Genomic DNA, 109,881 nt, shown 5'->3' on the forward strand with positions numbered 1-109,881 from the left:
GCCCGAGATGGCATCGCGGAACTCACCGTCGATGAACGCCTGGGTACGCAGTTGCAGTTCGGCGGCGAGGGCCGCGTATTGTTGCTTGCTCAGCAAATCGGCCATTTTCAGGCACCTCCGGTGATCTGTGCGATGTTGCGCTTGAGTTCGGTGACCACGCGCTGCAGTTCCTGCTTCTCGGCGGCATCCAGGTCATACAGCGGCTTGCGTACGCCACCGGTGCTCAGGCCGTTGAGGGCGCAGCCGTACTTGATCGACTGGACGAACTTGCCGCCTTCGAGGAAGTCCATCAGCGGCATCATGGCGCCCATGATCTTGCGGCCTTTGTCGAAGTCCTTCTCGATTACACAGGCCTCGTACAGGGCCACGTGCTCGCGCGGGATGAAGTTGGAGCCGGCGCAGACCCAGCTCTTGGCACCCCAGGCAAAGAACTCCAGGGCCTGGTCGTCCCAGCCGCACGACAGCTGGATGTTCGGGCGCTGGATGGCCAGGCGGTGCAGCTGGCCCATGTCACCGGAGCTTTCCTTGATGGCGACGATGTTCTTCACGTCGGCCACGGCGTCGAAGAACTCTTCACCCATGCTCACGCTCATGCGGCCCGGGTAGTTGTAGAGCATGATCGGCAGGCCGGCGGCGGCGTCGACGGCTTTGACGTGCAGGGCGATTTCCTGCTGGGTCGGCAGTGCGTACGGCGGGGTGCCCACCAGCAGTGCGTCGGCCTTGATTTCCTTGGCGTGCTGGGCGAAAGCCACGGCGTCTTCGGTGCGGATGCCACCGGTGCCGACGATCAGTGGCAGGCGGCCGGCCAGCACGTCCTTGGCCTGGGCGGCCAGGTCGATGCGCTCCTGAGTGGTGTGGGCGTAGTACTCGCCGGTGGAGCCACCAATGATGACGCCGTGGATTTTCGACTCGACCAGGTATTCGAGGACCTCGGCGAACGCCGCCTTGTCGATCGAGCCGTCCGCAGCCAGCGGAGTGATTGCCGGGGTGTAGATGCCTTCGAATTTCACGGTAGGTTCTCCAGTGCGTTGCTCAGTGTTGTAAAGGCCGCAGCGGATCGACGCTGCGGCGGGTCGTCATGAATTCAGCTCAGCGAAGCCGCTTGTTGCAGGTTGAGCGAGCGGGTTTCCGGGGCCAGGGCAACGGAGAAGGCCAGGCCGACGAAGGTCACCGCGGCGGCGGCATACATGGTGGCGCCGATGCCATAGCTATCGAGGCCGATGGGCACCAGCCAGGTGCCGACCGCGGCACCGACCCGCGACATTGAGGTGCCCACGCCAACGGCACCGGCACGGATTTCGGTAGGGAACAGTTCGTTGGGGTACACCAGCTGCAACACCTGGGCGCCACCGATGAACAAGGCGTAGGCGCCGAACAGGGCGAGGATCAGCATCTCGTTGCCGTTGCTGAAAGCGCCCAGGCCCAGTAACGCCAGCCCCGACCAGAAGAAGCTGTGCAGCAGCGTGGTGCGGCGGCCGATGGTGTTCAGCAGGCGGGTGCCGATGATGCAACCGACCACGAACAGGCAGGTGATGGCGACCGAGCCGATGGCGGCCCAGTCCCCTTTCAGGTTCAGTGCACCCAACACTTTCGGAGCGAAGGCGTAGACGGCGAACACCGGGATCACCGAGCAGGTCCAGAACATGGTGACGAACAGCATGCGCTTGCCGTAGCCGGAGTGCAGCAGGCTGAGGAACGACAGCTTGCGGGTCTTGGGCTCTTCCGGCAGGTTCTTCAGCGAGAAATCTCTGCCGTAGACGCGCTTGATCACCTGCTCGGCTTCGGCCGAACGGCCTTTGCTGATCAGCCAGCGCGGCGATTCGGGGGTGCCTATACGGATAGCGAACAACAGCGCGCCGATCACCGAGGCACTGGCCAGCACCAGGCGCCAGGCATCATCGCCACCGTGGCGCAGGATCGCTTCACCGACCATGTAGGCACAGGCGGCACCGGCGAACCAGAGCACGGTCAGGGTGGCCAGGCGTGGGCCACGGTTCTTCTTGGGCAGGAACTCCACCAGCAGCGAGGTGGCCACCGGGTATTCGATGCCCACCGCGATGCCGATGGCGAAGCGCAGCAGGAACAGGACCATCGCCGATTCCACCCAGAACTGCGCGATCGAGGCCAGGATGAACAGGGTCGGGCCGACGAAGAACACGCGCTTGCGGCCGAAGCGGTCGGTCAACCAGCCGCCGAAGAAGCCACCGAAGAAAATGCCGATCAGCGCCGAAGCGGCGATCATGCCCTGCCAGAAACTGGTCAGGTTGAGGCCTGCCGACATCTGCACCATGGCAACGCCGATGATGCTCAATACATAGCCATCGACGAACGAGCCGCCACCGGAACGCAGGGTCAGCAACTGGTGAAAGTTGTTGATCGGTACATCTTCAATCGAAACATTTGGACTTGTCATTGTTGTTCCTGCCACTTCTGTTACATGCACATATTCAAGACGAGCGTGCCCGCGAAACTGAAAACAGCGTTCAGCCCCGGGTGACCGGCCTGTTGGCCGATCATCAATTTCGGGCAAAGGGTGCCCGTGCCGGCGAAATCGCCACCGGCATCAAGTGTTCAAAGTTGCAACGCCGTCAGCGGTCAGCTTTCTTTGCCAGCGCGGAACTGCCCCCACATCAGGTTGGCGTTCAAGCCCAGGGAAACCAGGGGCTGCGGCGGGTTTGCACAAGGCCCGGGAGCATTGAGCAAGAACTCGATCAGTTCGTTCTTGTCGCCGGCCAGCCAGTCGGCCAGCAACTTGCCGGTGACAGTGCCACGGGTAACACCCAGGCCGTTGCAGCACAGTGCGCCGACAACATTGGGCGCCAACTTGCCAAAGAACCCCATGTGGTTGCGCGACAGTGCCAGTGCACCGCCCCAGGTGTATTCGAAGTTCACCCCGGGCAACATCGGGAAACGTCGGGCGAACGATTCGCGGTGGCGCTGGACGAAGCGGTCCAGGTATTTGCGGTTGCTGCGCCCGTCGGGGTTGTAGCTGAAGCTGTTGCGGATCAGCAGGCGGTTGTCGACGGTGCGGCGCATGGTGGTGCCAAACGGGTCGGCCGGGATCACGCCCCAGTACGGTTTGCCGCCCAGCCGCGCCTGCTCTTCCTCGGTCAGCGGGCGGGTGATGCTGCCGTAGGTGAACACCGGCAGCATGCGGCCCTTGAGGAAGCCGAAGCTCATGCCGAAGGCGTTGGTGGTGAGCACCAGCTTGTCGGCGGTGATCGAACCGTTGGCATGACGCAGCACTACCTTGTCGCCGTAGTCGACCTCGGTGATGGGCGTGCGTTCATACAGCGAAACGTTGGACGGCAGGCTGTCGGCCAGGCCTTTGACCAGCGCCGACGGCTGCAGCAAGGCGGTGCCGGGGGTGAACAGGCCCTTGCGGTAGAAATGCGTGCCGATGTGCTCGGGCAGGTCGCGGCCTTCGATCACTTCATAGGGCTGGCCGAGCTTGTCCAGGCCGCGGCGGTAGGCATCCAGCACGGCGATGCCGCGGTCTTCGACGGCCGCCTGGTATTTGCCGCAGTGGCGGAACTGGCACTCGATGTCGTAGCGCTCGATCAGCTCCTTGAGGTAGGACTGGCCACCCAGGTTGAGCTTGAGGATGGTCTTGGCGATGTCGATGTCGCCGATGTAGTCCTCGGCGCCGATGTCGTGCGGCAGGTCGATGGCAAAGCCAGCGTTGCGCCCGGAGGTGCCAAAGCCGACCTCCTGGGCCTCGATCAGCACGATCTCGTCGTCCGGGAAGTTCGTTGCCAGCTGCCGTGCCGCAGCCAGGCCGGTGAAACCGGCGCCGACCACCACCCAGCGCGCCTGGCTGTGGCCACTGTGGGCCGGCCTTGGCGTGCGGGGCTTGCTCAGGTGATACCAGCCACAGGTGGCATCATCGGCAGGTAACGAACTAATTCTTGTCATGTCACTAACCTGGTTCTTGTTGTCGACGGGTGGTCAGCGCCTGCGGCCTGACCTTGGTAACTCATATCTGAATCGGTACATCCAGCCCTTGCGGCGCGGCGTACTCGGCCATGCGCCGGCGCGACAGCTCGAAGTGCTCGCGCACCAGCTGGCCGGCAGCTTGCGGGTCGCGGCGCTCGATGGCCTGGATCATCTGCTCGTGCTGCTCGCAGGCGATCTCGAGGTCGTGCTGCATGTCATCGGTGGTCGGGTGGCGGTAGAAAATCTTGCCCAGCCGGGTGTGGTCGATCAGCAGGCGACGCAGGCTTGGCAGCAGGTAGTCGTTGTGCGCCATCTTGCCGATTTCCAGGTGGAAGGCGTCGTTGTAGAGCACACGGTTTTCCACGTCGCGCTCTTCGATGGCCTGGCGGAACATGGCCTGGATACCTTTGAGCACTTCGATCTCGGCGGCGCTGGCATAGGTGGCGGCCAGCTGGGTGGTGGCGACGTAGATCAGCGGGGCGGCGACGAAGAAGCTGTGCAGCGACTCGTGGTTCATGGCAGCGACACGTGGCGCGCGGTTGGCTTCCAGTTCGATGTAGCCTTCGGCGGCGATCTGGCGCAGCAGCTCACGCACTGGCGGGCGCGACAGGCCGAACTCGTCGCACAGGGCCAGTTCATCCACCACCGCGCCCGGGGCCAGTTCCATGCTGAGGATCCGGCGGCGCAGCGCTTCGGCAAGGACGGCCTTGCGGTCCTGCGGCACTTCTGCACTGAGTGGTTGGACGGTGGCTTTCATGGCGGCCTTCTTTGTTGTCATAGAGCTGTGTCTACTATTTGTATAACGACTATAGGGCACTGTTAGACAATATGTCTACAGCATTTTCGATGAACGGTGAAATCTGTCTGGGCCTTTGTTTTCAGGGGGTCCAGCGGGTTCAGGGGTGAGATTAAACACCCCTTGGGGCTGCATTGCCAAACCGGGCAGGAAATTATCCAGATCAGACAAATGGGCAAAATTTGCCGGCCCTTTCGCGGGCTCGCCCGCTCCCACAGGTAGGGCACAGCCTTCAAGACCTGCGCTGTACCTGTGGGAGCGGGCGAGCCCGCGAAAGGGCCGGCACAAACAAAAAAGCCACCTGCAGGCAGGTGGCTCTCTTCCATTCACACAAATCCCTTCACGCGGTTGCCAAGGCCTCCCGCCGCGCATGCCGCTTGCTGGTAATCACCCCCAGCACCAGGATCACCAGGGCCAGCGCCAGGGTCAGCGATACCTCCATGCGGTGCTTGGGCATGACGAACATGGTGCCGAGGGCAAAGATGATGAAACCGATCACTGCATAGGTCAGCCATGGGTACAGCCACATGCGGAAGGCAATCTCGACATTCTGCCGCTGCAGGATGGCGCGCATGCGCAGTTGCGAGAAGGCAATCGCCAGGTACACCAGCAACGCGATCGACCCGGAACTGGCCAGCAGGAAGGCAAACACTTCGGCCGGGGCGAAGTAGTTGACGATGGTCGCCAGCATGCCGATCAGCGTGCTGCCAATCACCGCCGCACGTGGTACGCCCACCTTCGAGGTGCGCTGGATGAAGCCTGGCGCATCACCACGCTTGCTCAGCGAGTAGAGCATCCGCGACGAAATGTAGATCGACGAGTTCAGGCAACTGGCCACCGCCACCAGTACCACGATGTCCACCAGCTGCTTGGCGTAAGGAATGTTCATGATTTCCAGCGCTCGCTGGTACGAACCTTGTACCGGCAGCAGCGGGTCGTTCCACGCCACCACAGAGATGATCACGAAGATCGACAGCAGGTAGAACACGCTGATGCGCCAGATCACCGAACGGGTGGCCTTGGCGATGTTGCGCGCCGGGTCTTTCGATTCGGAGGCGGCGATGGTGACCGCTTCGGTGCCCAGGTAGCTGAACATGGTGGTCAGCAAGGCGCCGATGATTGCGGTCCAGCCATTGGGCATGAAGCCGCCCTGCTGCTCCAGCAGAAGTGGCAGGCCACTGACTTCACGCCCCGGCAATACGCCGGCCAGGGCTGCGGCGCCGAGGGCGATGAAGGCGACGATGGCGATGACCTTGAGCATGGCGAACCAGAACTCGAACTCGCCGTACTTGGCCACGCTGAACAGGTTGGTGGCGGTCAGCAGCACGGTCATGCTCAGGGCGAAGAACCAGGCATCGATGTGCGGGAACCAGTTGTTGAGCACCACGCCGGCGGCAATGGCTTCGATGGGAATCACCAGCACCCAGAACCACCAGTACAGCCAGCCGATGGTAAAGCCGGCCCAGCGGCCGATCGCGCGGTCTGCGTAGGTGGAGAACGAGCCGGTATCGGGGCTGGCGACGGCCATTTCCCCGAGCATGCGCATCACCAGCACCACCAGCGCGCCGGCCAGTGCATAGGCGACGATGGCTGAAGGGCCGGCCGCCGCAATGGCGTGCCCGGAGCCGATGAACAACCCGGCACCGATCACCCCGGCGATGGAGAGCATGGTCACATGGCGTTGCTTGAAGCCTTGCGCCAGCTGATTGCTGGCGCCACTCGCGCTTGTCATTGTCATCCTGATCCCTGCTTTTGTTTTCTTTGTGGGGGGACGTGAAGCTCCTGGATCGAAACCCAGCGTGGATGAGCTTCGCGCCCGGTCACGGTACGCCAGCGAGGGGGCGGTCAAGTTGCCTGGATCCGCCACGGACTTGACCATAAGTGACATCGGCTGCTTTGAAAGGTGCATGGCAGAGCCTTCTATGCGACAGGGGATGTCGTTCGGCATACCGAGTGAACGATGACGGCGGCCAGCGGGTCAGCTGCTTACACTTCACGAGGAGGCCTTGCCATGCTCGATATCCATTCCGCGACGGCATCGTCGCAGCACAATGTTCATGGGCTGGAACGGGTCAGCTCGCTGGCCGGGGGGGCGCTGATGTTCAGCAAGGGGATGCGCCATGGCGGCCTGGTCGGCTTGCTGCAGATGGTGGTGGGAGGTTTGGCGGTGGCCCGCGGGGTCAGCGGGCATTGTTCGACCAAGGCCTGGTGGCAGCGGCATCGCCAGGAATACCAGCGGTTGCGTGCGGACATCGAGCGCAGTGCGGCGGAGTTGGAGGCGTTGCGGGCCAGTGCCGATGCGGCGACGCAGGGGGTGACGGTGACCGGGAAGGATCCGTTGGCTGGCAGTTGAGTTTTGCACTGCCTGTGCCGGCCTCTTCGCGGGTGAACCCGCTCCCACAGGGACGGCGCCGTCTTGAGGGCAGTACATTACCTGTAGGAGCAGCCTTGTGCTGCGAAAGGGCCAGTATGATCAAAGAGGGTCTGTGGCTGTAATTGCCTCTTCGCAGCACAAGGCTGCTCCTACAGGGCAACGAGAAACCTGTGGGAGCGGGTTCACCCGCGAAGAGGCCGGTACGGGCGAAAGAGGTGCTCAGCGCAACGCCTTGCTCTGCAACACCTCGGAGCGCCGCCCCAGCACGTTCTCGCTGATCTGTATGAAGTCTTCGGTGCTGACGCTGGGCAGGCGCATCAGCCCGCGTGCCACATCGTCCAGCGAGCGTTTGGCCTGGGTGTGGATGCGGATTTCCTTGTCCAGTGCCTGCAGCAACATCACCCCCCGCGCAACTTGCGCCGGGGTGGCATGCTCGCTCTTGAGCCGGGTGACCTTGGCACCCTGCTTGCTCAGGCGCGCCTGCCAAGCCTGGTAACGGTCGTCACTCACCCCGCCCGAGCGGCGCAGCAACTCGCTGGCGTAGTAGTCGGTCAGGCTTTCCACCAGCCAGTCACTGCCGTCACGCCCATGGATCTGCGCAAACAGTTGCACCACTTCGCGCAGCAACGGGCTGCTGCCGTTCTCGCTGACCATAGGCCGGGCACTGTGCAGGTACAACGAGCCCTGCGCGGCCATCGCCCCGCGCCACATGCCGTCGCGGGCACCGACCAACAGCAGCTTCGGCGGGTTGCGCGGGAACACCGCCTGCAATTGCGGCCAGACAAAGGTCAGCAAGGTCAGGTTGTCCATGCGCCGCATACCCTGCCCCACCGGTGCGGCCACGGTGACCTCGGTTTCGCCCAGGCGGGCGCGGCGGCTACCCAAGTCGCCGGCGAGCATCCAGCCGGTGGGGCGGTCGAACAGGCGCGAAACGTTGTCGATGCGGAACTTGTCCTTGCCGATGCGCGGCCAGGAAGTCTCGATGCTCTTCCAGCCTTCGGGCAGGTCGAACGCCAGCCGCGCCACCAGCTCGGTGCCATCCTGCTGGTCGAGGCGCGCAGGCGGTACCAGCTGGTCGCCGAGGAACAGCGCCCAATGCGGGGTGATGCGCGACGAATAGGCGCCGCTGCCGCGTTTCTGGTCCAGCTGCACGCGGTAGCTGAGGCTGGTCTTGCCGGCCGCCGGTTGCCACACGCCGCGCTGGCCCTGCAGTTGCCATTGGCCATCAGCCTGGAAGCCGCTGTAGGCCCCGGCCTTGCCCAGGTCGAAGTCCAGGCTGCGCACGACACTGCCTTCGGCCAAGGTGAGGCGGACCTCCGCCTGGCCACTGGCCGGCAACAGGCGCACCTGGTAGTCGAGGTCGACCTTTTTCGCCCAGGCCGGCGAACTGGCCATCAGGCCAAACAGCAACAACAGCTGGCAACGCATACAGAAACTCCTTGTTTCCCCGTGGCAGCGGGCCGCGCCGGTCAGCTGGCGCGGAAGATCAGGTGGTCTTCCCAGTCGTCTTCGTGCACATCGTGTTCACTGAGCATGCGCCCCGACTGGGAAATGCGCTGTTCATGGACCTGCTGGCGATCGCCGCAGACCAGGTGGTGCCAGGCCGGCAGGTCCTTGCCCTCACTGACCAGGCGGTAGCCGCAGGTGCTCGGCAGCCACTTGAACTGGTCGGCCTTGCCCGGGGTGAGCTGGATGCAGTCAGGTACCTGGGCGAAGCGGTTGGGGTAATCGCTGCACTGGCAGGTGTGCAGATCCAGCAGTTTGCAGGCGATGCGCGTGTAATAGACGCTGTTGTCGTCTTCGTCCTCGAGCTTTTGCAGGCAGCACAGGCCGCAGCCGTCGCACAGCGACTCCCACTCTTGCGGGCTGAGTTGTTCGAGGGTCTTGCGCCGCCAGAACGGCGCGTTTTCAGCGATCATCACACGGGTTTCCTGCATTCATCTTGGGGCCACGGCGCGCGGCGGCGCCAGTCTAGAGCCTGGCCTTCGGCAAAGCCAGACCGCTTGTCAGTCGCGACGCGACGCAGTAGCGTGCGCGTTTCCCGTCCTTTTGCAGGAGCCGCCATGAGCGCCCCCCCCCGCATTGCCGATTACGCCATCAACGAGCAATTCATCAACCGCTGGTCGCCACGTGCCTTCACCGCCGAGCCGATCAGCGAAGAAACCCTGCTGAGCTTCCTCGAAGCTGCACGCTGGGCGCCGTCAGCGAACAACTCGCAACCTTGGCGCTTCCTCTATGCCCGCCGTGACACGCCGAACTGGGAGCGTTACCTGAACCTGCTGGTGCCGGCCAACCGCAGCTGGGCGCAACAGGCTTCGGCGCTGGTGCTGGTGATTTCCAAGACCACCTACGCCGCCCCGGGCGCCACGGAAGAAAGACCGGCGCTGTGGCACACCTTCGACACCGGCTCCGCCTGGGGGCACCTGGCCCTGCAAGCCAGCATCAGCGGCTGGCATACCCATGGCATGGCCGGTTTCGACCAGGAACTGGCGCGTCAGGAGTTGAAGGTTCCTGAAGGCTACGTGCTGCATGCCATGGTGGCGATCGGCAAGCTGGGCGACAAGGCCAGCCTGAACGAAGCGCTGCAGGCGCGTGAAGTACCGAGCCCGCGCAAGCCACTGAGCGAGCTGGCTGCCGAGGGTGATTTCAGCCTGTAAGCCTTGCATTGGCTGTACCGGCCTCTTCGCGGGCTCGCCCGCTCCCACAGGTACAACACACCCTTCGAGGGCGGCGCAATACCTGTGGGAACGGGCAAGCCCGCGAAAAGGCCAGCACAGGCACCATAAAATCAATAGCCCCGGGCGAAGTCCACTTCACCTCGCAACCCCTGCCCCGCCACATACGCCCGCACATTCTCGACAAACAACCGCACCATCGCCGCCGGCGAGGTGGGCGCCGAACTGTGCCCGGTCAGCAGCAAGCCCCACGCCGTCCAGAACGGGTGTTGCCTGGGCAACGGCTCCTGCCGGCAGACATCGATCACCGCCCCCGCCAGGTGCCCTTCCTTCAGCGCCTCGACCAGGTCAGCGTCGACCACCGCCGCCCCACGCCCGGCATTGATGAACAGCGCCGTGGGCTGGAAGCACTTGAACAGTGCCGCGTCATACAGGTCGTGGGTGGCCGGGGTATCCGGCAGCAGGTTGAGCACGTAGTCGACCTGGCCAACCATGCGCGGCAGGTCGGCCAACGCCGCTACCTCGACGAACGGCGCCTGCTCGCGGGCGCTGCTGGCAACGCCATACAGCACCACGCCAAACGCCTGCAGGAACTCGGCCACCCGCTGGCCAATGTCGCCAGTGCCGACGATCAGCACCTTGCGCCCTTCCAGGGTACGCCCCGGGCGGTCGTCCCAACGCCGCTCGACCTGGCTGACCAGGCGCAACAGCACCTCGCGCTCATGGCCGAGCATGTAGGTAAGCATGTACTCGGCCATCACCTGGCCAAAGATGCCCACGGCGCGGGTCAGGCGATAGTCGCGCGGCAGGCCCTCGGCCAGCAGCGGGGTGATACCGGCCCAGGTGGACTGCATCCAGGCCGGCTTGTGGCCCTGGCGCAGCAGGCTTGCCAGCAGGTCCGGCTGGCCCAGCCACACCGGGCACTGTGGCGCCTGGCCGGCCAGTTCGGCGGAGTCGCCGCTGGTCAGGATCTCCAGCTCTGGCGCGGCTGCACGCAAAATCTCGGCGTATCGAGCATGATCATGCTCAGCAATCAGTACTCGCATGATCAGGCAGGGTCGTTACGGCGCAGCAACTCTTCGGGCAGATGCTCGATGTAGTCGTCTTCCGGCGGCGGCATCTGCAGGTGGTAACCCTGGTTGTCGAGGTTTTCCAGCACCTTGGCGATGTCCTCGCGGGCCAGCTTGCGCTCGGGGGTAAGCACCAGGTCAAAGGCGTGCACGGGGGTGCCGAAGAACGGCAGCAGGCCTTCGGGCACGCGCTCCAGGCCGTCGGCCTTGAGCACGTACAGGTACATTTCGTTCTTGCGGGGGCTCTTGTAGATAGAGCAAATGCGTTTCATCGGGTCTCTCCGGCGCCTGCCAGGCTGTCCAGCAGGGCCTGGCCCATGCGCTCACGGCGCCAGCCGCGCAGCGAATCGGGCAATTGATAGGGGCCATTGGGATAGCCGCTCTTGAGCAGCGCTTCCAGGGCTTTTTTGCGCAGCATCAGCTCGGGGGCAATGCCCAGGCGCTCACCTTCGGCCTGGCCGATGGCACGCAGCTGCTTGAGGATGCCGCTGGCCTCGATCGGCAAAGGCTCGGGCAAGGCCTGTGGCCATTGTTCGGCTGGCAGGCTGGCGGCACGCTTGATCAGCTGGATGAGGAACTCACCGTCCTGACGAATGGTGCGTGGATGCATCTCGTCGATCTTGGCCAGCGCCGACAGGTTGTTCGGCTGGCTCTTGGCCATGGGCCACAGCGAGTGCTCCTTGAGAATGCGGTTGCGCGGCACGTCGCGGTTGCGCGCTTCACGCTCGCGCCAGGCGCACAGCTCACGCAGCACTGCCAGTTGCTGGGGGGCCAGCTTCCAGGCCAGCTTGACGTCGCGGTACAGGCTTTCGGGCTCGACTTCGCGGCGCAATGCGGCCACCAGCTCGGCGCCGTCCTCCAGCACCCAGGCGTACTTGTCGTCACTCAGGCGCGGGCGCAACACGGTGAACAGCTCGGCCAGGTGCACGGCATCCTCGGCGGCATAGCTGACCTGGGTTTCCGAGAGCGGGCGCTGCAGCCAGTCGGAGCGGGTTTCGCCCTTGGGCAGGTCGATCCCCAGCACTTCCTGCACCAGGCGCGAATAGCCCATGGAGAAGCCCAGGTTCAGGTAGCCGGCGGCCAGTTGGGTGTCGAACAGCGGCTGTGGCAGCTTGCCGGTCAGGCGCAGCAGCACTTCGAGGTCTTCGCTGCAGGCGTGCAGCACCTTGACCACGCCGCTGTCATCCAGCAGTTCGGCCAGCGGTTGCCAGTTACCGATCAGCAACGGGTCGATCAGGAAGGCACGCTGGCCATCGCCGATCTGGATCAGCCCGGCTTTCGGGTAGAAGGTGTCGACCCGCATGAATTCGGTGTCGACGGCGACAAAGGGCAGCTGATGCCAGTCGCGGCAGTGTTCGGCCAGGCTCTGGTCGTCACGGATCCAGTGTATTTCGATGGCCACGAGGCTCTCCCACTAACATTGGCGCGCAGTATATACGGCGCGGGCACTGCTGGTGAAACCCGGGCCATCCTTGATATCGATCAGTGGTGCTGTTGTGCGTGTTCAGGCAGCAGCAACTCTCGTGCGCAAAATCCGCAAGCTTCGCGATCCCTGTGGGAGCGGGCATGCCCGCGAACACGGGCGAAGCCCGTGCCATCCACCGCGTCGCCTGCTTCGCGGGCATGCCCGCTCCCACAAAGACCGCGCAAGCTAGCGGTTTTTGAATGCGCTTCGCCTTAGCGCTTGGCCGCCAGCCATGGCCGGCAGCTGGCGAACATGTCCAGCGACTGCTGGTAGACCTCGGTGTGCACCTGCAACAGGCCGAGCATCGAGTGGAACAGGTTGTCCTGCGACAGCGGTGCATCGCTGAGCTTGGCCAGGCAGTCGGTGTCGACGCCAAAGTCCTCCTTGTAGCTGTCGGAGAACCAGGTCAGCAGCGGCACGTGCTTCTGCTGCTCGGGGGCGATGGCGTAAGGCGTGCCGTGCAGGAACAGGTTGTATTCACCCAGCGACTCGCCATGGTCGGACAGGTAGATCATCGCCGTGTCGACCTTGTCCTGCTTGCTGCGCAGGGTGTCGATCAGCGAGGCCAGCACCTTGTCGGTATAGGCCAGGGTGTTGTCGTAGCCGTTGACGATTTCCTGCTCGCTGCACTGGTCCAGCGCGTTGCTCTGGCACACCGGGGCAAAGCGCTGGTCGGCGCCGGGGTAGCGCTTGAAGTATTCAGGCCCGTGGCTGCCCATCTGATGCAGCACCAGCACGGTGTCCTTGTCGAGGTTGTCGATCAGCTCACCCAGGCCCTGCAGCAGGATCTGGTCATGGCATTCACCATCAGCGCACAACTGCGGGTCCTTGAGTTTGCTGACATCGATGAACTGCACGCGGTCGCAGGTGCCCTTGCAGCCCGACTGGTTGTCACGCCACTGCACCGCCAGGCCGGTACGCTGGAGGATGTCCAGCAACCCTTCGCGGTTCTTCGCCACGCGGGCATCGTAGTCCTTGCGCTTCATGCCAGAGAACATGCACGGCACCGAAACGGCGGTTTCCGTGCCGCAGGAGTGCACATCGGAGAACGCCAGCAGGCCCTGTTCCCTGGCAAGGTTCGGTGTGGTATCGCGGTTGTAGCCAAGCACGCCGAAGTGGTCTGCCCGCGCACTTTCGCCCACCACCAGCACGGTCAGCGACTTGCGTTCGTGCTTTTGCCAGGCGGCATCACGCTTGGCATCTTCGCCATAATGCTGGAAGGGCCGTGATGCGGTACCGACGCGCTCGCTGACATAACCGATGGAGGCACCCACGATATTGCTGGGGGTGAGCATCAGGCGCAGTTCGTGGTGGTTGCGAAACAGCGACGACAGGCCCTGGTAGTTGACCAGTGCCACCGAGCCCAGGGCCACCACGCAGGCACCGCCAACCACCAGCTTGCCGAGCAGTTCACGGTGCCAGGCGCGATAGGCGATCGGCGCCTTCCACAACAGCACCGAAGGCACTACACCGAGGCCCAGGATATACAAGGCAAACTTCAACGAAAGCAGGTCACGCACTTCCGCCACGTTGGTTTCCGCGATATTGCGGAACATGCCCGCGTCAATAAGTACGCCGTACTGGTTCATGAAGTAAGCCACGCCCGCGCCACTCATGAACAACACGATAAGTATTGGCTTCAATACATAACGGAAGGCGAACAACGTGAGGATCAGGTTGAACGCGAACAGCATCAGCACGGCAAACGCCAGGCTCAGCCAAAGCCCCGGCAAACCGGGCGGTACGACCTGTTCAAGATGCTGCCAGAGGAAGACATTGAAGCCGATCAGCAGGTAAAGGCTGGCCAGCAGCGTGACCCATTCAGTCCGCAGGGATTTGAAGTTGAGCATCAGTGTTCGCAATCAAGAGTGATTATCAGCCCGAGGGCCTGCGCGGCACCGGGGAAACTTGGCTGAACTCTAGAAAGCGTGCCATCAATATTTTGTGAAAAAGACGCCAACAAATTCGTGAGCAGGCGCCTTTTCTACATTAAAAGAAGTTCATTCAGCGCTTGTTCAGCCTGGCAGGCGTTCCTTGGCATACGGCTCGCGGTCGATGTCCAGCACTTCCACGCACAGCTGGATGTCCAGCCCCGGTTGCTCGGGGATGGCCTCACGCAGCACATCCAGCAGGCTGGCGGACAATTGCGTCTTCACCTCGGGCGAGCGCCCGCTGAGGATGGCCAGGCGCACATGGGCAAAGGCACGCTCGCCGGGCGCGGTGCCCACGCGAAACTGGCCGAAGGCCTGGGCGCGGCTCTTGATGTCGGCCTCGTCGGCGAATTGGCCACTGCCGACCAAGGCATGGTTCAGGCGCAGCAGCAGGGTATCGACATTCAGCTCGCGCAGGTTGTCGCTGTATTCCAGGTTCAGGTGAGGCATGGCGCAGGTTCCGGGTCACGAGGAGATGCGACAGCCTACCCCAGTCCCCTACCTGCGCAAAGACGACTATCCTCAAAGGTCAGAACCATCCGCCAACCCCCGACAGAGGTGAAGAAATGCCAGTTCCGCATGATCTGCTCGCTGACCTGCACGTTACCGCTGATGCATTCCAGGCGCTCATGGACAAGGACCAGACGCTGCACTCACTGCACAAGGAATACAACGCCAAAGACAAAGAGGTGGTCGCCGCCGAAGGCAACGGCACCAACGACGAGGCCGTCAACCGCCTGCGCAAGGAGCGGTTGCTGATCAAGGACAAGATCGAACGGATCATTCATCCGCCCAAACCCTGACAGGAATTCATTGAATCCACCGGCCTCTTCGCGGGTGAACCCGCTCCCACAGGTACAGCGCCAGACCTGAAGGCAGCGGAGCCCCTGTGGGAGCGGGTTTACCCGCGAAGAGGCCAACAGCCCTCACATACCAGCCGCAGCCTTCAACGCCCCATCCAGGTCGTCGACCAGGTCGCGGTAATCCTCGATCCCCACCGACAACCGCAGCAGGTTCTCGCTGATGCCCATCACGCCCTTCTGCTCCGGGCTCAGCGAGCAGTGCGACATGCTCCAGGAGTGGTTGATCATGCTTTCCACCCCGCCCAGCGAGTCGGCCAGCACGAAGATCTGCAGCGCCTCCACCAGGCGGTTGAGCGCGGCGCGGTCGCCCTTGACCTTCATCGCCACCACCGCCCCGCCACTGCGCATCTGCCGTTTGCACAGCTCATGCTGCGGGTGGCTCTCCAGCCCCGGGTAATACACCTGCTCGATCTGCGCGTGGCTTTCGAGGAAGCGCGCCACCTGCAGGGCATTGGCACACTGGCGCTCCATGCGCACATCCAGGGTCTTCAGACCGCGCAGGGCCAGGTAGCAGTCGAACGGCCCCTGCACCGCGCCAATCGCCATGCTGATGCGGCGCAGGCGCGCCAACAGCGCATCATTGGCAGCTACCACCACGCCACCGGTGAGGTCGGAGTGGCCGCCGATGTACTTGCTGGCAGAGTGCATCACCAAGTCCACGCCCAAGGTGATCGGGCGCTGGTTCCACGGCGAGCAGAAGGTGTTGTCGATGCAAGTGAGGATGCCCCGCGCCTTGGCCAGGTCGCACACCGCCTTGATGTCGACCAGGTGCAGCAACGGGTTGGTCGGCGATTCGATCCAGATCAGCTGGGTTTCCGGCTTGATGGCGGCGGCCACCGCCTCGAGGTCGTTGAGGTCGACGTAGGTGGTGGTCAGGCCCGAGGTGCGGCTGCGGTAGTCTTCCATGATGCGGAAGGTGCCGCCGTACACGCCGTTCATCACCACCACGTGGGCATCCTTGGGCAGCAACTCCAGCACGGTGGCGGTGGCGTTCACACCCGAGGCGCAGGCGACCGCGCCAACGCCCTCTTCCAGGGCGGCGACACAGGTTTCATAGGCATGCCGGGTGGGGTTGCCGACGCGGCTGTAGGAGTATTCCGGCTTGTCGTCCAGGCTGCGCTTGGTGAACGAGCTGGCGGTGACGATCGCCGGGAAAATAGCGTTATCGGCGACGCTGAACTGCTCACCGGCGTGAATGGTACGGGTGGCGAAATTGCGCGGCTTGTCGGACATGGTCAGGCCCATTGGCAGAGTGAAAGCTGCAACTATCGCACAACCCAAATCTTCTAGCCTTGGGGTAATCTGTGAAATATTTTTCTCCACGGCCCACGCGCGATATGGACAGCTTCGACCAGCACATTCTCACCCTGCTTCAGCGCGACGCCTCGATCTCGCTCAAGGACCTGGCCGAGGCCGTAAACCTGTCTACCACGCCGTGCTGGAAGCGGGTCAAGCGCCTGGAGGAAGACGGCTACATTGTCGGCCGTGTCGCCCTGCTCGACCCGGAACGGCTGGGGTTGGGGCTGACGGTGTTCGTCCAGCTCAAGACCCAGCGCCACGACAGCGCCTGGCTGGAGCAGTTTGCCGCGACCGTGACCGGGTTCGAGGAAGTGATGGAGTTCTACCGCATGTCGGGGGACTGGGATTACATGCTGCGGGTGGTGGTGGGGGATATTGCGGCGTATGACCGGTTTTACAAAAAGCTGATCACCAGTACTGACGGGCTGTCGAACATCACTTCCAGTTTTGCCATGGAGCAGATGAAGTACACCACGGCTTACCCGGTGAACCGTTCCTGATTCCTGTATGGCAGTACCGGCCCTATCGCCGGCAAGCCAGCTCCCACAGGTACGTCACAGGTTCTGAAATCTGTGCGGTCCCTGTGGGAGCTGGCTTGCCGGCGATAGGGCCCTTGCAGGCTACCTGTCAATCCGCGGCCAGCACCGCCGCAATCCGGTTCCCGGCCTTGGCTTTCTCGACCTTGATCGCCACGAACTTCGAGGTCGGGGTATAGGTCCCCTCGCCATAGCTTTCCAGCGGCACCAGCGGGTTGGTCTCCGGGTAATAGGCCGCCGCCTGCCCCTCGGGTACGTCATACGCCACCAGGCGGAAGCCTGACACGCGCCGCTCCACGCCATCCTCCCACAGCGACACCAGGTCCACATGCTCGCCCGGCTCGAAGCCCATCCGGCGGATGTCCACCTCGTTGACGAACACCACTTCACGCAGGCCGAAAACCCCGCGATAACGGTCGTCCAGGCCATACAGGGTGGTGTTGTACTGGTCGTGCGAGCGCAGGGTCTGCAGGATCAGGTCCGGCTTGTCACCGCGCGCCAGCACCTTGGCATTCACCAGTTGCTCCGGCAGCTGGTGCGGGCTGAAGCGCGCCTTGCCTGTGGCCGTGCGCCAGGTACGGTCGGCGGCGTTGTTGCCCAGGTGGAAGCCGCCCGGGTGCTGCAGGCGCTCGTTGAAATCGGTAAAGCCGGGGATCACATCGGCAATCATGCTGCGGATACGGCCATAGTCGGCAACTGCGTACTCCCAGTCGATCGGCTGCTTGCCCAGGGTCGCCTGGGCCATGCCGGCGATGATCCACGGCTCCGAGCGCAGGTGCGGCGAGCGCGGGCGCAGCTGGCCGTGGGAGATGTGCACCATGCTGAAGGTGTCCTCCACGGTCACGCCTTGCGGCCCGCTGGCCTGCATGTCGATTTCGGTACGGCCCAGGCACGGCAGGATCAACGCATCGCGGCCGGTGACCAGGTGCGAGCGGTTGAGCTTGGTGGAAATCTGCACGGTCAGCGCGCAATTGCGCATGGCCGCATGAGTGCGCGGCGTATCCGGCGTGGCCTGGGCAAAGTTGCCACCCAGGCCGATGAACACCTTGGCCCGCTCCTCTTCCATGGCTTTGATCGCCAGCACGGCGTTGTGCCCGTGGGCACGCGGCACGCGGAACTGGAAGCGTTTTTCAATGGCATCGAGCAGCGCCGCCCCGGGCTTCTCGTCGATGCCCATGGTGCGGTCGCCCTGCACGTTGCTGTGGCCACGCACCGGTGACAGGCCGGCACCGGGCTTGCCGACGTTACCGCGCAGCAGCTGCAGGTTGACGATTTCCTGAACGGTCGGCACCGAGTGGCGGTGCTGGGTGACGCCCATGGCCCAGCACATGATTACCCGTTCGGCCTTGCGGTACATGCGCGCGGCCAATTCGATCTCGGCCTGGGTCAGGCCCGATTGCTCGACGATGTGCCCCCAGGGCGTGGCATCCACGGTTTCCAGGTATGCGTCGATGCCACTGGTGTGCTCGGCGATGAAGGCATGGTCGAACACCGCCGGTTCGCCATTGGTCTGGGCTTCGCGTTCCCACTGCAGCAGGTACTTGGCAATGCCGCGCATCACTGCCATGTCACCGCCCAGGGCCGGGCGGAAGTAGGCCGTGTTGGTTGGTTCGGAGCCATTGCTGAGCATCTCGAACGGGTGCTGCGGGTGCTGGAAGCGCTCCAGGCCGCGCTCCTTGAGCGGGTTGAAACAGACCACCTGGGCACCACGCTTCACCGCTTCACGCAGCGGTTCGAGCATGCGCGGGTGGTTGGTGCCGGGGTTCTGGCCGATGACGAAGATGGCGTCGGCCAGCTCCAGGTCGTGGAACACCACGGTGCCCTTGCCCACGCCGAGGGTTTCCGACATGCCCACGCCGCTGGCTTCATGGCACATGTTCGAGCAGTCGGGGAAGTTATTGGTGCCGTAGGCGCGGACGAACAGCTGGTAGAGGAACGCCGCCTCGTTGCTGGCCCGGCCCGAGGTGTAGAACTCGGCCTGGTCGGGCGATTCGAGTGCGCGCAAGTGTTGGGCAACCAGCGCAAAGGCTTCTTCCCAGCTGGTTTCCACATAGTGGTCGGTGGCCGCGTCGTAGCGCATCGGGTGGGTCAGGCGGCCCTGGTACTCCAGCCAGTAGTCGGTCTGCTCGGCCAGCGCACTGACGCTGTACCTGGCGAAGAATGCCGGGTCCACCGAGCGGCCGGTAGCTTCCCAGTTGACTGCCTTGGCGCCGTTCTCGCAGAACTTGACCATGTCGTTTTCCGGCGACTCGCCCCAGGCGCAACCGGGGCAGTCGAAGCCGCCGTTCTGGTTGGTCTTGAGCATGGCCCGCAGGTTCTTGAAGGCATTGTCGCTGCCCAGCCAGCTCTTGGTCACGCTCTTGAGCGCCCCCCAGCCGGCGGCGGCGCCCTTGTAGTCCCTGATGTGTTGGTCCTGGCTCATGCGATGAATCCTCACGCTTCGATGCTTTTTTTCAGCCTATGGAGCGTGGGGTAGAGCCGTCCAATCGAAAGATCTTACGGGGTGATAGGTGGTTTCGATCATGGGCTGGAACCGCGTCGCGGCCTTCGCGGGTGAACCCGCTCCCACAGGGCCACCACAGGTTTCGAGCCCTGCGCTTTACCTGTGGGAGCGGGTTTACCCGCGAATTGGGCGACGCGGTCAACACTTTGAAATACGTGGCCTACAGCCATGATAGAGGCCATCGATCAATCGGTCGGACAAAGCAATTTGACGGCCCTGCGCCCAAGTTATAGCTTGAATCGAGTCCCTACCCATTCGAGCGCGAACGTGGAACAGAACAGCCGGGCCCTGATCGACGGCTTCAACCGGAAAATCGACTACCTGCGGATGTCGGTCACCGACCGCTGCGACTTCCGTTGCGTGTACTGCATGGCCGAAGACATGCAGTTCCTGCCGCGCCAGCAAATCCTCAGCCTCGAGGAACTGTTCCAGGTGGCCGAGCGTTTCGTCGCCCTCGGCACCCGCAAGATCCGCCTGACCGGCGGCGAGCCGCTGGTGCGCCAGGGCATCGTCGACCTGTGCGGGCGCATCGCCGCCCTGCCCGGCCTGCGTGAATTGTGCCTGACCAGCAACGGCTCGCAACTCGGGCGCCTGGCCCAGCCGCTGTTCGACGCAGGTGTCACGCGCCTGAACATCAGCCTCGACAGCCTGGACGCCGAGCGCTTCAAGCAACTGACCCGCACCGGCGACCTGCACCAGGTCATCGCCGGCATCGACGCCGCCCGCCAGGCCGGCTTCAAGCGCACCAAGCTCAACTGCGTGGTCCTCAAGGGCCGCAACGATCATGAACTGGTCGACCTGGTGCGCTTTGCCATCGACCGCGAACTGGACATCACCTTCATCGAAGAAATGCCCTTGGGCGTGATCAGCGAACATGAACGCGGCGAGTCGTTCTGCTCCAGCGATGAAGTACGTGCGCTGCTGGCCGAGCAGTTCACCCTGGTCGAATCGACCGAGTCGTCCCAGGGCCCGGCCCGCTACTGGCGCCTGGCCGAAGCCGCCAACACTCGGGTCGGCTTCATTTCGCCACACAGCCACAACTTCTGCGCCACCTGCAACCGCGTACGCCTCACCGTCGAAGGCCGCCTGCTGCTGTGCCTGGGCAATGAACACTCGGTGGACCTGAAGCAGGTGCTGCGCGCCCACCCCGGCAACCCTGAACGCCTGGAAAAGGCCATTCGTGACTCGCTGCACCTCAAGCCCTACCGCCATCATTTCGAAGTCGGTGGCGACGTGCAGATCCTGCGCTTCATGAACATGACCGGCGGCTAGGCAGCCGTCTCTGGATTTCCATGATCGTCCACCCCACCCCCGATGTGCTACGTGTGCTGTTCACCCTCAAGGGTTCGATCGTCAAACGTATTGCCCTGCGCTGCCTGACGGTCACCCTGCTGGCCGCGCTGATCGTGTTGGTCGAGCGGCATTTCCCGGCGTTTTTCTACCCGGTCAGCGCCACCCCGTTCACCTTGCTGGGCCTGTCGCTGTCGATTTTCATGAGTTTTCGCAACAACGCCTGCTATGACCGCTGGTGGGAGGGGCGCAAGGCCTGGGGCAAGCTGATCATCGAAACCCGTTCGTTCGTGCGCGAAAGCCTGGTGATTACCGACGAAACCCTGCGTGCCGAACTGTTGCGCAGCCTGTGCGGCTTTGCCCATGCGCTGAATGCACGGCTGCGCGGCGAGGACGAACTGGCCGCCGCCCGGCCCTGGCTGGCCCGGCCCGAAGCGATCACCCCGCACAACGTGTGCGACGCCATCCTGCGCGAAATCGGCGGGCACTGCTCGCGGTTGGCCGAACAGCAGCAGATCAGTGACTGGCGCTACAGCCTGCTGGAACAGCGGCTGGTGGGCCTGACCGAAGTGCAGGCCACCTGCGAGCGGATCAAGGGCACGCCGTTGCCGTTCCCCTACACGCTGTTGCTGCACCGCACCATCTACATCTTCTGCCTGCTGCTGCCGTTTGCCCTGGCCGAGCCGCTGGGCTGGCTGGCGCCGCTGTTCACCACCATCGTGGGGTACACATTCTTCGGGCTGGATGCGATTGGCAACGAACTGGAAGACCCGTTCGGGCGCGATGAGAACGACCTGCCGACCGATGCCATGGTGCGGACCGTGGAGCGCGATGTGCTGGCGGGGTTGGGGGAACAACAGCTACCGCCGGCGTTGTTGCCGGTGGACCATGTATTGAGCTGACTGAATGCAGTGGCCTGTGCCGGCCCTTTCGCGGGTAAACCCGCTCCCACAGGGCCCCCACAGGTTTCGAACCCTGCGCGGTACCTGTGGGAGCGGGTTTACCCGCGAAGAGGCCGGTACAGGAGAAAACTCAGCCCCGGCTTGCACAGGCCTCGATCGGCTTCAGGTGCTTGACGAAGTTGCACGGCCGGTGCCGCGCATCCAGCTGCTCCGCCAGGATGCCCTCCCACGCCGTACGGCAGGCCCCGGTGGAGCCCGGCAGGCAGCACACCAACGTGCGGTTGGACAGCCCGGCCAGCGCCCGGCTCTGCACGGTCGAGGTGCCGATATCGAGAATCGACAGGGCCCGGAACAGTTCGCCAAAGCCATCGATGCGTTTGTCCAGCAGGCACTCGACCGCTTCCGGCGTGCTGTCACGGCCGGTAAAACCGGTACCGCCGGTGATCAGCACCACCTGCACCTGCTCGTCGGCAATCCAGGTGGCGACCTGGGCGCGGATCTTGTAAAGGTCGTCCTTGAGCAACGCCCGCGCCACCAGGCGGTGGCCGATCTCCACCGAGCGGCTGGCCAGCAGCTCACCGGAGGTGTCGTTGTCGTAGGTACGGGTGTCGCTGACAGTCAGCACGGCGATGTTGAGCGGTACGAAGACCGCGTCGGGTTGGACGCGCACGGTGGGGCTCCTCGAGTGGCAGTGCCGCCACGCTAGAGGCATGGCCCGGGGGCGTCCAATCGATATGGCGTACCGACTGATCAATGACATCTATCGCAGACGTGGGTTAAGGTCTGCATAACCCGATACCAGGCACTTCCATGGACATCAAGCAGCTCAAATTCCTCATCGCGCTCGACCAGACACGCCACTTCGGCCAGGCGGCGGCGCTATGCCATATCACCCAGCCGACGCTGTCCATGCGCCTGCGCAACCTGGAGGACGAGCTGGACCTGGTGCTGGTCAAGCGCGGCCAGCGCTTCGAAGGTTTCACCGAGGCCGGCGAGCGCATCCTGGCCTGGGCCCGTACGCTGCTCGCCGCCCACGACGGCCTGCAGGCCGAGGCCGCCAGCTGCCGCGGCCAGGTGGTCGGCAGCCTGCGCCTGGGCACGGTGCCGCTGGCCAGCTTCAACCCCATGCACCTGCTGCTGCCGCTGCGTGAAAAATACCCCGAGCTGCACTTCCAGATCAGCTCGCTCAGTTCGGAACAGGTCATCGACGGGCTCAGCCGCAACCAGCTCGACCTGGGCATCTGCTACCTGGACCAGGTCAACACCAGTTTCTTCGAAGTGATCGAACTTGGCACCACCACCATGGGCCTGTTGCACGATACCCGGCACTTCAAGTTCACCAGCGACACCCTGCGCTGGGACGAGCTGGGCGACATTCCGCTGGGCCTGCTGAGCAAGGGCATGCACTACCGCCAGTCGCTGGACCTGAGTTTCCGCAGCCGTGGCCTGGAGCCGAATGCGGTACTGGAAAGCGACTCGAGCTTCCAGCTGATCCAGGCCATCAACACCGGCATGTGCTGCGCGGTCATGCCGCTGGGCTGCGGCCTGGAAGACCTGAGCGAGCACCTGCGCATCCTGCCGGTGGCCGACGCCGCCATCCACAGCCCGGTCGGCCTGCTGCTACGCCGCAGCGAACCGCGTTCGGCAATTGCCGAGCAGTGCTTCGATGAGGCGCGGGCGCTGTTCGTCACGTGCTAATTCGCTGGCTAGCGAATTTTCCTACTGCAACATAGGACATTTCGCTAGCGACAAGACGCTCTCCCCGCTTTTATCCTCCTTCGCTCACCAGGCGGTGCGAGAACGCGCAGCCGTTTCTTATCCCATTGTCCAAGGATCTGACATGACGACACCTCCAACCGCTTCCACGCCATTGGTATGGAGTGCCGAAAACTTAGCCCCGCTGGGAGGGCTCGGCCTTCTGGGGATGGTTCTGTTGCTGGTGTGGTTTATCCAAAGCAGAGCCGGGTCGCTCTATTTTCTGCGCGATCTAATCTGGCGAAGTTTTGGTGGAAAAAAAGAGTTCGACGACCTCTCGGAGCTGAACCAGATGCGCAGAGAGTTACGTGAAATCGAGTTTTTCAGATACGAATTCAATATTCCTGCAAACAACTTGCGCGAAGCACGACTCGCTCATCGCTGGATCGCCGCCAACGGTTTTGCCCCAAGCGATATCGGCCGCAGCCGCAGATACATGGATTGGAGCGATTTTGATTCTCCAACATTTGCGGTCAAGCGGTTCACCTGGTGGAAATACACGCTGGTTGTAACGTCGATGCTTTTGCTCATCGGGGCATTTACGCCGTTTTCGCTTTTCGGGAATTCGAAGTACTTGATGGTTTCGTTGAAGAACTCACCCGACACGCCCTCGTTCTACCTATCATCAGACAACATCAAGTTCAAAATGTGGCCAGATAGGGTTCTAATGCCAGAACAATGCCGCTCAGCCGAAACCTTGAAACCCTTTATAGAAGACTTTCCTGAAAAGGAGCTGGACACCGTCTGCTCGTTTTTTATGGACCCTGCCTACGAATCACACGTGACGAAAGGGCTTGAGGCGCAACGTTCGTTACTGGCTGGCATAGCGTTCGCCAGTATGATGGGATTGATTTTGCTGGTACTGAAGCTTGCCCGTATGCAGAGGGCGCAATCGCTGTACCAGCAGTGGCAGAACCGCACTCCGTCCGAGTCACAGACAACGCCCTCGCCCATTACGCCATCGCCCGCCGATACTGCCTCGGCGTGAAGCCGGTCAGTTGCTTGAACTGGCGGCTGAAGGCGCTGTGGTCGGTATAGCCGCAGCACATCGCCACTTCAGTGATCGGCAGTTCCGAGTGCAGCAAACGGTGGGCGTGCTCCAGGCGCGCCTTGTGGATCATCTGCCGTGGCGTGAGGTGGAACACCCGCTTGCAGTAGCGCTCCAGCTGGGCCACGGAAATGCCGGCGATACGGGTCAGCTCGCCCATGCTGATCGGCTGGTGGAAATGCCGACGGATATGCTCGTCCACCGCCGCCAGGCGCTGGTAGGCGGGGTGGCTGTCGGCGGCTGACTGCAAGTCGACCGAGATGCCGACCAGGCCGATGATCTCGCCGGCCTGGTTGTACAGCGGGCGCTTGTGGGTCAGGCACCAACCAGGCTCTCGGCTGCCGTACAGGTGCAGCTCCAGCTGGTCTTCCAGCACCAGGCCTTCCTTGAGAACGCGACAGTCCTGCTCGGTGTAGCCGGGGCCCAGCTGTGCCGGGAACACTTCGGCGCTGGTCTTGCCCAGCAGCGGTTGCAGGCGCTTGAGGCCACAGCGCTGGACCAGGGTGTTGTTGGCCAGCACATAGCGGGCGGCCGGGTCCTTGATGAAGATCGCGGCGTTGGGGATGGCGTCGAGGATCGGCAGCAGCAGGGACACACCGGCGAGCAGGGCCTCGAGGTTGGCGGGGCGGTGCTGGTCGAGGGACTGGTACAGGGTTGCCAGGGGGGTGTCGGTCATCTGTCGGTTCTCTGTTGGCTGTGCCGGCCCTTTCGCGGGCACGCCCGCTCCCACAGGTCCCCCACAAATTTCGAATCCTGTGCTGTACCTGTGGGAGCGGGCGCGCCCGCGAAGAGGCCAACGATACCCACATACCTCTACAGCCCTTGCTCGGTATGGCTTACAGCCTATCCACCACCTTGCCATCCCGCCATTTCTTTTTTGCAACTGTGCCGATTTCGTCATCCCCCCTGCAGAAAACCATCAAGAACCGCCGCCCCGATCGGTCCACTCTATGCCCCACGCAAGCCGCCCCAAGTCCTACAAGAGCGCGGCCCAAAAAGCCGCATCTCGTGACATCAGAACTGCCTATCCAATAACCAACAAAAAGGCGAACCCATGTCAGGCAAATTCAAAAAACAGTTGTCATTGCTGGACCTCACCTTCATCGGCCTAGGCGCCATCTTCGGCTCCGGCTGGCTGTTCGCCGCCAGCCACGTCTCGGCCATCGCCGGCCCGGCCGGCATCCTGTCCTGGTTCCTTGGCGGCTTCGCCGTACTGTTGCTGGGCATCGTCTATTGCGAGCTGGGCGCCGCACTGCCGCGTGCCGGGGGTGTGGTGCGCTACCCGGTGTACTCCCACGGCCCGCTGCTGGGCTACTTGATGGGCTTCATCACCCTGATCGCCTTTTCCAGCCTGATCGCCATCGAAGTGGTCGCTTCGCGCCAATACGCCGCCGCCTGGTTCCCCGGGCTGACCAAGGCTGGCTCCAGCGACCCGACCGTGCTCGGCTGGCTGGTGCAGTTCGCCCTGCTGGGGCTGTTCTTCTTCCTCAACTACCGCAGCGTGAAAACCTTCGCCAAGGCCAACAACCTGGTCAGCGTGTTCAAGTTCATCGTGCCGCTGCTGGTGATCGGCGTGCTGTTCACCTTCTTCAAGCCAGAAAACTTCGAGGTCCAGGGCTTTGCCCCGTTCGGTCTGTCCGGCGTTGAAATGGCGGTATCGGCCGGTGGCATCATCTTCGCCTACCTGGGCCTGACGCCGATCATTTCGGTGGCCAGCGAGGTGAAGAACCCGCAACGCACCATCCCCATCGCGCTGATCCTCTCGGTACTGCTGTCCACCGCGATCTACGCCCTGCTGCAACTGGCCTTCCTCGGCAGCGTGCCGACCGAAATGCTGAGCAACGGCTGGGCCGCGGTGACCAAGGAACTGGCCCTGCCCTATCGCGACATTGCCCTGGCCCTGGGTGTAGGCTGGCTGGCCTATCTGGTGGTGGCCGACGCGGTGATCTCGCCCAGCGGCTGCGGCAACATCTACATGAACGCCACCCCGCGCGTGGTCTATGGCTGGGCGCAGACCGGCACCTTCTTCAAGTACTTCACCCGTATCGACGCCGAGTCCGGCATCCCGCGCCCGGCGCTGTGGCTGACCTTTGGCCTGTCGGTGTTCTGGACCCTGCCGTTCCCGTCCTGGGAAGCGTTGATCAACGTGGTTTCCGCCGCCCTGGTACTGAGCTACGCCGTGGCCCCGGTCACCGTCGCCGCCCTGCGCCGCAACGCCCCCGACATGCCGCGCCCGTTCCGGGTCAAGGGCATGGGCGTGCTCGGCCCGCTGTCGTTCATCATCGCCGCGCTGATCGTGTACTGGTCGGGTTGGAAAACCGTGTCGTGGCTGCTGGCCCTGCAGATCGTGATGTTCGTGCTGTACCTGCTGTGCGGCCGCTTCGTGCCGACCCAGCACCTGTCGCTGGCCCAGCAAGTGCGCTCGTCGGCGTGGCTGATCGGCTTCTACGCGGTAACCATCCTGCTGTCGTGGCTGGGCAGCTTCGGCGGCCTGGGAGTACTCGGCCACCCGTTCGACACCGTGGTCGTGGCCGCTTGTGCGCTGGGCATCTACTACTGGGGCGCTGCCACCGGCGTGCCTGCCCACCTGGTGCGCCTGGAAGGTGAGGACGAAAGCGAAGCCAGCCATGAACCTCTGGTAGGCCAGCGCCCGGCTGCACTGGCTCCGTAACGGCTACTGGCCCTATCGCCGGCAAGCCGGCTCCCACAGGTATTACACCGGCCTCTGGGTCAGCGCGGCCCCTGTGGGAGCTGGCTTGCCGGCGATGAGGCCCGCACAAACAGCACAAGACTTGGCTGATCAAAGAATGGACAAGCTCATGAAACAGATTCACGTCATCGACTCGCACACCGGCGGGGAACCGACTCGCCTGGTGATGAAAGGCTTCCCGCAACTGCATGGCCGCAGCATGGCCGAGCAGCGCGACGAGCTGCGCGAGCTGCACGACCAGTGGCGCCGCGCCTGCCTGCTGGAACCACGTGGCAACGATGTGCTGGTCGGTGCGCTGTACTGCCCACCGGTATCGGCCGACGCCACTTGCGGGGTGATCTTCTTCAACAATGCTGGCTACCTGAACATGTGCGGCCACGGCACCATCGGCCTGGTCGCCTCGCTGCAGCACCTGGGCCTGATCGCACCGGGCGTGCACAAGATCGATACCCCGGTCGGCCAGGTCAGCGCCACCCTGCATGAAGACGGCGCCATAACCGTCGGCAACGTGCCGTCCTACCGCTACCGCCGGCAGGTGCTGGTGGACGTGCCCGGCCATGGTCTGGTGCGCGGCGACATCGCCTGGGGCGGCAACTGGTTTTTCCTCGTATCCGAACACGGCCAGCGCATCGAGCTGGGCAACCGCGAGGCGCTGACCGAGTACACCTGGGCGATGCTCAAGGCCCTCGAAGCCCAGGGCATCACCGGTGAAAACGGTGCCCCCATCGACCACGTCGAACTGTTCGCCGACGACGCCAACGCCGACAGCCGCAACTTCGTGATGTGCCCCGGCAAGGCCTACGACCGCTCGCCCTGCGGCACGGGCACCAGCGCCAAGCTGGCCTGCCTGGCCGCCGACGGCAAGCTCGACGAAGGCCAGACCTGGGTACAGGCCAGTATCACCGGCAGCCAGTTCCAGGGCCGCTACGAGCGCGACGGAGAACACATTCGCCCGTTCATCACCGGCCGCGCCTACATGACCGCCGACAGCACCCTGCTGATCGACGAACAGGACCCGTTCGCCTGGGGCATCTGACCCCGGCTTTTTCAAAAAATCGAATATCGCGAGGAGTGACAACAATGACCAACAACATCTTCACCGGCACCATGCCCGCCCTGATGACCCCCTGCACCGCCGAGCGCAAGCCGGACTTCGACGCCCTGGTGCGCAAGGGCCGCGAGCTGATCGAGGCCGGCATGAGCGCCGTGGTGTACTGCGGCTCGATGGGCGACTGGCCGCTGCTGACCGAAGCCGAGCGCCAGGAAGGTGTAGCGCGCCTGGTGGCCGCCGGCATCCCGACCATCGTCGGTACCGGCGCGGTGAACACCCGTGAGGCGGTATCTCACGCCGCCCACGCGGCCAAGGTTGGCGCCGCCGGCCTGATGGTCATCCCCCGCGTGCTCAGCCGCGGCGCCTCGCTGATTGCCCAGAAGCACCACTTCTCGGCCATCCTGGCAGCCGCGCCGAAGCTGCCGGCGGTTATCTACAACAGCCCGTACTACGGCTTCGCCACCCGCGCCGACCTGTTTTTCGAACTGCGCAGCGAGTTCCCCAACCTGATCGGCTTCAAGGAGTTCGGCGGTGGCGCCGACCTGCGCTACGCCGCCGAGCACATCACCTCCAAGGATGACGACGTGACCCTGATGGTCGGCGTCGACACCCAGGTGGTGCATGGCTTCGTCAACTGCAACGCCACCGGCGCCATCACCGGCATCGGCAACGCCCTGCCGCGTGAGGTGCTGCACCTGGTGAGCCTGAGCAAGCAGGCGGCCAAGGGTGATGCCAAGGCCCGCCGCCTGGCGCGTGAGCTGGAGGCGGCGCTGGCGGTGCTGTCGTCGTTCGATGAAGGCTGCGACCTGGTGCTCTACTACAAGCACCTGATGGTGCTGAACGGTGACAGCGAATACAGCCTGCACTTCAACGAGACCGACGTGCTGACCGACGCCCAGCGCAACTATGCCGAGCAGCAGTACGCGCTGTTCCGCAGCTGGTACGCCAGCTGGTCGGCTGAGCAGAACCTGGCCTAAGCAGCCACTGCTTTCTCTGTGGGAGCGGGCATGCCCGCGAAACAGGCGACTCGGTGCCTGGCACCGGCTTCGCCGGTGTTCGCGGGCTCGCCCGCTCCCACAGGGTAAGCAGTACCCCCTTGCAACTGCATGTAATTTCCCAAGGAGGCTCCATGACCCTCACAGGCAACCTGCTGATCGGCCAGACGCCGGTAACCGGCAGCCGCGAAGCCATCCGTGCCATCGACCCGGCCACCGGCCAGGCGCTGGAACCGGCCTACCTCGGCGGCACCGGCGAACACGTGGCCCAGGCCTGCGCCCTGGCCTGGGCGGCGTTCGATGCCTACCGCGAAACCTCGCTCGAGCAACGGGCACAATTCCTCGAAGCCATCGCCACGCAGATCGAAGCGCTGGGCGATACCCTGATCGATCGCGCCGTGGCCGAAAGCGGCCTGCCCAAGGCGCGCATCCAGGGCGAACGTGGCCGCACCTGCACCCAGCTGCGCACCTTCGCCCGTGTGGTGCGGGCCGGCGAATGGCTGGACGTGCGGGTCGACAACGCCCTGCCTGAGCGCCAGCCCCTGCCGCGTGCCGACCTGCGCCAGCGCCAGGTGGCCCTGGGGCCGGTGGCGGTATTCGGCGCCAGCAATTTCCCATTGGCCTTCTCGGTGGCCGGTGGCGACACCGCCTCGGCCCTGGCCGCCGGTTGCCCGGTGGTGGTCAAGGCCCACGGCGCTCACCCGGGCACCAGCGAGCTGGTCGGCCAGGCAGTGGCAAAGGCCGTGAAGCAGTGCGGCTTGCCGGCCGGTGTGTTTTCGCTGTTGTACGGCTCTGGTCGTGAAGTGGGCATTGCGCTGGTCAGCGACCCGCGCATCAAGGCCGTTGGCTTTACCGGCTCGCGCAGCGGTGGCATGGCGCTGTGCCAGGCGGCCCAGGCCCGCCCGGAGCCGATCCCGGTGTACGCCGAAATGAGCTCGATCAACCCGGTGTTCCTGTTCGACACCGCCCTGCAGACCCGCGCCGAGGCACTGGCACAAGGCTTCGTCGCCTCGCTGACCCAGGGTGCCGGCCAGTTCTGCACCAACCCCGGCCTGGTGATTGCCCGCCAGGGGCCGGCGTTGCAGCGTTTCATCGACGCCGCCAGCGAACACGTGCGCCAGGCTGCGGCGCAGACCATGCTTACCCCAGGCATCTTCAGTGCCTACCAGGCCGGTGTCGGCGCCCTGGCCGCAAACGCCAATGCCCAGGCCGCCGCCAGTGGCCAGGCCGAGCAAGGCCCCAACCAGTGCCAGGCGCAGCTGTTCGTGACCCAGGCCGAAGCGTTCCTCGCCGACCCGGCGTTGCAGGCCGAAGTCTTCGGTGCGGCGTCGCTGGTGGTGGCCTGCGCCAACGATGAGCAAGTGCGCCAGGTGGCCGAGCATCTGGAAGGCCAACTGACCGCCACCCTGCAATTGGACGATGCCGACATCGACAGCGCCCGCGCGCTGCTGCCGACCCTTGAGCGCAAGGCTGGCCGCATTCTGGTCAATGGCTGGCCGACCGGTGTAGAGGTATGCGACGCGATGGTCCACGGCGGGCCGTTCCCGGCCACCTCCGATGCCCGCACCACCTCGGTGGGCACGGCGGCGATCCTGCGCTTCCTGCGCCCGGTGTGCTACCAGGACTTCCCCGATGCCCTGCTGCCGCAGGCGCTGAAGCAGGGCAACCCGCTGCAACTGCGGCGCCTGCTCGACGGTAAACGGGAAGGCTGAGCATGGTCGAAACCGCTGAAACCGATATCGCCGTGGTCGGCGCCGGCATTGTCGGCGTCGCCTGTGCCCTGCAACTGGCCCGCCAAGGCCGACGGGTAACCCTGGTGGACCGCCAGGCACCCGGCCAGGGCGCGTCCTACGGCAACGCCGGGCACCTGGCCACCGAGCAGGTATTCCCGATTGCCGACCTGTCGATTCTCAAACGCCTGCCGCGCATGCTGCTGGACCCGATGGGCCCACTGCGCCTGGACTGGAAGTACCTGCCCAAGGCCATGCCGTGGTTCACCCGCCTGCTGCTCAACCTGCGCCCGGGCCCGTTTCAGCGCAGCGTGGCCGGCATCCGCACGTTGAACGAAGGCAGCCTGGGTGCCTGGCAGCGGCTGCTGGGTTCGATCGGGCGCAGCGAGCTGTTCCAGGAAGATGGCTCGTTGCTGGTGTTCGAGCGGCCAGAGTCGCGCCAGGCCCTGGAGGCCTTGCGCACACGCATGCAACAGCAGGCGGTGCCGGTGGACTTCTGGTCGGCCAACACCGTGCGCGAGGCGGCGCCGCAACTGAGCCCGTCGTTGCAGGGTGGGCTGTTCTTCCCACGTACCGGGCACTTCATCGACCCCTACCGGGTGGTGTGCGAACTGTTCGAAGCGGCCAAGGCCAGTGGCGTGCGCTTTATCCAGGCGCAGGTCGATGGCGGGCGGCTGCATAGCGGTGGGGTCAGCCTGGCCAGCGACCAGGGCACCCTCGATGCCCGCCAGGTGCTGATCAGTTGTGGCGCGCATTCTGCGCGGTTGACCGGCGCGCTGACCGGCAAGCAAGTGCCGCTGGACACCGAGCGCGGCTACCACCTGATGTTGCCTGGCGAGCATCAGCGTTTGCCGTTTGCAGTTACATCGCTGGAGCGCAAGTTCATCATGACGCCCATGGCCGAGGGCTTGCGCCTGGCCGGCACGGTGGAATTCGCCGGGCTGGACGCGCCGCCGAGCATGCAGCGGGCTTGGCAGTTGCACCGCTTGAGCAAGGGGTTGTTCCGGAGGGACCTGAGTGTTGAAGGAGCGACGCCGTGGATGGGCTTCCGGCCTTCGTTGCCAGATTCGTTACCGGTGATCGACCGGGTGTGTGATGGGCGGGTGCTGTTGGCGTTCGGGCATCAGCACCTGGGGTTGACCCAGGCGGCGGTGACTGCGGAATGGGTGGGGCGGTTGGCCGACAGGGACAGCAGTGCTGATATGGCGGCTTACCGGTTGGATCGGTTTTAGATTCGGGGGCCGCTGTGCGGCCCATTCGCCGGCAAGCCAGCTCCCACAGGTACCGCATAGACCTCAAGCCTTGTGCGGTACCTGTGGGAGCTGGCTTGCCGGCGATTGGGCTGCAAAGCAGCCCCTTTTATGCCTCAGCGATAACGCTCGAGCCAGTGCGCATACGGTGCCGGCAAGGTCCAGGAGGCTTTCTCCACGCCCAACTCCTTGGCCGCAAAGTAAGCCCAGTGCGGGTCTGCCAGGTGCGCACGCCCTACCGATACCAGGTCCAGCTGGTTGGCCTGCAGCGCCGCTTCCGCCAGTTGCGGCGTACCAAACCCCCACGCCGAGGTCACCGGCAGCTTCGCCTCACGACGCACGCGCTCGGCAATCGGCCCCATGAACGCCGGGCCCCATGGGATCTTGGTGTCGGGAATGGTAAAGCCGACACTCACGCTCAGCAGGTCGAGGCCGCCAGCCTTGAAGCGGCGTGCCAGTTCGATCGACTCTTCCAGGGTCTGCTCATCGCGGCCGTCGTATTCCAGCACACCAAAACGCGCGGTCAGTGGCAGGTTCTCTGGCCATACCTCACGCACCGCTGCCAGGGTTTCCAGCAGGAAGCGGCTGCGGTTGTCGAAGCTGCCACCGTAGGCGTCGGTACGCTTGTTGGAATGTTCGGAGAAGAAGCTCTGGCCCAGGTAGCCATGGGCAAAGTGCAGTTCGATCCACTCGAAACCGGCATCGCGCGCACGGCGGGCGGCATCGACGAAGTCCTGCTTGACCCGGGTGATGTCGTCCAGGGTCATCTCGCGCGGCACTTGTGGCAGGTGCGCGCCGAAGGCGATGGCGGACGGGGCGATGGTTTCCCAGCCGCGGGCGTCGTCGGCGGCAATGTGGTCGTCACCTTCCCACGGGCGGTTGGCGCTGGCCTTGCGCCCAGCGTGGGCAATCTGGATACCCGGCACGGAACCGGCGGCCTTGATTGCCTGCACCACCGGCACGAAAGCCTGGGCGTGGGCGTCGCTCCAGATACCGGCGCAACCGGGGGTGATGCGCCCTTCCGGTGCCACGGCAGTGGCCTCGACCACCAGCAGGCCGGCACCGCCACGGGCCAGGCCGGCCAGGTGCACGTGGTGCCAGTCGTTGATCATGCCGTCCTCGGCCATGTACTGGCACATCGGCGGAATGGCAATGCGGTTGCGCAGGGTGACGTCCTTGAGGGTATAGGGTTCGAACAAGGCGGACATGAGCAAGCTCCCGGGCTGTCTGATTACGATAGTTCGATCATAATCGAACTATGGCAATTAATGATAGCCCCGTTATCATGACGACCATGCGAGCCTATCAACATCCCAACTCTGAAGACCTTACCTTGGAACGCCTGCTCTATGCCCTGAGCGACCCGGTGCGCCTGGGTATCGTGCGCCACCTGGCGGGCGTGGCCGAAGCCAGCTGCGGCGAGCTGGACGGTGGCCGGCCGAAGTCGAGCATGTCCCACCATTTTCGCGTGCTGCGTGATGCGGGGTTGGTGCATACCCGCAATGTGGGGACTACCCATATGAATTCGTTGCGTAGCGAGATGCTGGGTGAGCGGTTTCCTGGGTTGCTGGACTGCATTCTGCGGCAGAGCTGATTTTTCCTGCCCCGGCCCTATCGCCGGCAAGCCAGCTCCCACAGGTACTCCACAGTTCCTGAGACCTGTGGAGTACCTGTGGGAGCTGGCTTGCCGGCGATAGGGCCAGAACAGGCAACATCAGTTCTCTTTCTTGCCCAGGGCAAACCGGCACACCTGCCCTCCCCTGAGCATGCACTCCTCATGGCTGACCTCGGCCCCACCCAAGGCCCCGATCAGCGCCAGGTCCAGCTCGCACACCACCGGGTGCGCCTTGGCCAGGTGATGGAATACGCAATTGTGCGCAACGATCTGCGGCTTGCCCCCCGAGCGGAAGAACACCTGCGCCTCGTACCCGGCATTGTTCATGTGCTCGACGATGCGTGCTTCATCCACCACTTGATGCTCCAGGTCCGCCGCCAGCTTGCGCCCCAGCTGGCGCATCAGCGCCAGCAATGCCTCCTGCCCCAGCAAGCCGGCCACTTCCGCAATCAGCAGGTTGGCCAGCAACGGGTACTGCCGCGGGAACAGTTCGCGGGCCTGTTCGGTCAGCTCGTGCAACTGCTCCGGGCGGCGCCCGGTGGGCCGGGTAGCGCCACGCTTGACCAGGCCGTCGCGCTCCAGCGCTGCCAGGTGCTGGCGCACCGCCGTGCGGGTGATGGCCAGGGCCTGCGCCAGGTCGTCGATGCTCATGCCGGCCGGCTGGAGCAGCAACGCATGGAGCAGGTCCTGTTGGGTACGGCCCAAGCCTTCGAGCATCAGAATTTGTCCGGGAACTGTTTGACCAACGCCGCAGCCAGGGCGTCGGACAGGGTCAGGATATGCTCGCGCATCATCGCCCAGGTGCGCGCCTCGCCCACGTAGTCAGCGGCCGCCAGCTGGTCGATCTGGGCCACGTGGTGCCCGCCGTGGGCGCTGAGCAGCGTCAGCAGGGTCGGCTCGGGCAGGTTCGGGTTGGCCTTGGCCAGGAACGCGGCGATGGCCTTGGCATTGCTGGTCAGCTCATTGACCGCGGCTTGCTGGCCTTTTTTGTCCTTGGCCACGGTGGCGTCGCTGTAGTGCTTTATGGCGCCCCAGTGGCCGGCCAGCAGTTTCAGCAACTGATCGGCGGCGGGCTGGCCGTACAGTGGGGCAATGCTGTTGGCGATCCTGGTGGCGTCGGTAACCACTTCCTTGGCGGCGACTTCAGCCTCCTTGGCGTTACCGGCCTGGTTGGCGACAGCATAGTTGCGCACCCAGAAGATGTGCTCGACCCAAAGGTCGCGCAGGGCCATGCGCGTGGTCATTGCAGCAGATTCGGCGGGTTTGGCGGCGGGGGTTTCGCTGGAGTAGGAGTAGCTTTGGCTCCATGCCGGCTGGGCGCACAGGGCGAGCAGCAGTAAGGCGGCAATCTTGATGTTCATGACGGCACCCTCCTGGAGGGGGATCGACTGACAAGATTAATTTAAGCATCAAAATATGTTTTTATTGGGTTCAGCCCAGATTTCAGATCAGTGGTTCTCCTGTACCCGGCCTCTTCGCGGGCTTGCCCGCTCCCACAGGTACACCACAGCTTTCGAGAACTGTGATGTACCTGTGGGAGCGGGCGAGCCCGCGAAAGGGCCGGTACAGGCAACAAAAAAGCCACGAGGTCTCCCCCGTGGCTTCTGTCACAACAATGGCCAATTACAGCGCCATGTCATTCTCAGGCTTGCTCTCGACCGGCTGGCTCGGTGCAACCGTGGTGCCGACGCTCTCATCGATCACCGGTGGCTTCTCGAGCTGCAGCACTTCAGCGGTGTAGTTCCACTCGTTCTGGGTGGCCGCCGCCGAGTCGTTCAGCTTGGTGCCGTAGCTTGGCACGATCTGCTTGATCTTGGCCTGCCACTCAGGGGTAGCGACCTTCTCCTTGAACACGGTTTCCAGCACGTTCAGCATGATCGGTGCCGCAGTCGAAGCACCTGGCGATGCACCCAGCAGGCCGGCGATGGTGCGGTCTTCGGAAGCGACCACCTCGGTGCCCAGCTTCAGCACGCCGCCCTTCTCGGCATCACGCTTGATGATCTGCACGCGCTGACCGGCCTGCCACAGGCGCCAGTCTTCCTTCTTGGCGTTCGGGAAGTAGGTGCGCAGGGCTTCGAAACGGTCGTCGTCAGACAGCATCAGCTGGCCAGCGAGGTATTCCACCAGCGGGTACTGATCGATGCCTACCTTGGTCATCGGCCACACGTTGTGGGTGGTGGTGCTGCTCAGCAGGTCCAGGTACGAGCCGTTCTTCAGGAACTTGGTCGAGAAGGTGGCGAATGGGCCGAACAGGATCACGCGCTTGCCATCCAGCACGCGGGTGTCCAGGTGCGGAACCGACATGGGTGGCGCGCCGGTCGAGGCGATGCCGTAGGCCTTGGCCATGTGCTGCATGGCCACGGTCGGGTTCTCGGTCACCAGGAACGAGCCGCCCACCGGGAAGCCTGCGTATTCCTTGGCTTCAGGAATGCCCGACTTCTGCAGCAGCTTCAGCGCGCCGCCGCCGGCACCGATGAACAGGAACTTGGCGTCGGTGGCCGATTCGCTACCGTCCTTCAGGTTCTTGTACTCGACGTGCCACGAGCCGTCCTTGTTGCGGGTGATGTCCTGCACTTCGCTGGACAGCTTCAGGTCGAAGTTTTCCTGGGTTTTCAGGTGGCCGACGAACTGGCGGGTGATCTCGCCGAAGTTGACGTCGGTGCCGATTGGCGTCCAGGTCACGGCCAGCTTCTGGTTAGGGTCGCGGCCTTCCATCATCAGCGGGACCCACTTGGCGATCTGCGCGTGGTCCTCGGAGTACTGCATCGGGCGGAACAGCGGGCTGGCCTGCAGCGCGTCGTAACGCTTCTTCAGGAACTTGATGTTGTCATCGCCCCACACGAAGCTCATGTGCGGCGTGGTGTTGATGAACGAATGCGGGTTCTTCAGCACGCCCTGGCGGACCTGCCACGACCAGAACTGGCGGGAGATCTGGAAGGCCTCGTTGATTTCGATGGCCTTGGTGATATTGACGTTGCCGTCCTTGTCTTCCGGGGTGTAGTTCAGCTCGGCCAGCGCGGAGTGGCCGGTACCGGCGTTGTTCCAGCCGTTGGAGCTTTCTTCGGCCACGCCATCCAGGCGCTCGACCATTTCCATCGACCAGCTTGGCTCCAGCTCGTGCAACCACACGGCCAGGGTCGAGCTCATGATGCCGCCGCCGACCAGCAGCACATCTACTTTCTTGGTTTCTGCGGCGTGCGCTTGCATGACGCTTGCAGCGACAGCCAGACCCAGCAAGGTCTTGCCAGCTTTCTTGAACATTGATCGATTCCAGTCAGGAGAACAGGGGGCGGGCCTGTGGCTGGCCCAAGTAAAGCATGTTCTGCAGCGCAGGCTTGTTGTTGATCATTGTTCAGCAGCCAGAGAACCAGAAAACGACTCGGCCTTTTGTCGAATTGACCGACAAGGCTGAATCGTTTTTCCGATTGTAGCTTAAATGCCAGCACAAACAAATTGCCGGCCCGGGAGTCAAGGTGGCGGGTTGTCTCAGGCCTGTGCGCCCCTTTGGGCGCGGGCTTGCCCGCGAAAGGGCCGGCACAGGCCTGCACAAATACCATTCAAAAAACCGATCACCCGATCGGAATTTTTCGCCTTACAGCCCCGCCCCACCGCTTTATCCTGCGCCCCAGACCCCGACTCAACTCGAACAAAACAGGGCCGCCCAGATGTCATTCAAACGCACCATCCACGCCATCGACACCCATGCCGGCACCCCCATGCGCGTCATCACCGGCGGTGTACCGCACATCCCCGGTGACAGCGTGCACGCCAAGATGAAATGGCCCGAGGCCAACGACGACCAGCTGCGCAAGCTGATGCTGCGTGAGCCGCGCGGCTACCCGGCGCACTGCTGCAACATCATCGTCCCGCCCAGCCACCCCGAGGCCGACGCCGGCTACATCATCATGGAGCAGATCGAGTACCCGGTGATGTCCGGCGGCAACACCATCTCGGTGGTCACCGTGCTGCTGGAGATGGGCATGCTGCCGATGCAGGAGCCGCTCACCGAGCTGGTGCTGGAGGCACCGGCCGGGCTGATCCGCATCAAGGCACGGTGCGAGGGCGGCAAGGTCAAGGCTGTCACCTTCCAGAACGTACCGGCGTTCGCCGCACACATCGATGCCGAAATCGACGTGCCGCACCTAGGCAAGGTGCGTGTGGACGTGGGCTGGGGCGGCATGTTCTATGTGATCGCCGACGTGCGCCAGTTCAAAGGCCTGCAACTGATCCCGCAGCACGGCGCCGAGATCGCCCGGGTATCGTCGATGATCCGCCAGGCGGCCATCGAGCAACTGCCGGTGGCCCACCCCGACTACCCGGGCATCGGCATTACCATCTCGCAGCTGTCCGGCCCCAGCGAAGACCCCAACGCCGACTGGAAGAACGCGGTAACCATGGCCTCCGGCGAGTTCTCGTGGGACGACCCGACCACCTGGACCGGCGCGCTGGACCGCTGCCCCTGCGGCACCGGCACCTCGGCGAAGATGGCCACCCTCCACGCCAAGGGCGAGCTGCCATTGAACCAGGACTTCCGCCATCAGGGCCTGCTCGGCAACATCTACACCGGCCGCCTGATCGATGAAACCAGCATCGGCGGGAACAAGGCCGTGGTGCCGACCATCACCGGCAAAAGCTGGATCTACGGCCTGAACACCTTCGTGCTCGACCACGACGACCCGTTCCCCGAAGGCTTCACCATCGGTGATATCTGGGCCTGAGCCCAGGCCGCGTTCAATGCGCTAGTATCGGCGAGCCGGGCCCGCTGGCTCGCCCTTCACTACTCCACCAGAGCGACGGTCGCACGCCATGAACATCGAGCACTTGCGGGCCTTCATCGAAGTGGCCGCCACCGGCAGCTTCAACAAGGCCGCCGAACGCCTGCACATCACCCAGTCGTCGGTCAGCGCGCGCATCAAGGCCCTGGAAGAACGCCTCAACCGCCCGCTGTTCAGCCGCAGCCGCCATGGCGTGACACTGACCTCCGGCGGCAACCTGTTCTACCGCCATGCGGTGTCGGTAATCAGCACCTGGGAGCGCGCCCAGCACGACGTGGCCCTGCCCACCGACGTGCGCACCACGGTCAGCCTCGGCCTGCCGATGAACCACTGGGGCAACATCACCGCCGACTGGATCGCCTGGATGGAGCAGCACCAGCCGCGGGTCGCCACCCAGGTGCAGTCGGACTATTCGGTGCTGCTGATGAACGAGCTGCGCGAAGGTTTGCTGGACCTGGCGATTCTCTACGAACCGCACCACTGGCCAGACGTGGTGCTGGAGCCGTTCCTCGAAGAACCGCTGCAACTGGTGTCGACCCAGGCCAACACGGTGTTCGCCGGGCATGGCGAGGGCTACGTGTACATCAGCTGGGGCCGTACGTTCAGCGAACAGCACAACGAAGCGTTCCCCGGCGCACGGCGCCATCGGCTGTCCATCACCCAGGAAACCATCGCCCTGGAGTACATCCTCAAGCACGGTGGCTCGGCGTACTTTTCGCAGTTCATGGTCAAGGACCTGCTTGCCGACGGCCGCCTGCATACGGTGGCCGGCGCGCCCGAGCTGAGCGTGCGCACCTACCTGGCGTTCTCCACCCTGCGCGAACGCTCGATCGAAACCATGAAGGCCGTCGAAGGGCTCAAGGCCATCCCCTTCTATACCCAGGGCAAGACCTTCGGCTGAAGTGCCCACAAACAAAAACCCCCGGCCATGTACATGACCGGGGGCCTTGGATCACGCCACAAGCGTCGCGATCAGGGTACCGCCAAGATTACTGCTGCTGAGGCAGTTTATCGATCGGGCCGCAGCCACCGATGATCTTGGAGATGGAAACCGAAGGGTGGAACAGGTAGTCGTAGGTGCAGTTTTTCGGCTGGTTGTAAACCTGGCCAGTGCAACCCGACAGCAGGGCAACACCCGAAACGACAGCAACGGCAACGGTAGCCTTGAACAGCTTTTTCATACTAAGTCCTTTAAATGAATCATCTTCGGCCATCATTCTGATGGCGGCGGGATGATACAGAACCTAGGCATTGGATCCAAGCCGCAAAGTGCACTGGCTGGTTGCACGTGTGCAACAACAAGTTGCCCTTGTAGGAAATTTCTCGCACTTCTGAAAAATCAGAGCTTGTTTCCAATTTCCTGGTAGACGGTTGAAAAGCGGGCCGGTGGCGACGATAGTCTTGAACTCTGCCTACGCACTACCAACAGGAGTTTCCCATGCTCGGCGTCACCGACTACGGCGCGTTCGTCATCGCCTTCATCATCGTCCTGGCCATCCCCGGCCCGGGCAACTTCGCCCTGATCACCGCCACCGGCAAGGGCGGGATCAAGGCCGGCATGGCCGCGACCTGCGGGGTGATCCTGGGTGACCAGGTGCTGCTGTGGCTGGCGGTGGCGGGTGTTGCCACCCTGCTGACTGCCTACCCTGCCGCCTTCCACGTGGTGCAGTGGGCCGGTGCTGCGTACCTGGCCTACCTGGGCCTGCGCATGCTGCTGAGCAAACCCGGTGGCGCGCCGCGGGCCAGCCGCATGGACAACGGCCAGTACCTGCGCCAAACCATGATGATCACCCTGCTCAACCCCAAGGCGATCATGTTCTACATGGCGTTCTTCCCGCTTTTCGTCGACCCGGTGAAGCACCAGGGGCTGGTGACCTTCGGCTTCCTCGCGGCGACAGTGGCGGTGGTGACGTTCCTGTACGGGTTGATTGCCGTGGTGCTGACGCACCAGTTGGCCGAACGCATGCGCGCCAATCCGCGGATTGCCAATATGTTCGAGCGGTTGGCGGGGGCTTGCCTGGTGGGGTTTGGTATCAAGCTGGCGGCGATGCGCTGAAGGCCCTGGGGGGCGCGGTGCGCCCCTTTCGCGACGCAAGGCCGCTCCTACAAGCGATCGCACCAGGCTGGACCTGTGCGCAATCCCATGTAGGAGCGGCCTTGCGTCGCGATGGGCCGCAAAGCGGCCCCGGTCCTACAGCTGAAACTCAGAATTATCCCCTTCCCTGTAGGCCATTTCCCAAACATACTGCCAACCCGCTCAAACTGTTGCGACGGATTGGGTCGCGCTCTAGTCTCGGCTTGTCGTTGTCAACTCAACGACCGGCTTTGACAGGCCGACAACTTCTCCGTGCACGTACACCCGTTATGGCGGCAGTACGTGGGGCACCTCGTGTGCGCCGAGTCTCCGGAGTCCTCGGTCTGTCAACCCGCGTACCGCTGCCACCCTCTTGTTTGACAGCAAGTCCGTAGCAGCTCGACTGACTCTGGAGCTAACTATGCGCAAGATGGTCCCCGATCCACCCCACTCCCTCGATTCCACCCAGGCTCTGCAAGACACCCTGGTCCAGTCCTCAGAGTACGTACTCTGCGCCCTGTTCGTGGCCCGCCAATCCGTTCAACTCAAACCCACGGCCCCGAGTTCGATCGTGATGCAGGCCGTGATCCATGAAATGGAGGCGGTACAGGGCCTGGTCGAGTCGGCATTGATGCAATTGCAGATGCAGGCCCATTTACCGGCTGAGCCAAGAACTTTGCACTAGCAGGCCTGGCCTCTTCGCGGGCACGCCCGCTCCCACAAGGGTAATCATTGCCCTCAAGTACTGCACAGTACCTGTGGGAGCGGGCGCGCCCGCGAAGAGGCCGGCCCAGACACCCAAGATTCCAGGGAGAAAAACAATGCCCACCGACGACACAAAGCAACCCACCACAGTCGGCAAGACCTGCTTCTACCAAGGCGAAAACAACACCCACCCGCTGTTCCGCATCGAACCCGGCATCCCCTGCCAGGACGCCCGCGAACAGGCATCCGAACTGATGGGCTACGTCCGCGACCTGATCATCACCGGTTTGATGGATGGCGACCAGAAGCTGATCTGGGCCTCGCATTACCTGAGTGCGATGGCCAAGGCGCTGCTGGATGATGCTGAATTGGGGATGATGAAAAAATAAGGCACAACGAAAAAGCCCCTGAAAACTTTCGTTCCCAGGGGCTTCATCTTGTATGGCGGAGAGATAGGGATTTGAACCCTAGGTACTGTTGCCAGTACAACGGATTTCGAATCCGTCCCGTTCGACCACTCCGGCATCTCTCCAATGCCGCGCATCATACCAGCGTTCTTTTAAAACGCAAACCTTTTTTTAAAAAAAATCGCGTGGTATCAGGCGCTTGCGTGAACGTGCCGCTTACAGCGGCACGCCCAGGCGCTTGGCAACTTCTTCGTAGGCTTCGATCACGTCGCCCAGGCCCTGGCGGAAGCGGTCCTTGTCCATCTTCTTGCGGGTCTCTTTGTCCCACAGGCGGCAGCCGTCCGGGCTGAACTCGTCGCCCAGCACGATCTGACCGTGGAATACGCCGAACTCCAGCTTGAAGTCGACCAGCAGCAGGCCGGCGTCATCGAACAGCTTGCTCAGCACTTCGTTGACCTTCAGCGACAGCTTTTTCATTTCGGCCAACTGCTCGGCGGTGCCCCAGCCGAACGCGACAACGTGGGATTCGTTGATGAAGGGGTCTCCCTTCTCGTCGTTCTTCAGGAACAGCTCGAAGGTGGACGGCTCCAGCTTGATGCCCTCCTCCACGCCCAGGCGCTTGACCAGGCTGCCGGCGGCGTAGTTGCGCACCACGCACTCGACCGGGATCATGTCCAGCTTCTTCACCAGGCACTCGTTGTCGCCCAGCAGCTTGTCGAACTGGGTCGGCACGCCGGCTTCTTCCAGTTTCTGCATGATGAAGGCGTTGAACTTGTTGTTCACCATGCCTTTGCGGTCGAGCTGTTCGATACGCTTGCCGTCGAACGCCGAAGTGTCGTTACGGAACAGCAGGATCAAGCGGTCGGCGTCGTCGGTCTTGTAAACCGATTTGGCCTTGCCGCGGTAGAGTTCGTCGCGTTTTTCCATGATTGGGCTCCGCTTGCTTGAGGTGTTGGGCTAGGCGATTTCGCGCCAGTCGAGCCCGTGTTCCTGATTCGCCACCTGGAGCCAGTCCGGGTCGCACCCAAGGGTGTCGACGAAGCACTGGCGAGCCAAGTGTGGCAGGTTGTTCTTGCTGCTGAGGTGGGCCAGCACCAGGTGTTGCAGGTTGCTCCAGCCCAACTCGTGCACCAGGCGCGCGGCCTGGTGATTGTTCAAATGCCCTTGCATGCCACCCACCCGCTGCTTCAGGAAGGCCGGGTAGTGACCGCGTGCCAGCAGGTCGCGGCAGTGGTTGGCCTCGATCAGCAGTGCATCCAGGCCCTGATAACGCTCCAGCAGCAGCGCGTCGTACGAGCCCAGGTCGGTCAGCATGCCGAAGCGCCGCTGGCCGTCGCTGACCACGTACTGCAGCGGCTCGTAGGCGTCGTGCTCGACCCGAGCCGCGGTCACTTCCAGGCTGCCGATACGCAGGCTTTCGCCACAAGCGAGAAAACCGGCCACCTCCACCGGCTTGCGCATGCCGCGCAAGGTCCCCTGGCTGAGGTAGACCGGTACATTGTAGCGCCGTGACAGCAAGCCGACCCCATGCACGTGGTCGGCATGTTCGTGGGTGACCAGTACCGCACTGAGCTGGGCCGCCGACACGCCGAGCAGCGCCAGGCGCCGCTCGGTCTCGCGCAGGGAAAACCCGCAATCGACCAGGATGAACGTGTCACCACTGGCGATCAGCGTGCCGTTTCCCTGGCTGCCGCTTCCGAGTACCGCGAAGCGCACTTAGCCCAGGTGGTCCTGAATGGCGCTCAGCACGCGGCGGGCGACATCGGCCGGGGCCACGGTGTTGATGTTCTTCTCGACCGTGACCTGCACGCTCTCACCCACCTTGCTCAGGCGAACCTGGTAGCGCTCGGCACGGGCTTCACGCTCTTCCTTGGTAGGCTCGCTGCCGAACATGCGGCCGAAGAAGCCAGGCTGGTTCTGCTTGTCTTCAGGCTTTTCAGACAGGTTGATGTAGTACAGGCCCAGGCTGCGGTTGATGTCCTCGACACGCCACTCGCCACCCTGCTCCAGGGCACGGCCCACGCTGGACCAGGCGCGGTCCAGGTCGGCGCCCAGGTACAGCACCGGGTTGCCGCTGCCGTCTTCGCTCAGGCTGACGCGGCTTGGCGCGTCGAAATCGCGCGCGGCCAGCAGCGATACCGAACCGCCCTTCTCGGCGCTGCGGTTCATGCTGGCAAGCATTTCGTCGACCAGCAGGGCATCGGCACCGGTGTTGCTGGAGGTGGACGGGAAATCGGGCTCGGCAGTGCTGCCGGCCGGGCGCTCGACGCTGACCACATACACCTCGGAGGTGTTGCGCTGCACGCCAGGCTCCATGCGCACACGCACGCGCACTTCGCTGTCAGCGCTGCTGGCAGTGCTGGCCAGGCGCTGGCCGAGCGAAGCCGACAGTTCGTCGAAACGCTGCCAGGTGGTATTGAATTCACCGGTCTGCGGGCGCTCTTCGGCGATGCGGAAGCCGTTGTCCTCGAAGAACTGGCGAGCCACCGGCCATACCTCGGCCGGCGAATGCTGGGCCAACACCCAACGGCTGCTGCCGCTGCGCTGCAGGCTGTAGTCGGTAACCTGGGCGGCGCCACCGGTCATCGGTTGCGGGCGCGGCACCTCGAACTCGCCGGTGGCGCTGTCGTCGGCGACGTTGCGCGGGATCGGCAGCAGCGGGTCAAGGCGCTTGACGTTGCTGGCGTCCGGCGGCAGCTGCATCGGCGCAGTCGGGCGCGCCTGCAGGTAATCGCTGCCGCGGTCGCGGAAATAGCCATCCTCGCCCCACAGCCAGCCACACCCACTGGTGCTGGAGATGATCAGGGCAAGGGCGGAAAGACCAGCCAGTCGCTTCATGCGGTGTACTTCCTCTTAAACCAGTACGCCGGACTGGCGCAAGGCAGTACGGACTTTTTCGTGACAGCCTTCGCTCAGCCAGGTCAGCGGCAGGCGAATGCCTTTGTGCATCAGGCCCATTTCGACGAGTGCCCATTTCACCGGGATCGGGTTGGACTCGCAGAACAGGTCTTTGTGCAGCGGCATGAGTTTTTCGTTGATTGCGCGGGCCTTCTCGGCATTGCCCTCAAGGGCGGCCTCGCACAGGTCGGCCATTTCGCGCGGGGCGACGTTGGCGGTGACGGAAATGTTGCCCTTGCCGCCCATCAGGATCAGCTCGACGGCGGTCGGATCGTCGCCGGACATGACGATGAAGTCTTTGTCGACGCCATCGAGGATGGCCTTGGCGCGTACCAGGTCGCCGGTGGCTTCCTTGATACCGATGATGTTCTTGACCTTCGACAGGCGGATCACGGTATCGGCCTGCATGTCGCAGGAGGTGCGGCCGGGTACGTTGTAGAGGATCTGCGGGATGTCGACGGCTTCGGCGATGTGCTTGAAGTGCTGGTACAGGCCTTCTTGCGTCGGCTTGTTGTAGTACGGCACTACCAGCAGGCAGGCGTCGGCGCCGGCGCTCTTGGCGTTCTGGGTCAGGTGCACGGCTTCGGCAGTGGAGTTGGCACCGGTACCGGCGATGACCGGGATGCGGCGGGTGCTGCGCTTGACGCGCTCGACCACGTGCTTGATGACCAGGATGTGTTCTTCGACATCCAGCGTGGCGGACTCACCGGTGGTGCCGACAGCGACGATCGCATGGGTGCCGTTTTCCAGGTGGAAGTCTACAAGTTTGTCGAGGCTTTCCCAGTCGAGACGCCCTTGTGCATCCATGGGAGTGACCAATGCCACCATACTGCCCGCAATCATGTAACTGCTCCTGCCGGAAAAAGAGAGCGGTAATGGTACTGGGGGCATCGGCCTTGCACAAGCGAAGCAGGCGGGCGGAGCATTCCCCTCGGCGCCTTATTTCGCTACCCTTGATGCTTTGATCGGTGCAGCGCGGCCCGCCGGGCCGTCGACCTTGCTCCCCGCCAGCGTCCACGACCTCGCATGCGAGCCCCGGGCCCTGCCGACAGGAGGCTTTCGCCCGTCCTGTGCCGACCGCTCATCGCTTTAGGAATGCTGCATGTCCACCCCCACCGTCCGCGAACAATTCCTTGTCATCAGTGCCCTGGGCCCCAACCCCATGGAGCTGGCCAACGTCCTCAGCCGCGCTGCCTTCGAAAACCGCTGCGCGGTGGTCACCTCGCGCCTGAGCCGCCACGGCGAGACCAGCGCCCTGGTACTGCAGGTAGGCGGCAGCTGGGACGCCCTGGCGCGCCTCGAAGCCATGCTGCCGGGCCTGGGCAAGAAGCACGGCCTGACCCTGGATGTGGTGCGCAGCGCCGACCAGGAAGTGCGCCCGCAGGCCCTGCCCTACGTGGCCTACGTCAGCGCCGCCTACCGGCCGGACATCATCAACGAGCTGTGCCAGTTCTTCCTCGACCACCGCGTCGAGCTGGAAGCCATGACCTGCGATACCTACCTGGCACCGCAGACCGGCAGCAGCATGCTCAACGCCCAGTTCACCGTGATTCTGCCGGCCGGCACCCAGATCAGCTGGCTGCGTGACCAGTTCCTGGACTTTGCCGATGCCCTGAACCTCGATGCGCTGATCGAGCCATGGCGTCCACAGAACCCAATGTAAGGAAACCGACCATGGCCGTAGCACTCGACCAACCCGTTGCCGACTTCCAGGCCCAGGCCACCAGCGGGCAAACCGTCAGCCTGGCCGAGCTCAAGGGCCAGCAAGTGGTGGTGTACTTCTACCCGAAGGACAGCACCCCGGGCTGCACCACCGAAGGCCAGGGTTTCCGTGACCAGCACGATGCCTTTGCCGCAGCCAACACCGTGGTGTTCGGCGTGTCGCGCGATGGCATCAAGTCGCACGAGAACTTCAAGGCCAAGCAAGGCTTCCCGTTCGAGCTGATCAGCGACAAGGACGAAGCCCTGTGCCAGCTGTTCGATGTGATCAAGCTGAAGAAGCTGTATGGCAAGGAATACATGGGCGTTGACCGCAGCACCTTCCTGATCGACAAGGACGGTGTGCTGCGCCAGGAATGGCGCGGGGTGAAGGTGCCCGGGCATGTGGATGCAGTACTGGCTGCTGCCCAGGCCCTGAACAAGGCTTGAGATCGTTGGGGGCGCTTTGCGCCCCTTTCGCGACACAAGGCCGCTCCTACAGGAAATCGCGTATCCCTGTAGGAGCGGCCTTGTGTCGCGATGGGCTGCAAAGCAGCCCCAAAATTACAGCATCGGTGACACACTAGGCTCCTGCCGCGGCCAGGCATCCAGCACAGCCTTGATCAGCGTCGCCAGCGGGATGGCAAAGAAGATCCCCCAGAACCCCCACAACCCGCCAAACAGCAACACCGCGCAGATGATCGCCACCGGGTGCAGGCTCACCGCCTCGGAGAACAGCAGCGGCACCAGCACGTTGCCGTCCAGCGCCTGGATGATCGCGTACACCGTCATCAGGTAGATGAACTGGTCACCCCAGCCCCACTGGAACAATGCGATCAACGTCACCGGCACGGTCACCACCACCGCGCCCACGTACGGCACCACCACCGAAAGCCCCACCAACAGCGCCAGCAACGCGGCGTAGTTGAGCCCCAGACTGATGAAGGCGATGTAGGTGGCGATGCCGCAGATCAGGATCTCGATGCCCTTGCCTCGGATGTAGTTGGCGATCTGCCGGTTCATCTCGCTGCCCACCCGGTTCAGCAGGCTGCGTTGGCGTGGCAGGTAGCCGCTTACCCAACGGCCGATCAGTTCGCGGTCCTTGAGAAAGAAAAACACCAGGATCGGCACCAGCACCAGGTAGATCATGGCGTTGACCAGCAGCGGCAGGCTCGATAGCGAGAAGGTCAGCGCCCACTGGCCGAACTTGCCGATTTCCCCGCGCACCGACTCGATGGCATGCAGCACCTGCTCGTCCGACACCAGGTGCGGGTAGCGCTCGGGCAACAGCAACAACAGCGACTGCCACTTGCCGAGCATGCCCGGCAGTTCGTTGAACAGGGTGATCAACTGGTGCCACAGCAGCGGCACCAGCACCAGCATGAACACCGCCAGCGCGCCCATGAACAGGGCAAACACCAGCATCACCGCCAACCGGGTGGGTACCCGCAAGCGCTCCAGGGCATTGACCAGCCCCTGCATCAGAAACGCCAGCACCATGCCCGCCAGCACCGGCGCAAGCATGCCACCGAGGGTGAGTACCGCAGTAAAAGCCAGGAACAACAGGACCGCCAGCACCACCGCTTCCTCATCGGAGAAGTAGCGCTGCATCCAGTCGCGAAGCACTTTGAACATTGACGATCCTTGGAAAGACTCAGGCCTTGCGCAGCCAGTAAGTGTAGGTACCGGCCTCGGCCGTTTCCCGCAGCAGGGTATGACCGGCCAACTGGGCGAAAGTGCGGAAGTCGCGCTGGGAGCCGGCGTCGGTGGCAATTACCTTGAGCACCGCGCCGCTGGCCAGGCGGTTGAGCTCCATCTTGGCCTTCAGCAGCGGCAAAGGGCAATTCAGCCCGCTGGCGTCCAGTTCGGCGTCACAGGTCAGGGTTTCACTCATTGCGGGGCTCTCCAAAGGCATTGCCAGGCTGTATCTGGATTTGGCCGGCTAGGATAGCGCCACTGGTCGCCAACGTGTGAGCCCGCTACAGTAGGTATCTTTGACCGACGCGAGCTTCATGCATGAATCTACTGCGCCCTACCCTGCTGACGCTGGCCTGCCTGTTGGCCCTTCCCGGCCATGCTGACGACCTGCCATCACTGGGTGATGCCAGTTCCGCGATCGTCTCGCCGCAACAGGAGCACCAGCTCGGCCGTGCCTGGCTGAGCCTGCTGCGCGGCCAGGTCAACCAGCTCAACGACCCGCAGCTGAAGGACTACGTCGAAACCAGCGTGTACCGCCTGGCCGAAACCAGCCAGCTGCAGGACCGCCGCCTGGAATTCATCCTCATCGATAGCCGCGAGCTCAACGCCTTTGCCGCCCCCGGCGGCATCGTCGGGGTCAACGGCGGGCTGTTCCTCAACGCCCAGACCGAAGGCGAGTACGCCTCGGTACTGGCCCACGAACTGGCGCACTTGTCGCAGCGCCACTTCGCCCGCGGCGTAGAGGCCCAGCAGCGCATGCAACTGCCAATGATGGCAGCGCTGCTGGCCGGTATCGTGCTGGCGGCCGGTGGCGGCGGTGATGCCGGTATCGGTGTGATCGCCGGCACCCAGGCGGCGGCGATCCAGGAGCAGCGGCGCTTCTCGCGGCAGAACGAACAGGAAGCCGACCGCATCGGCATCCAGAACCTGGAAAAAGCCGGCTACGACCCGCGCAACATGCCGACCATGTTCGAGCGCCTGGCCCGGCAGTACCGCTACGACGCCAAGCCGCCGGAATTCCTGCTGACCCACCCGGTAACCGAGTCGCGTATCGCCGACACCCGCAACCGCGCCGAGCAGGCCCCCAAGGGCGGCGTCGAGGACAGCATGCGCTACCAGCTGATCCGTGCCCGGGTGGCGCTGACCTACGAAGGCACCCCGGGGCTGGCGGCCAAACGCTTCCGCGCCCAGCTGGACGAAGACCCCAAGCTGGACGCCGCGCGTTACGGCCTGGCCCTGGCGCAGATCAAGGGCGGACAGCTGAACGAGGCGCGCGAACTGCTCAAGCCGCTGCTGGCCAAGGCACCCAACGACATTACCTACAACCTGGCGCAGATCGACCTGGACATCACCAACAACCGCCTGGCCGACGCGCAGCAGCGCGCCGAACGCATGCAGGGGTTGTACCCGGGCAACTACCCGCTGAAGCAGGTGCGTGCCGATCTGCTGGTGAAGCTGAACAAGCCCGCCGAGGCGGAAAAGGTGCTGAACGAACTGGTGAAGAGCCGGCCGGATGACCCGGACGTGTGGTACGACATGGCCGAAGTGCGGGGCCTTTCGGGCAATACCATTGGCTTGCACCGGGCGCGGGCCGAGTACTTCACCTTGGTGGGCGATTTCGACCAGGCGATCCAGCAGCTGGATTACGCCAAGCGCCGGTCGGGTGGGAACTTCCCGCTGGCAGCACAGATTGACCAGCGCCAGCGAGAGATCATGGAGCAGCAGCGCATGGTTCAGGAAATGATGGGGCGTTGAGGGCCCTTTCGCGGGCACGCCCGCTCCCACAGGTACTGCACCGCTTGTAAGGGCGGTACAGTACCTGTGGGAGCGGGCGTGCCCGCGAAGAAAGCGACGCGGTATATCGTCAGGCGTTACCGGACAATTTCAGGCGCGCTGCCTGGGTAAAGTCCAGCATCCGGTTCAGCGGCTTGATCGCCTTCGGCACCAGCGCCGGGTCGACAAAGATCTCGTTCGTGCCATTACGCAGGCAATCCAGCACACGCTCCAGGGTGTTCATCGCCATCCACGGGCAGTGCGCGCAGCTGCGGCATGCCGCGCCGTTACCGGCGGTGGGGGCTTCGACGAACTCCTTGTCCGGGCACAGCTGCTGCATCTTGTAGAAGATGCCGCGATCGGTGGCGACGATGAAGGTCTTGTTCGGCAGGGTCTGGGCAGCCTTGATCAGCTGGCTGGTGGAGCCCACCGCGTCGGCCAGCTCGATCACCGCTTCCGGCGACTCGGGATGCACCAGAATCGCCGCATCCGGGTACAGCGCCTTCATGTCGGCCAACTGGCGCGACTTGAACTCTTCGTGAACGATGCAGGCACCGTCCCACAGCAGCATGTCGGCACCGGTTTGCTTCTGGATGTAACGCCCCAGGTGCTGGTCCGGGCCCCAGATGATGGTCTCGCCGTTGTCCATCAGGCTTTCGACAATTTCGAGTGCACAGCTCGAGGTCACCACCCAGTCGGCGCGGGCCTTCACGGCAGCGGAAGTGTTGGCGTAGACCACCACGGTACGCTCGGGGTGCTGGTCGCAGAAGGCCGAGAACTCTTCTACCGGGCAGCCCAGGTCGAGCGAGCAGGTGGCCTCCAGGGTCGGCATCAGCACGCGTTTTTCCGGGGTGAGGATTTTCGCCGTTTCGCCCATGAAGCGCACACCGGCAACGATCACGGTTTCGGCCGGGTGGTTCTTGCCGAAGCGGGCCATTTCCAGCGAGTCGGACACGCAGCCGCCGGTTTCTTCGGCCAGCGCCTGGATGACCGGGTCACAGTAATAGTGGGCGACCAGCACGGCGTTCTGGGCCTTGAGCTCGGCAGCGATGGCCGCACGGTATTCGGCCTCCTGCTCGGCTGTCAGCGGGTTTGGCTGCTTGGCGTCGAGGTGGGCCTGAACCAACAGGCGTTCGGAAATCTGGGTCATGATCGCTGGACCTGCAGGCGCGTGCGCGCGTCAAATCGAGTGTATCACCCGGCCCTGACAGATCGGCTAAGGGTGCCGGACGGCACGAAGGCCGCCACGGCCCTCTGCGGGCGCGGATTATTATCGGAGGCCGAAGGCTACAGACAATCCAGCGATTTCTAAAGTGGTTTTTGTGTTGCCTGTGCAGGCCTCTTCGCGGGCACGCCCGCTCCCACAGGTACAGCGCTGCCCTCGGGGGCAAAGAGTAACCTGTGGGAGGAACAGGAGAAACGATCAGCCCTGCGGCGACAGGGCCGCCAGCTGCGCCGCCATGAGCATGGCGAACTCTTCCACGGTCATCTTCTTGCCGTTGAAGTCGACCATGCCGTCGGCATAGTGCAGGCTGCTCACCACATCATTGCCCTGCACGGTGGCCATGCCACTCTGCAGCGCCATCATGCCGACCATTTCCCCGGCCTGGCTCGATTGCATGGCAATGGCCTGGGCGTCGGTCTGGCCATCCAGCAGCGCCTGCAAGGTTGCCAGGTCACCGATCATCGGCTTGGACAACGACAGCTTGCTCTTCACCTCGGTGATCAGTTGCTTGCTCAACTGGTCAGGCGGCAGGTCGAAGCTGGCCGGGGCGGAGAAGCCCATCGACAGGTCAAAGCGGCTTTCGCCATTGGCGGTCCTGAACGACAGGTTTTCCACCGCCACCCGGGGCTTGGCAGCCAGCAGTTTCTGCAGCTCGCCCTGGAACCTGGCCTTCTCCTCATCGTCCATCTGGATTTCCGGCACCGGCTGGCCAGCGGCAGCCGCGGCCTCGAATTCCGGCAGGTGCGCCTGGTACCACGTCGACAGCGCCTGTAGCGCCGGCGCGTTGACCGACGTGATGCTCACCGCCATCTGCGCCTTGCCCACCGCACGACCATCCCAGGTGATATCCCCGACCTTGTACTCCACGCGGCCACCCACGGTATCCGGGCCGTCAAGGGTTTGCAGGGCATTCTGCTCCAGCCCCTTGACCACCAGCACCTGCTGTTTGGGCCCCAGGGTGACCTTGGTTTCGGCCAGCGCCAGGTCGACGTTGCCCACGTAGATGGCCTGGTGCGCGGTGGCCGCCAGCTGGCCGCCGACCTTCAGGCCATTTAGCTCGAAGGTGGCAGGCGGCTGGTCATCGCGTACCAGTTTCATCACGAACCGATCGGCCTGGCCGTGGAAGCTCAAGGCCTTGCCTTCCTGGTCACCACTGACTTGCAGTTGCATGCCCGAGAAATCGAGGCTGTTGCCATCCGCTTCGTCGAGCTTGACCGGTGCCAGCTGCACCTGGCTGACCACATTGCCGTCGTAGCCCAGGCTGGTCTGTGCGCTGACCGGGGCCTGCTCGCCCGCTGCGGCGAACCACGGCGCGGTGGCGTCGTCCTTCTGCAGCGTGCTGTTGCTGACTGCCAGCACCGGCATCAGCTTCAGTGCCTTTACCCGCGACCAGGGGAACGGGCCGTGCTCGATCTGGTCGGTCACGCCAACATCGAAATTCACCACTTCGCCTTCGCCCAGGTTGATATCGCGGGCCTTGAGCCGGTACTGGGCGGTACTGCTGAAGAAATGCTGCTCCAGCGACACCCGTTCGATGCTCATGCTGCCACCGGTACTCACCAGGGCCTTCTTGAGTTCCGCGTTGCTGCGGACCAGGGCGTTGTCCAGCTCCGCAGGCAGCTGCTTGCCGGTGTACCAGGCGCCAGCGGTGGTTGCGACGGCGATGGCGATAGCCAGGCCGGAAAGGATGCCAACTGATTTCTTCATGAATAGAACCGATTGCTGTCCATATGGGCTTCGTAGGCGGCCAAGGGCCACACAGGACGCCAAGAGTACCACTGCAGCCCAGCCCTGGCGCTGGCCAGACTCGAGAAATCCGTTTTTTGGGAAACGCCTGACAGACCTTCCAAGGGAAACCGACATTCGTTAATTTTTGCGAACACCAGAATTGATCATAACCGCAAAAAAACGCGCAAAAACCGAACAAAACCCCACTTTAATCGATAAATATTTCAATCCAGCAACATCTTGTCATGTTTAACTTGACACTAAGCTACCCATCGTTTTTTATTTTCACCACTTTGCGCGCTCCCCCGCGCCCCCGCTGCTCCAACAATAAAGGTGAACAACATGGAGCCCACCCGCTCGCCCTTGCCGCATGCGCAGTACACCGTGCCCGCCGTTTACGCCCAGCCGCAGGAGCCATGCCAGCATGCAGCCTGACCACAGCGCTTCCGGCAACGGCCAACTCCGTAAAACCCTGCGTCTCTGGCACGTGATCATCATCGGTCTGGCCTACCTGACCCCGATGACCGTGTTCGACACCTTCGGTATCGTTTCCGGGATTACTGCCGGCCACGTACCCAGCGCCTACATCCTGGCACTGGCCGGGATCCTGTTCACCGCCGTGAGCTACGGCACCCTGGTAAGGCGCTTCCCGCAATCGGGCTCGGCCTACACCTACACCCAACGTGCGATCAACCCGCACGTCGGCTTCCTGGTCGGCTGGTCGTCGTTGCTGGACTACCTGCTGCTGCCAATGGTCAACGCCTTGCTGGCCAAGCTGTACCTTTCGGCCATGTTCCCGGAAGTACCGGAGTGGATGTGGGTGGCTGGCTTCGTCACCCTGATCAGCCTGATCAACATGCGCAGCGTGAACCTGGTGGCGCACTTCAACCTGCTGTTCGTGGCCGTGCAGGTGGCGATCATCGCCGTGTTCATTTACCTGTGCGTGCGCGGCCTGGACCAGGGTGAAGGGCTGGGTACCGCCTGGAGCCTGCTGCCGTTCGCCGACGACCAGACCCAGCTCAGCGCCCTGGCCGCCGGTGCGACCATCCTGTGCTTCTCGTTCCTCGGCTTCGACGCGGTCACCTGCCTGTCCGAAGAAACCCGCGACCCGGGCAAGACCATCCCTCGCGCGATCTTCCTCACCGCCCTGATTGGCGGCCTGGTGTTCATCACCGTGTCGTACTTCATCCAGGCCTACTTCCCGACCATGTCCCGCTTCCACGACCAGGAAGCGGCACTGCCGGAAATCGCCCTGTACGTCGGCGGCAAGCTGTTCCAGTCGATCTTCATAGCCTGCACCGTGATCAACACCATCGCCTCGGGCCTGGCCTCGCAGACCAGCGTGTCGCGCCTGCTGTACGTGATGGGCCGCGACAACGTGATCCCGGCCAGCCTGTTCGCCCGCCTGCACTCGCGCTACAAGACGCCGGTGCTGAACATCGCGGTGGTGGGGCTGATTTCGCTGTCGGCGATCTTCTTCGACCTGGTCACCGCCACCTCGATCATCAACTTCGGTGCGCTGGTCGCGTTCAGCTTCGTCAACCTGTCGGTGATCAACCACTGCTACCTGCGCGAAGGCAAGCGCCAGGGCCTGGCCAACCAGCTGACATACCTGGTGGCACCCACCATCGGCTTCTGCATCATCGTCTCGCTGTGGCTGGACCTGAACGCACACTCGCTGCTGTTCGGTGGCGTCTGGGCACTGCTCGGCCTGCTGTACCTGGCCTGGCTGACCAAAGCCTTCAGGGACTCCCCGCCCAACTACATCGCTGAATGACCCATGCTGCCGACAACGCCCGCGCCTGATCGCGGGCGTTGCATTTGATCGATAAGGAAAGCCCTCATGCCGCTGCGTCGCCTCTCCATCCAGTGGAAGATCACCCTGCTCGCCGGCCTGTGCCTGCTGGCCATTGTCGCCCTGCTGGTAACCACATCGCTGGCCCAGGCGCGGCGCAGCGCGGCATTGGTCAACCAGGCCAACACCGAAATGCTCGACAGCAGCGCACGCCTGCGCCTGCAGGCCCATGCCGAAACCCAGGCCCTGCGCATCCAGCGCTATTTCATGGACGCCTACCAGTACGGCAATGGCTTTGCCCGCCTGGTGCAGGTGCTCAAGGCCCGTGGCGGCAACGACCTGCGCGCCGAACTGACGCGCCAGGCCCGCGCCAGCCTGGCCGGCAACCCGGATGTGATCGGCCTGTACCTGGTGTTCCAGCCCAACGCCCTGGACCCGGACAGCCAGTACCTCGGCCAGGATGCAATGGGCAGCAATGAGAGCGGGCGCTTCTCGCTGTACTGGTCACAACCCCGCCCAGGCACCCTGGAGCTTGAAGCCATGCCGGAATCAATGCTCGGTGACACCAGCATCGGCAGCAACGGTGTGGCGAAGAACCGCTGGCTGACCTGCCCGCAGGACACTGCCAGAACCTGCATGCTCGAGCCATACCTCGACGAAGTGAATGGCCGCCAGGTGCTGATGACCAGCATCGCCCTGCCGCTGCTGGAGCACGGCAAGGTGGTCGGCGTGGTCGGCCTGGACATCGGCCTGGCCAACCTGCAACAGCTGAGCCTGGACGGCCGCCGGGAACTGTTCGACGGCCAGGGCCAGGTCAGTATCGCCAGCGCGGCCGGCCTGCTGGCCGGCAACAGCCGCGACGACAGCAAGCTCGGCGAGCCCATGGACAAGGCGGTAGCCGACGGCCTGCTGCGTGTTGCCCACCCGTTCACGCCAATCCCTGATGCCGCCCCTTGGCAGGTATTGTTGGAACTGCCGGAAAGCGTGCTGCAGGCGCCTGCCGTCGCCCTCAACCAGCGCCTGGATGCGCACAACCACAGCGCCAACCTCACCAGCCTGCTGGTTGGCCTGGGCGCTGCGGTAGTCGGTTTGCTGCTGGTGTGGCTGACCGCGCGCGGGGTGACCCGGCCAATCCTGGCCGTGGCCGCGCGCCTGGAAGACATCGCCAGCGGCGAAGGCGACCTTACCCGCCGCCTGGACTACGCCCGCCAGGACGAACTGGGCCAGCTTACCGGTTGGTTCAACCGCTTTCTCGACAAACTGCAGCCGGTCATAGCCCAGGTCAAAGGCTCACTGCAGGAAGCCCGCGGCACCGCCGACCAGTCGGCAGCCATCGCCAGCCAGACCAGCAACGGCATGCAGCAACAGCACCGCGAAATCGAACAGGTGGCCACCGCCGCCAATGAAATGAGCGCCACCGCTCTGGATGTCGCCCATAACGCTTCGCAGGCGGCCCAGGCCGCACGCGCTGCCGACCAAGCCAGCCGCGAGGGCCTGCAACTGATCGACAGCACCCGCCAAGGCATCGACCGCCTGGCCGCCGGCATGAACACCGCCATGGGCGAGGCACGCGCGCTGGAAGGCCGCAGCGGGCAAATCGGTTCGGTGCTGGAAGTGATCCGCACCATTGCCGAGCAAACCAACCTGCTGGCGCTCAACGCCGCCATCGAAGCTGCCCGCGCAGGCGAAGCCGGGCGTGGTTTTGCCGTGGTGGCCGATGAAGTGCGTGGCCTGGCCCAGCGCACCCAGGTGTCGGTGGAGGAAATTCGCCAGGTCATCGAAGGCTTGCAGCAAGGCACCCAGGATGTGGTGGGCGCCATGCACGAAGGCCAGCGCCAGGCCCAGGATAGCGCCGCGCGGATGGAACAGGCGCTGCCGGCGCTACAACGTATTGGCGAGGCAGTGGCGGTGATCAGCGACATGAACCTGCAGATTGCCTCGGCGGCTGAAGAGCAGAGCGCCGTAGCCGAAGAGGTGAACCGCAATGTGGCCGGCATTCGCGATGTGACCGAATCGCTGGCAGGCCAGGCCGATGAGTCAGCGCGGATCAGCCAGGCCCTGAACCGGCTGGCCAACCAGCAGCAGGCGCTGATGGAGCAGTTCCGCGTCTAACCTGTCAGGGCCTCTTCGCGGGTGAACCCGCTCCCACAAGGTCCGGCGCTGCCTTCAAGGTCGGAGCATAACCCTGTGGGAGCGGGTTTACCCGCGAAGAGGCCAGCACATACAACATAGCAGCAGGGCTATTTACCGAGCACAATCATGCAAACCCCAACCAGATCTTCCTTCTTCGACATCACCAGCGAACAGGGCCTGTTACGCACCTCGATCGCCGTCACCCTGTTCATCGCCATCATCGGCATCGCCTTCGGCCTGGCCTCCGGCTCGTTCTCCATCGTGTTCGACGGCGTCTATTCGCTGGTCGATGCCAGCATGAGCGGGCTGTCGCTGGTGGTGGTCAGGCTGATTACCGCGCACACCACCAGCGTGCAGATGTCACGCAAGTTGCGCGAGCGCTTCACCATGGGCTTCTGGCACCTGGAGCCGATGGTGCTGGCGCTCAACGGCATCCTGCTCAGCGGCGTGGCCATCTATGCGCTGATCAACGCCGTCAGCAGCCTGCTGCAAGGCGGGCGCCACCTGGAGTTCGGCATCGCCATGGTCTACGCGGTACTGACCGTGATCGCCTGCGTGACCATCGCCATTGTCGAGGCCCGCGCCAACCGCAAGCTCGGCTCGGATTTCGTGCGCATGGACGTCAAGGGCTGGGTGATGTCGGCCAGCATCACCGCCGCGCTGCTGATCGCCTTCTGCTTTGGCTATGCGGTGCAGGGCACATCGTTGGAGTGGGTGTCGCCGTATATCGACCCGGCGGTGCTGGCGCTGGTCTGCCTGGTGATCGTGCCGTTGCCGATGTCGGTGGTGCGCCAGGCCCTTTCGGAAATTTTCCTGGTGACCCCTGGCGACCTCAAGCTGCACGTGGATGAAGTCGCCAAGGCCTTCGTCGCACGCCACGGATTGCAGTCGTACCGCGCGTATGTGGCCAAGGTCGGGCGCTCGCGGGAGATCGAACTGTATTTCATCGTGCCGAAGGCCATGGCCGCGAAAGCCATCGATGAATGGGATGCGTGGCGCAACGAGATCGGTGATGCCGTGGGTGGTGAAGGGCCGGACCGCTGGCTGACGGTGGTGTTTACCGGGGATCCGGAGTGGGCTGAATAAGCTGGGGGCGCTCTGCGCCCCTTTCGCCGGCAAGCCAGCTCCCACCTCGACCGCATTAGCCTCGAGTCATGCGCAAGCCCTGTGGGAGCTGGCTTGCCGGCGATGAGGCCAGAACAAGCAGCCGAAAACGAAAAAGCCCGCGACCGTTGCCGGTAGCGGGCTTTGACGTACTGCGTATGGTGGGTCGTGTAGGATTCGAACCTACGACCAATTGGTTAAAAGCCAACTGCTCTACCAACTGAGCTAACGACCCGTTGGATGGCGCGTATAATACTGATTTCTAACGGGAAATCAACACCCCATCAAACTTTTTTCAAAAATACCGCGTCGGGTCTTCGACTCCGGCGGCCTTGAAGCCGTCGGCACGCAGGCGGCAACTGTCGCATTTGCCGCAGGCACGGCCGTCATCGTCGGCCTGGTAGCAGGAAACGGTCAGGCTGTAATCCACGCCGCGAGCCATACCGGCCTGCACGATCTGCGCCTTGCTCATGTTCTGCAGCGGCGCCTGGATGCGGAAGCCCTGCCCTTCGACGCCAGCCTTGGTCGCCAGGTTGGCCATGCGCTCGAAGGCTTCGACGAACTCGGGGCGGCAATCGGGGTAGCCGGAGTAATCCACGGCATTCACACCAATGAAGATGTCACGGGCTTCCAGCACCTCTGCCCAGCCCAGGGCCAGGGACAGGAACACGGTGTTGCGCGCCGGCACGTAGGTGACCGGGATGCCTTCACCCGGGGTTTCCGGCACGTCGATGCTGCTGTCGGTCAATGCCGAGCCGCCGATGCCGTCCAGGTTCAGGCCAATTACCTTGTGCTCGACCACGCCCAGGTCGCGGGCAACGCGGGCGGCGGCGTTCAGTTCGGCGCGGTGGCGCTGGCCGTAGTCGAAACTCATGGTGTAGCAGCTGTAGCCTTCGGCCTTGGCCATGGCAACCACGGTGGCCGAGTCCAGGCCGCCGGACAGCAGGATTACTGCGCGTTTGTCGGTCATGTGTGCTTGCTCCTCAATCAACGTCCGGGTTCGTCGTTCCACAGCAGCTTGTGCAGTTGCAGCTGGAAACGTACGGGCAGGTTGTCGGCGACGATCCAGTCCGCCAGCTCGCTGGCGTTCACCTGGTGGTGGCTGGGCGAGAACAGCACCTCGCCGGCACGCTCGGCCAGGTTGTACTGGATCAGCTTGGAGACCGCCCAGTCGTAGTCCTCGCGGGAACAGATGACGAACTTGACCTGGTCGTTGCGGGTCAGCTGCTCTATGTTCTCGTAGCGGTTACGGTGCGACTCTTCGGAGCCAGGGGTCTTCAGGTCGACCACGCGGCTGACGCGGGTGTCGGTGCCGGCAATATCCAGCGCGCCGCTGGTTTCCAGCGACACCTCGTAACCGGCGTCACACAGGCGCTGCAACAGCGGCAAGGCGTTGGGCTGGGCCAATGGCTCGCCACCGGTGACACAGACGTAGCGCGGCTTGAAGCCGGCGACCTGCTCAAGGATCGAATCGAGGGTGCGGACGGTACCGCCACTGAAGGCATAGGCACTGTCACAGTACTGGCAGCGCAGGGGGCAACCGGTGAGGCGCACGAATACCGTGGGCAACCCAGCCGTTCGCGTTTCACCCTGCAAGGAGTAAAAGACTTCGGTGATGCGTAATGTGTCTTGCATGCTCGCCACGGGCGTGACAGCTAAACAGGCTGCCCGCCTCCGTCAGGCACTGTCGCGGACTCGACATAGCGTTATCCGCAGCAGCGTGTTTACGAAAAAAGGGCAGTGATTCTAACGAAAAAACCCGCGACAAGCGCGGGTTTCTTTCAAGCGGTACTGCTTAGAGCTTCTGCAGGTCACGCTGGGCCAGTTGCGCGGCCGAGGTGCCGGGGTACTGGGTGATGACCTGCTGCAGGATACCCTTGACCTTGTCGGTGTGGCCCATGCGGCGCTCGACGTCGGCCAGCTTGTACAGCGAATCCGGCACCTTGCTGTGCTTCGGATACTTCTGGCTGACCTGGGCGAAGGCCTGGCTGGCAGCCGGCAGGTCGCCCTTGGCCAGGTTCACTTCACCCAACCAGTACTGGGCATTGCCGGCGTACTGGCTGTTGGGGTACTTGCGCAGGAAGGCGTTGAACGCCTGGCTGGCCTTGTCGAAGTCTTTCTGCTTGATCAGGTCGAAAGCGGCATCGTAGTAGAGCTTTTCTTTCGCCGGATCACCGGGCTCGCTACTGGCGGCCGGTTGTTGAGCAGCAGCACCTGCTGCTGCATCGGGGGCGGCATTGGATGCACCACCACCGGAGGAATTGTCAGGGGTCGCGGCAGGCGCGGCGCCACTGTTGATGCGACGGTCCAAGTCCTGGTAACGCTCCAGGTTTTCCTGCTTCATGCGCGACACATCGTTCTGCAGCTCTTCGATGATGCCTTGCTGGCGGGAAAGCTGATCCTGCATCTGTTGCAGCTGCATGAACAGCTGGCCCTGTGCAGAGGCAGGGGCCGAAGCCCCTGACCCGGCATAGGCGCCGCTCGTGCCATAACCCGCAGGCGGATAGCTGCCTGCGTTGTCATCAACTACAGGGACCTCAGCCCAGGCCGCGAGCGGCAGGCTGAGTGCGAGGACGGTTACTACACGGCGGCACATACGCATAAGAACTTACTTACGCAGTTCTACGCGACGGTTCTGAGCCCAGGACTGCTCGTCGTTGCCAGTGGCAACCGGACGCTCTTCACCGTAGGAGACCAGTTCCAGCTGAGCAGGGGAAACGCCCTGCAGAACCAGGTAGCGCTGAACGGCCTTGGCACGACGCTCACCCAGAGCCATGTTGTACTCGCGGGTGCCGCGCTCGTCGGTGTTGCCTTCCAGGACAACGCGGTTGCCGTTGGCTTTCAGGTCCTTGGCGTGAACGTCCAGAGCGCGCATGGCTTCTGGCTTCAGGTCCGAGCTGTCGTATTCGAAGTAGAAGGTGGTGATTGCGCGCAGGGCAGCTTCTTCGCTCAGGGAGCCGTCAACAGCGCCAGTGTTGGCACCGTAGCCAGCGTTCGGATCTACAGCAGCGCCTTCGCCTGCGTTGTCACCGCCCTTCGAGGAGCAACCTACAGCTACGGCCATGGCCAGAGCCAGCGCAGCAAATTTACCAAACTTCAGCATTTCCATCGTGAAACTCCTAATGAAACCCCAGTGTGTTAAGCAAAAGTATTACGCCGCAATCAGTTCAGGTAAGGGGACCAGGACGGTTCTCTGACTTCGCCTTGAGCGGTAGGAAGTGGGAGCCTCACGCGGCCATTAAGCGACACGAGCATCAAGACTCCCCGGCCCTGCTGGCGGGTGGCGTAGATTAGCATGGTGCCGTTTGGCGCAACAGTGGGAGACTCATCAAGACTCGTTTCCGAGAGAATCTTTACACTTCCGCGTTGCAAATCCTGGGCCGCAACTTTGAAGTTGGTGAAGCCCTGCTGGCGATGGATCATCACCAGGGTCTTTTCGTCCGCCGACAGTTTCGGGTTGGCGTTGTAGTTACCCACGAAAGTTACACGCTCGGCACCACCGCCACCGACCGACTGCTTGTAGATCTGCGGCTTGCCGCCACGGTCGGAGGTGAAGTACAGGGTGTTGCCATCCTTGCCCCAGAACGGCTCGGTGTTGATGCCCGGGCCGGCGGTGACACGGCTGATCTGGCGCGAAGCCACGTTCATCACGTAGATGTCCGGGTTGCCGTCCTTCGACAGCACGAACGCCAGGCGCGTGCCATCCGGCGACCAGGCTGGCGCACCGTTCAGGCCTTCGAAGTTGGTGACCTGCTCGCGGCGACCGGTATCGATATGCTGTACGAAGATGCGCGGGCGCTTCTGCTCGAACGAAACATAGGCGATGCGCTTGCCATCCGGAGCAAAGCGTGGCGACAGGATCGGTTCACGCGATTGCAGCAGGGTAACCGCACGTGCACCGTCGTAATCCGAACGCTGCAGGGTATAGCGGGTGTTGTTGGTGGAGAAGCGCTCGGCCGTCACGTACAGCATGCGGGTGGAGAACGCACCCTTGATGCCGGTGAGCTTCTCGAACGACTGGTCGGCAATGTAGTGCGCCATGTCGCGCAGTTGGTCGACGCTGCCCGCCACGCTACCGGTCAGCACCTGCTGCTCGGTGGCGACGTTGAACAGCGCGTACTGTACCTGCAGGCGACCGCCCGATGGCACGATGCTGCCGACCATCACGTACTGCGCACCCAGCGCTTTCCAGTCACGGAAGATCACTTCGCTGGCCTGCGACGGCTGGCTGATCATGTTCTGCCGCGGAATCGGCGAGTAGTAGCCGGAGTTGCGCAGGTCGTTGCCGATGATGTCGGCCATGTCTTCCGGCAGCACGCTGCCGCCCTGCAGACCGAACGGCACTACCGCGATGGGCGTGGCCCGGTCGCTGCCGCTGGTGACCAGGATGTTCTTTTCCTCTGCCACGGCCATGCCTGCCACGCAGCACAGCATGACCAGCAGTCCTCTCAGACGTTTAATCACAACGCTAGATCCTCAGGTGTAAATGTCATCTTGAACGAACGATATTGGTTGAAATCGCTCGGCTTCATACCCTGCATCTCGGTCAGACGACCGATGTTCTTCACTGCTGCCACCGCCGAGCTGTCGTACGGGCCGTCACCACTGGACCGGGCCACGCTGACGCTGGTGATGGTACCGTCCGGCAACATGTTGATCTGCAGGACCACCGTCATGCCCTTGCGCGCGGAAGGCGGACGTGCCCAGCCCTCGGCCGCGCGCATGCGGATCAGGTCGTCGAAGTCGCCGGCCACCTGGTCACCCTGCTCGTCGGCCAGCGCCTGCTGCCGTTCGGTAGTGTCGGACAACAGCTCGGCCAGGGCCTGGGCTTTCTTGTCTTCCGCCGCCTTGCGGGCCGCTTCCTGTGCCTTTTTCTTCTGGGCATCTGCAGCGGCCTTTTTCTTGGCCTCTTCAGCTGCCTTCTTCTTCGCTTCCTCGGCTACCGCTTTCTTCTTGGCGTCCTCGGCTGCTTTCTTCTTGGCCTCTTCGGCCGCCTTTTTCTTGGCGTCCTCGGCGGCTTGTTTCTTCGCCTCTTCAGCGGCCTCTTTCTTGGCCTCTTCTTCGGCTTTTTTCTTTTCTTCCTCGGCCTTCTTCTTGGCGATGTCGGCCTGCTGCTTCTCGGCAGCCTTCTTCGCCTCTTCGGCCTTCTTGGCTTCGGCGGCTTTCTTGGCCTCGGCGGCTTCGGCAGCTGCCTCGGCTTTCTTGGCTTCGGCGGCCTCGCGAGCCTCTTCGGCCTTTTGAGCGGCGTCGGCTTTCTTTTGTTCCGCGGCCTTCACGGCCTCCTGCTCGACCTTCTTCTGTTCCAGCTGCTCGACCTCGGTCTGGCGCGAAGCGGTTTTCTTCGCTTCCCCGGCAATCTTCTGATTGGTCTGGGTGGTCGCCTGGCTCTTGGACTTGAGCTGGTACAGGGTAGCCTGGACGATCGGCTTGGATGGCGGCAGCTCAGGCGTCATGGCAAAACTGACGAACAGCAGGGCGAACACCAGCACATGCAGGCCGATGGCCCAGATACTGGGCCAGAAGTAGCTTTCCGAGGCGGATGGCTCTCGCTGTTGCATCAGGGCGCCTCGGTAATCAGGCCAACGTTACCGACACCGGCCTTCTGCAACCCGCCCATGGCACCCATGACCGCGCCATAGTCGACAGCCTTGTCGCCACGAATGAACACCTGGGTCTGCTTGCCCTGGTCACGGCCGGCGGCAATGATCTTGGTCACCGCGTCGGTCATGGCAGGCAAGGTCATGGCCTTGTCCATCTGCTTGTCGGTATCGACTTCGCTGCCGAGGTTCCAGTAGTAGGTCTTGTCGGCCTTGATGGAGATGGTGAGGATCTGGACGTTGTTGTCCTGCGGCAAGGCTTCACTGGAAACCTTGGGCAGGTCTACCTTCACGCCCTGGTTGAGCATGGGCGCCGTCACCATGAAGATGACCAGCAGTACCAGCATCACGTCGATGTAGGGCACCACGTTCATCTCGGCGACGGGCTTGCGTTTGTGGCGAACTCGGGCCATGGGCTTCTACCTGATTACTCTTCGCTGGTGTGCACTTTGCGGTGCAGGATCGCCTGGAACTCGTCGGCGAAGGTGTAGTAACGGCCGATCAGCACTTCGCTGCGGGCCGAGAAGCGGTTGTAGGCGATGACCGCCGGAATTGCCGCGAACAGGCCGATGGCGGTGGCGATCAGCGCTTCGGCAATACCCGGGGCAACCGTGGCCAGGGTGGCCTGCTGGGCGCTGGCCAGGCCGCGGAAGGAGTTCATGATGCCCCATACGGTACCGAACAGGCCGATGTACGGGCTGGTCGAACCGACGGTGGCCAGGAACGGCAGGCTCTGCTCGAGTTTTTCTTCCTCGCGCGAGATGGCTACGCGCATGGCACGGGCAACACCCTCCATGACCGCGTCCGGGTCAACGCCCGGCTGCTGGCGCAGGCGCGAGAATTCCTTGAAGCCGGCACGGAAGACCTGCTCGACACCGGAATCCGGGTCTGGGTTGCTGCCTGCCTGGCGGTACAGCTTGGACAGGTCGATGCCCGACCAGAAGCGCTCCTCGAAGGCATCCAGCGCACGACGACCGGCGCGCAGCATGGTGCTGCGCTGGAAGATCATGACCCATGAGGTGACCGAGGCGGCCACCAGGGTCAGCATTACCAGCTGTACCAGCACACTGGCATTGCTGACCAGACTCCACATGGAGGTATGGTCGACGACGTTAGCTTCCACGCTTATTCTCCTGCATTCGATTGAGTACCCGAGCCGTCCGCCGCAAAGGCGTCACGCAGCTCCGGGGGTATGGCTCGGGGTTTGAAAGTGTCGGCGCGCACGGCGGCCACCAGGAACTGCCCTTCGCAGAGCAGCGTTTCATCCTTTTCCCGCCAGACCTGCTGCACGAAGCGCAGGCTGGCGCGATTGAGTTCAAGTACTTGCGCGGTGACCCGCAGCTCGTCGTCCAGCCGCGCCGGCGCGTGATAGCGCGCTTCGCTGGAGTGGACCACGAACAGCAGGTTGTCTTCGGCCAGCTGCGCCTGGGAAAAGCCCAGGTGCCGCAGCCGCTCGGTACGCGCGCGCTCCATGAATTTCAGGTAATTGACGTAATACACCACGCCACCGGCATCGGTATCTTCGTAATAGACGCGACAACGGTGTGCGAACGGTTCCAGGCCATTTTGCGCGCGCATACTCTAGTGCTTACTCCTCAGCTTGCCAATCCGCTGTGGCAACTGTTTTTTCTTCATTAATGTCTTATTGCCAGCGCACCCTCGGCATGCCAGCGGTAGGACCACGAAAAGCCGTTTTCGATCTGTCACTCATCGCCCGTTTCGGAAAAATCCCCACCCTCCCCCAGGCGCCCGGGCACGTTCAAGCCAAAGTGCAGGTAGGCATGCCGGGTGACCACGCGGCCGCGCGGCGTGCGCATGATGTAGCCTTGCTGGATCAGGTACGGCTCGAGCACGTCCTCGATGGTGTGACGCTCTTCACTGATGGCCGCGGCCAGGTTGTCCACGCCGACCGGGCCACCGTCGAACTTCTCGATCATGGTCAGCAGCAGGCGGCGGTCGGAGTGGTCGAAACCGCGCTCGTCGACATCCAGCAGGTTGAGCGCCATGTCGGCCACGGCCTTGGTGATCTGGCCCTTGCCGCGCACTTCGGCGTAGTCGCGCACGCGGCGCAGCAGGCGGTTGGCGATACGTGGCGTGCCACGGGCGCGGCGGGCGATCTCGTAGGCACCCTGGTCTTCGATGGCCAGGCCGAGGATGCCGGCGGAACGGCTGACGATGGTGGCCAGGTCCTTGTCGCTGTAGAACTCCAGGCGCTGGACGATACCGAAACGGTCGCGCAGCGGGTTGGTGAGCATGCCGGCACGGGTGGTGGCACCGACCAGGGTGAACGGCGGCAGGTCGAGCTTGATCGAGCGGGCCGCAGGCCCTTCGCCGATCATGATGTCGAGCTGGAAGTCCTCCATCGCCGGGTACAGCACCTCTTCGACGACCGGTGACAACCGGTGGATCTCGTCGATGAACAGCACATCGTGCGGTTCGAGGTTGGTCAGCATGGCCGCGAGGTCGCCCGGGCGCTCGAGGATGGGCCCCGAGGTGCTCTTGACCGACACGCCCATTTCCTGGGCGATGATGTTGGCCAGGGTGGTCTTGCCCAGGCCGGGCGGGCCGAAGATCAGCGTATGATCGAGCGACTCGCTGCGGCCACGGGCGGCCTGGATGAACAGCGCCATCTGCTCGCGCACCACCGGCTGGCCGATGTACTCGTCCAGCCGCAGCGGGCGGATCGCACGGTCCTGGACTTCTTCACGGTCGCGGCCACTGGCGGCGATCAGGCGGTCGGCTTCGATCACTTGGTAATCATCCCTTTCAGGCTGCGGCGGATCAGCTCCTCACTGCTCAGGCCGGCCTTGTCCTTGATCGCGGCGATCGCCTTGCTGGCTTCCTGCGGCTTGTAGCCCAGCGAAACCAGGGCGCTGACGGCATCGGCTTCGGCCGTGGATGCGCTGGCGACCGGCAGCGGCCCGTCGGAGACCAGGGCGAACATGGCCGGGGACGTTTCCCAAGCCTTGAAGCGGTCCTTGAGCTCGACCAGCAGGCGTTCGGCGGTTTTCTTGCCAACACCGGGCACGCGCACCAGGGCCGAGGTGTCCTGAGCCTGCACGCAGCGCACCAGCTCGTCCACTTCCAGCCCGGACATCAGCGCCAGGGCCAGCTTCGGCCCTACGCCATTCAGGCGGATAAGTTCGCGGAACAGCTCGCGCTCGCGCTTTTCGGCAAAACCGTAGAGCAAGTGCGCATCCTCGCGCACCACCAGGTGGGTGTGCACGGTTACGGGTTCGCCCACCTTGGGCAGACGGTACAGCGTGGTCATTGGAACTTCCAGTTCGTAACCTACGCCGTTGACGTCGATAATCAGGTGCGGCGGCTGTTTTTCCGCCAGGGTGCCGCGCAAACGTCCAATCACGTTCCGATCCTTCCTCTCGGGGAGCCGGTCAAAGACCGCTCAACCCTATCAGCAAATGCAGCGGGTGAACGCATCACCCGAACAAAATGTGTATCAGCGCATGAAGCGCCTACAGACGCAAGCGCCCGCCGCGTCGCCTTGCCGTGGCCAGGCCATGCGGCACCAGGCTGGAGCGGGTATGGGCATGGCACAGGGCGATGGCCAGGGCGTCGGAGGCGTCGATCTGCGGCTTTTGCGTCAGTTTCAGCAGGTGCATGACCATCATCATCACCTGCTCCTTGTTGGCCCCACCGGTACCGGCTACCGCCTGCTTGACCTGGGTGGCGCTGTATTCGGCGATTTCCAGGCCGGCTTCGGCGGCGGCGACGATGGCTGCGCCACGGGCCTGGCCGAGCTTGAGCGCCGAGTCGGCGTTACGGGCCATGAACACCCGTTCGATGCCCATGGTTACCGGGCCGTGCTGGGCGATGATTTCACCCACGCCACGAAAAACGATCTGCAACCGCTCGTGCAGCTCGCCGCTGCCGGTGCGGATGCAGCCCGACGCCACGTACTCGCAACCACGCGCGGTCTGGCGTACCACGCCATAGCCGGTGATGCGCGAGCCGGGGTCGATACCAAGAATCAGAGTCATAGTGCCCGTCGTACAAAGCTCATGTTTTAACACCATTGGGGCCGCTGCGCGGCCCATCGCCGGCAAGCCAGCTCCCACAGGTACAGTGCAAGGCTTGAGGGTGGCACTGTACCTGTGGGAGCTGGCTTGCCGGCGATGGGCTGCACAGCAGCCCCAATTGCAGCCTTACCAGTGACCACAGGTGCAGCGCAAGACTTGAGGACTGCACTGTACCTGTGGGAGCTGGCTTGCCGGCGATGGGCTGCACAGCAGCCCCAATAAAGCTACCTGCCTGGCCCGAATGCTCAGGACACCTTAGCCGAGGTTTTCCATGATCTCATCGGAAATCTGGGCATTGGAGTAGACGTTCTGCACGTCATCCAGGTCTTCGAGCATGTCGATCAGCTTGAGTACTTTCTCGGCACCGTCCTGGTCGAGTTCGGCGCTGGTGGTCGGCTGCATGACGATTTCCGCGTCAGCGGCCTTGAAGCCCGCCTCTTCCAGGGCATTGCGCACGGCGTAGAAGCTGTTGAACGAGGTGAACACGTCGAACGAGCCGTCGTCGTTGGCCACCACGTCATCGGCATCGGCTTCCATCGCCGCTTCCATCAGCGCATCTTCTTCCACGCCCGGGGCAAAGCTGATCTGCCCCTTGCGCTCGAACAGGTAGGCCACCGAACCGTCGGTGCCCAGGTTGCCACCACACTTGGTGAAGGCATGACGCACGGCAGCGGCGGTACGGTTGCGGTTGTCTGTCATGGCCTCGACCATGATCGCCACGCCACCCGGGCCGTAACCTTCGTAGCTGAGCTCTTCGACGTTGTCGCTTTCGTTGGTGCCGGCACCACGGGCCACGGCACGATCGATGATGTCGCGGCTCATGTTGGCGCCCAGGGCCTTGTCCAGCGCCAAACGCAGGCGCGGGTTGGATGCCGGGTCAGCACCACCCTGCTTGGCAGCGACCGTCAGTTCGCGGATCCACTTGGTGAAGATCTTGCCTCTCTTGGCATCCTGGCGCTCTTTGCGGTGCTTGATGTTCGCCCACTTGGAATGACCAGCCATAACGACTCCGAATCCTTTGAATCACAAACAGCCCCGCCCCTGTACGGGGCGGGACGGGAAATTGCCTGCGCCGAAACGCAAAGGCGCATCCATGTGGATGCGCCCGGGGACTGCTTACTCGACCTTGGTCTGTTCGCGCAGTCGGATGTGCAGCTCGCGCAGGGCCTTGGCGTCGACCATGCCAGGGGCCTGGGTCATGACGCACGCGGCGCTCTGGGTTTTCGGGAAGGCGATCACTTCACGGATCGACTGGGCGCCGGTCATCAGCATGACCAGGCGGTCCAGACCGAAGGCCAGACCACCGTGAGGCGGTGCACCGAACTTCAGGGCGTCGAGCAGGAAGCCGAACTTCTCTTCCTGTTCTGCCGCCTCGATGCCCAGCAGGCGGAACACGGCCTGCTGCATCTCTTTGCGGTGGATACGGATCGAACCGCCACCCAGTTCGGTACCGTTCAGGACCATGTCGTAGGCACGGGACAGGGCCACGGCTGGGTTGGCCTCGAGCTCTTCCGGGGTGCACTTCGGTGCGGTGAACGGGTGGTGCAGCGCGGTGAAGCTGCCGTCCTCGTTCTCTTCGAACATCGGGAAGTCGACCACCCACATCGGTGCCCACTCGCAGGTCAGCAGCTCGAAGTCGTGACCCAGGCGGATACGCAGCGCGCCCAGGGCTTCGCTGACCACCTTGAACTTGTCGGCACCGAAGAACACGATGTCGCCGTCAACGGCGCCAACGCGGTCGAGGATGGTGTTGAGGTTGGCCTCGGGGATGTTCTTGACGATCGGCGACTGCAGGCCTTCGACGCCCTTGGCGCGCTCGTTGACCTTGATGTAGGCCAGGCCCTTGGCACCGTAGATGCCGACGAACTTGGTGTACTCGTCGATCTTGCTGCGCGGCATGCTGGCGCCGCCTGGCAGGCGCAGGGCGGTAACGCGGCACTTCGGATCGTTGGCCGGGCCGGCGAACACCTTGAAGTCGACATCCTTGAGCTGGTCGGCAACGTCGACCAGTTCCAGCGGAATACGCAGGTCCGGCTTGTCGGAACCGTAGCGGCGCATGGCCTCTTCGAAGGTCATGTGCGGGAATTCGCCGAATTCCAGGTCCAGCACTTCCTTGAACAGCTTGCGGATCATGCTTTCGGTCAGGCCCATGATCTCGCTTTCATCGAGGAAGCTGGTCTCGATGTCGATCTGGGTGAATTCCGGCTGGCGGTCGGCACGCAGGTCTTCGTCACGGAAGCACTTGGCGATCTGGTAGTAGCGGTCGAAGCCGGCGACCATCAACAGCTGCTTGAACAGCTGCGGCGACTGCGGCAGGGCGAAGAAGCTACCGGCGTGGGTACGGCTAGGCACCAGGTAGTCACGGGCGCCTTCCGGGGTGGCACGGGTCAGGATCGGCGTCTCGACGTCGAGGAAGCCATTCTCGTCGAGGAAGCGACGGATGCTGCTGGTGATGCGCGAACGCAGGCGCAGCTTGTCGGCCATTTCCGGGCGACGCAGGTCGATGAAGCGGTAGCGCAGGCGGGTTTCCTCGCCGACGTCGGAGTATTCGTTCAGCGGGAACGGCGGGGTTTCCGCTTCGTTGAGCACGTTCAGCTGGTAGCCGAGGATCTCGATGGCGCCGGAAGCCATGTTGGCATTCACCGCACCTTCAGGGCGCTTGCGGACCTTGCCGGTGATCTGCACGACGTATTCGCTGCGCACGCGGTCGGCAGCGGCGAAGGTTTCGGCGCGATCCGGGTCGAACACGACCTGGGCCATGCCTTCGCGGTCACGGATGTCGAGGAAGATCACCCCGCCGTGGTCGCGGCGACGATGGACCCAGCCGCAAAGGGTGACTTCCTGGCCGTCCAGGCTCTCGTTCAGTTGGCCGCAATAATGGCTGCGCATCATGATGGTGGTTTCGCTTCTCGTGATTCGTGTATTCGGTGGAGGCCTTGGCCGCCCGCAGAGGGCTAATACTGCAAGACCCGGTCACAGCATTCAACTCAGTCGGCCTTGTCGCCGCCTGCCAGATTCTTTTTCGCCCCGGTCTTGAAGTCGGTTTCGTACCAACCGTTACCGCTCAGGCGGAAGCCTGGCACCGACAGCAGCTTCTTCAGCGCCGGCGCCTGGCAGGCCGGGCAATCGGTCAGCGGCGCGGCGCTGATCTTCTGCAGCACTTCCATGCGGTGCTCGCAGGATGCACATTGATAGTCATAAAGGGGCATGGGTGTCTCTCGTCAACCACAACGCTGGCTGCCGGGGCAGCAAAAAGCGGGATTATATATGGTTAACAAGCACTGCGCAGCCCGCCAGGCGATCAGCGCACACTTGGCGGGTCCTGCAGCCAGGCGACACAGATCACCCGGATCAGCCCGCTGAAGTTGCGCACCCCGCCCTGGCGCAGGTGCACCTCGCGATCCACGTAGGACAGCACCGCGCTGACCGAGCAGCGGTTGGCCGCGGCGATGCGCTCCAGGATGCCCCAGTAGACGGCCTCCAGCCGCAGGCAGGTGGAAAAGCCGTTGAGCCGCACCGAGCGTGACACCGGCTGGGTCTGCAACATGTCGAAATCCGCCTTGAACGGGTCGATGCACTGTTTACCCGGCCAACGCCCCTGGCCAGCCACACGTTTGCTTGCTTGCATCATGCGCCACACTTCCTCGTCACAGGTACCAGGTGGCCTATGAAGCGCTGATGGGCGAGCTTAAAGCAGCGGCAAAATCTTCCCGCACAAAATTGCGCAGGACCTGTAGGAGCGGCCTTGTGTCGCGATAGGCTGCGAAGCAGCCCCAGGTTTTGAGTGCAATTGCACAAATTGCCGGGGCTGCTGCGCAGCCCATCGCGACACAAGGCCGCTCCTACAAGGGCCGGTACAGCGTTGGGTATCTACTTGCCGTCGAGCAGCACCCGCAGCATCCAGGCGGTTTTCTCGTGCACCTGCATGCGCTGGGTCAGCAGGTCGGCGGTCGGCTCGTCACTGACCTTGTCCACCACCGGGAAGATGCTGCGCGCGGTACGCACCACGGCTTCCTGGCCCTGGACCAGCTGGCGGATCATCTCGTCGGCAGGCGGCACCCCTTCTTCCTCCTTGATCGAGGAGTGCCGCGCATAGAATGCATAGGCCCCCGGTGCCGGAAAGCCCAGGGCGCGAATGCGCTCGGCGATCGAGTCGACCGCCAGCGCCAGTTCGTTGTACTGCTCTTCGAACATCAGGTGCAGGGTGCGGAACGACGGACCGGTGACGTTCCAGTGGAAGTTATGGGTTTTCAGATACAGCACGTAGGTATCCGACAACAGGCGGGACAATCCATCGACGATGGACTTGCGATCTTCTTCACTGATACCGATATCGATTGCCATGAAGTTCCCCTTTCCATAAGGCTTGAGACCCAAGCAGGTGACGACCACTGTAGCAACACTTGGTACACGCCGCATGTGACATGGCGCAACACATCGCCCGTCGCGGCCTGCGGTTTGAGTAGCCTGCGGCTTTACTGTTAAATAGGCATGGTGCCACCCGTGCGGATTGTCATTGCCGGGTGCATAGGCTGGCCTGCCACGTGTTCGCGCTCTACACCTCATGCGCACCGTGCTGCCAGCTCTTCCTGTGATCGGCCTTATCAACTGTGAGCCAACCCCATGTTCAAGATCGTCCATCTGGTGACGGGCGTGGCAGCCTTGCTGCTATCGCTCATACCCAGCCTGAAAACCGATGCGACCCCCTTCCTGCAACAACCCGACGCGGTCTACCTTGCCCTGCTCGGCCTGCTCAATCTGGTGCTGGCCCCGGTCGTGCCACCGTACTACCGCGGCGCGCGGCAGCAGTTGCAGCACCTGGCCTGTGCCCTGCTGGTGGTGGCCGTGGTGCTGCAGACCCTGACACTGCTGGCCCGCCCGGAAATGGGCAACCTGGCCGCACTGGTCTGCGCGGCGCTGGCCGTGGCCGTGCACCTGGCCGTGGGCTTTGCCCGCATCCCGCGCAAGGCACGCGCCAGCCAGCACGCGGCGCAGGATGCCGGCAATCGTGATACCGGTACCGTGAAGTGGTTCAACACGTCCAAAGGCTTCGGCTTCATCTCCCGCGACTCGGGCGATGATATCTTCGTGCACTTTCGCGCCATTCGCGGCGAAGGCCACCGCATCCTGGTGGAAGGCCAGCGCGTGGAGTTTTCCGTGATGCACCGCGACAAGGGCCTGCAGGCCGAGGATGTGGTTGCGGTAACCCGCCGCTGATCTTGTTTGCAGAAACTAGCCCCTGCAGGAGCGGGCATGCCCGCTCCTGCAGGGGTTCAGGTATCAATAATGAGGCGGTGGCGCCTCTTCCCCTTCGCTGCCGTACTGGCCAACCATCTCTTCGTAACGCTTGATCAGCTCGGCCATCTGCAACTGCAGCCGCTCGATCACCCGCCCCTGCTCGACCACCACGTCATTCAGCGCCTGGATGGTGTCATCCTGGAACGCCTGGCGTGTTTCCAGTTCGACCACTCGCGATTCAAGCGACATGTCAGGCCTCCTGGTAGCCGGCGAGCTGCAGCCCGCGCAGGCGCTGGCGAATGGCTTGCACCTGGTCGTCGGTGTAGGCCACCGCCGGGCACTTGCCCCACACCGGTGCCGGCCAGGCGGCGTCGTCGCGCTGGCGCACGATCACGTGCATGTGCAACTGGCTGACCACATTGCCCAGGGTGGCCACGTTCATCTTGTCGGCGCTGTAGCTGGCTTTCAGCGCTTCGGCCAGGCTGGTGGTTTCCTGCCACAACTGCTGCTGCTCCGCAGCATCGAGCTCGAACAGTTCGCTGATACCGGCGCGCTTGGGCACCAGGATGAACCATGGATAGTTGGCATCCTTGCTCAGCAGCAACTGGCACAGCGCAAATTCCCCCAGCACCAGCGAATCCTGCTGCAAACGCGAATCGAGGACGAACACGGCAAATCTCCTTCAGGCAGAACCAACCCGCGTCACGCGGAAAACAGGCCTGCAAGGATACCCTGCACGTTCCCGGTAACACAGCGCTACTTTTCGCACCAAAATGAGGCCGCCCATACACCTCGCACCACACTTGCCACCCCAAAGGTGACGCTGCATGAACAAGTTGCGGTAACACATTGACTTTCATGACAGCTTTTCAAATTTTAATGATTCTTGACTGTGATACCCCGTCAGGCGGCTCCCGCCCCGTGTTTACGGCACTTTCCGACCCCCGGTAGCAGGTTTTGTGAAAATTTCATGAAGCGTTGCGAATTTTGAGCACGCTTGTTGCATTCCTTTCACGCCAAGTCGGCACGACATCTGCATCGACAGGTGTACGCGACAAATAACAACAGCGGCATTGGTTACCAGGGAGTTTCCCCAACCGGAATCGGTAGTTACAGGTTCGTTACGGTGAAAGAAACAGCGCTGGTGTTGCACGGCCCTTAAACCGGGGCGTGATTTGCGACATGGAAATACCTAGAAGCGACATGGTGAAAAAGTTCCGAAAAGGATGTTTATACCCATATCGCCAACAACAGTCAGCGTGCTATACATTTTCGCCGACATAACAAGAAAGAGCTGCCCCATATAACTAGAACACTTGGACGCAGCGGTACTCTTCCTAAAAACCAAAGGAGCAAATCACGATGCGCGTGATGAAGTGGAGCATGATCGCCCTGGCCGTTGCGGCAGGGACCTCGCAGTTGGCATTGGCCTCTTCCCAGGACGAGTCCAAAGGTTTCATCGAAGACAGCAAGCTGAACGTCAAGACCCGCATGCTGTACTTCAGCCGTGACTTCCGTAACAACCCAGCCGGCACCCAGAGCCGTCGTGAAGAAACCGGCCTGGGCTTCCTCGGCACCTTCGAGTCCGGCTTCACCCAGGGCACCGTGGGTGTGGGTGTGGATGCCATCGGCATGCTCGGCCTGAAACTGGACAGCGGCAAGGGCCGCGCCGGTACCGGCCTGTTCCCGACCGGTTCCGACGGCCGTTCGGAAGATGACTACTCCAAGGCCGGCGGCGCGGTTAAATTCCGCATCTCCGACACCGTACTGAAAGTGGGTGACCAGTTCACCGCTCTGCCGGTCTTCGCCACCGACGACAGCCGCCTGCTGCCTGAAATCGCCCAGGGCACCCTGATCACCAGCAACGAGATCGAGGGCCTGACCCTGCACGCTGGTCATTTCACCAGCCTGACCGCCCAGGAGCAGACCAACCGCGACAGCTTCCGCCTGAAGGAAGCCAACGTGGTAGGTGGTACCTACGCGTTCACCGACAACCTCAGCACCAGCCTGTACTACTCGAAGGTTGAAGACTTCTGGCGCAAATACTACGCCAACGTCAACTGGGCACTGCCGATCTCGGACAAACAGGGCCTGGTGTTCGACTTCAACATCTATGACACCAAGAGCGAAGGCTCGGCCGAGTACCGCGCATTTGACGGCGACAAGCTGGACAACCGCGCATTCAGCCTGTCGGGCGCCTACAACATCGGCGCTCACACCTTCACCTTGGCCTACCAGAAAGTCACCGGCGACGGCGACTATGGTTATGGCATCGACGGTGGCGGTACCATCTTCCTGGCCAACTCCGTGGCCCGCTCCGACTTCAACGCCGAAGACGAGAAATCCTGGCAGGCTCGCTACGACCTGAACTTTGCCGAATACGGCATCCCGGGCCTGACCTTCATGACCCGTTATGTACGCGGTACCGATGCCAACGTCACCGGCACCAGCAACGGCAAGGAATGGGAACGCGACGTAGATATCAAGTACGTGCTGCAGAGCGGCCCGGCGAAAGACCTGAGCTTCCGCGTGCGTCAAGCCACCTACCGTTCTTCCGATGGCACCTACTACGATTCCCCATCGATCGACGAACTGCGCCTGATCGTGGAGTACCCGCTGAGCATCCTGTAAGCCTGGCTTGCAGTGCCCCGCACCTGAAAAAGCCCGGCGATCACGCCGGGCTTTTTCTTGGCTGACAAGCGTCACGCCCTGGGGCATCCTGTACGCCTTCGTTTCGCCCCCGTACAATGCGGGGTCATTTCAATGTCTTAGGCAATCGACACGGCTCACCATGCGCACCAGTCAATATTTGCTCGCCACCCAGAAAGAAACCCCTGCCGACGCAGTGGTCATCAGCCATCAGCTCATGCTGCGTGCCGGCATGATCCGCAAACTGGCCTCCGGCCTGTACACCTGGCTGCCGATGGGCTTGCGGGTGATGCGCAAGGTCGAGGCCGTGGTGCGTGAGGAAATGAACGCCGCCGGCGCCCTGGAAGTGCTGATGCCCAGCATCCAGCCCGCCGAACTGTGGCAGGAATCCGGCCGCTGGGAACAGTACGGCCCCGAGCTGCTGCGCCTGAAGGACCGCCACCAGCGCGACTTCTGCGTCGGCCCGACCCACGAAGAAGTAATCACCGACCTGGCCCGCAACGAGCTGTCCAGCTATAAACAGCTGCCGCTCAACATGTACCAGATCCAGACCAAGTTCCGTGACGAGATCCGCCCGCGCTTCGGCCTGATGCGCGGCCGCGAGTTCATCATGAAAGACGCCTACTCGTTCCATGCCGACCAGGCTTCCCTGCAGGAAACCTACGACCGCATGCACCAGGCGTACAGCAACGTGTTCACCCGCCTGGGCCTGGACTTCCGCCCAGTGCAGGCCGACACCGGCTCTATCGGTGGCAGCTACTCGCACGAATTCCACGTACTGGCCGAGTCCGGCGAAGACGACGTGATCTTCAGCGACAGCTCCGACTACGCCGCCAACATCGAGAAGGCCGAGGCCATCCCGCGTGAAACCGTACGCCCGGCCCCTACCGAGGAGCTGCGCCTGGTCGACACGCCGAACGCCAAGACCATCGCCCAGCTGGTGGAAAACTTCGGCCTGCCGATCGAGAAGACCGTCAAGACCCTGATCGTGCGCGGTGCCGAGGAAGGCAAGCTGGTTGCCCTGGTAGTACGTGGCGACCACGAGCTGAACGAAATCAAGGCGGCCAAGCTGGAACAGGTTGCCGACCCACTGGTCATGGCTACCGACGCCGACCTGCGCGAGGCGATCGGTGCCGGCGCCGGCTCGCTCGGCCCGCTGAACCTGCCACTGGAGTGCGTGATCGACCGTTCGGTTGCCCTGATGAGCGACTTCGGCATTGGCGCCAACATCGACGACAAGCATTACTTCGGCGTGAACTGGGAGCGCGACTTGCCGGTTCCACAGGTCGCCGACCTGCGTAACGTGGTCGAAGGCGACCCGAGCCCGGACGGCCAGGGTACCCTGGTGATCAAGCGCGGCATCGAAGTGGGCCACATCTTCCAGCTCGGCACCAAGTACAGCGAGGCGCTGAAGTGCCAGGTACTGGGCGAGAACGGCAAGCCGGTAACCCTGTCCATGGGCTGCTACGGCATCGGTGTGTCCCGCGTGGTGGCCGCTGCCATCGAGCAGAGCTACGACGACAAGGGCATCATCTGGAACGACGCACTGGCCCCGTTCCAGATCGCCCTGGTACCGCTGCGCTACGAAACCGAGGTAGTTCGCGAGGCGACCGACAAGCTGTACGCCGAGCTGACTGCTGCCGGCTACGAAGTGCTGCTGGACGACCGTGACAAGAAGACCAGCCCAGGCATCAAGTTTGCCGACATGGAGCTGATCGGCATCCCGCACCGCATCGTCGTCAGCGATCGCGGCCTGGCCGAAGGCAACCTGGAGTACAAGCACCGCACCGAGCAGGACGCCCAGTCGTTGCCGCTCAATGAAGTGCTGACCTTCCTGCAGGCCCGCGTTCGCCGCTGATAACCAATGCACGAGTGATCATGTTCAAGCGAAGTACCTTTCCCCTGGGGGGCGCCGCACTGTGCGGCGCCCTGCTCGTCAGCGGCTGCGCCAACCAGATGTCCCAGCGCAGCGACCATGAGGAGCGCGTCGAGCGCAAACTGCTCGAGCACACCCTGCAGATCGATGTCGGCGAGCCGAAGGTGATGGAGCTTCCGCAACGACGTGTGCGCGTGCATGAGCAGAAGCGCTTCGAAGTCACCGAGTTCGAAGTCACCCGCAGCTATGACCGCTACACGCCTTACCAACCCTGGCGGGAAATCTACGAGATCCCGCTGGGTGCGGTGGCCGTGGTGGCAGGCGTGGGTGCCAATGTGGTCAATGTCTTCGCCCTGGGCAACCTGCCGGAAAGCATCACCCACGACTGGCTCAGCTATGGCGTGGACGGGCTCAACCCGTTCATGAACGTGCCGTCCAACGGCCGTGCCCAGCAGAACCTGGCCGGGATCAGCGAAGTGCAGAAAGGCAAGCGCGAGGAATCTACCAGCGTGCCCTGGAGCGAGCGCCTGGTCGAGGTCAAGGCCGGCAAGATGACCCACGAGCTGACCACCGACAGGAACGGCGTGCTGCGCCTGAACCTGCTCGACAGCCCGTTCTCCGAGCAGAACCTCAACCACATCGGCACCCTGCACCTGCAGGTGCTGGACGAGGACAACGCGGTACGTGGCGATGCCAGCCTGCTGGTCAGCGCCACCCTGCGCAACAAGCTGCTCGAGGCTCATGAACTGATCTTCGATGACCTCGAAGATGACGATGTCGGCCAATGGGTACACCGGGTCAAGCGCTTGTCCGAACTGGGCCTGGAAGAGGAAGCCAGTGAAATGGAACAGAGCCTGATCGAACTGACCCGCAACGATCCGGAGTTGCAGCAGGAGTTTCTGCAGTCGCTGACCAAGGCCACTGGCCGGTTGGTGGCCGACCCGGGCGCGCAGTAACTGCTGCGGCAACGCATCCCCCCTGTGGGAGCGGCCTTGTGTCGCGAAAGGGCTGCAGAGCAGCCCCGACAATTGATGCATCACTGCTGAAATCCTGGGGCCGCTGCGCGGCCCTTTCGCGACACAAGGCCGCTCCCACAGGGGGCCATGCAGCCAGGCCCAGGCCATTTATTGAGGCGGGAACAGCTCCAGCTGCTCATGCGCCCCGCGCAAGTCGCGCAACCTCACGCCTACCCCCAGCAAGCGCACCGGTTTGCCACCACGAGCAAACGCCTGCCCCAGCAATTGTCGATAACTCGCCAGGTCCCTGCCCGCCCCCGCCTGTTCCATGGTGGTCTGGCTGAAGTCATGGAACTTGACCTTGACGAAGGGCTTTTCCGGTCGGTAACTGCTGTCCATTCGGGCGATACGCTCGTTCAGGCTTTCCAGCAGCTCGGGCAGCCGTGCCAGGCAACTGGCCAGGTCCGGCAGATCGGTGTCGTAGGTGTTTTCCACGCTGACCGACTGCCGGCGGCTGTCATTGTGTACCGCACGCTCATCGATACCCCGCGCCAACCCCCACAAACGCTCGCCAAAGCTGCCGAACTCGCGCACCAGCGCCAGGCGCGACCAGTCGCGCAATTCCAGGCAGGTTTCGATACCCAACCGCGCCAGCTTGTCTGCCGTTACCTTGCCTACCCCGTGCAGCCTGGCCACCGGCAGGGCGGCGACGAACGCCTCCACTTCGCCCGGAGTAATCACGAACAGGCCATTGGGCTTGCGCCAGTCACTGGCGATCTTGGCCAGGAACTTGTTCGGCGCCACACCGGCCGAGACAGTGATATGCAGGGTGCGGGCGACGCGCCGGCGGATATCCTCGGCAATGCGCGTGGCGCTGCCCGAATACCACTGGCTGTCGCTCACATCCAGATAGGCCTCGTCCAGCGACAGTGGCTCGATCAACTCGGTGTAATCGCGGAAGATCGTGTGGATTTCCCGCGAGGCCTCACGGTAGGCCTCGAAGCGCGGCTTGACGATCAGCAGGTCCGGGCACAGCTTCAGGGCGTGCCGCGACGACATGGCCGAACGCACGCCGTAGGCACGCGCTTCATAGTTGCAGGTGGCGATCACCCCACGGTGGTCGGCCGAGCCCCCCACCGCCATGGGCCGCCCGGCCAGGCGCGGGTCGTCACGCATTTCGATCGCGGCATAAAAGCAATCGCAGTCGACGTGGATGATCTTGCGCAAGGACATGGATGACCGTCAGCACTGTAAATTCATACAGATAGTATCGCATGTGCCTTCGAGGCATGCAGCCTGTGCCCGGCATTGGTCGATAATCGGCCTGAAAGCCCCGTCGCGCCTGAGCTGCGCGCTATATTCAAACGCTAAGAGTTTGAACAGGAAAGGTTTTTTCAGAAAAAAGCTTGACACCCACGGGTAAATCCGTAGAATTCGATCTCACAGGCGCGGGATGGAGCAGCCTGGTAGCTCGTCGGGCTCATAACCCGAAGGTCGTCGGTTCAAATCCGGCTCCCGCAACCAGATTCGAGAAAAGGCCACTGTTCACACAGTGGCCTTTTTCTTTTGCGTCAAATAATGCGTTGAAAGAAATTTCAAAAAAATCAATGACTAGCGCTTGACACCCATTCTGAAAGCTGTAGAATGCGCCCCACTGACGCGGGATGGAGCAGCCTGGTAGCTCGTCGGGCTCATAACCCGAAGGTCGTCGGTTCAAATCCGGCTCCCGCAACCATATTCGTCAGAACAAACCCCGCCTGTGTAACAGCAGCGCGGGGTTTGTTGCTTTTCCCCTCCTGCTTTTCGTCGCCCCCAATTCCCCCGCCCCCCAGCCAACCCGCAGGCTTGAGAGGTCGTGCCCAGGATGAACTATCTTTAACCCTGCCAGGCCGCTGAAAGCGCTTGAGGCCGGAGTAACATTGGATACGTTTTCCTAAGGGACTCTCACTTGGCCACACCTTTCCCTCACCTCGCGCTGCAAGCCCGGGGCAATCCATGACTTCGCACAACCCCGACCCCCCGGTGCCGCTTGCCTCGGCGCTACCCGGCGCGGTGCAACGCCTGCCCTTGCTCGAACGCTTGAGCCGCTACCGCCAGCCCATCGGCCTGGTAGTGACCCTGGTGTTGTTCACCATGGCCTTGATCGCCTGCCGCCACCTGTTGAGCGAATTGGACATCTATGCCTTGCACGATGCCATGCTCAGCGTCCCGCCCCAGTCGTTACTTGGCGCCTTGCTGGCTACCGTGCTCGGTTTCGTTGTCCTGCTGGGCTACGAGTGGTCTGCCAGCCGCTATGCCGGCGTGAAGCTGCCGGCGAGCAGCCTGGCGCTGGGCGGTTTCAGCGCCTTTGCCATCGGCAACGCCATCGGCCTGTCGATGCTTTCGGGCGGTTCGGTGCGCTACCGCCTGTATGCACGCCAGGGGGTTGGCGCAGGTGAAGTTGCACGGATGACCGTTTTTGCCAGCCTGTCACTGGGCTGCGCGCTGCCGCCCCTGGCCGCCTTGGCGACCTTGAGCGACCTGCCGGCGGCGTCTGCCGCACTGGGTTTGGCGCCTGGCTTGCTGGCGGGTGTCGCAATAGCCGTGCTGCTGGTATGCAGCGTGCTAGTGTTCGGCTTGTACCGTCGGCGCCTGGCTGAGCAACCACTGGCCAACAGCCTGCTGGTACAACTGGGCCGCCGCACACTGCGCCTGCCTGGCGCACGCCTGGCCGCCCTGCAATTGCTGATCACCGCACTGGATGTCGGCGCTGCCGCCACCGTGCTGTATCTGCTACTGCCCGAAGCACCGCCGTTCGGTGCCTTTGTGCTGGTGTACCTGCTGGCCTTGGCCGCAGGTGTGCTCAGCCACGTACCGGGCGGCGTCGGGGTATTCGAAGCGATCCTGCTGGCAGCTTTTGCCGACCAACTCGGCGCCGCGCCGCTGGCAGCGGCCCTGCTGCTGTATCGGCTGATCTACGTGGTGCTGCCGCTGCTGCTGGCCTGCGTGCTGCTGCTGGCCAACGAGGCCCGGCGCCTGCTGTTCGCGCAACAGGCTATCAAGGCCGCTTCCGGGCTGGCCGCGCCGATCCTGTCGATCCTGGTGTTCCTGTCCGGGGTGGTGCTGCTGTTCTCCGGGGCCACGCCCGAGATCGACACCCGCCTGGAGCACATGGGTTTCCTGGTTCCGCACCGCCTGATCGACGCCTCGCACTTCGGCGCCAGCCTGATCGGCGTGCTGTGCCTGCTGCTGGCCCAGGGCCTGCGCCGGCGCCTGTCCGCCGCCTGGCTGCTGACCACCGTGCTGTTGCTGGTCGGCGCCCTGCTGTCGCTGCTCAAGGGCTTCGATTGGGAAGAGGCCTGCCTGCTGACCCTCACTGCCGCCCTGCTCGCCTTGTTCCGCCGCTCCTTCTACCGCCCCAGCCGTTTGCTCGAGTTGCCATTCTCGCCGGTGTTTCTGGTGGCCAGCGCCTGTGTGGTCGGCGCATCGGTGTGGTTGTTGCTGTTCGCCTACCAGGATGTGCCCTACAGCCATCAGCTGTGGTGGCAGTTCACCCTCGATGCCGATGCCCCGCGTGGCCTGCGCGCCGCCATGGGCAGCGCAGTGCTGCTGGCGGCCGTGGCCCTGACCTGGCTGCTGCGCACCGCACCACCGGTGATCCACCTGCCTGACGAAGAAGAGCTGCTGCGTGCCAACCGCATTCTGCTGGCCTCCGACCAGCCCGATGGCGGCCTGGCCCTGACCGGCGACAAGGCGCTGCTGTTCCACCCTCGCGACAACGCCTTCCTCATGTACGCCCGTCGCGGCCGCAGCCTGGTGGCGCTGTACGACCCGATCGGCCCGGCCCAGGAGCGCGCCGAGATGATCTGGCAATTCCGTGACCTGTGCGACCTGCACCATGCCCGCCCGGTGTTCTATCAGGTGCGCGCCGAGAACCTGCCGTTCTACATGGACATCGGCCTGACCGCGCTGAAGCTGGGCGAAGAAGCCCGGGTCGACTTGCGCCGCTTCGACCTCGAAGCCAAGGGCAAGGAGATGAAGGACCTGCGCTACACCTGGAACCGTGGCGGCCGTGACGGCCTGAGCCTGGAAATCCACGAACCCGGGCATGCCCCGCTGGCAGAGCTGAAGGAAATTTCCGACGCCTGGCTTGGCGGCAAGAACGTGCGCGAGAAAGGCTTCTCGCTGGGGCGCTTCAGCCCTGAATACCTGCAGCATTTTCGCATTGCCCTGATCCGCTTCCAGGGCCGCCCGGTGGCTTTCGCCAACCTGCTGGAAACCCATGGCAACGAACTGGCCAGCCTCGACCTGATGCGTGCGCACCCCGAGGCCCCGAAGCTGACCATGGAATTCATGATGATCGGCCTGATCCTGCACTACAAAAGCCATGACTACGCCCGCTTCAGCCTGGGCATGGTGCCGCTTTCCGGCCTGCAGCCGCGGCGTGGCGCGCCCTTGACCCAGCGCCTGGGCTCGATGGTGTTCCGCCGTGGCGAGCAGCTGTACAACTTCCAGGGGCTTCGACGCTTCAAGGACAAGTTCCAACCGGACTGGGAACCCCGCTACATGGCCGTGCCGGCCGGGCTCGACCCGCTGGTGGCACTGGCCGACACCGCCGCCCTGATCGCAGGCGGCCTGACTGGATTGGTGAAACGTTGATGACCCGACGCTTTTGGCTGTACCTGCTGGTTCCCCTGCTGTTGGCCGCCCTGGGAGGCGCGCTGGCGTTCTGGCTATGGACCCGTCCTGCCCCCGAGGCACGCCTGGAACAACTGAGCATCAATGACACCCGTATCACCCTTGTGACCCCAGGCGTGCACCCCAAGGCCCGAGTGGCCATCGGTGTACCCCAGGACCAGGCGCTGACCGACAGGCAGCTGCTGGACCTGGCCCAGGCCGGCGAAGCGCAACTGGTGCAGGTGATCCTGCCGCCCAACGACTGCAGCAAGCAGCAACAGGCCTTGGACCAGGCCATGGGCCAGCTGCCGGAGAAACCGACCCTGGTCGCCGGTATCGGCCCTGGCGCCTCTCAGGCGTGGCGCTGGCTGGCCAGTCAGAACAACGATAAGGCCCGGGCGATTTCCGTGGACTTCAGCCTGGAACAGCCCGGCTGCCAGGCAGCGCTGCCGAAGTCGGCCGCCCACGGCCATTGGAACGTCGCCTGGAACGACAACCCGGATGACGCCAGCGCCGCCTTCGTGCGCGACCAGGCCAATGCCGAAACCAGCATCAGCGACTACGACATTCACCTGCCACAAGTGCTCAAGGCCCAGCTGACCCAGGCCCTGGTCGGCCACGACGGCAACGCCCTGGCCATCCCGGTGGTCGAGGTGCCAGCCGGGCAGACCACCGACACGGTCACCTTGTTCCTTTCCGGTGATGGCGGCTGGCGGGACCTGGACCGCGACGTGGCCGGGGAAATGGCCAAGCTTGGCTACCCGGTGGTCGGCATCGATACGCTGCGCTACTACTGGCAGCACAAGACCCCGGAACAAAGCGCCGCCGACCTGTCCGAGCTGATGCAGCACTACCGGCAGAAGTGGGGCACCAAGCGCTTCGTGCTGACCGGTTATTCGTTCGGTGCCGACGTGCTGCCGGCGATCTACAACCGCCTGCCGGCCGAGGACCAGCAGCGTATCGACGCGGTAATGCTGCTGGCCTTTGCCCGCAGCGGCAGCTTCGAGATCGAAGTCGAAGGCTGGCTGGGCAAGGAAGGCCAGGAAGCGCCAACCGGGCCGGAAATGGCCAGGCTGCCGGCCTCCAAGGTGGTGTGCGTGTATGGTGTGGAAGAAACCGACGAGAGCGGTTGCACCGACAAGACTGCGGTGGGTGAACGCCTGAAGCTGCCGGGGGGGCACCACTTCGACGAAAACTACCCGGCACTGGCCAAGCGCTTGATCGGCGAGATCGAGACGCGCCAGGGCAAATCCAGCGTGGCAGAGCAGAACTGATAAGACCTTGCGGCCCATTCGCGGGTGAACCCGCTCCCACAGGTACAGCGCAAGCTTTGAAAGCTATGCGCTCCATGTGGGAGCGGGTACTGCCTTGAAATCTGTGTTGCACCTCAGATCTCGACCTGGGTCCCCAGCTCGATCACCCGGTTCAGCGGCAGGTTGAAGAAGCGCAAGTTGCCGTTGGCATTCTTCAGCAGGAATGCGAACAGGTTGCCCCGCCAGCGCGACATTCCCTCCAGCCGTGAGGCGATCACGGTCTCGCGGCTGAGGAAGAAGGTGGTGCGCATCGGGCTGAAATCCAGGTCTTCCAGGTGGCACAGCTTCAACGCCGCCGGCACGTCCGGTTCGTCCATGAAGCCGAAGTGCAGCAACACGCGGAAGAACCCGTCGCCATAGGCCTCTACCTCAAAGCGCTCCTGCTCCGGCACCCGTGGCCGATCCTCGCTGACCACCGTCAGCAGCACCACCTGGCTGTGCAGCACCTGGTTATGCAGCATGTTGTGCAACAGCGCATGGGGTACCGCATCGGAGCGTGCCGTGAGGAACACCGCCGTGCCTTCGACCCGGTGCGGAGGCTGAATGCGGATACTGCTGATGAACAGCTGCAGCGGCAGCGCGCCTTCGTCGATGCGCTCCATCAGGATCTGCTTGCCGCGCTTCCAGGTGCTCATCAACAGGAACAGCACAGCGCCGGCCAGGACCGGGAATGCCCCGCCTTGGATGATCTTCGGCACGTTGGCGGCAAAGAACAGCCCATCCACAAACAGGAAACCCAGCAGGATCGGCACCGCCAGCACCGGTGGCCACTTCCACAGCAGCAACAACACCGCCGAGACCAGGAGCGTGGTCATCAGCATGGTACCGGTCACCGCCACGCCGTAGGCCGCCGCCAGGGCGCCGGACGACCCGAAGCCGATCACCAGCAGCACCACGCCAACCATCAGCGCCCAGTTCACCGCACCGATGTAGATCTGCCCCTGCTCGTCGCTGGAGGTGTGCTGGATCTGCATGCGTGGAATGTAGCCCAGCTGGATGGCCTGGCGGGTTAGGGAGAAGGCCCCCGAGATCACCGCCTGCGAGGCGATCACCGTAGCCATGGTGGCCAACCCGACCAGCGGCAGCAGTGCCCAGCCCGGCGCCAGCAGGTAGAAGGGGTTACGTGCCGCCTCAGGGTTCTGCAGCAGTATCGCGCCCTGGCCAAAGTAGTTGAGCACCAGCGCCGGCAGCACCAGGACGAACCAGGCGCGGGCGATCGGCTTGCGGCCAAAGTGGCCCATGTCGGCGTACAGCGCCTCGGCACCGGTCAGCGCCAGCACCACCGCGCCAAGGATGGCCACGCCCATGCCGGGGTGAACCACGAAGAAGTTCACCGCCCAGGCCGGGTTGAATGCCTTGAGCACTTCCGGGCTCTGCGAGATGCCATGCACTCCCAGCGCGCCCAGCGCCACGAACCAGGTGACCATGATCGGGCCGAACAGCTTGCCGATCTTCTCGGTGCCGTGCTTCTGCACCAGGAACAGCGCCACCAGCACCACCAGCGAAATCGGCACCACCCAGTGATCGATGCCTTCGAAGGCCAGCCCCATGCCCTCGACCGCCGACAGCACCGACACCGCCGGGGTGATCATGCTGTCGCCATAGAACAGCGAAGCGCCGATCAACCCGCACACCACCATCAGCGTACGCAACCTCGGGTAGGCCGCCGTGGCCCGCCGCGCCAGTGCAGTCAGTGCCATGGTGCCACCCTCGCCCTGGTTGTCGGCGCGCAGGATGAACATCACGTACTTGAACGACACCACCCACAGCAGCGACCACAGGATCAGCGACAGGATCCCCAGCACGCCGTCATGGTTGACCGGCACTCCGTACCCCCCGCTGAAGACTTCCTTGAGGGTATACAACGGGCTGGTACCGATATCGCCATAAACCACCCCGACCGCCGCCACGAGCAGGCTCAACGACCGCGTCGCGCCCTGCTTCCCCTCGTGCCCGCCCTCGGCGTGACTGCTTGCCTGAACCATCGACCACTCCCGCAGACGGCCTTGCAAGGCCAGTAGAATTCCCCATGCGCCAGGTGATACTGATACCCCCGACACAATGGCGCGAAGCATAGCGCAGCGTTCGTCGCATTTCTGCTGGTCAAGCGACCCTGCGCTCGCTAGAATTGCGCACTTTTTGATCAGAGGCGCCAAAAGCGCCCGTCAAGATCGCCCCCTATTCCGGTCGGGCGACCTGCATTCAATACCGAGGTTAGTCATGTCCACCACGCCCGCCACCCCCAAGGTAGGTTTCGTAAGCCTGGGTTGCCCAAAAGCCCTGGTCGATTCCGAGCGCATCCTGACCCAGCTGCGCATGGAAGGCTATGAAGTCGTGCCCACCTACGAGGACGCCGACGTGGTGGTGGTCAACACCTGCGGCTTCATCGACAGCGCCAAGGCCGAGTCGCTGGAAGTGATCGGCGAAGCGATCAAGGAAAACGGCAAGGTCATCGTCACCGGCTGCATGGGTGTCGAGGAAGGCAGCATCCGTGACGTGCACCCGAGCGTGCTGTCGGTCACCGGCCCGCAGCAGTACGAGCAGGTGGTCAACGCCGTGCACGAAGTGGTGCCGCCACGCCAGGACCACAACCCGCTGATCGACCTGGTACCGCCGCAGGGCGTCAAGCTGACCCCGCGCCACTATGCGTACCTGAAGATTTCCGAAGGCTGCAACCACAGCTGCAGCTTCTGCATCATCCCGTCGATGCGCGGCAAGCTGGTCAGCCGCCCGGTCGGCGAAGTGCTGAGCGAGGCCGAGCGCCTGGTCAAGGCCGGGGTCAAGGAGATCCTGGTGATTTCCCAGGACACCAGCGCCTACGGCGTCGACGTCAAGTACAAGACCGACTTCTGGAACGGCCGCCCGGTCAAGACCCGCATGCTCGAGCTGTGCGAAGCCCTGAGCAGCCTGGGTGCCTGGGTACGCCTGCACTACGTGTACCCTTACCCGAACGTCGACGACGTGATCCCGCTGATGGCCGCCGGCAAGATCCTGCCGTACCTGGACATCCCGTTCCAGCACGCCAGCCCGAAAGTGCTCAAGGCCATGAAGCGCCCGGCCTTCGAAGACCGCACCCTGGCACGTATCAAGAACTGGCGCGAGCAGTGCCCGGAGCTGGTGATTCGCTCCACCTTCATCGTCGGCTTCCCGGGCGAGACCGAGGAAGACTTCCAGTACCTGCTGGACTGGCTGACCGAAGCCCAGCTGGACCGCGTGGGCTGCTTCCAGTACTCGCCGGTGGAAGGCGCCCCGGCCAACGACCTGGGCCTGGAAGAAGTGCCGGACGACGTCAAGCAGGACCGCTGGGACCGCTTCATGGCCCACCAGCAGGCCATCAGCGCCGCCCGCCTGCAACTGCGCATCGGCAAGGAAATCGACGTGCTGATCGATGAAGTGGAAGAGCAAGGTTCGGTTGGCCGCAGCTTCTTCGATGCCCCGGAAATCGACGGCAGCGTGTTCATCGATGGCGACCACGGCTTCAAGCCGGGTGACAAAGTGCGTTGCCGCGTGGTGGATGCCGACGAATACGACATGTGGGCTGAACCCATTTAATCGCGCTGGAACATAATGCCTGTCAGTTATGTAATTTGGGGCCGCTTCGCGGCCCATTGACGCTATCTGACAGGCATTACCGGGTCTGGGGCTTTTTCGTCAGAACGCGTGAAAAAGCATCAGGCCGCCCTCTGCATCCGGGCTGGCATCCGAGAAGCCTTTGACTGCATAGAGTTGCACTTTCCACTGCTGGTTGAGCTTGTGTGTCAGGAACAGGGTAAGTTCCTTGATCTGCGCGCCCGTCGAGACGACCTTCTGCCGCCAGTCGTAGGAGGCGCCCGCCGAAGTGCCTGCAGCCACGGGCATGGCGAAGCCGAGACTGGCAAATATCGGGTCGTCGAAATCGCTGTCGGGCGGGTCGCCGAACTTCTTCCAGCCCAGGGTCGCGAAGCCGGTCACCGGGCCAAAGGCCTTGGCGATGTCGACCTGGCCGGTGTAGTCGTATTCACCGGTGCCCAGGCACTGGTCTTCATCGGCAGTGGGGAATTTGACCTTGCCGATCAGGTCCAGCATCAGGCCGCCGTCACTGCCATCGAGCAGGGCATAACCGGCGCTGGCAACCGTGTCCCCCAGCCCGCTTTCCACATCCCGGCAGCCACCGGGCAAGGGGTCACCATTCGGGCCCACTTCAGGGTTGGTGATGCGCAGCCAGGGCACGGTGACCTTGTAGGTCATTGGGCCGGTTTCATACTTGCCGACCACGGGGACGTACCAGATTTCCGAGGTTGTACCCGTGCCATAGTCGCCACTTGAATAGTCCATGCCTATGGCGGCGCTGAAGGTATCGCCCAGGACCGACGCGCTGGCGCATGACAGCAAGCAAGCGAAAAGAGGGAGCGTGGGTCTCATCTGCACCTCGGTATCCCGGACGGGAAGGGTGATCGCACTTACCCAGCCTAGTTGCCTAATGCCCGGATCGCTCTGGATGCTCCACTTTTTCGACTTTCTCTACTGTCTCGGGCCTTTCGACCTTTTCAACCTTCTCTACTTTCTCGACCTTCTCTACTTTTTCTACCTTCTCGACTTTCTCAGGCTTTTCGATCTTCTCGACCTTTTCGGGCTTCTCGGCTTTCTCGATCTTCTCGACTTTTTCTACTTTCTCTACCTTTTCAACCTTCTCTGCTTTTTCAATCTTTTCCACCTTTTCAAGCTCGACCTTCTCTACCCGGTCAGAGCTTCCACTATTGCTGCTCTCGGGTTGCTCCACGGTGTCGACATGTTCCGACTTTCCGGACTTGTCCACGCTTTCAGTACTGTCCCGACCACTGGAATCGTCAGCACCGCCGTGCCCGCTGTGGTCATCGCTGCTTTCAATGCGATCACTGGTCGCATCGCGTCCGCCATGCCCGCTATTGCTGGAACCTTCAGCGTCACGGGTGCCGCGCTCGCTGGCACGCCCCGAATGCCCTCTGTCCGGGTTGTCAGCACGGTCGTCATCGAACTCCACGCGGGTTGCCCGCAGCTCGTGCCTGCCATTGAACACCCCGCTCACCCGCACACGTTGATCGAGTGCCAATGCCGCGGGCTGCTTGCCGACGATCACGGTGCCCTGCCCCAGCGTCACCTTGATGCCTGCCACCACCAGTTGTTGAGCGTGGCTGCGCTGTACCAGCCCCTCGATCACCGCCGTCTGCACACGGCCAGCAAAAGGCAGGCTCGGGTCTGGGCGGGTTTGCGCCACTTCCAGCTGCCGTCCGGTCCACTGCCCACGTACCAGCACTTCCCGCGCAGGTGCCACACGGGTTCCCAGCTTCAGCCCCTGGAGGCTGCCGGCACGGTCAACCGCACCGATGGCACTGGCTTCCCTGAGCCCCGGCGCCCGCTCGATACGACTGGCTACCACTTCGCCCCTGGCATCGCGCAGGCCACTGACCCTGACCGGCTCGCCCGGGCGCAGCCCTTCAGCCACCCGCGCCCCTGCAGCAAGCCGCACAGGTTGGCCCATGACCCGCAGGGGGGCCGAAGCATTGGGCAGTGCCGTCAGCGGCCCTTCGTAAACGTTGAGGATCGAGATGCGCCCTGCTTGCAGGCCGCGTTTGCCGGCAAATGCCTCCACCGCGACAACCTGGCCGATTGCCAGGTGAGCGCTACTGGCAGGCGCACCGTTTTCACTCACCGGCACGTCCTTGCCAAAGTGCACTTCCAGGCCATTGACGCAGATCGAGGCAAACCCGGTGATGGTGCCGACGATGCCCGTGCCACCGGTACCGCCCGGGCGCAGGATCGGTGCGCCGGTACCGCCTACCCCGCCGTGATCGATGAAGGTGCCGTCCACACCGTCGGCTACCGCACCGGTCCCGCCCGTGCCGCCGGGACGCTGCGGCAGCGGCGCACCGGTGCCACCCACTCCGCCGTTTTCGCTGCGTACACCGGTACCACCGACCCCGCCCGTCCTGGCCCCGGTACCACCAATACCGCCCGGAAACTGCAAGCCCGCCGCCCCCGCCATACCCACTTCGTCACGGCTGACACATACCGGTGCTGCGGCCACCTCGGCAGGCGCCACCAGGTTCAGCCCGAAACCCAGGACCAGTGTGACGACACTGAGGCAGCGCGCGAGGGAAGTCATGGGTCTGGTGTCTTCGACAAATCGGGGTCGGTAGTTTCAGTGTAGAAATAAAGCCCTACCGTGATGCGCTGACGTTGCTCGGCGCTGGGCACATCGGCATCTTCCAGGTCTGATGCGAGCCGACTGAAGGCAAGCAGCATCTGCATGCCGTCCTTGTCCACCGCCGCACGCAGATGATCGACGCTGGCCGGGCTCAAGGCGTCGTAGTGCACACTGCGTTCAAAGAACGGCTGGCCGTCCCCACTCAGGTTGTGCACTGCTGCGCAGGCATGGTCATGCAGGTTGTGGCCAAAGTACGCGGCCTTTTCGTCGAAGCCCTTCTGCGGCACGAATGCCTGGGCCTCCAGGTGAACACAGTCCTGGTCGTCGAGCCGGACGATACCCAGGCGCAACCACTCATCCAGCACCACCCGCCCGCGGATGTCGGTGCTGATCTTCGCCACCAGCGCATCGAAGGAACAATCGCCGCCAACGCTCGCCAGGCGCGGCAACGGCAGCGCCTGGCCAGGCGCCGAGCAGAACGGCTTGCCAGTGGTCCACATATTGACCAACTGTGCACCTAACGTGATGTTTCCCGGCAGCGCGGCGAGCGATACGCCCCCCTCGCTGCGCAAACGCCGGACATCCTTGCGATGCACGCCCGTGAGCAAGCTGATGCGGCTGTCGGTCGGGGCTGTACCGTCCAGGCGAAACTCGCGATGGGCCACGTCGACGAACACTTCCTTGAGCAGGTCGGCGAACATCGTGTAGGTGACCCCTTTGCGCAGCATCAGGCGCACCAGAGGACGCATGACACGCCGCAGTGCGCTTAACATCGAAGGGGGGATGGTAGGCGATTGCATTGAGCGCATTCCTTGACAGATGAACCCAGTATACGACGCGGGAAAAGATCCCACACCAACTGTGACCATATCCCTGACGAGATGAGGGATAGTCGTCGGCGCTCATTGCATTCGCGTTGAGTGGGGCTGCCGTGTATCCGTACCTGGCCTCATGCAGGCCCGCCCCGTGGGCGCTGCATGAGACCGTTCAGAGCCAGTCAGCTCCTGCTGTTGTCATCACCCGGTTCGCCTGCGGCATGCTCACCGCGGTCATCACCCGGTTCGCCACCCAGATGGTCGCCACGATCATCACCAGGTTCACCACCAGCGTGATTGCCGTGGTCATCGCCAGGCTCACCGCCAACATGATTGCCATGATCGTCCCCGGGCTCACCGCCAACGTGATTGCCATGATCGTCACCGGGCTCACCGCCAACGTGATTGCCGTGATCGTCCCCAGGCTCACCGCCAACGTGATTGCCATGATCATCACCCGCTTCAGCGTGGTTGCCGCTGCGCCCAGAGTTCGAGGAGCCGTCATGGCCGCGCCCACTGTTGCCGGCATGGCCATCTCCATCCCCGCCAGCGCCGTGGCCGCCGCCTTCACCGCCATGGCCGCCACCGCCATGGCCACCACCGCTACCTCCGTGACCACCACCGCCACCACCATCCTTGGCGTAGGCGCTGGAGCCATTGGATATCGAGTCTGGGATCAGAACGATGGAAGTCGACAGCACGCCAGCAACGGCAACCGCCAATAGCGCCTTTTTGAACAGCACATGTATTTGCATATTTCGTCTCCAGGTCGTCGCCATGAGAAACGCCAAATCAAGCCGGGAATCCTGTGTTCGGTTCTTGCTTTTCATTGTGTGGGAATTTTTCCCACGGAAAAGTAATAGACCGCCAAACCCCGAGGTTCAAGCAGCGCACGGAGAAGCCGACCGGTGGTTGGCCTGCTATGTTTGCCTTATCGTCATGGAGGAACACCGGCATGCATTCGGTACTGACGCTGCAAACCCCGCGCTTGAGTGACTACGGCGAACTGGTACAGGTGTGGGAGGACTCGGTACGCGCCACCCACGACTTCCTGCCGGATTGCTACATCGTCTTGCTGCGCGACCAGGTGCTGCGTCGCTACCTCGATGCAGTGATGCTGATCTGCTGCAAGGACCGCCAGCGCATCTGCGGCTTCGCCGGGGTCGCCAACGGGCGCGTGGACATGCTGTTCGTCGCACCGGAGTACCGTGGCAAAGGGGTTGGCAAGCGCCTGCTGCACTATGCGATCGACGAACTGAATGCCGAGCGCCTGGACGTCAACGAACAGAACCCGCAAGCCTTGGGCTTCTACCTGCACGAGGGCTTCGAGGTGATCGGCCGTTCGGAAACCGACGGCCTGGGGCAACCCTACCCGCTGCTGCACATGCGCCTGCGCAAAACGGCGTAAATGACACAGATTCCCAGCCCCTCTGCCGCGCGGGCAGGTACAATGCAGGTCTTTCCCTGCCTTTGCGAATTGCCGTCATGTCCGAACCCGTCCGCCTGTCCAAACGCCTTATCGAGCAGCTTGGCTGCTCCCGCCGCGAGGCCGAACTGTATATCGAGGGCGGCTGGGTCACGGTCGATGGCGTGGTGGTCGAGCAACCGCAGTTCAAGGTCGAGCAGCAACGCGTCGAACTGCTGCCGGGTGCCCGTGCCGAAACGCTGGAACCGGTAACCCTGCTGCTGAACCAGCCGGCCAGCGTGGACAGCGAGACCGCCCGCGCCAGCATGAACATGAGCAACCTCAGCGAAGCCCACCGCGAAGGCCTGCGCGCACTGCACGGGCATTTTGCCCGGCAGGCCTGCGTGGCGCCGCTGGAGCGCGGTGCCAGCGGCCTGCAGGTATTCACCCAGGACTGGCGGGTAACCCGCAAGATCGACGCCGACCTGCGCCGCCTGGAACAGGAATTCATCGTTGAAGTGCGCGGCGAGACCACGCCCCAGGCGCTGGAACGCCTGGCGCGCGGTGCCACCCGCAATGACCGCGAGCTGCCTAAAGCCAAGGCCAGCTGGCAGAACGAAACCCACCTGCGCATGGCCCTGAAAAACCCGCAGCCCGGGCAGATCGCCGAGCTGTGCGCCTACCTGCGCCTGGAGCTGGTAGGCATGCGCCGCATTCGCCTGGGTGGCGTGTCGATGGGCAAGCTGCCCCTGGGCCAGTGGCGCTACCTGGCCACTACCGAACGTTTCTAAGCAATACGCCGCGCCACAGGTGCGGCACCTGAACAGGATTCTGCAACAATGAACCACAACGACGTCCTGCGCAGCCTGCGCTACATGCTCAAGGTGAATGACGCCAAGATGGCCGAAATCATCGGGCTATCCGGCCTCGACGTGCATCCCCTGGTGCTGGCCACCTACCTGAAGAAGGAAGACGAGGAAGGCTTCGTGCGGTGCCCGGAACGGGTCATGGCGCACTTTCTCGACGGCCTGGTGATCCACCGCCGCGGCAAGGATGACAGCCGCCCGCCGCAGCCGATCGAGCTGCCGGTAACCAACAACCTCATCCTCAAGAAGCTGCGGGTGGCCTTCGAGCTCAAGGAAGATGACCTGCATGCGATCCTCAAGTCGGTCAACTTCCCGGTCAGCAAACCCGAGCTCAGCGCGCTGTTCCGCAAGGCCGGCCATGACAACTACCGCCCTTGCGGCGACCAGCTGCTGCGCAACTTCCTCAAGGGCCTGACCCTGCGCGTGCGCGGCTGATTGGCCATGCAGCATACGGTTACCCCGGTCGGCATCATCCGCTCCTGCTTCAAGGAGAAGTTCGCCATCCCGCGCCAGCCGCAACTGGCGCCCGCCGCACGCGGCGTGCTCGAGCTGCTGCCGCCGTTCGACCAGGGCGATGCGGTCGAGGGGCTGGAGCAGGTCAGCCATGTCTGGCTGCTGTTCCTGTTCCACCAGGCACTGGAAGACAAACCCCGCCTGAAAGTGCGGCCACCGCGCCTGGGCGGCAACAAGAGCATGGGTGTGTTCGCCACCCGCGCCACTCACCGGCCCAATGGCATCGGCCAGTCGGTGGTACGCCTGGAAGGCGTGGAGCCAGGGCGCCTGCTGTTGTCTGGCATCGACCTGCTCGACGGTACGCCGGTGCTGGACATCAAGCCGTATGTGCCATACGCCGATAGCATCGCTGGCGCCAGCAACCAGATGGCCAGCCAAGCGCCTGCCGCGATCCCCGTGCAGTGGGCCGACAACGCCCTGCCCCAGGCCCGCGAACATGCACTGCGCCTGGGTGAACCGCTGGTGGAGCTGATCGAGCAGTGCCTGGCGCAGGACCCACGGCCGGCCTACCAGGTGCCGCCGGCCGAGCGGGTCTATGGGGTGAAGTTCTGGGATGTGCAGGTGCGTTGGCACTACCCGCAACCGGACGTGATCCGGGTGCTGGAGGTGGTGAAAGATTGAGGATCACAGGCCCGGCCCATCGCCGGCAAGCCAGCTCCCACAGGGACCGCACAATGCTCAGGCCTGTGGTGACCCTGTGGGAGCTGGCTTGCCGGCGATAGGGCCGGGCCTGAAAGCACAATAATCACCCACAAAAAAGGCGACCCTGAGGTCGCCTTTTTCTTTTCACCATCCCGCGATCAGTGAGCCGGGCCTTCAGCCACGCCCAGGTCGTCGGTCGGACGGGTATCGACCAGCGGCGCACCACCGGAGGCCAGCTCCGATGCCAGCTTGTCGTTGTCCATTTCCTTCACCCACTTGGCCACAACCACGGTGGCAACAGCATTGCCAACCAGGTTGGTCAGGGCGCGGGCTTCGGACATGAAGCGGTCGATGCCGAGGATCAGCGCCAGGCCGGCAACCGGCAGGTGGCCAACGGCCGACAGGGTGGCGGCCAGGACGATGAAGCCCGAACCGGTAACGCCGGCAGCACCCTTGGAAGCCACCAGCAGCACCAGCAGCAAGGTGATCTGGTGAGTGATGTCCATGGTGGTGTCAGTGGCCTGGGCGATGAACACCGCAGCCATGGTCAGGTAGATCGAGGTGCCATCGAGGTTGAACGAGTAACCGGTCGGGATGACCAGGCCAACCACCGACTTCTTCGCACCCAGGCGCTCCATCTTGGCCAGCATGCGTGGCAGGGCCGACTCCGAGGAGGAAGTACCCAGCACGATCAGCAGTTCTTCACGGATGTAGCGGATCAGCTTGAGGACACTGAAACCGTGGGCGCGGCAGATACCGCCCAGCACCACCAGCACGAACAGCAGGCAGGTGATGTAGAAGCAGGCCATCAGGTAGCCCAGTTGCACCAGCGAGCCAACGCCGTACTGGCCGATGGTGAAGGCCATTGCACCGAAGGCACCGACCGGGGCCAGTTTCATGATCATGTTGATGATGTTGAACATGACATGGGCGAAGCGGTCGATCATGTCCAGCACCGGCTTGCCGTAGCTGCCCAGGCGGTGCAGGGCGAAGCCGAACAGCACGGAGAACATCAGCACTTGCAGGATGTCGCCGTTGGCGAAGGCGCCGACCACGGTGTTGGGGATGACGTTGAGCAGGAAGCCGACAGTGGTCTGCTGCGCGCCGGCGGCGGCGTAGGCAGCCACGCTGCTGGCGTTCAGGGTGCTGACGTCAATGTGCATGCCAGCGCCCGGCTTGACCACGTTGACGACGACGAGGCCGATGATCAGGGCGATGGTGGAGACGATTTCAAAGTACAGCAGCGCGTAGCCGCCGGTCTTGCCGACCGACTTCATGCTCTGCATGCCGGCGATGCCGCTGACCACGGTACAGAAGATGATCGGGGCGATGACCATCTTGATCAGTTTGACGAAGCCGTCACCCAAGGGTTTGAGGGCGACGCCGGTCTCTGGGTAGTAGTGGCCGAGCAGGATGCCGATGGTGATGGCGACCAACACCTGGACATACAGGGATTTGTACAGCGGCTGACGTGTCGTCATGGCTAATTTTCCTCAAGTGTGCCGGTTCACCCTTCCCAGGGCGATGGGGCACCTGAATCGCTAACCCTCCTGCACCTGGAGGGATTTGTCGTTGTGTTCGAGCTGCCTGGGCAGGCCTCTGCGAGGATCAATAGCAAGGGTGGTGCCAAAATGCCCACCAAGGGTGCAAAGGCTGTATTTGCGAGGGATAAACGCCCAACGACGGGGCGGTTTGCCTGAGGAAGGCTGGCGGATTTCCGCCCGGTGGCGGGATTTGTACAGGGGCATTGGCGGGAATCCGCCCATTGTGACTTGCCTGTGCCGGCCTCTTCGCGGGTAAACCCGCTCCCACAGGTACTGCACAGGGCTCGAGTGCAGTGCGCCCCCTGTGGGAGCGGGTTTACCCGCGAAGAGGCCGGCCAACCCAGCAAATCACTCGAGGTTGAAGGTGATCCTGAACGCCGCGCCCCCCAGAGGAGAATCCCCCAGGCTCAGCTCGGCGTCATAGCTGTCGACGATATCCTTGACCACCGCCAGCCCGATTCCCTGCCCCGGGTGCTGGCTGTCCAGCCGCTCCCCACGCTCCAGAATCCGCTCACGCTGGTGCGCCGGCACCCCCGGCCCGTCGTCCTCGATGCACAAGGTCAACTGCCCAGGCGCCTGTTCCAGGCTTACGCGCACCTGGCCCAGGCTCAAGCGGTAGGCGTTCTCCAGCAGGTTGCCCAGCAGCTCCAGCAACGCGCCCTGCTCCATCGGCACCTGCGCCGCATCGGGTAGTTGCAGCGTCACATCCACCCGCTTGTCCCGGTACACCTTGGCCAAGGTGCTGCACAGGCTTTCGAGCAACGGCCGCAGCAACACGCTGTGGCGTACCAGGCCGCTCTTGCGCAGGCTGGCGCGTTGCAGCTGGTAGTCGATCTGCTGGCTCATGCGCTCGATCTGGCTCTGCAGCACGCGCGCCTGCTCGCGCTCGCCGCTACGCTGCTGCAGGCTTTCGCCCACCCCCTGCAACACCGCCAGCGGCGTCTTCAGGCTGTGCGCCAGGTCATCGAGCGAATCACGGTAGCGCTGACGCTGCTCGCGCTCGCTGCGCAACAGGCGGTTCAGCGAGCCGGTCAGGCGCAGCAGCTCCCGTGGGTGTTCGCCACTCAGACCATCCCGCACGCCCGACTCCACGTCGTCCAGCTCGCGGCTGAGCCGGCGCAACGAACGCAGGCCCCAGGTCAGGCCGGCCCACAGCAGCACCAGCAGCGCCAGCAAGGCCGCGCCAAAGCCCAGGTAGAGCTTTTCGCGCAGGCCATCGAGGGTGTGCTGGTATTCGCGCACCGGTTGCAGGGCAACGATGCTGTAGGCGGCGCTCTGGCCACCCAGCAGCTTGATCTCGACGTCATAGACGAAGAACTCTTCGCCATCGGCCTGGTGAATGCGGGCGAATTCGTTGCCGCGGCCGTCGTAGCGCGGGCGGTAGTTGACGTTCTGCGCGGCGGTTGCCCGCGACTGCCAGACCAGCTTGCCGTCGCGGTCGAAGATATAGCCGAGCAGGCCGGTGTACGGCAGGTTGTAACGCTCGTCCGGCAGCAGCGTCGGCATCTGCAGTTGGCCGTGTTCGATGCGCGCAGCGGAAATCAGGGTGGTCACATCCGAGGCCAGGCGTTGTTCGATCGACTCCTGCAGGGCCAGGCTGAAGGCCTTCTGCAAGGCCGGCAGCAGCGCCAGCATGAACAGCAGCGCCAGCACCGCGGCCGCCAGCATCAGGCGCACCCGCAGCGAACGGATCATCGGCAGCGCTCGGTGAACAGGTAGCCCAGGCCGCGCACGGTGTCGATCGGTTTGAAGCCGTGCTCGCCCTCGAGCTTGCGCCGCAGGCGGCCGACCAGCACTTCGATGACATTGGGGTCGCGTTCCTCGTCACCCGGGTACAGCTGCTCCATCAGGCGGTCCTTGGCCACCACCTGCTGGTGATGGCGCATGAGGTATTCGAGGATGCGGTATTCGTAGGCGGTCAGGGCCAGGGGCTGCTCGTCCAGCGTCGCCTGCTTGCGGTTGAGGTCGAGCACCAGCGGGCCGGCGGCAATGGTCGATTGGGTAAAGCCGCTGGAACGGCGCAGCAGGGCGTTCAGGCGTGCCTCGAGTTCTTCGAACTGGAACGGTTTGACCAGGTAGTCGTCGGCACCCGCGGCCAGGCCCTCGACCTTGTCCTGCCAGTTGCCGCGGGCGGTGAGGATGAGAATGGGGAAGGTCTTGTCCTGGCTGCGCAGGCGCGTGATCAGCTCCAGCCCGCTGATGCCGGGCAGGCCCAGGTCGATGATGGCCAGGTCGAAGTGGTATTGCCCGGCCTGGTACAGCGCCTCCTCGGCATCGGCGACCGCCTCGACCACATGGCCGCTTTCGCCCAGGCGGGTGTAGAGGTGATGGCGAAGCAGGGCTTCGTCCTCGACCACCAGCAGTTTCATGTGCAGCTCCTTGATATGTATTGCCTGTACCGGCCTCTTCGCGGGCACGCCCGCTCCCACAGGGATCGCACAGGCTCCAAGGCTCGTGCAGTACCTGTGGGAGCGGGCGTGCCCGCGAAAGGGCCGGTACAGGATAACCCGGCTCGCCCGTCAGAACTTGTAGCTTGCAGCCAGGTAGGTCTGCGCGCTGCTGGTCAGGCGCAGGGTGCCGTCCTTCGGCCCGCCGTGCGCACCCACTTCGGTGGCGGCGTTGGTACGCAGGTAACGGTAGCCCAGTTCCACCGAAGCCTTGTCGGTGATGTCCTGGATCACGCCGGCCTGCAGGCCATACGCGTAACCGTAGTCGGTATCCCGGCTGGCACCCGGCGAGTCCTGGGTCAGCTTGGTCACGCCCAGGCTGCCGCCACCGAACAGCTTGGTGGTATCACCCACCGGCAGGAACAGGTCGTAGCTGCCCAGCAGGTTTTCCTGGCGCAGCTTCAGGCCGCTGTGGTCGCCCGAGACATTGTCGTAAGTCATGTAGTAGCGGCCCTGGTCATTGATCTTGCCCACGCGCACACCCCAGGTGTCGTCCTTGCCGATGATGCCGTCGGCGTTGAGGTGGTCGGTGTTGCGCTGCAGCAGGCCGGACTTGCGAACCTTGTCGCTGGTCTGGCCGTAGGTCAGGCTGGCGAAGTTGTCGTCAGCGGCCTGGGCAGTGGTGATGCCAGCGGCGCAGACGGCCATGGCGGCAAGCAGGGTGTTGAAGGTTTTCATGGCTGGATACTCCAGTTGAGTGCGCTGTTTCGGTCTGGAAGCTAGAGTAAGCAGGGCACCCTGAACCGCGACTGAACCCTGGCTGAACCTCGGCTGAACGAACCGTTTGCAGAACAAGGAGTAGTGACCATGCGCGCCCTGCTGGCCTTGACCCTGATGTGCAGCGCCGCCCTCGCCCAAGCGGCGGTACAAACCCGCGAGATCCCCTACCAGGACGCCGACGGCAACCGCCTGGTCGGCTACTACGCCTATGACGACGCCATCGAAGGCAAGCGCCCCGGCATTGTCGTGGTGCATGAGTGGTGGGGGCTGAACGACTACGTCAAGCGCCGCGCCCGCGAGCTTGCGGCGCTGGGCTACAACGCACTGGCCATCGACATGTATGGCGACGGCAAGCAAACCGAACACCCTGCCGACGCCAAGGCGTTCATGACAGCGGCGACGAAAGACCCCAAGGCCGCGGAGCGGCGCTTCGATGCCGGCCTGGAGCTGCTCAAGCTGCAGCCCAATACCAACAAGCACCAGTTGGGGGCAGTGGGTTACTGCTTTGGCGGCAAGGTGGCGCTGGATGCCGCGCGGCGAGGGGAAAAGCTCGATGGCGTGGTGAGCTTCCACGCCCCGCTGGTCACGCAGACACCGGCCAGGCCGGGCGTGGTGCGGGCCGATATCCTGGTGGAGCATGGTGCGGCGGACTCCCTGGTGACCGAGCAGCAGGTGGAAGCGTTCAAGGCGGAAATGGATGCAGCCAAGGTCAACTACCAGTTCGTCAGTATTCCCGGGGCCAAGCACGGGTTCAGCAACCCGGATTCGGACCGCATGGGGCACGGTGAACATGGCGGGCCGGATATTGCCTACAACAAGGTAGCGGACGAGAGCTCCTGGGCGGATATGCAGGCGTTCTTCAAGAAGGTGTTCAAGTAAACAACGCGAGGGTCCGCTTTGCGGCCCAATCGCCGGCAAGCCAGCTCCCACAGGGGCCGCGCAAAGCTTGGGCCGTGCACTGTACCTGTGGGAGCTGGCTTGCCGGCGATTGGGCTGCAAAGCAGCCCCTGCGATTCGATCTCCCACACCGTCGCCTCGGCTGGCACAATACCCCCCCATGAACACACTCCCCGCCTGCTGCGCCCCGCTCCAGCACCACTGGCCCCTGCCCCGCCCACTACCCGGCTCGGTGCTGGTCAGTTGTTACTTCGACCCCGCCCGCCTGGCACCCGACGACTTCCAGCGCGCCGGCGTCGTGCCAGGCGCCAGCCTGCAGCGTTCGGTGGCCAAGCGTCAGGCCGAGTACCTGGCCGGCCGGGTATGTGCCCGCGCCGCGCTGCAGCGCCTGGACGGCCGTGACTACGTGCCCGGTACCCACGAGGACCGTTCGCCCATCTGGCCCGCCGGCATCCACGGCTCGATCACCCACGGCAAAGGCTGGGCTGCCGCCGTGGTTGCTGCCGAGGGCAGTTGCCAGGGCCTGGGCCTGGATCAGGAAGCACTGCTGGATGACCAGCGTGCCGAGCGGCTGATGGGCGAAATCCTCACCCCGCCCGAACTCGAGCGCCTGGACCGCCGCCAGCTCGGCCTTGCCGTCACCCTGACCTTCTCGCTGAAGGAAAGCCTGTTCAAGACGCTCTACCCGCTGACCCGCCAGCGCTTCTACTTCGAGCACGCCGAAGTGCTGGACTGGTCCGCCGAAGGCCTGGCCCGCCTGCGCCTGCTCACCGACCTGTCGCCGCAGTGGCGGCATGGCGCCGAACTGCAGGGCCAGTTCTGCCTGCAGGACGGCCACCTGCTCAGCCTGGTCAGCGTCTGACCGTCACGACGGTGCCTGCTGCCGTGGCCAGTTCAGGCTGAAGCAGGCACCGCCCAGCGCGGCGCTGCGCCCCACCGTGGCCCGCCCCGCGTGCCAGTAGATGATCCGCCGCACGATAGACAGGCCCAAGCCATGCCCGCCCGAGGCGCGGGTACGGCTGTCGTCGAGGCGGGTGAACGGTGTGAAGATGCGGTCCCAGACGCCCTCGGGGATGCCCGGGCCGTCATCCTCCACGTCGATGCGGCAGCGTTGCTGCCCCAACTGGTAGCTCAGGCGCACCTCGGCCTCTGCGTGGCGCATGGCGTTGCCCACCAGGTTCTGCAGGGCCCGGTGCAGGTAGCGCGGTTCGGCTTCGACCCAGGCGCCTTCGCCATCCGCGCCCTGGCACTCACCACGCACCACCCGTACCTCGGCACGCAGCGGCGCAAGCTCTTCGATCACCCGGTCGAGCAAGGCGTCCAGGTCTACCCGCTCGAACTTCAGCGCCGGTGCGCCCTGCTCCAGACGGGCGTAGGTGAGCATCTCGTCGACCAACTTGTCGAGGTCCTGGATATCGCCGTCCATGCCCGCCAGGTGCTTGGCCCGGGCCTGCTCGGTGGTGGCACTTTCGATCATCTCCAGGCCAAAGCGCAGGCGTGCCACCGGCGTGCGCAGCTCGTGGGAAACCGCCCGCACCAGCTCGCGCTGCATGGTCAGCGAGCGCTGCAGGTGCTCGGCCATGCCGTTGAAGGCCGCGGCCAGGCGCCCCACCGAGTCGGCGTCGCCGGCCGGCACACGGGTGTCCAGGCTGCCCTGGGCGATGCGCGTGGCGGCAATCTCCAGCCCCGACACACGCCGCTCCAGTTGGCGCACCAGCAGGTAGACCACCAGGCCGATCAGGCACAGGCCAAGAAAGGTGATCAGGATCAGCAACTGCGGCGGATACGGGTTGAGCTGGTACAGCGGGCCGATTTCCAGCACCCAGGGCGAACCCGCCAGCCCGGCGAACACGCGGATCGAGTCACCATCCTTGCCCAGGGCCATGACCGTGTCGCCCTCCTCGACCCGGCGCCGCTGGTCATCGTCCAGGCTCACCCGCTCGATGCGCTGCAGGGCCACGCCAAAGCCGAAGCCCTTTTCTTTCTTGATCTGTGCCAGGCGCTGCTGCTGTTCGGTCACCGGGTAGCGCACCAGTTCGTCGGCCAACAGATAGAGGGTGGCCCGCGCCAGTTGCTCGCTGATCTGTTTGATCTGCGCTACCAGCATCAGGTCTTCCTGGCCGACCTTGCGCAGCACCTGGGCCGCATGCGGGCCGGTCTTCTCGACCACCACCAGGCCGCGGTACAGGCGCGCCCGCTGGCCGCCATCGAGTGTGCGCGCGGTCATCGGTTGCAGCGCCAGCGGCACGCCGAGCAGGCGCTCCCAGATCAGCAGCGAGCGCTTGCGTTCGGTGTCGTTCTGCAGCGCCAGGTTGTCGGCCATCAGGCTGAAGGTACCCTGGGCCAGGCCCTCGCGGTGCTGGGCGGCACGCACTTCGTTGACCAGGTGCAGGCTGAGCACCCCGAGCAGGGCCACCAGCACCAGCACGGCCAGCATGCCGCCATAGATGCGCAGGAAGATCGAGTTGTTCATGGGGCCTCGCCGACGAACAGGTAGCCCTTGCTGCGCAGGGTCTTGATCAGCCTTGGCTGGAGCGGGTCGTCGCCGATCTTGGGGCGGATTCTGGAAATGCGTATGTCGATGGAGCGGTCCTGGCCGTCGTAGCCGACGCCACGCAGAGCAGTGAAGATCTGCTCGCGCGTCAGCACCCGCCCGGCGTTGCTGGCCAACAGCCAGAGCAGGTCGAATTCGGCGCCGGTCAGCTCGATCAGCTGTTCCCCCAGACGCGCCTCGCGCAGGCGATTGTCGATGCGCAGCGCGCCGAAGGCCAGGTCCTGGCGCTTGCTGTCCGGTGCTTCGCTGCGGCGCAGCAGGGCCTGAATGCGTGCCAGCAGCAGGCGTGGGCGTACGGGTTTGCAGACGTAGTCGTCGGCCCCCAGGTCCAGGCCCTGCACCTGGTCGAGTTCATCGCTGCGGGCGGTCAGCATGAGGATCGGGCCGGGGTACTGGCTGCGCACCCGGCGGCAGATGCTCAGGCCGTCCTCGCCGGGCAGCATCAGGTCGAGAATGACCAGGTCGGGCTGGCTGTCGACGATGCGCCGCGCGGCGCGGGCGCCATCGCCCTCGACGCTGACTTCGTAGCCGTTGGCCTGCAGGTACTCGGCGGTGAGCTCGGCCAGGCGCTGGTCGTCTTCGACGATGAGGATGCGGGGTGCGGGGTGGTCCATGGCTTGTGCCTTTTGTTTGTTGTTTTTCTATGGCCTGTGCCGGCCTATTCGCGGGCTCGCCCGCTCCCACAGGGACCGCGCCCCTTTCAAGGCTTGCACAGTACCTGTGGGAGCGGGCGTGCCCGCGAAGGGGCCGGTGCAGGCAACATAACCCTTTAACCAAAAAGCAACATCCCCTCGGAATACTACGGCTGCCATGCGGTACTGCCAACCTGCCAGCAGCCCCTAGACTGAACCGTTTTTTGTGATAGGGTTCGCGCCCGAAAAATTCTGCCCCGGGGCAGCAAGGCGCAGAAAAATACTGCAAACCACTTGGCACAAGGCCTACAGCGAATACCCACCATTCACTCACAAAGTACGCACAAGTTATCCACAGGCGCTCGCCTTGCAAAGCCCCCGATACCGCATTATCTTGTATCCCGATCGCAGCGAACCACTAGATATAGGGGTTCGTGCAAAATCACACACAAAAGTCAACCCGCAAAATCAAGCGATTTTTTCGGGTGAACTTCAAGTGATTCCAGCAGCCAAACCGCTCCTGCGGAGGCGACCGAGGCAAGCCCTTCCAGGGCCTTGTTCGGGTATGGGTGTTACAGGCCAGGCCTGGCATCCATCAGCAACAGTTTTTGGGCCCGGCCCAGAACCTTTGACTTCGGCCAGGGAGCGGCGAGCCAATTGCCCTTATTCCTGAGTCTGTCCCGAAGTTGGTACGCCCGCGCGGGCGGATGCGCATGCATTGCCCATCCCCGCCGGGCCATCGAGCAAGTGGACGGAACGGTGGGCGCCCAAAAGGCGCCTGAACAATATAGAAACTGTGGAGACACCCACCCATGCAAACCGACACAACTCGCGAGAACCCGCAGGCCAAGGTGCCGCAGGCCGCCGATTCCAACCAGGATCTGGCCGCCACCGCTCCCGGCCAACTGCGTGTGATCAAGCGTAACGGCACTGTCGTCCCCTACACCGACGACAAGATCACCGTGGCCATCACCAAGGCGTTCCTCGCAGTTGAAGGCGGCACCGCCGCCGCTTCGTCGCGCATCCACGACACCGTCGCGCGCCTGACCGAGCAGGTCACCGCCACGTTCAAGCGTCGCATGCCATCGGGTGGCACCATCCACATCGAAGAAATCCAGGACCAGGTCGAACTGGCCCTGATGCGCGCCGGCGAGCAGAAGGTCGCCCGTGACTACGTGATCTACCGCGAGCAGCGCGCCAAGGAGCGTGCCACCCGCGTCAACACCGAGTCCGTGGTCGAGCCGCACCCAAGCATCCGCATCACCCTGGCCGACGGCAGCCTGGCGCCGCTCGACATGGCCCGCCTGAACACCATCATCAGCGAAGCCTGCGAAGGCCTGGCCGAAGTCGATGGCGACCTGATCCAGCGCGACACCCTGAAGAACCTGTACGACGGCGTGGCCATCAAGGACGTCAACACCGCCCTGGTGATGACCGCCCGTACCCTGGTCGAGCGCGAGCCGAACTACTCGTTCGTTACCGCCCGCCTGCTGATGGACACCCTGCGCGCCGAAGGCCTGGGCTTCCTGAACGTGGCCGAGAGCGCCACCCACCACGAAATGGCCGACCTGTACGCCAAGGCCCTGCCGGCCTACATCGACAAAGGCGTCGAGTTCGAGCTGCTGGACCCGGCCCTGAAAGGCTACGACCTGGACCGCCTGGGCAAGGCCATCGACCACGAGCGTGACCAGCAATTCACCTACCTGGGCCTGCAGACCCTGTACGACCGCTACTTCATCCACAAGGATGGCGTGCGCTTCGAGCTGCCACAGGTGTTCTTCATGCGTGTGGCCATGGGCCTGGCGCTGGAAGAGAAAGACAAAGAAGCCCGTGCCATCGAGTTCTACAACCTGTTGTCGTCCTTCGACTACATGGCCTCGACCCCGACCCTGTTCAACGCCGGCACCCTGCGCCCGCAGCTGTCCAGCTGCTACCTGACCACCGTGCCGGACGACCTGTCGGGCATCTACCACGCGATCCACGACAACGCCATGCTGTCGAAATTCGCCGGTGGCCTGGGCAACGACTGGACCCCTGTGCGTGCACTGGGCTCCTACATCAAGGGCACCAACGGCAAGTCGCAGGGCGTGGTTCCGTTCCTGAAAGTGGTCAACGACACCGCCGTTGCCGTCAACCAGGGTGGCAAGCGCAAGGGCGCCGTGTGTGCCTACCTGGAAACCTGGCACCTGGACATCGAAGAATTCATCGAGCTGCGCAAGAACACCGGTGATGACCGTCGTCGTACCCACGACATGAACACCGCCAACTGGATCCCTGACCTGTTCATGAAGCGTGTCTTCGATGACGGCAAGTGGACCCTGTTCTCGCCTTCGGAAGTGCCAGACCTGCACGACCTGACCGGCAAGGCCTTCGAAGAGCGCTACGAGTACTACGAAGCCCTGACCGAGTACAACAAGATCAAGGTGTTCAAGACCATCCAGGCCAAAGACCTGTGGCGCAAGATGCTGTCGATGCTGTTCGAGACCGGCCACCCGTGGCTGACCTTCAAGGACCCGTGCAACCTGCGTTCGCCGCAGCAGCACGTGGGCGTGGTCCACAGCTCGAACCTGTGCACCGAGATCACCCTGAACACCAACAAGGACGAGATCGCGGTCTGCAACCTGGGCTCGATCAACCTGCCGAACCACATCGTCGACGGCAAGCTGGACACCGCCAAGCTGCAACGCACCGTGAACACCGCCGTGCGCATGCTCGACAACGTGATCGACATCAACTACTACTCGGTGCCGCAAGCGCGTAACTCGAACTTCAAGCACCGCCCGGTCGGCCTGGGCATCATGGGCTTCCAGGATGCGCTGTACCTGCAGCACATTCCGTACGGCTCCGATGCTGCCGTCGAGTTCGCCGACAAGTCGATGGAAGCGGTCAGCTTCTACGCCATCCAGGCGTCCTGCGACCTGGCCGACGAGCGCGGTGCGTACGAGACCTTCCAGGGTTCGCTGTGGTCCAAGGGCATCCTGCCGCTGGATTCGCAACAGATCCTGATCGAGGCCCGTGGCGCCAAGTACATCGACGTCAACCTGGAAGAGTCCCTGGACTGGGCCCCGGTGCGCGAGCGCGTCAAGAAAGGTATTCGTAACTCGAACATCATGGCCATCGCGCCGACCGCGACCATCGCCAACATCACCGGCGTGTCGCAGTCCATCGAGCCGACCTACCAGAACCTGTACGTGAAATCGAACCTGTCGGGCGAGTTCACCGTGATCAACCCGTACCTGGTCCGCGACCTGAAGGCCCGTGGCCTGTGGGACTCGGTAATGATCAACGACCTGAAGTACTACGACGGTTCGGTGCAGCAGATCGAGCGTATCCCGCAAGAGCTGAAGGACCTGTACGCCACCGCGTTCGAAGTCGAGACCAAGTGGATCGTCGATGCCGCCTCGCGTCGCCAGAAGTGGATCGACCAGGCCCAGTCGCTGAACCTGTACATCGCCGGCGCCTCGGGCAAGAAGCTGGACGTGACCTACCGCATGGCCTGGTACCGTGGTCTGAAGACCACCTACTACCTCCGTGCCCTGGCCGCGACCAGCACCGAGAAGTCGACCATCAACACCGGCAAGCTCAACGCCGTTTCCAGCGGTGGCGACAGCGCCCCGGTCCAGGCAGCCGGCCCTGCGCCAGTGCCGAAGGCCTGCGCGATCGACGAGCCTGACTGCGAAGCCTGCCAGTAAGGCCTGAGTGCCGCGCGGGGTGCCCACGGGCGCCCCGCGCGGCATTTTTGTATCCGCCCTGCGCTGAAACCGGCCGCGTAACTTCGGTCGAAGAAGCACGCAGGCATCTCAAGACACGCATTGCCGAAACGTTGCATACAACTCGGTAGCTGCGGATTGACCCGGTTCCTGTAGGAGCGGCCTTGTGTCGCGATGGGCCGCAAAGCGGCCCCGGCGATGTATGTGGCGAAGCTGCAATATTGGGGGCGCTTTCGCACCCCATCGCGACACAAGGCCGCTCCTACAAAGATCGCGCCAACACCACATCCTGTGCTTAAAAAATAAATAACCACAACATATAGTGCCTTTCGCGTTTTACCGCTACACTTCCCCCCTGTATCTGATGACACACGCTTCGTGAACGGACGCACGCAAAACCGGTCGAAAAAGTTACCCTCGCCCGCCAGACACGCGCCCCGATCGAAGGCGAATTCCGGTATACTGCGCCCCCTCTGAAAAGGGCACCTTTCAATTGTCCTGGCCCCTCCGAGAGGCCTGGCCAGGTACAAGCCAGAACACACCAGATGTAAACGAGAGTCAGCCTCTCGAGCTGTCCATTCGCCGTAACGGCCTTGCGTCAGGCATCACATTCTTAAAATCCAACCGGTTGCCCCAGGGCGACCCTCAAGCAGGAGCCAAACCATGCTGAGCTGGGACGAATTCGACAAGGAAGACGGCGAAGTAGCCGCCAAAGGCAACACCCCTGCGCAGGCCGCTGCCGCCGCCACCCTCGACAAGCTCGACAGCGCCGGTGGTGCCGCCGCCCTGGAAGCCCGTGCCGCCACAGCCGACGACTCCGAGGCCGTCAAGCGCGCCAAGGCTGCCCTGAACGACCTCGACATCGCCGAAGGCCTGGCCGAGCTGGAAGGCTCCGGCGCCCGCGTGCGTGTTGACGAAAAGCGCATGATCAACTGCCGCGCCGACCTCAACCAGCTGGTACCGTTCAAGTACGACTGGGCCTGGCAGAAGTACCTGGACGGCTGCGCCAACCACTGGATGCCGCAAGAGGTCAACATGACCGCCGACATCGCCCTGTGGAAGAGCATGGACGGCCTGACCGAAGACGAGCGTCGTATCGTCATGCGCAACCTCGGCTTCTTCTCCACTGCCGACTCGCTGGTAGCCAACAACCTGGCCCTGGCCGTGTACCGCCTGATCACCAACCCGGAGTGCCGCCAGTACATCCTGCGCCAGGCCTTCGAAGAGGCGATCCACACCCACGCCTACCAGTACTGCATCGAGTCGCTGGGCATGGATGAAGGCGAGATCTTCAACATGTACCACGAGATCCCGTCGGTAGCGAAGAAAGCCGCCTGGGGCCTGAAGTACACCCGCGCCATCTCCGATCCGGAATTCAACACCGGCACCGTCGAAACCGACAAAGAGCTGCTGCGCAACCTGATCGCCTACTACTGCGTACTGGAAGGCATCTTCTTCTACTGCGGCTTCACCCAGATCCTGTCCATGGGCCGCCGCAACAAGATGACCGGCGTGGCCGAGCAGTTCCAGTACATTCTGCGTGACGAGTCGATGCACCTGAACTTCGGTATCGACGTGATCAACCAGATCAAGATCGAGAACCCGCACCTGTGGGATGCGGCGATGAAGGAAGAAGCGACCCAGATGATCCTGCAAGGGACCCAGCTGGAGATCGAATACGCCCGTGACACCATGCCACGCGGCGTGCTGGGCATGAACGCCGCGATGATGGAAGACTACCTCAAGTTCATCGCCAACCGTCGCCTGACCCAGATTGGTCTGAAGGAAGAGTACCCTGGGACTACCAACCCGTTCCCGTGGATGAGCGAGATCATGGACTTGAAGAAAGAGAAGAACTTCTTCGAGACCCGTGTGATCGAGTATCAGACTGGTGGGGCGTTGAGCTGGGATTGATATCCGAGCGAGCATAAAAAAGGCTGCCGATTGGCAGCCTTTTTTATTGGCCGGGAAAAGCCGAAGAGGAAGCTTCCTACAAGGTTCTCATTGTGACTTTTGTAGCGTCGCGATAACGTCTGTCGGAGCTTAAGAACGCTCACGCAGCGGTATTCCGTTCCCGTTAGCAGCGGCTCTCCAAATCAGGATGGCCAAGATGGACAGTTTCAATGCACCTACCCTCTTCACCCGCCACAACCGCCCCCTCCACACCCTCTGGCTCGAATCCCAAGCCTGGTTCTGCGCCCACGAACTCGGCCGGCTGAGTGGTCACTTCTACGACGAACACTGCATGCGCAAGCTCGACCCGGATCAGTACCGCTCCGTGCAGTTGCTGCGCTATGGCAAGTACCAGGAAACCACGATGGTCAGCGAATCCGGGGCCTATACCTTGTTGGCGCATCACCATGTGCCGGAGAACCGGCATTTGCGCTGGTGGCTGACGCATGAGGTGGTGGCGGTGCTGCGTGATCGGCAGGCGGACGGCGTGGAGGATGTCCCGCGACTGGGGCAGATGTGCTGGCCTGGGGGGCGGAGCGCGACGTTGTTGTATTGGCAGAGTGAGCCTTGGGTGAGGATGCGGGATATGCCGGTGGTGCTGGCTGGGGAAGTGCAACAGCTGCCGCTGGTAGAGAGGCCGAAGTTGAGTTGGCGGGAGTGTGCGCAGCGGGCGCTGCGGTTGCATGGGGTTTAAGCGGCGGTTTTGCCTGGGCGGGCCTCTTCGCGGGTGAACCCGCTCCCACAGGTATGGACTGCCCCCGAAAAGTTGGACAGTTTTAGCCAGTGGCCTGGGTCCTGTAGCTGACAGGGCTCAGGCCATTGAGTTTCAGCCTGATGCGGTCATGGTTGTAGTAATGGATGTACTCCTCCAGGCCCGCCTTCAGCTGTTCG

The 109,881-nt window shown here is 63.4% G+C and carries 103 protein-coding genes, 4 tRNA genes and 1 pseudogene; 44 read left to right on the top strand and 64 right to left on the bottom strand.

Annotated elements, in window-relative coordinates:
• From CAG22_RS28800 to gabP, 6 genes are all read right to left on the bottom strand, one after another.
• Positions 1-105, bottom strand: a 105-nt coding sequence (locus CAG22_RS28800) for a hypothetical protein (protein WP_256575267.1), incomplete at its 3' end; no start/stop codon positions are given.
• A gap of 2 nt (positions 106-107) precedes the next feature.
• Positions 108-1,010, bottom strand: coding sequence for a dihydrodipicolinate synthase family protein (locus tag CAG22_RS22105; RefSeq protein ID WP_025340215.1), 903 nt, complete (start codon positions 1,008-1,010; stop codon positions 108-110).
• Between the two features lie 74 nt (positions 1,011-1,084).
• Positions 1,085-2,413 (bottom strand): MFS transporter, encoded by a 1,329-nt coding sequence (locus CAG22_RS22110; RefSeq protein WP_085590589.1) that lies wholly within the window; start codon positions 2,411-2,413, stop codon positions 1,085-1,087.
• Between the two features lie 182 nt (positions 2,414-2,595).
• Complete coding sequence (locus CAG22_RS22115) at positions 2,596-3,915, bottom strand: FAD-binding oxidoreductase (protein ID WP_025340217.1); 1,320 nt, start codon at positions 3,913-3,915, stop codon at positions 2,596-2,598.
• 61 nt (positions 3,916-3,976) lie between these two features.
• Positions 3,977-4,693 carry a GntR family transcriptional regulator gene (locus CAG22_RS22120; RefSeq protein ID WP_085706196.1) on the bottom strand — a complete coding sequence of 239 codons (717 nt, stop codon included), beginning with the start codon at positions 4,691-4,693 and terminating at the stop codon, positions 3,977-3,979.
• 379 nt (positions 4,694-5,072) lie between these two features.
• Positions 5,073-6,470, bottom strand: coding sequence for a GABA permease (gene gabP / locus CAG22_RS22130; RefSeq protein WP_025340219.1), 1,398 nt, complete (start codon positions 6,468-6,470; stop codon positions 5,073-5,075).
• Between the two features lie 273 nt (positions 6,471-6,743).
• Here gabP and CAG22_RS22135 point away from each other — a divergent pair, with 273 nt between their 5' ends.
• Positions 6,744-7,085, top strand: coding sequence for a DUF2892 domain-containing protein (locus CAG22_RS22135; RefSeq protein WP_075046031.1), 342 nt, complete (start codon positions 6,744-6,746; stop codon positions 7,083-7,085).
• Positions 7,086-7,325: 240 nt separating this feature from the next.
• On the opposite strand, the gene CAG22_RS22140 is transcribed toward CAG22_RS22135, so the two are convergent.
• Both CAG22_RS22140 and CAG22_RS22145 read right to left on the bottom strand, forming a co-directional pair.
• The gene (locus CAG22_RS22140) at positions 7,326-8,534 is read right to left on the bottom strand and encodes a hypothetical protein (protein ID WP_085706197.1); all 1,209 of its coding nucleotides are present in this window, start codon (positions 8,532-8,534) and stop codon (positions 7,326-7,328) included.
• A gap of 41 nt (positions 8,535-8,575) precedes the next feature.
• Positions 8,576-9,025, bottom strand: coding sequence for a YcgN family cysteine cluster protein (locus CAG22_RS22145; protein ID WP_025340222.1), 450 nt, complete (start codon positions 9,023-9,025; stop codon positions 8,576-8,578).
• A 144-nt stretch (positions 9,026-9,169) separates the two neighbouring features.
• Here CAG22_RS22145 and CAG22_RS22150 point away from each other — a divergent pair, with 144 nt between their 5' ends.
• Entirely contained in the window at positions 9,170-9,763 is a 594-nt protein-coding gene (locus CAG22_RS22150) for a nitroreductase family protein (protein WP_085706198.1), read from the top strand.
• A gap of 131 nt (positions 9,764-9,894) precedes the next feature.
• Here CAG22_RS22150 and CAG22_RS22155 read toward each other — a convergent pair whose 3' ends face one another.
• From CAG22_RS22155 to CAG22_RS22175, 5 genes are all read right to left on the bottom strand, one after another.
• Positions 9,895-10,827 (bottom strand): D-2-hydroxyacid dehydrogenase, encoded by a 933-nt coding sequence (locus CAG22_RS22155; RefSeq protein ID WP_085706199.1) that lies wholly within the window; start codon positions 10,825-10,827, stop codon positions 9,895-9,897.
• Between the two features lie 2 nt (positions 10,828-10,829).
• Positions 10,830-11,123 (bottom strand): YcgL domain-containing protein, encoded by a 294-nt coding sequence (locus CAG22_RS22160; RefSeq protein ID WP_015271354.1) that lies wholly within the window; start codon positions 11,121-11,123, stop codon positions 10,830-10,832.
• Positions 11,120-12,253 carry a ribonuclease D gene (gene rnd, locus CAG22_RS22165; protein ID WP_075046034.1) on the bottom strand — a complete coding sequence of 378 codons (1,134 nt, stop codon included), beginning with the start codon at positions 12,251-12,253 and terminating at the stop codon, positions 11,120-11,122. The genes CAG22_RS22160 and rnd overlap by 4 nt, the downstream gene beginning before the upstream one ends.
• A 275-nt stretch (positions 12,254-12,528) precedes the next feature.
• Positions 12,529-14,166: a phosphoethanolamine transferase gene (locus CAG22_RS22170; RefSeq protein WP_085706200.1), complete on the bottom strand. Its 1,638-nt coding sequence runs from the start codon at positions 14,164-14,166 to the stop codon at positions 12,529-12,531.
• A 165-nt stretch (positions 14,167-14,331) separates the two neighbouring features.
• A complete protein-coding gene (locus CAG22_RS22175; protein ID WP_085706201.1) occupies positions 14,332-14,697 on the bottom strand; it encodes a 5-carboxymethyl-2-hydroxymuconate Delta-isomerase in 366 nt (121 codons plus the stop codon).
• 116 nt (positions 14,698-14,813) lie between these two features.
• Here CAG22_RS22175 and CAG22_RS22180 point away from each other — a divergent pair, with 116 nt between their 5' ends.
• The gene (locus tag CAG22_RS22180; RefSeq protein ID WP_085706202.1) at positions 14,814-15,050 is read left to right on the top strand and encodes a YdcH family protein; all 237 of its coding nucleotides are present in this window, start codon (positions 14,814-14,816) and stop codon (positions 15,048-15,050) included.
• A 123-nt stretch (positions 15,051-15,173) separates the two neighbouring features.
• Here the strand turns inward: CAG22_RS22180 and CAG22_RS22185 are convergent, their stop codons facing one another.
• Positions 15,174-16,355: a PLP-dependent aspartate aminotransferase family protein gene (locus CAG22_RS22185; RefSeq protein ID WP_085706203.1), complete on the bottom strand. Its 1,182-nt coding sequence runs from the start codon at positions 16,353-16,355 to the stop codon at positions 15,174-15,176.
• Positions 16,356-16,447: 92 nt separating this feature from the next.
• Here CAG22_RS22185 and CAG22_RS22190 point away from each other — a divergent pair, with 92 nt between their 5' ends.
• A complete protein-coding gene (locus CAG22_RS22190) occupies positions 16,448-16,909 on the top strand; it encodes an Lrp/AsnC family transcriptional regulator (RefSeq protein ID WP_015271359.1) in 462 nt (153 codons plus the stop codon).
• A gap of 127 nt (positions 16,910-17,036) precedes the next feature.
• On the opposite strand, the gene CAG22_RS22195 is transcribed toward CAG22_RS22190, so the two are convergent.
• Complete coding sequence (locus CAG22_RS22195) at positions 17,037-19,367, bottom strand: FdhF/YdeP family oxidoreductase (protein WP_085590605.1); 2,331 nt, start codon at positions 19,365-19,367, stop codon at positions 17,037-17,039.
• A gap of 348 nt (positions 19,368-19,715) precedes the next feature.
• Here CAG22_RS22195 and moaA point away from each other — a divergent pair, with 348 nt between their 5' ends.
• Both moaA and CAG22_RS22205 read left to right on the top strand, forming a co-directional pair.
• Positions 19,716-20,720 (top strand): GTP 3',8-cyclase MoaA, encoded by a 1,005-nt coding sequence (gene moaA / locus CAG22_RS22200; RefSeq protein ID WP_075046042.1) that lies wholly within the window; start codon positions 19,716-19,718, stop codon positions 20,718-20,720.
• Between the two features lie 20 nt (positions 20,721-20,740).
• On the top strand, positions 20,741-21,640 hold the full coding sequence (locus CAG22_RS22205) for a bestrophin family protein (protein WP_085706204.1): 900 nt from the start codon (positions 20,741-20,743) through the stop codon (positions 21,638-21,640).
• A 130-nt stretch (positions 21,641-21,770) separates the two neighbouring features.
• On the opposite strand, the gene moaB is transcribed toward CAG22_RS22205, so the two are convergent.
• Positions 21,771-22,310 (bottom strand): molybdenum cofactor biosynthesis protein B, encoded by a 540-nt coding sequence (gene moaB / locus CAG22_RS22215; protein ID WP_003259533.1) that lies wholly within the window; start codon positions 22,308-22,310, stop codon positions 21,771-21,773.
• Positions 22,311-22,450: 140 nt separating this feature from the next.
• Here moaB and CAG22_RS22220 point away from each other — a divergent pair, with 140 nt between their 5' ends.
• The gene (locus tag CAG22_RS22220; protein WP_025340233.1) at positions 22,451-23,338 is read left to right on the top strand and encodes a LysR family transcriptional regulator; all 888 of its coding nucleotides are present in this window, start codon (positions 22,451-22,453) and stop codon (positions 23,336-23,338) included.
• Positions 23,339-23,480: 142 nt separating this feature from the next.
• Positions 23,481-24,383, top strand: coding sequence for a DUF6216 family protein (locus CAG22_RS22225; RefSeq protein ID WP_085706205.1), 903 nt, complete (start codon positions 23,481-23,483; stop codon positions 24,381-24,383).
• Here CAG22_RS22225 and CAG22_RS22230 read toward each other — a convergent pair.
• Positions 24,349-25,119 carry an AraC family transcriptional regulator gene (locus tag CAG22_RS22230; RefSeq protein WP_085706206.1) on the bottom strand — a complete coding sequence of 257 codons (771 nt, stop codon included), beginning with the start codon at positions 25,117-25,119 and terminating at the stop codon, positions 24,349-24,351. The two genes, CAG22_RS22225 and CAG22_RS22230, sit on opposite strands and share 35 nt — an antisense overlap.
• A 378-nt stretch (positions 25,120-25,497) precedes the next feature.
• Here CAG22_RS22230 and CAG22_RS22235 point away from each other — a divergent pair, with 378 nt between their 5' ends.
• From CAG22_RS22235 to CAG22_RS22260, 5 genes are all read left to right on the top strand, one after another.
• Positions 25,498-27,114 carry an APC family permease gene (locus tag CAG22_RS22235; protein ID WP_015271365.1) on the top strand — a complete coding sequence of 539 codons (1,617 nt, stop codon included), beginning with the start codon at positions 25,498-25,500 and terminating at the stop codon, positions 27,112-27,114.
• 148 nt (positions 27,115-27,262) lie between these two features.
• Positions 27,263-28,189 carry a 4-hydroxyproline epimerase gene (locus CAG22_RS22240; RefSeq protein WP_085590613.1) on the top strand — a complete coding sequence of 309 codons (927 nt, stop codon included), beginning with the start codon at positions 27,263-27,265 and terminating at the stop codon, positions 28,187-28,189.
• 44 nt (positions 28,190-28,233) lie between these two features.
• Positions 28,234-29,181, top strand: coding sequence for a dihydrodipicolinate synthase family protein (locus tag CAG22_RS22245; RefSeq protein WP_013973780.1), 948 nt, complete (start codon positions 28,234-28,236; stop codon positions 29,179-29,181).
• 152 nt (positions 29,182-29,333) lie between these two features.
• Positions 29,334-30,911: an aldehyde dehydrogenase (NADP(+)) gene (locus CAG22_RS22255; RefSeq protein WP_085706207.1), complete on the top strand. Its 1,578-nt coding sequence runs from the start codon at positions 29,334-29,336 to the stop codon at positions 30,909-30,911.
• Between the two features lie 2 nt (positions 30,912-30,913).
• Entirely contained in the window at positions 30,914-32,161 is a 1,248-nt protein-coding gene (locus tag CAG22_RS22260; protein ID WP_085706208.1) for an FAD-binding oxidoreductase, read from the top strand.
• Between the two features lie 134 nt (positions 32,162-32,295).
• On the opposite strand, the gene xenA is transcribed toward CAG22_RS22260, so the two are convergent.
• A complete protein-coding gene (xenA, locus tag CAG22_RS22265; protein WP_085706209.1) occupies positions 32,296-33,387 on the bottom strand; it encodes a xenobiotic reductase XenA in 1,092 nt (363 codons plus the stop codon).
• A 50-nt stretch (positions 33,388-33,437) separates the two neighbouring features.
• Between xenA and CAG22_RS22270 the strand changes: the two genes are divergently transcribed.
• Positions 33,438-33,773, top strand: a complete 336-nt coding sequence (locus tag CAG22_RS22270; protein WP_085590625.1) for a helix-turn-helix transcriptional regulator — start codon at positions 33,438-33,440, stop codon at positions 33,771-33,773.
• 120 nt (positions 33,774-33,893) lie between these two features.
• Here CAG22_RS22270 and CAG22_RS22275 read toward each other — a convergent pair whose 3' ends face one another.
• From CAG22_RS22275 to mqo, 3 genes are all read right to left on the bottom strand, one after another.
• Positions 33,894-34,511, bottom strand: a complete 618-nt coding sequence (locus tag CAG22_RS22275) for a metalloregulator ArsR/SmtB family transcription factor (RefSeq protein WP_085706210.1) — start codon at positions 34,509-34,511, stop codon at positions 33,894-33,896.
• On the bottom strand, positions 34,511-35,155 hold the full coding sequence (locus CAG22_RS22280; RefSeq protein ID WP_013973786.1) for a hypothetical protein: 645 nt from the start codon (positions 35,153-35,155) through the stop codon (positions 34,511-34,513). The genes CAG22_RS22275 and CAG22_RS22280 overlap by 1 nt, the downstream gene beginning before the upstream one ends.
• Positions 35,156-35,417: 262 nt before the next feature.
• Positions 35,418-37,055 carry a malate dehydrogenase (quinone) gene (gene mqo / locus CAG22_RS22285; RefSeq protein WP_085706211.1) on the bottom strand — a complete coding sequence of 546 codons (1,638 nt, stop codon included), beginning with the start codon at positions 37,053-37,055 and terminating at the stop codon, positions 35,418-35,420.
• A gap of 404 nt (positions 37,056-37,459) precedes the next feature.
• Between mqo and CAG22_RS22290 the strand changes: the two genes are divergently transcribed.
• Positions 37,460-38,512: a proline racemase family protein gene (locus CAG22_RS22290; RefSeq protein WP_085706212.1), complete on the top strand. Its 1,053-nt coding sequence runs from the start codon at positions 37,460-37,462 to the stop codon at positions 38,510-38,512.
• A gap of 88 nt (positions 38,513-38,600) precedes the next feature.
• The gene (locus CAG22_RS22295) at positions 38,601-39,470 is read left to right on the top strand and encodes a LysR family transcriptional regulator (RefSeq protein ID WP_085706213.1); all 870 of its coding nucleotides are present in this window, start codon (positions 38,601-38,603) and stop codon (positions 39,468-39,470) included.
• Positions 39,471-39,558: 88 nt separating this feature from the next.
• On the opposite strand, the gene CAG22_RS22300 is transcribed toward CAG22_RS22295, so the two are convergent.
• Positions 39,559-39,750, bottom strand: coding sequence for a YhfL family protein (locus CAG22_RS22300; protein ID WP_003254720.1), 192 nt, complete (start codon positions 39,748-39,750; stop codon positions 39,559-39,561).
• A 257-nt stretch (positions 39,751-40,007) separates the two neighbouring features.
• Here CAG22_RS22300 and CAG22_RS22305 point away from each other — a divergent pair, with 257 nt between their 5' ends.
• The 3 genes from CAG22_RS22305 to CAG22_RS22315 all read left to right on the top strand — a co-directional run bounded on the left by CAG22_RS22305 (position 40,008) and on the right by CAG22_RS22315 (position 41,737).
• Entirely contained in the window at positions 40,008-40,625 is a 618-nt protein-coding gene (locus tag CAG22_RS22305; RefSeq protein ID WP_085706214.1) for a LysE family transporter, read from the top strand.
• Positions 40,626-41,064: 439 nt separating this feature from the next.
• Positions 41,065-41,328 carry a hypothetical protein gene (locus tag CAG22_RS22310; RefSeq protein WP_025340251.1) on the top strand — a complete coding sequence of 88 codons (264 nt, stop codon included), beginning with the start codon at positions 41,065-41,067 and terminating at the stop codon, positions 41,326-41,328.
• Between the two features lie 136 nt (positions 41,329-41,464).
• Positions 41,465-41,737, top strand: coding sequence for a DUF3077 domain-containing protein (locus CAG22_RS22315; protein ID WP_025340252.1), 273 nt, complete (start codon positions 41,465-41,467; stop codon positions 41,735-41,737).
• Positions 41,738-41,790: 53 nt separating this feature from the next.
• Here the strand turns inward: CAG22_RS22315 and CAG22_RS22320 are convergent.
• The 5 genes from CAG22_RS22320 to dapA form a co-directional block, all read right to left on the bottom strand.
• Positions 41,791-41,880, bottom strand: a tRNA-Ser gene (locus tag CAG22_RS22320).
• A gap of 91 nt (positions 41,881-41,971) precedes the next feature.
• On the bottom strand, positions 41,972-42,682 hold the full coding sequence (gene purC / locus CAG22_RS22325) for a phosphoribosylaminoimidazolesuccinocarboxamide synthase (RefSeq protein WP_004375217.1): 711 nt from the start codon (positions 42,680-42,682) through the stop codon (positions 41,972-41,974).
• A 30-nt stretch (positions 42,683-42,712) separates the two neighbouring features.
• Entirely contained in the window at positions 42,713-43,471 is a 759-nt protein-coding gene (locus CAG22_RS22330) for an MBL fold metallo-hydrolase (RefSeq protein ID WP_012273748.1), read from the bottom strand.
• On the bottom strand, positions 43,472-44,593 hold the full coding sequence (bamC, locus tag CAG22_RS22335) for an outer membrane protein assembly factor BamC (RefSeq protein WP_004375223.1): 1,122 nt from the start codon (positions 44,591-44,593) through the stop codon (positions 43,472-43,474).
• A 15-nt stretch (positions 44,594-44,608) separates the two neighbouring features.
• Entirely contained in the window at positions 44,609-45,496 is an 888-nt protein-coding gene (gene dapA / locus CAG22_RS22340) for a 4-hydroxy-tetrahydrodipicolinate synthase (protein WP_025340253.1), read from the bottom strand.
• A 259-nt stretch (positions 45,497-45,755) separates the two neighbouring features.
• Between dapA and CAG22_RS22345 the strand changes: the two genes are divergently transcribed.
• On the top strand, positions 45,756-46,316 hold the full coding sequence (locus CAG22_RS22345; protein ID WP_013973793.1) for a glycine cleavage system protein R: 561 nt from the start codon (positions 45,756-45,758) through the stop codon (positions 46,314-46,316).
• A gap of 11 nt (positions 46,317-46,327) precedes the next feature.
• The gene (locus CAG22_RS22350; protein ID WP_003254742.1) at positions 46,328-46,801 is read left to right on the top strand and encodes a peroxiredoxin; all 474 of its coding nucleotides are present in this window, start codon (positions 46,328-46,330) and stop codon (positions 46,799-46,801) included.
• A 114-nt stretch (positions 46,802-46,915) separates the two neighbouring features.
• On the opposite strand, the gene CAG22_RS22355 is transcribed toward CAG22_RS22350, so the two are convergent.
• On the bottom strand, positions 46,916-47,986 hold the full coding sequence (locus CAG22_RS22355) for an AI-2E family transporter (protein ID WP_015271461.1): 1,071 nt from the start codon (positions 47,984-47,986) through the stop codon (positions 46,916-46,918).
• Positions 47,987-48,005: 19 nt separating this feature from the next.
• Positions 48,006-48,245 carry a sulfurtransferase TusA family protein gene (locus CAG22_RS22360; protein WP_004375233.1) on the bottom strand — a complete coding sequence of 80 codons (240 nt, stop codon included), beginning with the start codon at positions 48,243-48,245 and terminating at the stop codon, positions 48,006-48,008.
• A gap of 122 nt (positions 48,246-48,367) precedes the next feature.
• On the opposite strand from CAG22_RS22360, the gene CAG22_RS22365 reads away from it, so the two are divergent.
• Positions 48,368-49,804, top strand: a complete 1,437-nt coding sequence (locus CAG22_RS22365; RefSeq protein ID WP_025340255.1) for a M48 family metalloprotease — start codon at positions 48,368-48,370, stop codon at positions 49,802-49,804.
• Between the two features lie 109 nt (positions 49,805-49,913).
• Here CAG22_RS22365 and nadA read toward each other — a convergent pair whose 3' ends face one another.
• Both nadA and CAG22_RS22375 read right to left on the bottom strand, forming a co-directional pair.
• Entirely contained in the window at positions 49,914-50,972 is a 1,059-nt protein-coding gene (gene nadA, locus CAG22_RS22370) for a quinolinate synthase NadA (protein WP_003254747.1), read from the bottom strand.
• Positions 50,973-51,245: 273 nt separating this feature from the next.
• Entirely contained in the window at positions 51,246-52,754 is a 1,509-nt protein-coding gene (locus CAG22_RS22375) for a YdgA family protein (protein WP_085706215.1), read from the bottom strand.
• Positions 52,755-53,199: 445 nt separating this feature from the next.
• Between CAG22_RS22375 and CAG22_RS22380 the strand changes: the two genes are divergently transcribed.
• The 4 genes and pseudogenes from CAG22_RS22380 to CAG22_RS22390 all read left to right on the top strand — a co-directional run bounded on the left by CAG22_RS22380 (position 53,200) and on the right by CAG22_RS22390 (position 57,789).
• The gene (locus CAG22_RS22380) at positions 53,200-54,552 is read left to right on the top strand and encodes an APC family permease (protein WP_075046057.1); all 1,353 of its coding nucleotides are present in this window, start codon (positions 53,200-53,202) and stop codon (positions 54,550-54,552) included.
• Between the two features lie 285 nt (positions 54,553-54,837).
• Positions 54,838-55,824: pseudogene (locus CAG22_RS29035) on the top strand (HAMP domain-containing protein); the annotation flags it as partial.
• Between the two features lie 102 nt (positions 55,825-55,926).
• Positions 55,927-56,682, top strand: coding sequence for a methyl-accepting chemotaxis protein (locus CAG22_RS29040; protein ID WP_371858046.1), 756 nt, complete (start codon positions 55,927-55,929; stop codon positions 56,680-56,682).
• Between the two features lie 147 nt (positions 56,683-56,829).
• A complete protein-coding gene (locus tag CAG22_RS22390) occupies positions 56,830-57,789 on the top strand; it encodes a cation diffusion facilitator family transporter (RefSeq protein ID WP_085706217.1) in 960 nt (319 codons plus the stop codon).
• A 177-nt stretch (positions 57,790-57,966) separates the two neighbouring features.
• Here the strand turns inward: CAG22_RS22390 and CAG22_RS22395 are convergent.
• The 18 genes from CAG22_RS22395 to CAG22_RS22480 all read right to left on the bottom strand — a co-directional run bounded on the left by CAG22_RS22395 (position 57,967) and on the right by CAG22_RS22480 (position 71,785).
• Positions 57,967-58,042 (bottom strand) — tRNA-Lys (locus CAG22_RS22395).
• 60 nt (positions 58,043-58,102) lie between these two features.
• Complete coding sequence (queC, locus tag CAG22_RS22400) at positions 58,103-58,777, bottom strand: 7-cyano-7-deazaguanine synthase QueC (RefSeq protein ID WP_013973801.1); 675 nt, start codon at positions 58,775-58,777, stop codon at positions 58,103-58,105.
• 17 nt (positions 58,778-58,794) lie between these two features.
• Positions 58,795-59,442 (bottom strand): 7-carboxy-7-deazaguanine synthase QueE, encoded by a 648-nt coding sequence (queE, locus tag CAG22_RS22405; RefSeq protein WP_015271468.1) that lies wholly within the window; start codon positions 59,440-59,442, stop codon positions 58,795-58,797.
• A gap of 160 nt (positions 59,443-59,602) precedes the next feature.
• Entirely contained in the window at positions 59,603-60,409 is an 807-nt protein-coding gene (gene ybgF, locus CAG22_RS22410) for a tol-pal system protein YbgF (protein ID WP_004375252.1), read from the bottom strand.
• Between the two features lie 6 nt (positions 60,410-60,415).
• Positions 60,416-60,916 (bottom strand): peptidoglycan-associated lipoprotein Pal, encoded by a 501-nt coding sequence (pal, locus tag CAG22_RS22415; protein WP_003254755.1) that lies wholly within the window; start codon positions 60,914-60,916, stop codon positions 60,416-60,418.
• Between the two features lie 53 nt (positions 60,917-60,969).
• Positions 60,970-62,241: a Tol-Pal system beta propeller repeat protein TolB gene (gene tolB, locus CAG22_RS22420; RefSeq protein ID WP_038408273.1), complete on the bottom strand. Its 1,272-nt coding sequence runs from the start codon at positions 62,239-62,241 to the stop codon at positions 60,970-60,972.
• Between the two features lie 26 nt (positions 62,242-62,267).
• Positions 62,268-63,365, bottom strand: a complete 1,098-nt coding sequence (gene tolA, locus CAG22_RS22425; RefSeq protein WP_038408274.1) for a cell envelope integrity protein TolA — start codon at positions 63,363-63,365, stop codon at positions 62,268-62,270.
• Entirely contained in the window at positions 63,365-63,817 is a 453-nt protein-coding gene (gene tolR / locus CAG22_RS22430) for a protein TolR (RefSeq protein WP_003254760.1), read from the bottom strand. The genes tolA and tolR overlap by 1 nt, the downstream gene beginning before the upstream one ends.
• A gap of 14 nt (positions 63,818-63,831) precedes the next feature.
• Positions 63,832-64,527: a protein TolQ gene (tolQ, locus tag CAG22_RS22435; RefSeq protein ID WP_015271471.1), complete on the bottom strand. Its 696-nt coding sequence runs from the start codon at positions 64,525-64,527 to the stop codon at positions 63,832-63,834.
• A gap of 2 nt (positions 64,528-64,529) precedes the next feature.
• A complete protein-coding gene (ybgC, locus tag CAG22_RS22440; RefSeq protein WP_015271472.1) occupies positions 64,530-64,982 on the bottom strand; it encodes a tol-pal system-associated acyl-CoA thioesterase in 453 nt (150 codons plus the stop codon).
• A 125-nt stretch (positions 64,983-65,107) separates the two neighbouring features.
• Positions 65,108-66,154, bottom strand: coding sequence for a Holliday junction branch migration DNA helicase RuvB (gene ruvB, locus CAG22_RS22445; protein ID WP_004375289.1), 1,047 nt, complete (start codon positions 66,152-66,154; stop codon positions 65,108-65,110).
• Complete coding sequence (gene ruvA, locus CAG22_RS22450; RefSeq protein ID WP_085692556.1) at positions 66,151-66,768, bottom strand: Holliday junction branch migration protein RuvA; 618 nt, start codon at positions 66,766-66,768, stop codon at positions 66,151-66,153. Before ruvA ends, ruvB begins: the two co-directional genes overlap by 4 nt.
• 109 nt (positions 66,769-66,877) lie before the next feature.
• The gene (gene ruvC / locus CAG22_RS22455; RefSeq protein ID WP_004375291.1) at positions 66,878-67,402 is read right to left on the bottom strand and encodes a crossover junction endodeoxyribonuclease RuvC; all 525 of its coding nucleotides are present in this window, start codon (positions 67,400-67,402) and stop codon (positions 66,878-66,880) included.
• Positions 67,403-67,696: 294 nt separating this feature from the next.
• On the bottom strand, positions 67,697-68,443 hold the full coding sequence (locus CAG22_RS22460) for a YebC/PmpR family DNA-binding transcriptional regulator (RefSeq protein ID WP_013973810.1): 747 nt from the start codon (positions 68,441-68,443) through the stop codon (positions 67,697-67,699).
• Positions 68,444-68,557: 114 nt separating this feature from the next.
• A complete protein-coding gene (gene aspS / locus CAG22_RS22465; RefSeq protein WP_025340263.1) occupies positions 68,558-70,333 on the bottom strand; it encodes an aspartate--tRNA ligase in 1,776 nt (591 codons plus the stop codon).
• Between the two features lie 95 nt (positions 70,334-70,428).
• Positions 70,429-70,650: an FmdB family zinc ribbon protein gene (locus tag CAG22_RS22470; RefSeq protein WP_003254776.1), complete on the bottom strand. Its 222-nt coding sequence runs from the start codon at positions 70,648-70,650 to the stop codon at positions 70,429-70,431.
• 92 nt (positions 70,651-70,742) lie between these two features.
• Positions 70,743-71,072: a ribbon-helix-helix domain-containing protein gene (locus tag CAG22_RS22475; RefSeq protein ID WP_085590686.1), complete on the bottom strand. Its 330-nt coding sequence runs from the start codon at positions 71,070-71,072 to the stop codon at positions 70,743-70,745.
• Between the two features lie 239 nt (positions 71,073-71,311).
• Positions 71,312-71,785, bottom strand: a complete 474-nt coding sequence (locus tag CAG22_RS22480; RefSeq protein ID WP_025340264.1) for a Dps family protein — start codon at positions 71,783-71,785, stop codon at positions 71,312-71,314.
• A gap of 279 nt (positions 71,786-72,064) precedes the next feature.
• Between CAG22_RS22480 and CAG22_RS28905 the strand changes: the two genes are divergently transcribed.
• Positions 72,065-72,658 (top strand): cold shock domain-containing protein, encoded by a 594-nt coding sequence (locus CAG22_RS28905; protein ID WP_085706218.1) that lies wholly within the window; start codon positions 72,065-72,067, stop codon positions 72,656-72,658.
• 63 nt (positions 72,659-72,721) lie between these two features.
• Here the strand turns inward: CAG22_RS28905 and CAG22_RS22490 are convergent, their stop codons facing one another.
• A complete protein-coding gene (locus CAG22_RS22490) occupies positions 72,722-72,928 on the bottom strand; it encodes a SlyX family protein (protein ID WP_085590688.1) in 207 nt (68 codons plus the stop codon).
• Position 72,929: 1 nt separating this feature from the next.
• Positions 72,930-73,349 carry an HIT domain-containing protein gene (locus CAG22_RS22495; RefSeq protein WP_025340267.1) on the bottom strand — a complete coding sequence of 140 codons (420 nt, stop codon included), beginning with the start codon at positions 73,347-73,349 and terminating at the stop codon, positions 72,930-72,932.
• 692 nt (positions 73,350-74,041) lie between these two features.
• On the opposite strand from CAG22_RS22495, the gene CAG22_RS22500 reads away from it, so the two are divergent.
• The 3 genes from CAG22_RS22500 (at position 74,042) to CAG22_RS22510 (ending at position 78,160) form a co-directional block, all read left to right on the top strand.
• Positions 74,042-75,310, top strand: a complete 1,269-nt coding sequence (locus CAG22_RS22500; protein WP_085706219.1) for an OprD family porin — start codon at positions 74,042-74,044, stop codon at positions 75,308-75,310.
• Positions 75,311-75,470: 160 nt separating this feature from the next.
• Positions 75,471-77,186, top strand: a complete 1,716-nt coding sequence (locus CAG22_RS22505; RefSeq protein WP_085706220.1) for a proline--tRNA ligase — start codon at positions 75,471-75,473, stop codon at positions 77,184-77,186.
• Between the two features lie 20 nt (positions 77,187-77,206).
• On the top strand, positions 77,207-78,160 hold the full coding sequence (locus CAG22_RS22510) for a hypothetical protein (RefSeq protein WP_023661807.1): 954 nt from the start codon (positions 77,207-77,209) through the stop codon (positions 78,158-78,160).
• A 168-nt stretch (positions 78,161-78,328) separates the two neighbouring features.
• Here the strand turns inward: CAG22_RS22510 and dinB are convergent, their stop codons facing one another.
• Positions 78,329-79,387 carry a DNA polymerase IV gene (gene dinB, locus CAG22_RS22515; protein WP_170929331.1) on the bottom strand — a complete coding sequence of 353 codons (1,059 nt, stop codon included), beginning with the start codon at positions 79,385-79,387 and terminating at the stop codon, positions 78,329-78,331.
• Positions 79,388-79,607: 220 nt separating this feature from the next.
• Here dinB and CAG22_RS22525 point away from each other — a divergent pair.
• From CAG22_RS22525 to CAG22_RS22540, 4 genes are all read left to right on the top strand, one after another.
• A tRNA-Met gene (locus CAG22_RS22525) sits at positions 79,608-79,684 on the top strand.
• 134 nt (positions 79,685-79,818) lie between these two features.
• Positions 79,819-79,895: transfer RNA gene (locus CAG22_RS22530), tRNA-Met, on the top strand.
• Between the two features lie 260 nt (positions 79,896-80,155).
• A complete protein-coding gene (mprF, locus tag CAG22_RS22535; RefSeq protein WP_085706222.1) occupies positions 80,156-82,798 on the top strand; it encodes a bifunctional lysylphosphatidylglycerol flippase/synthetase MprF in 2,643 nt (880 codons plus the stop codon).
• Positions 82,798-84,090, top strand: coding sequence for a virulence factor family protein (locus tag CAG22_RS22540; RefSeq protein ID WP_085692551.1), 1,293 nt, complete (start codon positions 82,798-82,800; stop codon positions 84,088-84,090). Before mprF ends, CAG22_RS22540 begins: the two co-directional genes overlap by 1 nt.
• Positions 84,091-84,203: 113 nt before the next feature.
• On the opposite strand, the gene CAG22_RS22545 is transcribed toward CAG22_RS22540, so the two are convergent.
• The gene (locus CAG22_RS22545) at positions 84,204-86,114 is read right to left on the bottom strand and encodes a potassium transporter Kup (protein WP_085706223.1); all 1,911 of its coding nucleotides are present in this window, start codon (positions 86,112-86,114) and stop codon (positions 84,204-84,206) included.
• 235 nt (positions 86,115-86,349) lie between these two features.
• Here CAG22_RS22545 and rimO point away from each other — a divergent pair, with 235 nt between their 5' ends.
• Positions 86,350-87,681, top strand: a complete 1,332-nt coding sequence (gene rimO, locus CAG22_RS22550) for a 30S ribosomal protein S12 methylthiotransferase RimO (protein WP_013973825.1) — start codon at positions 86,350-86,352, stop codon at positions 87,679-87,681.
• A 99-nt stretch (positions 87,682-87,780) separates the two neighbouring features.
• Here rimO and CAG22_RS22555 read toward each other — a convergent pair whose 3' ends face one another.
• From CAG22_RS22555 to CAG22_RS28805, 4 genes are all read right to left on the bottom strand, one after another.
• The gene (locus CAG22_RS22555; RefSeq protein ID WP_024087593.1) at positions 87,781-88,530 is read right to left on the bottom strand and encodes a hypothetical protein; all 750 of its coding nucleotides are present in this window, start codon (positions 88,528-88,530) and stop codon (positions 87,781-87,783) included.
• 55 nt (positions 88,531-88,585) lie between these two features.
• Positions 88,586-90,250 carry a DUF5666 domain-containing protein gene (locus tag CAG22_RS22560; protein ID WP_085706224.1) on the bottom strand — a complete coding sequence of 555 codons (1,665 nt, stop codon included), beginning with the start codon at positions 90,248-90,250 and terminating at the stop codon, positions 88,586-88,588.
• Entirely contained in the window at positions 90,247-91,092 is an 846-nt protein-coding gene (locus tag CAG22_RS22565; RefSeq protein ID WP_025340275.1) for a DUF6502 family protein, read from the bottom strand. Before CAG22_RS22565 ends, CAG22_RS22560 begins: the two co-directional genes overlap by 4 nt.
• Positions 91,093-91,289: 197 nt before the next feature.
• A complete protein-coding gene (locus CAG22_RS28805) occupies positions 91,290-91,862 on the bottom strand; it encodes a hypothetical protein (protein WP_085706225.1) in 573 nt (190 codons plus the stop codon).
• 200 nt (positions 91,863-92,062) lie between these two features.
• On the opposite strand from CAG22_RS28805, the gene CAG22_RS22575 reads away from it, so the two are divergent.
• From CAG22_RS22575 to tsaA, 4 genes are all read left to right on the top strand, one after another.
• Positions 92,063-92,515, top strand: coding sequence for a GNAT family N-acetyltransferase (locus CAG22_RS22575; protein ID WP_023663473.1), 453 nt, complete (start codon positions 92,063-92,065; stop codon positions 92,513-92,515).
• 77 nt (positions 92,516-92,592) lie between these two features.
• Positions 92,593-93,303: an rRNA pseudouridine synthase gene (locus tag CAG22_RS22580; protein WP_085706226.1), complete on the top strand. Its 711-nt coding sequence runs from the start codon at positions 92,593-92,595 to the stop codon at positions 93,301-93,303.
• 48 nt (positions 93,304-93,351) lie between these two features.
• Positions 93,352-93,813 (top strand): DUF1456 family protein, encoded by a 462-nt coding sequence (locus CAG22_RS22585; RefSeq protein WP_013973832.1) that lies wholly within the window; start codon positions 93,352-93,354, stop codon positions 93,811-93,813.
• A gap of 6 nt (positions 93,814-93,819) precedes the next feature.
• Positions 93,820-94,512 carry a tRNA (N6-threonylcarbamoyladenosine(37)-N6)-methyltransferase TrmO gene (tsaA, locus tag CAG22_RS22590; protein WP_085706227.1) on the top strand — a complete coding sequence of 231 codons (693 nt, stop codon included), beginning with the start codon at positions 93,820-93,822 and terminating at the stop codon, positions 94,510-94,512.
• Between the two features lie 179 nt (positions 94,513-94,691).
• Here the strand turns inward: tsaA and CAG22_RS22595 are convergent, their stop codons facing one another.
• The 4 genes from CAG22_RS22595 to CAG22_RS22615 form a co-directional block, all read right to left on the bottom strand.
• Entirely contained in the window at positions 94,692-96,014 is a 1,323-nt protein-coding gene (locus tag CAG22_RS22595; RefSeq protein ID WP_085706228.1) for a dicarboxylate/amino acid:cation symporter, read from the bottom strand.
• Between the two features lie 411 nt (positions 96,015-96,425).
• Positions 96,426-97,772 (bottom strand): ATP-binding protein, encoded by a 1,347-nt coding sequence (locus CAG22_RS22605; RefSeq protein WP_075046077.1) that lies wholly within the window; start codon positions 97,770-97,772, stop codon positions 96,426-96,428.
• Positions 97,769-98,446: a response regulator gene (locus tag CAG22_RS22610; RefSeq protein WP_025340281.1), complete on the bottom strand. Its 678-nt coding sequence runs from the start codon at positions 98,444-98,446 to the stop codon at positions 97,769-97,771. The genes CAG22_RS22605 and CAG22_RS22610 overlap by 4 nt, the downstream gene beginning before the upstream one ends.
• A gap of 150 nt (positions 98,447-98,596) precedes the next feature.
• Positions 98,597-99,202: an outer membrane beta-barrel protein gene (locus tag CAG22_RS22615; protein ID WP_013973837.1), complete on the bottom strand. Its 606-nt coding sequence runs from the start codon at positions 99,200-99,202 to the stop codon at positions 98,597-98,599.
• A gap of 129 nt (positions 99,203-99,331) precedes the next feature.
• Here CAG22_RS22615 and CAG22_RS22620 point away from each other — a divergent pair, with 129 nt between their 5' ends.
• A complete protein-coding gene (locus tag CAG22_RS22620) occupies positions 99,332-100,123 on the top strand; it encodes a dienelactone hydrolase family protein (RefSeq protein ID WP_085706229.1) in 792 nt (263 codons plus the stop codon).
• Between the two features lie 178 nt (positions 100,124-100,301).
• A complete protein-coding gene (locus CAG22_RS22625) occupies positions 100,302-101,003 on the top strand; it encodes a 4'-phosphopantetheinyl transferase (RefSeq protein WP_085706230.1) in 702 nt (233 codons plus the stop codon).
• A gap of 3 nt (positions 101,004-101,006) precedes the next feature.
• Here CAG22_RS22625 and CAG22_RS22630 read toward each other — a convergent pair whose 3' ends face one another.
• Together CAG22_RS22630 and CAG22_RS22635 are read right to left on the bottom strand one after the other, a co-directional pair.
• Positions 101,007-102,614 (bottom strand): ATP-binding protein, encoded by a 1,608-nt coding sequence (locus tag CAG22_RS22630; RefSeq protein ID WP_085706231.1) that lies wholly within the window; start codon positions 102,612-102,614, stop codon positions 101,007-101,009.
• Entirely contained in the window at positions 102,611-103,309 is a 699-nt protein-coding gene (locus tag CAG22_RS22635; protein WP_085590720.1) for a response regulator transcription factor, read from the bottom strand. The genes CAG22_RS22630 and CAG22_RS22635 overlap by 4 nt, the downstream gene beginning before the upstream one ends.
• A gap of 830 nt (positions 103,310-104,139) precedes the next feature.
• On the opposite strand from CAG22_RS22635, the gene CAG22_RS22645 reads away from it, so the two are divergent.
• From CAG22_RS22645 to CAG22_RS22655, 3 genes are all read left to right on the top strand, one after another.
• Entirely contained in the window at positions 104,140-107,019 is a 2,880-nt protein-coding gene (locus CAG22_RS22645; RefSeq protein WP_025340287.1) for a ribonucleoside-diphosphate reductase subunit alpha, read from the top strand.
• Positions 107,020-107,700: 681 nt separating this feature from the next.
• Positions 107,701-108,951 (top strand): ribonucleotide-diphosphate reductase subunit beta, encoded by a 1,251-nt coding sequence (locus CAG22_RS22650; RefSeq protein WP_085706232.1) that lies wholly within the window; start codon positions 107,701-107,703, stop codon positions 108,949-108,951.
• 196 nt (positions 108,952-109,147) lie between these two features.
• Positions 109,148-109,684 (top strand): Bro-N domain-containing protein, encoded by a 537-nt coding sequence (locus CAG22_RS22655; RefSeq protein ID WP_085706233.1) that lies wholly within the window; start codon positions 109,148-109,150, stop codon positions 109,682-109,684.
• Between the two features lie 82 nt (positions 109,685-109,766).
• Here the strand turns inward: CAG22_RS22655 and CAG22_RS22660 are convergent.
• A partial coding sequence (locus tag CAG22_RS22660; protein ID WP_139833478.1) for an IS3 family transposase occupies positions 109,767-109,881 on the bottom strand: 115 nt, incomplete at its 5' end.

Origin of the sequence: Pseudomonas sp. B8(2017), assembly GCF_002113575.1 — a bacterium.
GTDB lineage: Bacteria > Pseudomonadota > Gammaproteobacteria > Pseudomonadales > Pseudomonadaceae > Aquipseudomonas > Aquipseudomonas putida_Z.

Bases quoted from the DNA above. Each gene is read 5' to 3' on its own strand.
- CAG22_RS22255 (WP_085706207.1), top strand. From the start codon at position 29,334: ATGACCCTCACAGGCAACCTGCTGATCGGCCAGACGCCGGTAACCGGC.
- CAG22_RS22155 (WP_085706199.1), bottom strand. From the start codon at position 10,827: ATGCGAGTACTGATTGCTGAGCATGATCATGCTCGATACGCCGAGATT.
- rimO (WP_013973825.1), top strand. From the start codon at position 86,350: ATGTCCACCACGCCCGCCACCCCCAAGGTAGGTTTCGTAAGCCTGGGT.
- CAG22_RS22585 (WP_013973832.1), top strand. From the start codon at position 93,352: ATGAACCACAACGACGTCCTGCGCAGCCTGCGCTACATGCTCAAGGTG.
- CAG22_RS22245 (WP_013973780.1), top strand. From the start codon at position 28,234: ATGACCAACAACATCTTCACCGGCACCATGCCCGCCCTGATGACCCCC.
- CAG22_RS22565 (WP_025340275.1), bottom strand. From the start codon at position 91,092: ATGCAATCGCCTACCATCCCCCCTTCGATGTTAAGCGCACTGCGGCGT.
- CAG22_RS22230 (WP_085706206.1), bottom strand. From the start codon at position 25,119: ATGACCGACACCCCCCTGGCAACCCTGTACCAGTCCCTCGACCAGCAC.
- aspS (WP_025340263.1), bottom strand. From the start codon at position 70,333: ATGATGCGCAGCCATTATTGCGGCCAACTGAACGAGAGCCTGGACGGC.
- CAG22_RS22280 (WP_013973786.1), bottom strand. From the start codon at position 35,155: ATGAACATCAAGATTGCCGCCTTACTGCTGCTCGCCCTGTGCGCCCAG.
- CAG22_RS22235 (WP_015271365.1), top strand. From the start codon at position 25,498: ATGTCAGGCAAATTCAAAAAACAGTTGTCATTGCTGGACCTCACCTTC.
- CAG22_RS22595 (WP_085706228.1), bottom strand. From the start codon at position 96,014: ATGACGACACGTCAGCCGCTGTACAAATCCCTGTATGTCCAGGTGTTG.
- CAG22_RS22195 (WP_085590605.1), bottom strand. From the start codon at position 19,367: ATGAGCCAGGACCAACACATCAGGGACTACAAGGGCGCCGCCGCCGGC.
- gabP (WP_025340219.1), bottom strand. From the start codon at position 6,470: ATGACAATGACAAGCGCGAGTGGCGCCAGCAATCAGCTGGCGCAAGGC.
- CAG22_RS22190 (WP_015271359.1), top strand. From the start codon at position 16,448: ATGGACAGCTTCGACCAGCACATTCTCACCCTGCTTCAGCGCGACGCC.
- CAG22_RS22380 (WP_075046057.1), top strand. From the start codon at position 53,200: ATGCAGCCTGACCACAGCGCTTCCGGCAACGGCCAACTCCGTAAAACC.
- ybgC (WP_015271472.1), bottom strand. From the start codon at position 64,982: ATGCGCGCGCAAAATGGCCTGGAACCGTTCGCACACCGTTGTCGCGTC.
- CAG22_RS22475 (WP_085590686.1), bottom strand. From the start codon at position 71,072: ATGATGCAAGCAAGCAAACGTGTGGCTGGCCAGGGGCGTTGGCCGGGT.
- CAG22_RS22300 (WP_003254720.1), bottom strand. From the start codon at position 39,750: ATGAAAAAGCTGTTCAAGGCTACCGTTGCCGTTGCTGTCGTTTCGGGT.
- CAG22_RS22175 (WP_085706201.1), bottom strand. From the start codon at position 14,697: ATGCCTCACCTGAACCTGGAATACAGCGACAACCTGCGCGAGCTGAAT.
- CAG22_RS22545 (WP_085706223.1), bottom strand. From the start codon at position 86,114: ATGGTTCAGGCAAGCAGTCACGCCGAGGGCGGGCACGAGGGGAAGCAG.
- CAG22_RS22390 (WP_085706217.1), top strand. From the start codon at position 56,830: ATGCAAACCCCAACCAGATCTTCCTTCTTCGACATCACCAGCGAACAG.
- CAG22_RS22575 (WP_023663473.1), top strand. From the start codon at position 92,063: ATGCATTCGGTACTGACGCTGCAAACCCCGCGCTTGAGTGACTACGGC.
- ruvC (WP_004375291.1), bottom strand. From the start codon at position 67,402: ATGACTCTGATTCTTGGTATCGACCCCGGCTCGCGCATCACCGGCTAT.
- queE (WP_015271468.1), bottom strand. From the start codon at position 59,442: ATGCAAGACACATTACGCATCACCGAAGTCTTTTACTCCTTGCAGGGT.
- CAG22_RS22375 (WP_085706215.1), bottom strand. From the start codon at position 52,754: ATGAAGAAATCAGTTGGCATCCTTTCCGGCCTGGCTATCGCCATCGCC.
- CAG22_RS29040 (WP_371858046.1), top strand. From the start codon at position 55,927: ATGCAGCAACAGCACCGCGAAATCGAACAGGTGGCCACCGCCGCCAAT.
- CAG22_RS22180 (WP_085706202.1), top strand. From the start codon at position 14,814: ATGCCAGTTCCGCATGATCTGCTCGCTGACCTGCACGTTACCGCTGAT.
- nadA (WP_003254747.1), bottom strand. From the start codon at position 50,972: ATGACCCAGATTTCCGAACGCCTGTTGGTTCAGGCCCACCTCGACGCC.
- CAG22_RS22650 (WP_085706232.1), top strand. From the start codon at position 107,701: ATGCTGAGCTGGGACGAATTCGACAAGGAAGACGGCGAAGTAGCCGCC.
- CAG22_RS22630 (WP_085706231.1), bottom strand. From the start codon at position 102,614: ATGAACAACTCGATCTTCCTGCGCATCTATGGCGGCATGCTGGCCGTG.
- CAG22_RS22310 (WP_025340251.1), top strand. From the start codon at position 41,065: ATGCGCAAGATGGTCCCCGATCCACCCCACTCCCTCGATTCCACCCAG.
- tolR (WP_003254760.1), bottom strand. From the start codon at position 63,817: ATGGCCCGAGTTCGCCACAAACGCAAGCCCGTCGCCGAGATGAACGTG.
- purC (WP_004375217.1), bottom strand. From the start codon at position 42,682: ATGGAAAAACGCGACGAACTCTACCGCGGCAAGGCCAAATCGGTTTAC.
- CAG22_RS22120 (WP_085706196.1), bottom strand. From the start codon at position 4,693: ATGAAAGCCACCGTCCAACCACTCAGTGCAGAAGTGCCGCAGGACCGC.
- CAG22_RS22135 (WP_075046031.1), top strand. From the start codon at position 6,744: ATGCTCGATATCCATTCCGCGACGGCATCGTCGCAGCACAATGTTCAT.
- CAG22_RS22605 (WP_075046077.1), bottom strand. From the start codon at position 97,772: ATGATCCGTTCGCTGCGGGTGCGCCTGATGCTGGCGGCCGCGGTGCTG.
- CAG22_RS22620 (WP_085706229.1), top strand. From the start codon at position 99,332: ATGCGCGCCCTGCTGGCCTTGACCCTGATGTGCAGCGCCGCCCTCGCC.
- CAG22_RS22655 (WP_085706233.1), top strand. From the start codon at position 109,148: ATGGACAGTTTCAATGCACCTACCCTCTTCACCCGCCACAACCGCCCC.
- CAG22_RS22365 (WP_025340255.1), top strand. From the start codon at position 48,368: ATGAATCTACTGCGCCCTACCCTGCTGACGCTGGCCTGCCTGTTGGCC.
- CAG22_RS22645 (WP_025340287.1), top strand. From the start codon at position 104,140: ATGCAAACCGACACAACTCGCGAGAACCCGCAGGCCAAGGTGCCGCAG.
- CAG22_RS22610 (WP_025340281.1), bottom strand. From the start codon at position 98,446: ATGAAACTGCTGGTGGTCGAGGACGAAGCCCTGCTTCGCCATCACCTC.
- CAG22_RS22270 (WP_085590625.1), top strand. From the start codon at position 33,438: ATGGCAATTAATGATAGCCCCGTTATCATGACGACCATGCGAGCCTAT.
- bamC (WP_004375223.1), bottom strand. From the start codon at position 44,593: ATGAAGCGACTGGCTGGTCTTTCCGCCCTTGCCCTGATCATCTCCAGC.
- CAG22_RS22355 (WP_015271461.1), bottom strand. From the start codon at position 47,986: ATGTTCAAAGTGCTTCGCGACTGGATGCAGCGCTACTTCTCCGATGAG.
- CAG22_RS22305 (WP_085706214.1), top strand. From the start codon at position 40,008: ATGCTCGGCGTCACCGACTACGGCGCGTTCGTCATCGCCTTCATCATC.
- tolB (WP_038408273.1), bottom strand. From the start codon at position 62,241: ATGCTGTGCTGCGTGGCAGGCATGGCCGTGGCAGAGGAAAAGAACATC.
- CAG22_RS22275 (WP_085706210.1), bottom strand. From the start codon at position 34,511: ATGCTCGAAGGCTTGGGCCGTACCCAACAGGACCTGCTCCATGCGTTG.
- mqo (WP_085706211.1), bottom strand. From the start codon at position 37,055: ATGTTCAAGAAAGCTGGCAAGACCTTGCTGGGTCTGGCTGTCGCTGCA.
- CAG22_RS22560 (WP_085706224.1), bottom strand. From the start codon at position 90,250: ATGACTTCCCTCGCGCGCTGCCTCAGTGTCGTCACACTGGTCCTGGGT.
- CAG22_RS22145 (WP_025340222.1), bottom strand. From the start codon at position 9,025: ATGATCGCTGAAAACGCGCCGTTCTGGCGGCGCAAGACCCTCGAACAA.
- CAG22_RS22160 (WP_015271354.1), bottom strand. From the start codon at position 11,123: ATGAAACGCATTTGCTCTATCTACAAGAGCCCCCGCAAGAACGAAATG.
- CAG22_RS22170 (WP_085706200.1), bottom strand. From the start codon at position 14,166: ATGCTCAACTTCAAATCCCTGCGGACTGAATGGGTCACGCTGCTGGCC.
- CAG22_RS22115 (WP_025340217.1), bottom strand. From the start codon at position 3,915: ATGACAAGAATTAGTTCGTTACCTGCCGATGATGCCACCTGTGGCTGG.
- dapA (WP_025340253.1), bottom strand. From the start codon at position 45,496: ATGATTGCGGGCAGTATGGTGGCATTGGTCACTCCCATGGATGCACAA.
- CAG22_RS28905 (WP_085706218.1), top strand. From the start codon at position 72,065: ATGTTCAAGATCGTCCATCTGGTGACGGGCGTGGCAGCCTTGCTGCTA.
- CAG22_RS22260 (WP_085706208.1), top strand. From the start codon at position 30,914: ATGGTCGAAACCGCTGAAACCGATATCGCCGTGGTCGGCGCCGGCATT.
- CAG22_RS22360 (WP_004375233.1), bottom strand. From the start codon at position 48,245: ATGAGTGAAACCCTGACCTGTGACGCCGAACTGGACGCCAGCGGGCTG.
- CAG22_RS22490 (WP_085590688.1), bottom strand. From the start codon at position 72,928: ATGTCGCTTGAATCGCGAGTGGTCGAACTGGAAACACGCCAGGCGTTC.
- queC (WP_013973801.1), bottom strand. From the start codon at position 58,777: ATGACCGACAAACGCGCAGTAATCCTGCTGTCCGGCGGCCTGGACTCG.
- CAG22_RS22110 (WP_085590589.1), bottom strand. From the start codon at position 2,413: ATGACAAGTCCAAATGTTTCGATTGAAGATGTACCGATCAACAACTTT.
- CAG22_RS22635 (WP_085590720.1), bottom strand. From the start codon at position 103,309: ATGGACCACCCCGCACCCCGCATCCTCATCGTCGAAGACGACCAGCGC.
- pal (WP_003254755.1), bottom strand. From the start codon at position 60,916: ATGGAAATGCTGAAGTTTGGTAAATTTGCTGCGCTGGCTCTGGCCATG.
- CAG22_RS22625 (WP_085706230.1), top strand. From the start codon at position 100,302: ATGAACACACTCCCCGCCTGCTGCGCCCCGCTCCAGCACCACTGGCCC.
- CAG22_RS22555 (WP_024087593.1), bottom strand. From the start codon at position 88,530: ATGAGACCCACGCTCCCTCTTTTCGCTTGCTTGCTGTCATGCGCCAGC.
- CAG22_RS22150 (WP_085706198.1), top strand. From the start codon at position 9,170: ATGAGCGCCCCCCCCCGCATTGCCGATTACGCCATCAACGAGCAATTC.
- CAG22_RS22295 (WP_085706213.1), top strand. From the start codon at position 38,601: ATGAACATCGAGCACTTGCGGGCCTTCATCGAAGTGGCCGCCACCGGC.
- CAG22_RS22345 (WP_013973793.1), top strand. From the start codon at position 45,756: ATGTCCACCCCCACCGTCCGCGAACAATTCCTTGTCATCAGTGCCCTG.
- CAG22_RS22140 (WP_085706197.1), bottom strand. From the start codon at position 8,534: ATGCGTTGCCAGCTGTTGTTGCTGTTTGGCCTGATGGCCAGTTCGCCG.
- CAG22_RS22505 (WP_085706220.1), top strand. From the start codon at position 75,471: ATGCGCACCAGTCAATATTTGCTCGCCACCCAGAAAGAAACCCCTGCC.
- CAG22_RS22315 (WP_025340252.1), top strand. From the start codon at position 41,465: ATGCCCACCGACGACACAAAGCAACCCACCACAGTCGGCAAGACCTGC.
- CAG22_RS22220 (WP_025340233.1), top strand. From the start codon at position 22,451: ATGGACATCAAGCAGCTCAAATTCCTCATCGCGCTCGACCAGACACGC.
- CAG22_RS22205 (WP_085706204.1), top strand. From the start codon at position 20,741: ATGATCGTCCACCCCACCCCCGATGTGCTACGTGTGCTGTTCACCCTC.
- CAG22_RS22225 (WP_085706205.1), top strand. From the start codon at position 23,481: ATGACGACACCTCCAACCGCTTCCACGCCATTGGTATGGAGTGCCGAA.
- CAG22_RS22460 (WP_013973810.1), bottom strand. From the start codon at position 68,443: ATGGCTGGTCATTCCAAGTGGGCGAACATCAAGCACCGCAAAGAGCGC.
- CAG22_RS22480 (WP_025340264.1), bottom strand. From the start codon at position 71,785: ATGGCAATCGATATCGGTATCAGTGAAGAAGATCGCAAGTCCATCGTC.
- CAG22_RS22185 (WP_085706203.1), bottom strand. From the start codon at position 16,355: ATGGGCCTGACCATGTCCGACAAGCCGCGCAATTTCGCCACCCGTACC.
- CAG22_RS22540 (WP_085692551.1), top strand. From the start codon at position 82,798: ATGACCCGACGCTTTTGGCTGTACCTGCTGGTTCCCCTGCTGTTGGCC.
- tolA (WP_038408274.1), bottom strand. From the start codon at position 63,365: ATGCAACAGCGAGAGCCATCCGCCTCGGAAAGCTACTTCTGGCCCAGT.
- CAG22_RS28805 (WP_085706225.1), bottom strand. From the start codon at position 91,862: ATGCAAATACATGTGCTGTTCAAAAAGGCGCTATTGGCGGTTGCCGTT.
- CAG22_RS22510 (WP_023661807.1), top strand. From the start codon at position 77,207: ATGTTCAAGCGAAGTACCTTTCCCCTGGGGGGCGCCGCACTGTGCGGC.
- CAG22_RS22580 (WP_085706226.1), top strand. From the start codon at position 92,593: ATGTCCGAACCCGTCCGCCTGTCCAAACGCCTTATCGAGCAGCTTGGC.
- CAG22_RS22470 (WP_003254776.1), bottom strand. From the start codon at position 70,650: ATGCCCCTTTATGACTATCAATGTGCATCCTGCGAGCACCGCATGGAA.
- CAG22_RS22615 (WP_013973837.1), bottom strand. From the start codon at position 99,202: ATGAAAACCTTCAACACCCTGCTTGCCGCCATGGCCGTCTGCGCCGCT.
- tsaA (WP_085706227.1), top strand. From the start codon at position 93,820: ATGCAGCATACGGTTACCCCGGTCGGCATCATCCGCTCCTGCTTCAAG.
- CAG22_RS22290 (WP_085706212.1), top strand. From the start codon at position 37,460: ATGTCATTCAAACGCACCATCCACGCCATCGACACCCATGCCGGCACC.
- ybgF (WP_004375252.1), bottom strand. From the start codon at position 60,409: ATGCGTATGTGCCGCCGTGTAGTAACCGTCCTCGCACTCAGCCTGCCG.
- CAG22_RS22350 (WP_003254742.1), top strand. From the start codon at position 46,328: ATGGCCGTAGCACTCGACCAACCCGTTGCCGACTTCCAGGCCCAGGCC.
- mprF (WP_085706222.1), top strand. From the start codon at position 80,156: ATGACTTCGCACAACCCCGACCCCCCGGTGCCGCTTGCCTCGGCGCTA.
- xenA (WP_085706209.1), bottom strand. From the start codon at position 33,387: ATGTCCGCCTTGTTCGAACCCTATACCCTCAAGGACGTCACCCTGCGC.
- CAG22_RS22500 (WP_085706219.1), top strand. From the start codon at position 74,042: ATGCGCGTGATGAAGTGGAGCATGATCGCCCTGGCCGTTGCGGCAGGG.
- CAG22_RS22240 (WP_085590613.1), top strand. From the start codon at position 27,263: ATGAAACAGATTCACGTCATCGACTCGCACACCGGCGGGGAACCGACT.